The 87,155-nt window shown below is 59.9% G+C and carries 79 protein-coding genes, 4 tRNA genes and 1 pseudogene; 61 read left to right on the plus strand and 23 right to left on the minus strand.

Translation table 11 applies throughout. The annotated features are described in order from the left end of the window. The first annotated feature begins 415 nt into the window (after positions 1 to 415). The 6 genes from HMPREF2875_RS10490 (at position 416) to HMPREF2875_RS10515 (ending at position 4,354) form a co-directional block, all read left to right on the plus strand. Positions 416 to 889 carry a MarR family winged helix-turn-helix transcriptional regulator gene (locus HMPREF2875_RS10490; RefSeq protein WP_070672969.1) on the plus strand — a complete coding sequence of 158 codons (474 nt, stop codon included), beginning with the start codon at positions 416 to 418 and terminating at the stop codon, positions 887 to 889. A gap of 79 nt (positions 890 to 968) precedes the next feature. Further along, the gene (locus tag HMPREF2875_RS10495; RefSeq protein WP_070672971.1) at positions 969 to 1,589 is read left to right on the plus strand and encodes a DsbA family oxidoreductase; all 621 of its coding nucleotides are present in this window, start codon (positions 969 to 971) and stop codon (positions 1,587 to 1,589) included. Next, positions 1,586 to 2,068, plus strand: a complete 483-nt coding sequence (locus tag HMPREF2875_RS10500) for a nucleoside deaminase (RefSeq protein ID WP_070672973.1) — start codon at positions 1,586 to 1,588, stop codon at positions 2,066 to 2,068. Before HMPREF2875_RS10495 ends, HMPREF2875_RS10500 begins: the two co-directional genes overlap by 4 nt. Before the next feature lie 36 nt (positions 2,069 to 2,104). Next, a complete protein-coding gene (locus HMPREF2875_RS10505) occupies positions 2,105 to 2,425 on the plus strand; it encodes a DMT family transporter (protein ID WP_070672975.1) in 321 nt (106 codons plus the stop codon). Between the two features lie 39 nt (positions 2,426 to 2,464). Beyond that, complete coding sequence (locus tag HMPREF2875_RS10510; protein ID WP_070672977.1) at positions 2,465 to 2,899, plus strand: DMT family transporter; 435 nt, start codon at positions 2,465 to 2,467, stop codon at positions 2,897 to 2,899. 627 nt (positions 2,900 to 3,526) lie between these two features. Then, positions 3,527 to 4,354 (plus strand): DUF6544 family protein, encoded by an 828-nt coding sequence (locus HMPREF2875_RS10515; RefSeq protein ID WP_370552161.1) that lies wholly within the window; start codon positions 3,527 to 3,529, stop codon positions 4,352 to 4,354. A gap of 44 nt (positions 4,355 to 4,398) precedes the next feature. Here HMPREF2875_RS10515 and mgtE read toward each other — a convergent pair whose 3' ends face one another. The 3 genes from mgtE to HMPREF2875_RS10530 form a co-directional block, all read right to left on the minus strand. Beyond that, complete coding sequence (gene mgtE / locus HMPREF2875_RS10520) at positions 4,399 to 5,763, minus strand: magnesium transporter (protein WP_070672979.1); 1,365 nt, start codon at positions 5,761 to 5,763, stop codon at positions 4,399 to 4,401. Positions 5,764 to 5,844: 81 nt separating this feature from the next. Next, complete coding sequence (crtI, locus tag HMPREF2875_RS10525; protein ID WP_070672980.1) at positions 5,845 to 7,365, minus strand: phytoene desaturase family protein; 1,521 nt, start codon at positions 7,363 to 7,365, stop codon at positions 5,845 to 5,847. Between the two features lie 4 nt (positions 7,366 to 7,369). After that, complete coding sequence (locus tag HMPREF2875_RS10530) at positions 7,370 to 8,227, minus strand: phytoene/squalene synthase family protein (protein ID WP_070672982.1); 858 nt, start codon at positions 8,225 to 8,227, stop codon at positions 7,370 to 7,372. Between the two features lie 93 nt (positions 8,228 to 8,320). Here HMPREF2875_RS10530 and HMPREF2875_RS10535 point away from each other — a divergent pair, with 93 nt between their 5' ends. Together HMPREF2875_RS10535 and HMPREF2875_RS10540 are read left to right on the plus strand one after the other, a co-directional pair. Further along, complete coding sequence (locus tag HMPREF2875_RS10535; protein WP_070672984.1) at positions 8,321 to 9,061, plus strand: ABC transporter ATP-binding protein; 741 nt, start codon at positions 8,321 to 8,323, stop codon at positions 9,059 to 9,061. Positions 9,062 to 9,064: 3 nt separating this feature from the next. After that, a complete protein-coding gene (locus tag HMPREF2875_RS10540; protein ID WP_070672986.1) occupies positions 9,065 to 11,611 on the plus strand; it encodes an ABC transporter permease in 2,547 nt (848 codons plus the stop codon). A gap of 19 nt (positions 11,612 to 11,630) precedes the next feature. Here the strand turns inward: HMPREF2875_RS10540 and HMPREF2875_RS10545 are convergent, their stop codons facing one another. Further along, positions 11,631 to 11,993 (minus strand): FluC/FEX family fluoride channel, encoded by a 363-nt coding sequence (locus HMPREF2875_RS10545; RefSeq protein WP_210388192.1) that lies wholly within the window; start codon positions 11,991 to 11,993, stop codon positions 11,631 to 11,633. Beyond that, positions 11,990 to 12,301 carry a fluoride efflux transporter family protein gene (locus HMPREF2875_RS10550; RefSeq protein ID WP_070672987.1) on the minus strand — a complete coding sequence of 104 codons (312 nt, stop codon included), beginning with the start codon at positions 12,299 to 12,301 and terminating at the stop codon, positions 11,990 to 11,992. The genes HMPREF2875_RS10545 and HMPREF2875_RS10550 overlap by 4 nt, the downstream gene beginning before the upstream one ends. Positions 12,302 to 12,380: 79 nt before the next feature. On the opposite strand from HMPREF2875_RS10550, the gene pgm reads away from it, so the two are divergent. The 10 genes and pseudogenes from pgm (at position 12,381) to HMPREF2875_RS10605 (ending at position 21,002) form a co-directional block, all read left to right on the plus strand. Beyond that, on the plus strand, positions 12,381 to 13,997 hold the full coding sequence (gene pgm / locus HMPREF2875_RS10555) for a phosphoglucomutase (alpha-D-glucose-1,6-bisphosphate-dependent) (RefSeq protein WP_070673143.1): 1,617 nt from the start codon (positions 12,381 to 12,383) through the stop codon (positions 13,995 to 13,997). Between the two features lie 62 nt (positions 13,998 to 14,059). After that, positions 14,060 to 14,527 carry a MauE/DoxX family redox-associated membrane protein gene (locus HMPREF2875_RS10560; protein WP_070672989.1) on the plus strand — a complete coding sequence of 156 codons (468 nt, stop codon included), beginning with the start codon at positions 14,060 to 14,062 and terminating at the stop codon, positions 14,525 to 14,527. Positions 14,528 to 14,584: 57 nt separating this feature from the next. Next, complete coding sequence (locus HMPREF2875_RS10565; RefSeq protein WP_070672991.1) at positions 14,585 to 15,340, plus strand: DsbA family protein; 756 nt, start codon at positions 14,585 to 14,587, stop codon at positions 15,338 to 15,340. A 100-nt stretch (positions 15,341 to 15,440) separates the two neighbouring features. Further along, positions 15,441 to 15,513, plus strand: a tRNA-Ala gene (locus tag HMPREF2875_RS10570). 22 nt (positions 15,514 to 15,535) lie between these two features. Next, positions 15,536 to 15,608 (plus strand) — tRNA-Ala (locus tag HMPREF2875_RS10575). A 175-nt stretch (positions 15,609 to 15,783) separates the two neighbouring features. After that, positions 15,784 to 16,580 (plus strand): annotated as a pseudogene (locus HMPREF2875_RS10580) (methyltransferase domain-containing protein). Positions 16,581 to 17,095: 515 nt separating this feature from the next. Next, positions 17,096 to 18,061, plus strand: coding sequence for an ABC transporter substrate-binding protein (locus tag HMPREF2875_RS10590; protein WP_070672996.1), 966 nt, complete (start codon positions 17,096 to 17,098; stop codon positions 18,059 to 18,061). Between the two features lie 6 nt (positions 18,062 to 18,067). After that, positions 18,068 to 19,117 carry a FecCD family ABC transporter permease gene (locus tag HMPREF2875_RS10595; protein ID WP_080975080.1) on the plus strand — a complete coding sequence of 350 codons (1,050 nt, stop codon included), beginning with the start codon at positions 18,068 to 18,070 and terminating at the stop codon, positions 19,115 to 19,117. Positions 19,118 to 19,122: 5 nt separating this feature from the next. Then, complete coding sequence (locus tag HMPREF2875_RS10600) at positions 19,123 to 20,202, plus strand: FecCD family ABC transporter permease (protein ID WP_070672999.1); 1,080 nt, start codon at positions 19,123 to 19,125, stop codon at positions 20,200 to 20,202. Further along, positions 20,199 to 21,002, plus strand: a complete 804-nt coding sequence (locus HMPREF2875_RS10605) for an ABC transporter ATP-binding protein (protein ID WP_070673001.1) — start codon at positions 20,199 to 20,201, stop codon at positions 21,000 to 21,002. The genes HMPREF2875_RS10600 and HMPREF2875_RS10605 overlap by 4 nt, the downstream gene beginning before the upstream one ends. Here HMPREF2875_RS10605 and HMPREF2875_RS14185 read toward each other — a convergent pair. Next, positions 20,991 to 21,365 (minus strand): Lrp/AsnC family transcriptional regulator, encoded by a 375-nt coding sequence (locus tag HMPREF2875_RS14185; protein ID WP_210388193.1) that lies wholly within the window; start codon positions 21,363 to 21,365, stop codon positions 20,991 to 20,993. The two genes, HMPREF2875_RS10605 and HMPREF2875_RS14185, sit on opposite strands and share 12 nt — an antisense overlap. A gap of 740 nt (positions 21,366 to 22,105) precedes the next feature. Between HMPREF2875_RS14185 and HMPREF2875_RS10620 the strand changes: the two genes are divergently transcribed. Further along, entirely contained in the window at positions 22,106 to 22,831 is a 726-nt protein-coding gene (locus HMPREF2875_RS10620; protein ID WP_210388194.1) for a fructosamine kinase family protein, read from the plus strand. Between the two features lie 16 nt (positions 22,832 to 22,847). Here the strand turns inward: HMPREF2875_RS10620 and nadE are convergent, their stop codons facing one another. Continuing rightward, positions 22,848 to 23,672, minus strand: a complete 825-nt coding sequence (nadE, locus tag HMPREF2875_RS10625; RefSeq protein WP_070673007.1) for an ammonia-dependent NAD(+) synthetase — start codon at positions 23,670 to 23,672, stop codon at positions 22,848 to 22,850. A gap of 27 nt (positions 23,673 to 23,699) precedes the next feature. Between nadE and HMPREF2875_RS10630 the strand changes: the two genes are divergently transcribed. The 6 genes from HMPREF2875_RS10630 to nrdE all read left to right on the plus strand — a co-directional run bounded on the left by HMPREF2875_RS10630 (position 23,700) and on the right by nrdE (position 29,578). Continuing rightward, positions 23,700 to 25,019: a sugar porter family MFS transporter gene (locus HMPREF2875_RS10630; RefSeq protein WP_070673009.1), complete on the plus strand. Its 1,320-nt coding sequence runs from the start codon at positions 23,700 to 23,702 to the stop codon at positions 25,017 to 25,019. Between the two features lie 124 nt (positions 25,020 to 25,143). Continuing rightward, positions 25,144 to 25,266 carry a type B 50S ribosomal protein L36 gene (ykgO, locus tag HMPREF2875_RS10635; RefSeq protein ID WP_003847162.1) on the plus strand — a complete coding sequence of 41 codons (123 nt, stop codon included), beginning with the start codon at positions 25,144 to 25,146 and terminating at the stop codon, positions 25,264 to 25,266. A 154-nt stretch (positions 25,267 to 25,420) separates the two neighbouring features. Then, positions 25,421 to 26,305, plus strand: a complete 885-nt coding sequence (locus HMPREF2875_RS10640) for an esterase/lipase family protein (protein ID WP_070673011.1) — start codon at positions 25,421 to 25,423, stop codon at positions 26,303 to 26,305. 361 nt (positions 26,306 to 26,666) lie between these two features. Beyond that, positions 26,667 to 26,906, plus strand: a complete 240-nt coding sequence (gene nrdH, locus HMPREF2875_RS10645; protein WP_039676743.1) for a glutaredoxin-like protein NrdH — start codon at positions 26,667 to 26,669, stop codon at positions 26,904 to 26,906. A gap of 9 nt (positions 26,907 to 26,915) precedes the next feature. Next, the gene (gene nrdI, locus HMPREF2875_RS10650; RefSeq protein WP_042532134.1) at positions 26,916 to 27,341 is read left to right on the plus strand and encodes a class Ib ribonucleoside-diphosphate reductase assembly flavoprotein NrdI; all 426 of its coding nucleotides are present in this window, start codon (positions 26,916 to 26,918) and stop codon (positions 27,339 to 27,341) included. Positions 27,342 to 27,415: 74 nt separating this feature from the next. Continuing rightward, a complete protein-coding gene (gene nrdE, locus HMPREF2875_RS10655; protein WP_039676784.1) occupies positions 27,416 to 29,578 on the plus strand; it encodes a class 1b ribonucleoside-diphosphate reductase subunit alpha in 2,163 nt (720 codons plus the stop codon). Between the two features lie 9 nt (positions 29,579 to 29,587). Here the strand turns inward: nrdE and HMPREF2875_RS10660 are convergent, their stop codons facing one another. Further along, on the minus strand, positions 29,588 to 30,241 hold the full coding sequence (locus HMPREF2875_RS10660; RefSeq protein WP_083311922.1) for a FadR/GntR family transcriptional regulator: 654 nt from the start codon (positions 30,239 to 30,241) through the stop codon (positions 29,588 to 29,590). Between the two features lie 230 nt (positions 30,242 to 30,471). Here HMPREF2875_RS10660 and nrdF point away from each other — a divergent pair, with 230 nt between their 5' ends. From nrdF to HMPREF2875_RS10680, 4 genes are all read left to right on the plus strand, one after another. Next, positions 30,472 to 31,461, plus strand: coding sequence for a class 1b ribonucleoside-diphosphate reductase subunit beta (nrdF, locus tag HMPREF2875_RS10665; RefSeq protein WP_070673013.1), 990 nt, complete (start codon positions 30,472 to 30,474; stop codon positions 31,459 to 31,461). Positions 31,462 to 31,894: 433 nt separating this feature from the next. Then, complete coding sequence (gene ctaD / locus HMPREF2875_RS10670) at positions 31,895 to 33,586, plus strand: aa3-type cytochrome oxidase subunit I (RefSeq protein WP_070673015.1); 1,692 nt, start codon at positions 31,895 to 31,897, stop codon at positions 33,584 to 33,586. Between the two features lie 187 nt (positions 33,587 to 33,773). After that, positions 33,774 to 34,970 (plus strand): phosphoserine phosphatase SerB, encoded by a 1,197-nt coding sequence (gene serB / locus HMPREF2875_RS10675; protein ID WP_246817095.1) that lies wholly within the window; start codon positions 33,774 to 33,776, stop codon positions 34,968 to 34,970. Beyond that, positions 34,963 to 35,688 carry a peptidyl-tRNA hydrolase gene (locus HMPREF2875_RS10680; protein WP_070673017.1) on the plus strand — a complete coding sequence of 242 codons (726 nt, stop codon included), beginning with the start codon at positions 34,963 to 34,965 and terminating at the stop codon, positions 35,686 to 35,688. Before serB ends, HMPREF2875_RS10680 begins: the two co-directional genes overlap by 8 nt. On the opposite strand, the gene HMPREF2875_RS10685 is transcribed toward HMPREF2875_RS10680, so the two are convergent. Genes HMPREF2875_RS10685 through HMPREF2875_RS10695 form a run of 3 tightly spaced genes read right to left on the minus strand, consistent with a single transcriptional unit; the run spans position 35,685 to position 39,682 of the window. After that, positions 35,685 to 37,655 carry an ATP-dependent DNA helicase gene (locus HMPREF2875_RS10685; RefSeq protein ID WP_070673019.1) on the minus strand — a complete coding sequence of 657 codons (1,971 nt, stop codon included), beginning with the start codon at positions 37,653 to 37,655 and terminating at the stop codon, positions 35,685 to 35,687. The two genes, HMPREF2875_RS10680 and HMPREF2875_RS10685, sit on opposite strands and share 4 nt — an antisense overlap. Positions 37,656 to 37,703: 48 nt before the next feature. After that, on the minus strand, positions 37,704 to 39,056 hold the full coding sequence (locus HMPREF2875_RS10690) for a nicotinate phosphoribosyltransferase (protein ID WP_256389715.1): 1,353 nt from the start codon (positions 39,054 to 39,056) through the stop codon (positions 37,704 to 37,706). A 41-nt stretch (positions 39,057 to 39,097) separates the two neighbouring features. Further along, positions 39,098 to 39,682 carry a hypothetical protein gene (locus HMPREF2875_RS10695; protein WP_070673022.1) on the minus strand — a complete coding sequence of 195 codons (585 nt, stop codon included), beginning with the start codon at positions 39,680 to 39,682 and terminating at the stop codon, positions 39,098 to 39,100. Positions 39,683 to 39,774: 92 nt separating this feature from the next. On the opposite strand from HMPREF2875_RS10695, the gene clpS reads away from it, so the two are divergent. The 8 genes from clpS (at position 39,775) to rdgB (ending at position 45,339) form a co-directional block, all read left to right on the plus strand. Next, positions 39,775 to 40,110 (plus strand): ATP-dependent Clp protease adapter ClpS, encoded by a 336-nt coding sequence (gene clpS / locus HMPREF2875_RS10700; protein ID WP_070673024.1) that lies wholly within the window; start codon positions 39,775 to 39,777, stop codon positions 40,108 to 40,110. Positions 40,111 to 40,122: 12 nt separating this feature from the next. Then, positions 40,123 to 40,659: a DUF2017 domain-containing protein gene (locus HMPREF2875_RS10705; protein WP_070673025.1), complete on the plus strand. Its 537-nt coding sequence runs from the start codon at positions 40,123 to 40,125 to the stop codon at positions 40,657 to 40,659. A 4-nt stretch (positions 40,660 to 40,663) separates the two neighbouring features. After that, positions 40,664 to 41,635 (plus strand): P1 family peptidase, encoded by a 972-nt coding sequence (locus HMPREF2875_RS10710; protein WP_070673027.1) that lies wholly within the window; start codon positions 40,664 to 40,666, stop codon positions 41,633 to 41,635. A 12-nt stretch (positions 41,636 to 41,647) separates the two neighbouring features. After that, on the plus strand, positions 41,648 to 42,370 hold the full coding sequence (locus HMPREF2875_RS10715; protein ID WP_070673030.1) for a rhomboid family intramembrane serine protease: 723 nt from the start codon (positions 41,648 to 41,650) through the stop codon (positions 42,368 to 42,370). Next, a complete protein-coding gene (gene murI / locus HMPREF2875_RS10720) occupies positions 42,370 to 43,146 on the plus strand; it encodes a glutamate racemase (RefSeq protein WP_070673032.1) in 777 nt (258 codons plus the stop codon). Before HMPREF2875_RS10715 ends, murI begins: the two co-directional genes overlap by 1 nt. A gap of 68 nt (positions 43,147 to 43,214) precedes the next feature. Continuing rightward, the gene (locus tag HMPREF2875_RS10725; protein WP_070673034.1) at positions 43,215 to 43,982 is read left to right on the plus strand and encodes an MBL fold metallo-hydrolase; all 768 of its coding nucleotides are present in this window, start codon (positions 43,215 to 43,217) and stop codon (positions 43,980 to 43,982) included. A 23-nt stretch (positions 43,983 to 44,005) separates the two neighbouring features. Beyond that, complete coding sequence (rph, locus tag HMPREF2875_RS10730; protein WP_039676720.1) at positions 44,006 to 44,734, plus strand: ribonuclease PH; 729 nt, start codon at positions 44,006 to 44,008, stop codon at positions 44,732 to 44,734. Further along, positions 44,728 to 45,339 carry an RdgB/HAM1 family non-canonical purine NTP pyrophosphatase gene (rdgB, locus tag HMPREF2875_RS10735; protein ID WP_070673036.1) on the plus strand — a complete coding sequence of 204 codons (612 nt, stop codon included), beginning with the start codon at positions 44,728 to 44,730 and terminating at the stop codon, positions 45,337 to 45,339. Before rph ends, rdgB begins: the two co-directional genes overlap by 7 nt. 249 nt (positions 45,340 to 45,588) lie before the next feature. On the opposite strand, the gene HMPREF2875_RS10740 is transcribed toward rdgB, so the two are convergent. Next, a tRNA-Leu gene (locus tag HMPREF2875_RS10740) sits at positions 45,589 to 45,670 on the minus strand. A gap of 144 nt (positions 45,671 to 45,814) precedes the next feature. Here HMPREF2875_RS10740 and HMPREF2875_RS10745 point away from each other — a divergent pair. The 3 genes from HMPREF2875_RS10745 to HMPREF2875_RS10755 are packed head-to-tail and all read left to right on the plus strand — an operon-like array spanning position 45,815 to position 47,176. After that, positions 45,815 to 46,213, plus strand: coding sequence for a hypothetical protein (locus tag HMPREF2875_RS10745; protein WP_083311921.1), 399 nt, complete (start codon positions 45,815 to 45,817; stop codon positions 46,211 to 46,213). Further along, positions 46,210 to 46,566, plus strand: coding sequence for a DUF3817 domain-containing protein (locus HMPREF2875_RS10750; RefSeq protein WP_039676715.1), 357 nt, complete (start codon positions 46,210 to 46,212; stop codon positions 46,564 to 46,566). The genes HMPREF2875_RS10745 and HMPREF2875_RS10750 overlap by 4 nt, the downstream gene beginning before the upstream one ends. Before the next feature lie 4 nt (positions 46,567 to 46,570). Next, entirely contained in the window at positions 46,571 to 47,176 is a 606-nt protein-coding gene (locus HMPREF2875_RS10755) for a hypothetical protein (protein WP_070673040.1), read from the plus strand. 48 nt (positions 47,177 to 47,224) lie between these two features. On the opposite strand, the gene HMPREF2875_RS10760 is transcribed toward HMPREF2875_RS10755, so the two are convergent. Then, positions 47,225 to 49,147, minus strand: coding sequence for a solute carrier family 23 protein (locus tag HMPREF2875_RS10760; protein ID WP_070673043.1), 1,923 nt, complete (start codon positions 49,145 to 49,147; stop codon positions 47,225 to 47,227). Positions 49,148 to 49,540: 393 nt separating this feature from the next. Here HMPREF2875_RS10760 and HMPREF2875_RS10765 point away from each other — a divergent pair, with 393 nt between their 5' ends. The 5 genes from HMPREF2875_RS10765 to HMPREF2875_RS10785 all read left to right on the plus strand — a co-directional run bounded on the left by HMPREF2875_RS10765 (position 49,541) and on the right by HMPREF2875_RS10785 (position 55,408). Beyond that, positions 49,541 to 51,634: a pyruvate formate lyase family protein gene (locus tag HMPREF2875_RS10765; protein WP_070673045.1), complete on the plus strand. Its 2,094-nt coding sequence runs from the start codon at positions 49,541 to 49,543 to the stop codon at positions 51,632 to 51,634. A 37-nt stretch (positions 51,635 to 51,671) separates the two neighbouring features. Next, entirely contained in the window at positions 51,672 to 51,923 is a 252-nt protein-coding gene (grcA2, locus tag HMPREF2875_RS14095; RefSeq protein ID WP_042532094.1) for an autonomous glycyl radical cofactor GrcA2, read from the plus strand. After that, the gene (gene pflA, locus HMPREF2875_RS10775) at positions 51,924 to 52,793 is read left to right on the plus strand and encodes a pyruvate formate-lyase-activating protein (RefSeq protein ID WP_070673047.1); all 870 of its coding nucleotides are present in this window, start codon (positions 51,924 to 51,926) and stop codon (positions 52,791 to 52,793) included. It begins immediately after the preceding gene. Positions 52,794 to 52,797: 4 nt separating this feature from the next. Continuing rightward, a complete protein-coding gene (locus HMPREF2875_RS10780) occupies positions 52,798 to 54,048 on the plus strand; it encodes an alpha/beta fold hydrolase (protein ID WP_070673050.1) in 1,251 nt (416 codons plus the stop codon). Between the two features lie 157 nt (positions 54,049 to 54,205). Continuing rightward, positions 54,206 to 55,408 carry an SPFH domain-containing protein gene (locus HMPREF2875_RS10785; RefSeq protein WP_070673051.1) on the plus strand — a complete coding sequence of 401 codons (1,203 nt, stop codon included), beginning with the start codon at positions 54,206 to 54,208 and terminating at the stop codon, positions 55,406 to 55,408. Between the two features lie 96 nt (positions 55,409 to 55,504). Here HMPREF2875_RS10785 and HMPREF2875_RS10790 read toward each other — a convergent pair whose 3' ends face one another. The 5 genes from HMPREF2875_RS10790 to HMPREF2875_RS10810 all read right to left on the minus strand — a co-directional run bounded on the left by HMPREF2875_RS10790 (position 55,505) and on the right by HMPREF2875_RS10810 (position 62,395). Next, positions 55,505 to 57,205, minus strand: coding sequence for an ABC transporter family substrate-binding protein (locus tag HMPREF2875_RS10790; RefSeq protein ID WP_070673054.1), 1,701 nt, complete (start codon positions 57,203 to 57,205; stop codon positions 55,505 to 55,507). A gap of 45 nt (positions 57,206 to 57,250) precedes the next feature. Continuing rightward, positions 57,251 to 59,233 carry an ABC transporter ATP-binding protein gene (locus HMPREF2875_RS10795; RefSeq protein WP_070673056.1) on the minus strand — a complete coding sequence of 661 codons (1,983 nt, stop codon included), beginning with the start codon at positions 59,231 to 59,233 and terminating at the stop codon, positions 57,251 to 57,253. Beyond that, positions 59,230 to 60,315, minus strand: a complete 1,086-nt coding sequence (locus HMPREF2875_RS10800; protein ID WP_070673058.1) for an ABC transporter permease — start codon at positions 60,313 to 60,315, stop codon at positions 59,230 to 59,232. The genes HMPREF2875_RS10795 and HMPREF2875_RS10800 overlap by 4 nt, the downstream gene beginning before the upstream one ends. Then, positions 60,316 to 61,299: an ABC transporter permease gene (locus HMPREF2875_RS10805; RefSeq protein ID WP_070673060.1), complete on the minus strand. Its 984-nt coding sequence runs from the start codon at positions 61,297 to 61,299 to the stop codon at positions 60,316 to 60,318. Between the two features lie 328 nt (positions 61,300 to 61,627). After that, a complete protein-coding gene (locus HMPREF2875_RS10810) occupies positions 61,628 to 62,395 on the minus strand; it encodes an HNH endonuclease family protein (RefSeq protein WP_070673062.1) in 768 nt (255 codons plus the stop codon). Between the two features lie 37 nt (positions 62,396 to 62,432). Here HMPREF2875_RS10810 and HMPREF2875_RS13745 point away from each other — a divergent pair, with 37 nt between their 5' ends. The 6 genes from HMPREF2875_RS13745 (at position 62,433) to HMPREF2875_RS10835 (ending at position 74,900) form a co-directional block, all read left to right on the plus strand. Further along, positions 62,433 to 62,603: a hypothetical protein gene (locus tag HMPREF2875_RS13745; RefSeq protein WP_168165582.1), complete on the plus strand. Its 171-nt coding sequence runs from the start codon at positions 62,433 to 62,435 to the stop codon at positions 62,601 to 62,603. 5 nt (positions 62,604 to 62,608) lie between these two features. Further along, positions 62,609 to 71,548, plus strand: coding sequence for a type I polyketide synthase (locus tag HMPREF2875_RS10815; RefSeq protein WP_246817096.1), 8,940 nt, complete (start codon positions 62,609 to 62,611; stop codon positions 71,546 to 71,548). Positions 71,549 to 71,651: 103 nt separating this feature from the next. Then, a complete protein-coding gene (locus HMPREF2875_RS10820; RefSeq protein WP_371327571.1) occupies positions 71,652 to 72,641 on the plus strand; it encodes a substrate-binding domain-containing protein in 990 nt (329 codons plus the stop codon). Next, complete coding sequence (locus tag HMPREF2875_RS10825) at positions 72,638 to 73,702, plus strand: ABC transporter permease (protein WP_070673069.1); 1,065 nt, start codon at positions 72,638 to 72,640, stop codon at positions 73,700 to 73,702. Before HMPREF2875_RS10820 ends, HMPREF2875_RS10825 begins: the two co-directional genes overlap by 4 nt. A 3-nt stretch (positions 73,703 to 73,705) precedes the next feature. Continuing rightward, on the plus strand, positions 73,706 to 74,458 hold the full coding sequence (locus HMPREF2875_RS10830; RefSeq protein WP_070673071.1) for an ATP-binding cassette domain-containing protein: 753 nt from the start codon (positions 73,706 to 73,708) through the stop codon (positions 74,456 to 74,458). Positions 74,459 to 74,468: 10 nt separating this feature from the next. Continuing rightward, positions 74,469 to 74,900: a holo-ACP synthase AcpS gene (locus tag HMPREF2875_RS10835; protein ID WP_070673073.1), complete on the plus strand. Its 432-nt coding sequence runs from the start codon at positions 74,469 to 74,471 to the stop codon at positions 74,898 to 74,900. On the opposite strand, the gene HMPREF2875_RS10840 is transcribed toward HMPREF2875_RS10835, so the two are convergent. Beyond that, positions 74,881 to 75,519, minus strand: coding sequence for a TetR/AcrR family transcriptional regulator (locus HMPREF2875_RS10840; protein ID WP_070673075.1), 639 nt, complete (start codon positions 75,517 to 75,519; stop codon positions 74,881 to 74,883). The two genes, HMPREF2875_RS10835 and HMPREF2875_RS10840, sit on opposite strands and share 20 nt — an antisense overlap. A 3-nt stretch (positions 75,520 to 75,522) precedes the next feature. Then, entirely contained in the window at positions 75,523 to 75,993 is a 471-nt protein-coding gene (gene bcp / locus HMPREF2875_RS10845) for a thioredoxin-dependent thiol peroxidase (protein ID WP_070673076.1), read from the minus strand. A 124-nt stretch (positions 75,994 to 76,117) separates the two neighbouring features. Between bcp and HMPREF2875_RS10850 the strand changes: the two genes are divergently transcribed. From HMPREF2875_RS10850 to HMPREF2875_RS10870, 5 genes are all read left to right on the plus strand, one after another. Then, a complete protein-coding gene (locus HMPREF2875_RS10850) occupies positions 76,118 to 76,396 on the plus strand; it encodes a DUF3618 domain-containing protein (protein WP_039676689.1) in 279 nt (92 codons plus the stop codon). Between the two features lie 293 nt (positions 76,397 to 76,689). Next, positions 76,690 to 77,835 carry an ABC transporter substrate-binding protein gene (locus HMPREF2875_RS10855; protein ID WP_246817097.1) on the plus strand — a complete coding sequence of 382 codons (1,146 nt, stop codon included), beginning with the start codon at positions 76,690 to 76,692 and terminating at the stop codon, positions 77,833 to 77,835. A 2-nt stretch (positions 77,836 to 77,837) separates the two neighbouring features. Further along, positions 77,838 to 78,998, plus strand: a complete 1,161-nt coding sequence (locus tag HMPREF2875_RS10860; protein ID WP_246817098.1) for a FecCD family ABC transporter permease — start codon at positions 77,838 to 77,840, stop codon at positions 78,996 to 78,998. Beyond that, positions 78,989 to 79,750, plus strand: coding sequence for an ABC transporter ATP-binding protein (locus HMPREF2875_RS10865; RefSeq protein ID WP_070673080.1), 762 nt, complete (start codon positions 78,989 to 78,991; stop codon positions 79,748 to 79,750). The genes HMPREF2875_RS10860 and HMPREF2875_RS10865 overlap by 10 nt, the downstream gene beginning before the upstream one ends. Before the next feature lie 11 nt (positions 79,751 to 79,761). Next, positions 79,762 to 80,262, plus strand: coding sequence for a 2'-5' RNA ligase (locus HMPREF2875_RS10870; protein WP_070673081.1), 501 nt, complete (start codon positions 79,762 to 79,764; stop codon positions 80,260 to 80,262). Positions 80,263 to 80,322: 60 nt separating this feature from the next. Here HMPREF2875_RS10870 and HMPREF2875_RS10875 read toward each other — a convergent pair. After that, positions 80,323 to 80,395: transfer RNA gene (locus tag HMPREF2875_RS10875), tRNA-Lys, on the minus strand. Between the two features lie 281 nt (positions 80,396 to 80,676). Here HMPREF2875_RS10875 and HMPREF2875_RS10880 point away from each other — a divergent pair. The 4 genes from HMPREF2875_RS10880 (at position 80,677) to sucD (ending at position 84,866) form a co-directional block, all read left to right on the plus strand. After that, positions 80,677 to 81,906 (plus strand): L,D-transpeptidase, encoded by a 1,230-nt coding sequence (locus HMPREF2875_RS10880; protein ID WP_070673083.1) that lies wholly within the window; start codon positions 80,677 to 80,679, stop codon positions 81,904 to 81,906. A 66-nt stretch (positions 81,907 to 81,972) separates the two neighbouring features. Continuing rightward, positions 81,973 to 82,608, plus strand: coding sequence for a hypothetical protein (locus tag HMPREF2875_RS10885; RefSeq protein ID WP_141754621.1), 636 nt, complete (start codon positions 81,973 to 81,975; stop codon positions 82,606 to 82,608). A gap of 198 nt (positions 82,609 to 82,806) precedes the next feature. Then, the gene (gene sucC, locus HMPREF2875_RS10890) at positions 82,807 to 83,979 is read left to right on the plus strand and encodes an ADP-forming succinate--CoA ligase subunit beta (protein ID WP_210388196.1); all 1,173 of its coding nucleotides are present in this window, start codon (positions 82,807 to 82,809) and stop codon (positions 83,977 to 83,979) included. A gap of 8 nt (positions 83,980 to 83,987) precedes the next feature. Next, positions 83,988 to 84,866: a succinate--CoA ligase subunit alpha gene (gene sucD, locus HMPREF2875_RS10895; protein WP_070673090.1), complete on the plus strand. Its 879-nt coding sequence runs from the start codon at positions 83,988 to 83,990 to the stop codon at positions 84,864 to 84,866. A 42-nt stretch (positions 84,867 to 84,908) separates the two neighbouring features. On the opposite strand, the gene HMPREF2875_RS10900 is transcribed toward sucD, so the two are convergent. Further along, positions 84,909 to 85,454: a DNA-3-methyladenine glycosylase gene (locus HMPREF2875_RS10900; RefSeq protein ID WP_070673092.1), complete on the minus strand. Its 546-nt coding sequence runs from the start codon at positions 85,452 to 85,454 to the stop codon at positions 84,909 to 84,911. 27 nt (positions 85,455 to 85,481) lie between these two features. Beyond that, positions 85,482 to 86,327 carry a siderophore-interacting protein gene (locus HMPREF2875_RS10905; protein ID WP_070673094.1) on the minus strand — a complete coding sequence of 282 codons (846 nt, stop codon included), beginning with the start codon at positions 86,325 to 86,327 and terminating at the stop codon, positions 85,482 to 85,484. 159 nt (positions 86,328 to 86,486) lie between these two features. On the opposite strand from HMPREF2875_RS10905, the gene HMPREF2875_RS10910 reads away from it, so the two are divergent. Next, on the plus strand, positions 86,487 to 87,155 hold a 669-nt coding region (locus HMPREF2875_RS10910), incomplete at its 3' end, for a transposase-like zinc-binding domain-containing protein (protein WP_246817099.1).

The following is an 87,155-nucleotide window of genomic DNA, read 5'->3' on the forward strand; positions in this document are numbered from 1 at the left end:
ATATCAGGTGTCTACCAAACAGGGGTCAGGTCCGTTGGCTGTTTTCTCGTTCTGCGACGACGAACCCGACGATGGCACGCGAGTACAGATCAATCACCATGTGTAACGCGAAGGTGTGTCCGTAGCACGGGCGAGGCAAAACGTAATATCCCAGCACAACACCTTCCCAGGGTCGATGGGCCATATCTACCTACCAGCGTCAGCTAACTTGGCCCGGCACTACCGCTCGTTAGATGTACAGCTAAGGAACGGGAAATATAGTGATATAAAGCACTGTCTAGAAAATTTCCTTGCGCATATCCATGTATGCACATACACTCTATTTCAATTGATGTATGTGCATCAATTGAAATATCCAAGCCGACACCTGACACCCAAGAGAGTCCCCTTCTAAGTCGAACACGAAGGAGCAATCATGTCCCAGGCAGCAACGACTGAGGCCATTCCCGCCCGCACTCTCAGTGCGTCGTGGGCGCAGGTCGCAGCGATTGTCGCTGCGGTCGACACCACACTAGGTAAGTGGCTGCTTGACAACTACAATATCGGCCTTACTGAGTACCGAGCCGTGCTCCATCTGAGCCGGACATCCGATCGGGAGCTGCGGATCACCGAGCTTGCGAACCGGGTCGGCCTTACTCAGAGCTCGGTAACCCGACTGGTCGAACGAATGGAGGCCAAGGGGCTGGCATTCCGGGACACCTGCCCAGATGATGGGCGAGGGGTCTTTGCAGTTATTACCGACGCCGGTCTCAAGGTCGTGACAGAAATCCACGAGCCATACGAAACGAAGATCTGCGAGCTTCTCAGTGATGCGGCCAAAAATTACCCGCAGCTGAACCTGGTTGATCTCGACCAGTCATTCCGGACAATCAGCAAGCTCATCTCCTAAGGGGCCCAGCGTTTCCGGGGTCGACCCACACACCTATATATGTATGTACATACACGCTCTGAATCGAAAGGCCTGATCCATGACCACGAAAATTGATGTTTTTATCGACTACGTCTGCCCGTTCTGCTTCCTCGTGGAGGGAGCAATCGACGAGCTTAAGCGAGACCGTGACGTCGAGGTAACCATTCGCCCCTTCGAGCTACGCCCTCACCCTGTTCCTACTCTGCGGCCAGAAGATGACTATCTACCGCGGATCTGGAAGGACGCGGTTTACCCGATGGCCGAGCGCCTGAACGTGTCAATCAGCCTCCCGACGATCTCTCCGCAGCCACGCACCGAGAAGGCGTTCATGGTACTCCAGCTGGCCCAAGAGCGCGGTAAAGCCGACGCGTACTCCGAGGCAATGTTCAAAGCGTTCTTCCAGGATGACAGGAACATCGGCGATGACGACGTGATCGTTAACGTCGCCACTTCCGTAGGTCTTGACGCGGGCGAGGTTGAAGCCGCTCTGCATAGCGAGGACCGACGAGCCAGGCAGCAAGCCGGCCAGGACTATGCAGTCAACACCGTCGGCATCACCTCTGTGCCGGGCTTCATGGTCGACGGTTATCTTCTGTCCGGAGTCCCCAGCGCTACACGGCTAAAGAAGACCGTCGACGACCTGACCATCAACACTGCCCCCCGCGAGGCTCGCCCATGAACACGACTGCCCCGGAGGCCCTCGTCGAGGTCATGGACCAGGCCGTGGAAAGGTGTGTGGAGCACGTTGAGGCCGGGGGGTTGCCCTTCGTCGGTGTAGTCGTCGACGACTCGGGCATCATCTCGAATTTCGGAGTCAACCGAGTCCGGGAGACTCGCGATCCAAGTGCTCACGCGGAGATCGTCGCCATGCGTGAAGTCCTCAACGACCGGGAGGATCTATCCGGAACCATATTGCTCGCCACCGGCGAACCTTGCGGGCTGTGTTATCGCTTTGCTCTCGACCACGGCATCGAAGCCGTCTACGTGGCCGTCGACCGTGATGCCGTCGCCAAATGGGGATTCGACTATCGCACCAGTTATCCCTCGCTGGGCATCACCGATGAACTCCGGTCTGCCGTCTTCCATGATCTGCCCGTCGAGCGCGGCAATGAGCCGTTCTCCCGATACCTCCAGACACAAAACAAACGTGGACGCTGATCAGCGCTCCTGCACACCCTTGAAAGGACACTTACCATGAGTTGGCTCTACCTCGGAATCGCTGTCATCTTCGAAGTCGCAGTAGGCATCTCCGCCGGAAAAGCACAAGGCTTCACCAACTTTTGGTGGAGCGTTGCCACCCTCGTCAGCGGCGGAATCGGCACCTTCTTCCTCAGCCTGGCCCTGCTGACCTTCGACGTCGGTGTCGGCTATGCGCTGTGGACCTCTCTGTCCGGCGTCGGAATTGTCATCCTCGGCGCGCTATTCCTCTCTCAGAAGCTGACGTGGAAGAAGCTGCTGGGTATCGGCATCGTCATCACTGGCGTCGTCGGGCTCAACCTCGCCGGCACTGTCTAACAACTCCCCCTCGCCCCATCTTCAGAAAGGACTGCAGTCATGTCCACCAATGCGACCCGCGGCACTGCCGCCCCAGAAACCACCGAGAAAAACGCCAACCCCTGGCTGGCTCTACTACTCGCCGGAGGATTTGAAGTTGGATACGCTCTAAGCGTCAACGGCAGCGAAGGCTTCACCAACCTCACGTGGTCCCTCATAGCGATCGTTTTCTTCCTCTGTACTCTGTTCTTCCTCAGCGTGGCTCTGAAGAAGATCGACGTGGGTATCGGCTACGCCGTTTGGGCCGGAATCGGCGCCGTCGGCGCCGCCCTGCTGGGCCCCGTATTCTTTGATGAGACCCTCACCCTCGTGAAGGGATTCTGGCTGACTGTCATCATCGGTGGTGTCATCTGGCTCAAACTCGCCGACAGCCCGAAACTCGAGGCGAAAAAGAGTGATACCCGGACCGCCGTGGCCTCGGAACAGCACCAATAACAACCCGTCGGCCTACCCTCGCCCGCTCCGTGGTTCAAACCGCCCCGGCAGATGGCAGCAGGGTCGCCGCTTTCTACACCTGGTCTGCGGTCGACGGTGACGACATGGGAAATGGACGTCTATGACGGTGTGAACGAAGACCTAACCCCCGACGTGTCTACTTTCCGGGGGTCAGGCCCGAATTGGCCTTACCGCACCAACAACAGTCCTCCTACCACAGACCTAGGACTATCCGGTGTTGATTTCATCGATCGGGCTGTTGGAACCGATTCAAAATCAAGATCACGGCATTATCCCAGGCTGCTCCGGGAATCCGTATCGATTTATCCACACGAAATGTCCCTTAACCCGTATAAGCCCAGACCTAAAAGGCGTCACACCCAGGGCGTGTTACACCCACCCAACAGCCCCAGCACACCACCACCAGCAGGTCTGGACTTCCACGTCTGGACACATAGAAAGAATGCCACCCCCATGAGGCAGGAATCAGGTTATGCCCATCTCACTTTCGTCGATCCCACGTTGTTTCCTTTCCCGCCGCTTTAGTCTTAGTTATGGAAGGCCCTTTCGTCTAACCAGGAGCGTGCGATGCGGATACGTCGTTCTCAAACTGTTGCCTTGACTGTAGTGGTTATAATCGCCGTATTTGTCGGGGCAGTAGCAGTGTGGTTCGCTGTCCCGTATTCACCGCTGAGGTCTGAGTTTTCGCGGGACGTGGAACGGGCCCAAGCAGCAGCTTATACAGATTCTGCTGATGTGTTTGTTGAGGAAGATTTCGCCGCTTTCCCAGCCGCGATCCAAAACTACATTCAGCGCAATGGTTATATCGGTACGCCAAAGTATTCGTGGGTTCATCTAGAGTTTGCGGACGTTGACTTCCGCCAAGGCAAGGATGGGCGGAAGCTGATAATCGATTATGACCAGTACAACTTCGCTGCCGAGCCGCGCAGGCTGGCCTTGGTAGAAAGTGCAGTGGCGGGGGTACCTTTTCAGGGATATGACTATTTCGCTGACGGTAAGGGCGGGATGAAAGGCGTCATCGGCAAGGCAGTTACGCTGTTTGATGAACGCGGTCCTGAGATGGATAAAGCAGCACTCGTGACGTATCTCGCGGAGTCGCTGTTTATTCCGCAGAGCCTGTTGCGAAACGACATCGAGTTCACCGAGCTTTCTGAACGGGAAGTCGAAGCGACCTTTACTTACGAGGGCATCACGGTAAGTGGCGTGTTCACCTTCAATGAAGCCTATGAAATGGTGGAGTTTAGGACGCACGATAGGGCAGTCGCTGGTGAAGACGGCACGATGACCCAAGTGGATTGGACAGCGAGGTGTGCCGACTACCTACCCGATGCCCACGGCATTCGTTTGCCGCGCACGTTCCAAGCAGTGTGGAACTACCCTGAGCAGGATCTCGTCTACTTTGATGGTTCTATTAGCAGGGCGACATTCGGCTAAGTCGGCATGGCGCAGTAGACATCACGACCAAGCATAAGGCAGGCTTAGATTCCCAATACGGTCTTAGCGATGAGGAAATAGATAATCAGGCCCGTGGCGTCGCAGAAGGTCGAAATAAACGGATTGGAAAATACCGCCGGATCGGCCCCAATAGTCTTGGCCACGATGGGCATGAGTCCACCAACAGTCGCAGAGATGGAGCAAATTAAAAACAGCGTTGATCCGATAACAATGCCGATATCAGCGCCGTACACCACCGTGGCAAGACCGAGCCCCGCCAGCCCAAGCACCGCACCCAAGAGCATTCCGACGCGTAGCTCACTCCACAGCACAGAAAGAATGTCCCGCGTGCGGACATCACCGAGGGCTAAGGCACGGGTGACCGTGGTCGCTGCTTGATTGCCAGTGTTTCCACCGGTTCCGGTCAGCAGCGGGATAAACAAGGACAGGACAACTGCCTTAGAGAGCGTGTCCTCAAAGGAATCGAGTACTTGGACCGTGAGCAGTGCGGACACTGCCAAAACAAGCAGCCAGACAATGCGGGAACGCACGAGCTTGAGAAGGGGAGTGGACAAGTAGGGCTGCTGCAGCGCTTCCGTACCACCAGCACGTGCTGAGTCCTCGCTGTCGGCTTCCTCGACGATGTCAGTGGCGTCATCGAAGGTCAGCAGACCCACCAGACGGTGCGAATCATCCACAATGGGAAGCGCCAGCATATCCAACGGTAGGAACCATCGGACGGTTTCCTCGGCATCGGCGCTGGCATAAGCAAAGAGAGGTTCCTGCATGATGGAAGCGATCTGCACCCCGGATTCCGCCGTGAAAATTTCCCGCAGGCTCACTACTCCCACCAACCGGCGGTCGGGGCGAGTTACCGGCACCGTGTAAATGGTCTCTAGTTCATCCGATTGCGCTCGTAGCGTGTCCAATGCCTCGTCGACGCTCATATCGGGGTGAATATCGGGAACCTCAGGGGACATGCGGCGGCCTACTGACCGCTTGGGATAACCCAGAATCACCCCAGTGACATCGCGTTGGGTTTGGGTCAGCGAACGCAGGAGACGGTCGGCAATCTCTGCCGGGAGCTCATCCAAGAGTGCCACGCGGTCTTCCGGTTCAAGTTCATCGAAGAACTCGTAGACATCGGCGTTGCCCAGCTCATCAATGATGTCCGCCTGGTGTTTGGCATCCAGTGCATCGAAGACAGCGATGGATTTTTCGCGCGGAAGTAAGCGAAGAGCCAGTGCCGCGCGCAGCGCATTCTGGCGCTCCACTATGGAAATGAGCTCCTTGCGCGGAACCTTGGCTAGGAGTTCCTGCAGTTGTGGGGCCTTCTGAGGATCGATGGCATCCTCTTGCTTAAGCCATGCCTCGACGATATCGCTAGCCTGCTCAGTAGTCTCCGCCATGGCTCCATCCCTGCCCTTCTTGCTTTATCAATGGTCTCCAGCCATTTAAGACTACGCGAGAGCTCACCTCTAGGGCGGTGGCTAATAAAAGGCTTGTTCCTTCATGCGAGTGAGAACATTGTGTGCCGAAATGAGGCACATCGGCACACCCACGCCCGGGACAGTGGTGCCGCCGGCGTAATAGAGATTGCTCAGCGTGCGCGACTGGTTCCGGCCGCGGAAAAACGCGGACTGTCGCAGCGTATGGGCAGGTCCCACGGCGCCACCGGACCAGGAATTGTACTGCTCGGCAAAGTCGCCGGGGCCGAGCGTACGCTTGACGACGACTCTCCCCTCCAGATCCTTAATCCCCAACCAGGACCCCAGTTGCGCCACGGCAGCGTTAGCAATGGCATTTACGCGGGAAGATTCCTTAGCACCATAGGCATCGCCATGACCATAGGATTCGTCCGCCGGGACGGGAACGAGGATAAAGAGGTTCTCGCACCCTTCCGGCGCCACAGTGGAATCGGTGGCGGAGGTCTTCGACACATAGATCGACTCTGAGGCTCCCAGCGGCCGGCTCGCCTCTGGGCCGTGGTAGACCGCCTTGAAATCCGGGGCCCAGTCAGTGCTGAACAGGAGCGTATGGTGCGCAAGCTGCGGAAGAGCGCCTTTCACCCCAAGGAGTACCAAGATGGTGCCCAGACCAGGGTCACGGCGGGCAAAGTAGCGTTCCGGATACGTCTGCATTTCCCGTGGAAGCAGAGCAGTTTCCGTGTGGCGTAGGTCCGCGGCGGAGACAACGGCGTCGGCGGGGATTGTGCGGCCGTCGTCCAGCGTGACGCCTGTCGCGCGCCCGTGCGCATGGTTGATCGCTACCACCGCTGTGCCTAGCTCGAAGGTGGCGTCGGCTGCCTGCCGCGCGATGGCGTCGACAACGGCAGCGAACCCACCCTGCGGATAGCGCACGCCCTCCACCAAGTCGGTATGGCTCATGAGGGAATACAGCGCTGGTGCAGCCTTCGGCTCAGTGGAGAGGAACACCGCCGGGTAGGTCAGAATTTGTCGCAGCCGGTAATCCTGAAATCGCGCTGCCACCAGACCATCGAGCGAACGCGTCAACAGCATCGCGAGCGTGCCCAGGCGCGTGAGCACATCTTTGCTGAGAAGCTGCGTGGGGCGGGAGAACGTGGTGTAGAGAAAGTTGCGCAAGGCAACAGCATACACTTCGGAAGCTCGCGCGAGATAAGCGCGCACCTTGGCGCCAGCGCCCGGCTCAAGGGAGTCAAAGAGACGGGCTACCTCGTCTACGCCTGTTTCCACGTCAAGAAACTCGCCGTCCTCGTTGTAGACGCGGTACGCCGGGGAGAGGTCAACCAGGTCCAGTTCGCGCTCCGTACTGGTGCCGCAGGCGCGGAAAAACTCATCGAAGGCCTCCGGCATGAGGTACCACGAAGGGCCGGTATCGAAGCGGAAGCCATCGACGGACAGGCTGCCCGCGCGTCCGCCAACGCTGCGTTGCTTGTCGACGACCGTCACCCGCATCCCTTCCCGCAACAGCAAAGCCGCGGTGGCTAGACCTGCAATACCAGCGCCGATCACAACGACATGTTTGGTCATGTTTTTAACCTTTATTCCTTACCGCGAGTGCTGCGGCGCGGCTAACAAGGACAGCTTTCCGCGCTGCTGGAATGCTGACGCGCGTAGACATGATGTCGTGCGCAGGAGTGGACTCGAGGAGATCCGTGAGCTCCGTAAAGAGGGCCGTCGCTGCGGCTACCCCTACTCGCGAGCTCAGGGGAAGCAGTCCCGTGGCGGTGCGCGCATGAGCTAGGTCCTCGCGGATGTCCGCAACGATTGCGGCCTTCGTCTCCTCATCGAGCTTGTCCGGTTCCCGCAGCGTGGGAAAGTAAGCACGGCCCAGCTCGCTGGAGTCTTCGTGCAAGTCCCTCAAGAAATTGATCTTCTGAAATGCCGCACCCAGGCGCATGGCACCTTCTTCGACGCCGTCGGGCCGAGGTGCACCGGCATAAAAAGCATCCAGACACAGCAGCCCAATGACTTCGGCAGAGCCTCGAACGTAAGTCTTAAAAGACTCTGCGGTGTGGACAGTGCGTGTCAGGTCGGAGCGCATCGAGGAAAAGAACTGTGCCACGTGTTCATCCCTAAAGCCGCAGCGGCGTGCCGAGAGCGCATAGGCGTGGACTATAGGATCGGTGTGAAAACGCTGGGAAGGTGCGGCGCGGACGGTGGCCTCGTAGGCGTCGAGAAGCGGGGCAGCAACCTGGGGATCCAACCCAGCATCGACGATCTCATCCGCAGTGCGCACCATGGCATAAAGATTGCGAATATCTACTCTCACCTGTGGGTTAAGCAGCCGGGTGGCGAGGGAAAAGCTGGTGGAATAATGCCGCATCACCTGCGCCGCGGCAGCTTCGGCGCTGCGGTCGTAGCGTTCCAAAGCCAAAAGAGATCCGCGCATACGCCATATTTTAGACCACACGCGTCACACATTTAACCCAAGGCAAGATAGGGTAGTGACGTTACTTTCCCTATCTATAAGGAGAACACGTCCATGACCACCCCAACGATGACTGCTGCGGCCCGCGCCGTCGACCTGTTTAAGCAATACGGTCAGGGAGACACCGCAGTGACCGCGTTGGACCACGTCAACGTTGAGTTTGCGCGCAACGCCTTCACTGCCATCATGGGCCCTTCTGGTTCTGGCAAGTCCACGCTCATGCACACCATGGCGGGCCTAGACTCCGCTACTTCCGGCTCTGCCTTTATCGGTGATACCGACATGTCCCAGCTCAGCGACAAGGACATTACTGCCTTGCGCCGTGACCGTCTGGGTTTCATCTTCCAGTCCTTCAACCTCGTCCCGACGCTCACCGCGGCGGAGAACATCACCCTGCCCACTGACATCGCGGACAAGAAGGTGGATCAGGCGTGGTTTGATGAAATCACCACGCGCCTGGGCCTGGCCCAGCGTTTGAGCCACCGCCCAGCAGAGCTCTCCGGTGGTCAGCAGCAGCGCGTGGCCTGCGCCCGCGCGCTGGTCTCGCGCCCAGAGATCATTTTCGGTGATGAGCCCACCGGTAACCTGGACTCCAATTCTTCTGCCGAGGTGCTCGATATTTTGCGCACCGCTGTGGACCAGGATGAGCAGACCGTCGTCATCGTTACCCACGACGCTAAAGCGGCGTCCTACGCTGACCGCGTGGTCTTCCTTGCCGATGGTCGCCTCGTCAACGAGCTGCACAACCCGACCATGGAGTCCATCCACGCTGTGATGGCAGAAATCGAGGGCTAAAGCATGGCCACGAAGAACACCATGCGCAGGGTATCCGTGCGCAATATTCTCGCGCACAAACTGCGCCTTGCCCTCACGCTCCTAGCCGTGGTGCTGGGTACCGCGTTTATTTCCGGCTCCTTCATGTTCACCAACGCGCTGTCGAATACCTTCGACTCTGCCGTTGACACTGCCTTCACTGGCGTGGACGCAGCGGTAAGCCAGAAGGAAGACGGCCCCGCACTCGATCAGAAGATGCGGGAGGACATCGCCAATGATCCCGACGTGCGCGCGGTCAACATTCAAAGCAGCCAGACCGTCGTAGCGGCTAACGAGAAGTCCGAGGCCTTCCAGACCGGCGGCGGCACCGCCAGCGTTGAGCCCTACTATCCGGCTGATCAGTCGGTCGGCGAGCCCGCTGAGCTTGTCGACGGCTCCGAACCCCACGGCACCGCTGAAGTTCTCATCAATGACTCCGCCGCCGAGAAGTTCGGCATTCACGTGGGCGATACTCTCGTCGTGGTCCACCCGGACCAGCGTGATGAGGTGAAAGTGGTGGGCGTCGTCAAGCCTGCCGTGGACCAAGGCGCGAGCCTGACCCTGCTGATGGACCACGCGGGATTCACCGAACGCTACGGCGACTCATCCCAGCTCAAGGTCGCCGCAGCTGACGGGGTCAGCGCTGAGGAGCTCGTGGATCACCTCAACGAGACTTTCGACGTCGATGCTGAGGCCGGCGAAGAACTGGCCAAGGAAATTTCCGACCAGATTTCCTCTGCGCTGAAGTTTGTCAACTACTTCCTCATCGCCTTCGGCCTCATTGCGCTGCTCGTGGGTACGTTCATCATCGCGAATACGTTCTCCATGATCGTCGCTCAGCGGACCAAGGAATTCGCGTTGCTGCGAGCGCTGGGTGCTTCCCGCGGCCAGATCACGCGTTCTGTTGTCACCGAAGCCATCATCGTGGGCCTCGTGGGCTCCGCAGTGGGCGTGGTGGCCGGCGTGGGTCTCGTCGCGGCCATCAAGGCAGTCTTCTCCGCGCAGGACATGCCAATGGGTGGCGGTCTGGGTCTGAGCGTGAGCGCCGTTGTCGTGCCGCTCATCCTGGGTACGATCGTCACCGTAATTTCGGCATGGGCGCCGGCGCGTCGCGCAGGTGCCGTTGAACCTGTTGAAGCCATGCGCACCACTGAGTCCGCTGCGGGTTCCTCCTTGCTCGTGCGTACGGTTCTGGGCGCGTTGCTGCTCATCACCGGCATTATCTTTGCGGTCTTGGGCGTGCTTCTCGACGTCTCCACAGGCATCCGCGCCTCTCTCGTCGGTCTCGGAGCGTTAAACCTCATTGTTGGTTTCTTCCTCGCTGGCCCCGCGATCTCGCTGCCGATCGTGCCCTCGATTGGGCGCGTCGTGGGCGCACCCTTCGGCGCGGTGGGCAAGTTGGCCGCCACGAACTCCGCGCGCAACCCGCGTCGCACCGCAGCTACGGCCTTTGCCTTGATGTTGGGTGTTGCCCTAGTGACCGCGATCGGCATGCTGGGCGCGACGATGAAGGCTTCCGTATCTGATGTCATCGACGAGGATGTGCGCGCCGACTTCCTGTTGACCGGCCCGACGACGGGCAATTTCCCCACGCCTAATGAAACCGTCGATCGCGCCCGCGATGCCGAGGGCGCGGGCCAGGTCGTGGCACTGAGTTCCGCACCTATCATGGTGGATGGCCAAGCCTCAATGAACTATGGCCCGCAGGTGGCTTTCAGCCAGGTTATCGGTAGCAACGCCGACGACATCCTCAACCTCACCGTCGTGGAAGGTTCCCTCAAGCTGGGCGACGAGAAGGGCTTCATTGCGGATACGGCGTTGGCGGAGGAGCAGGACTGGCAGGTCGGCCAAACCTACGAGCTCACAGGCCCTGACCCCACCCGCACCAGTGAGGTGACGCTCATCGGTACCTATGAGCCCTCCCAGATGCTGCCGCGTCTGGCGCTGTCCGAGTCCGCGGCAACCGAAGTTGTAGACCCGTCGAGCCTTGACATCATGATGGTCGCCGTCAACGCGGCCGAGGGCTTCGACACGGAGGAGCTGCGAACCAACCTGGAGGAATCCGTCAAGGACCTCGTCGTGGTGCAGGTGCGCACCGGCGCCGAATTCGCCGGCGAGGCAGCCGGCATGATCGACCAGATGCTCACCATCCTCTACGCGCTGTTGGCGCTGGCGGTCATTATCGCCATCCTGGGTATCGTGAACACATTGACGTTGGGCGTCATTGAGCGCCGCCAGGAGATCGGCATGTTGCGCGCCGTGGGTACTCAGCGCCGCCAGATCCGCACGATGATCACGGTGGAATCGGTCCAGATTGCCTTGTTCGGCGCCATCATGGGCATGATCCTCGGCCTCGGATTGGGCTGGGCATTCATCTCCGTGCTTGCTGATGACGGCCTCGATTCCCTTACCGTGCCCTGGCTGATGCTCATCATCATGCTGGTTGGCTCCGGCATCGTGGGCGTACTTGCCGCCATCTGGCCGGCACAGCGCGCGGCGAAGACTCCGCCGCTCGACGCCATCGCCGACTAGCCTGCTGGCCTAGGAAAACTCAGGCAAGCAGGGAGCCGACCCAGGCTCCGCGCCAGGCCACCGCGATGCCGATGCCTATAGTCCAGAACAGATAACGCGCCAAGCGCCACCAGCGCTTGGCCTTTATCATTTCTCCGAGTTCTTTGGCCATCGTGGACCAGGTTGATAAGCCGCCCGCTAATCCTGCGGCCAGGAGCGGGAGGAAATACTCAGGGGCTTGTGTATGTGTGGCGTAACCATAGGCCACGCCGGCGAGCGCCGCGCCGGTGATATTTGCCGCGAATGTGCAGGTGGGGGAAGGCAAAATGCGGGTAAATGTGAAACGTGCGCAGCCTCCCACAAACCCGCCAACAAGCACGGCGAGGGCGGAGATGATGATCATGCGGGCCTCCGGGAGACGTCGCCAAGCAGGTACGCCCCTGTACACCCCACCACGGTGGCCAGGACGTAGGCGCCTGCCTGTGCTGGGCCGAAGCCAGAGGTGAAATAAGCAAACGTGGCGAAACTGGTGAAGCCGCCGAGAAAGCCCGTACCCCAGAAGGCTGGCGGCTTGGCATATCCCATAATGGCGCTGCCCACGATGTTGATGAGCAACAGCGGCAGCGCGCCGCCGCCGAGGAGAGTGGAGAGGACGAAACGAGTCAGCGCCCCGAGCGCCGCCCCGCAGCCCACAAGAATGGTCTGTGGCATGGCGACCATCCTAATTGGGATGCGAAACCTCCGCGAAGCAGGCAAGCTAAAGGTACATCCACGTCTCAAGGAGGACCTCATGGCACACGAGCGCGCCGGCCACCCAGCCCAGCCTTCCGATCTCATCGACATCGCGGAACTGGTCACCGCCTACTACACCCGAACCCCCGATGCTGACAATCCTGACCAGCAGGTTGCCTTCGGCACCTCCGGTCACCGCGGTTCCGCTTTGGATACCGCGTTTAACGAGGCCCACATCCTGGCTATCACCCAGGCCATCGTGGACTATCGCGCATCGCAGGGCACGAGCGGTGCCATCTTTATCGGCCGCGATACTCACGCTTTGTCCGAGCCCGCCATGGTCTCTGCCCTCGAGGTCCTCCTTGCGAATGAGCTGGAGGTTCGCGTGGATGATCGGGGTCGCTACACCCCAACGCCAGCTGTCTCCCACGCCATCCTGACCAACCCAGGCACCGATGGCATTGTTATTACCCCGTCTCACAACCCGCCGCGCGATGGTGGTTTCAAGTACAACCCACCTACCGGCGGCCCAGCGGATACGGATGCCACCGACTGGATTGCGGCGAAAGCTAATGACTACCTGCGCGCCGGGCTTGAAGGTGTGAAGCGCGTGCCGGTCGACGGTGTTCTAGATGAGCGCTGTGTGAAACACAATTATGTGGACACCTATGTCGCGGACCTGGCCAACGTGGTGGATATGCAGGCGATTAAGGATGCCGGCGTACGCATCGGTGCGGACCCCATGGGTGGTGCCTCAGTGGACTACTGGGCGGCCATCGCTGAGCACTACGGACTGAACATGACCGTGGTGAACCCGGAGGTGGATGGCACCTTCCGTTTCATGACGTTGGACACTGATGGCAAAATCCGTATGGACTGCTCCTCGCCGGACGCTATGGCTTCGTTGGTTGAGAACCGCGCGAAGTATGACCTGGCTACCGGTAATGATGCCGACGCTGACCGCCACGGCATTGTTACCCCGGATGCGGGCCTGATGAACCCGAACCACTACTTGGCCGTGGCCATCGAGTACCTGTTTAGCCACCGCCCACAGTGGGGCAACGCCGGGGTGGGCAAGACCTTGGTGTCTTCCTCCATGATTGACCGCGTGGTAGCCAGCCTGGGCCGTGAACTCGTGGAGGTTCCGGTGGGCTTCAAGTGGTTTGTGCCGGGGCTTGTCGACGGCTCACTGGGCTTCGGTGGCGAGGAATCCGCCGGTGCCTCCTTCTTGCGCTTCGACGGAACGGTGTGGTCGACGGATAAGGACGGCATCATCCTTGACCTGCTGGCGGCGGAGATCCTGGCAGTGACCGGCAAGACCCCGTCCCAGCGCTATGCGGAGTTGGCGGAAGAATACGGTGCGCCGGCTTATGCGCGTACCGATGCCCCGGCCAACCGTGAGCAGAAGGCGATCCTTAAGAAGCTGTCGCCGGAGCAGGTAACGGCAACGGAGCTGGCTGGTGAAGAGATCGTCGCCAAGGTCACCGAAGCCCCTGGCAACGGTGCGGCCATTGGCGGCCTCAAGGTCACCACGGAGAACGCCTGGTTTGCCGCGCGTCCGTCCGGCACCGAGGACAAGTACAAGATTTACGCGGAGAGCTTCCGCGGCGAGGAGCACCTCAAACAGGTGCAGTCGGAAGCTCAAGCGCTGGTCGCTGAGGTTCTCGGTTCCTAGCCACTCCTTTGCCTCTGGAAAAGTATTAAAGGTACTGGTAGTGGGTTTGCTAAGGTTGATGCGTGGCAAAAAAAAAGGTGAGCACCGCCTTGGTGCTCGACATCATCAGTGCATTCGCGCGGTTCTACATGGCCTACATCTGGATCAAAGCTGGGCTGTCGAAGTTCTCTGACCAGCTCGCGGTATCGCAGAGTATTAAAGCTTATGAGATTTTCACGCCCGAGTGGTCGCACTACTTGTCCTACCTCATCGGTCCATTGGAGGTGTGCGGCGGATTGCTGCTCCTCCTGGGTCTTTTCTTGCGTCAATCGGCGTGGGTAGGGCAGGTAGTGCTGATTCTGTTCATGATCGGCATTGCGCAAGCATGGCTGCGTGGACTCGGAATTGATTGTGGCTGCTTCGAGGCCAACCCGGACAAGGATGCCCAAGTGATGAACTACATGATGACACTACTGCGTGATGTCTTCTATTCTGTCTTAATGGTGTGGACTATCAAGCGTCCGTTTACCAAGTTTGCACTGCACCCTTAACTACGGTGTGTAGGCTTCCATCTGTTCGAAGAAATGTCATGAAGGCAAGGTTGTTCAATGAGCACAGTTAAAGACCCCAACTCCAAGGGCAATAGTGGATTCCTCTGGGGCCTCGCTGTTCTTCTGGTCATCGTGGCCGTGGTTATCGGCTACATCGTCTACCAAGGTCGCAGCGCCCAAACCGATGCGTTGGGGGACTACGCTGCAGAAGACGTCACCATGGAAATGTCTCTGGCAGACAACGCAGTGACCCTCAAGTCCGCTGAGGCTGGGAAGGACGCTGTCGAGGTTGAGCTCTACGAAGACTACTCTTGCCCCCACTGTGGTGACTTGGCCAAGGAAACTGACGGGCAGATGAAGGACGCCATCGACGAGGGCAAGCTCATCGTCCACGTTCGCTCCCTGAACTTCTTGGACGGAAGCCAGAACGGCCTTGAGAGCATCAAGACCAACAAGGGTCACTCCTCCAAGGCTGCTGCTGCAATGGAACAGGTGGCCAAGTCTGGTGATGCCAAGCTGTACTGGAACTTGCGTAAGTACCTGATGGAGAACCAGTCCAAGGTCTACAACAAGTGGGATTTGGCTGATTTCGCTGACGCTGCGAAGTCCTTGGGCGCTGACAAGGACACCGTCATGGCCATCAAGGAAGCCAAGGTGGGCGAAGGCAACGAGCTCGTTGCCGCCAACTACGAGAAGCTGGAATCCGAAACAGGCAGCGTATCCTCGCCGCGCATCATCAAGGATGGCAAAGACATCCCGGAGGATGAGAACACGTCCATCATGGAATGGGTTGACCTCGTCCTGGATAAGTAGCGATTGAGTAAATAACGCGCCCCATCTCGCGATTTGGTTCGCGAATTGGGGCGCGATATATTGTTACGAGTTGCAACCGTGACGGTTGTACCTCGTATGAGGGGCTATGGCGCAGTTGGTAGCGCACCACACTGGCAGTGTGGGGGTCACGGGTTCGAATCCCGTTAGCTCCACTTTAAAATTCAATACCGCCTTGGGGCTATGGCGCAGTTGGTAGCGCACCACACTGGCAGTGTGGGGGTCACGGGTTCGAATCCCGTTAGCTCCACTTTATACCCTCTTTCCACTGGTCAGAGGGTTTTATTTTTGTCTGGGGAATTCTTTGTTGACGTCTGGTTATGACTGTGTTTAAAGCCAGGTGAAATCCAAGGTTGAGTGCCGGGGACGTGGTCGACGAACTGGTAAAACCGGACTGATTCATTGGGGAGGGCAATCAGGTCCTCATGAGTGAACAAATGATCGGCACATCACGTGCGGATGAATCCATGCAAGGCCACTGGCTTTTGGCCAAATTGGGAAAGTGAGTCCTTTTCCTCGGCGGGCGCAGACTAACAGATGAATTGCTCGAACTATCCGGAATTCCGAACGTTGATGTAGTTGAACCAGCGCCTAGTCTTGGGCGCACGCCGGGTAGGATTCTTGAGCTCACGCCTTCGAGTTATACAGGTGCGGATAGTGATCCGGATGCTGTGGCTGCAGTGCGCCGCGTCTTTGGCCTGCGTGCAAAGCTAATTGAGGCCGACGCCGCTGAAACTGGACTGGCCGATGAGTCGGCTGACCTTGTGATTGGGGAAGCGATGCTCACCATGCAGGGTGAGAAGGCTAAGAATGCAATCGTTGCAGAGGCTGCGCGCATCCTACGTCCGGGTGGGCGGTACGCCATTCACGAACTGGGGCTAGTTCCTGAAGAACTAGCAGATGGGGTGAAGGATGAAATCCGCCAAAGCCTTGCGCGCGCAATTAGGGTGAACGCGTGTCCGCTGACCTTGGGCGAATGGACGGCAGTGTTTGAGGCTAATGGCTTTTTAAAGCCGCCAAGGTTGAGACCGCGCCGATGGCTTTGCTGCAGCCGCGTCGAATTCTTTCCGATGAAGGATTCTTAGGCACGCTGTGCTTTGTGAAGAACCTTCGGAATAACTCCGATGCCCGCAAGCGGGTGCTGCAGATGCGAAAAACCTTCAACACGCACAGCGAGCACCTCAACGCCGTGGCAATCGTGGCAACGAAGCCAGAGCGTTAGGAAGCTGGAACGCTATCTAGGCGCGATTGCGCACTACGGTCAGCAGGATTGCTGAGTCTTCCAAGGAGAGCAGTCCATGACGCTACTGAGGCACCACAGCATGCTCATCGGTGCTCAACTCTAGTGAATCGTCGTCTGCGGTAAGCCGAACTTTTCCGCTCAATACGTGCAAAAGTGCCTCGCCAGGGTTCTCGTGCTTAGACAATTCCTTGCCGTCTTTCAGGACAAGCAAGACCTGTGAAAGGGAACCACCAGGCACTGCGCGGAACACGTGGGTTGCACGCCCGCTTTCTGTCCCAGCCATTTTCGAAATCTCTTCCAAATGTTAAAGGGGATTGAACTGCGCTAAGCGCTGCCAGGTGTAAATGGTTGACCGTCTAGTGTCGAGTCTATACCTTTGGTATACCAATCCTTAAAATGAATAGTCCTACCTATTTAAAGTTAGGCAACCCTACTCAAGTGGTGTATATTTGCCATGGTTAATTGATTCCTATTCCCAGCAAAGGAAATAACAAGTGAAAAAGACGACATTGATGGCTTTAAGTGCTGCTGCAGCCCTCGTTCTTGCGGCGTGCTCCACCTCGGGGGAAGAAGCCTCGGGGGAAGATGCAGCGGCTGGCGACGGTGAGCAGCTGACTCTGTCCCACCCCAGTATTGAGGGGCTAAACATCGACTTCGAAAACCAGCCAGAAACCATCGTTATGGACTGCTACGCCTATAGCTCTCTGCACGAGTACGGCATCGAGCCGGATGCGTTGTTTGGTTTTGAGTGTGACAACCCAGCGTTGATGGGTGATGCTGACATCGAAGGTATTGAGACCATCGGCCAAGATGCTGAGATCGATCTGGAAAAGCTGGCTGAACTGCGCCCGGATGCCATCATCGGCAACGGTAACGCGAAGGGTTGGTCTTGGTTCGATGAAGACGTCAACGCTCAGTTGCAGCGCGTTGCGCCTTTCGTGCCGCTGCCATCGGAAGGCTCTATTGATCAAAGGATTGCGGATACCCGCGAGATTGCAGAGTTCTTCGGCGCAGACGTAGAAGCTGACAACATCGTGGCGGCAGATGGAGACTTCGCAGCGGCCAAGGAAGCGTTCACCGCAGCAGTAGACGGCAAGGATTACAACTTCCTGCTGACCAGCCCAACCAAGGAAATGCTCTATACCGGCGTGGGCTTCGCGCAGGCGGACATGCTGGAAGAACTTGGCGCAAACATCGCAGGCCCAGACGCACCAGCGGAAGGAAACCCGTGGGGTCGAGTGGCGTGGGAAGATGCTTCGACCTACCCTGCTGATGTCATCTTGGTAGAAAACTATGACCCAGAGGCGCCATTTACTGCGGAGCTGTGGGACAACCTTCCAGCTGTCCAGGCAGACCAGGTATCCACGTGGTCTTCCAAGGGTGCGTTGACCAGCCGTAACTATGCCGATTGGCTGCAGGATCTTGCAGACAAGGTAGAGACCTACGACAAGGTGAGCTAGTCTTTTATGCCAGCAAGTTCCACCACCTCCACAGCCCCGAAGGCTGTGGAAAGGCCAGTTGCTCAGGCCAACCGGCTCATTGGTTTCATTATCATTGCGGTCTTATGTGCCGGTGCGCTGGTGTTGAGCATGATGGTGGGCTCACGCAGCATTCCACCGTCGGATATTTTTCATTATCTGATTAACCCGGATCCGGCGGATCCGGTATCGCAGGTGGTCTGGCAGTCTCGCGTTCCACGTACTTTCCTGGTGTTGGTTGCCGGTAGTGCGTTGGGGGTCGCGGGTGGTTTGATGCAGGCTGTGACCAGAAACCCAATGACGGACCCGGGGATTTTGGGCGTTAATGCGGGTGCTTCTCTCATGGTGGTTGTTGGCCTGGCATTTTTTGGGGTTACAGATATCTCCCAGTACATGTGGTGGTCTTTTGCTGGTGCGATTGTGACCTCGGCGGTGGTCTTCGCCATTGGCAACAGTGGTCCATTGCGTGGCAGTCCGGTGCGCATGACCTTGTCCGGTGTGGCATTGGGGGCGGTGCTGGGCGGTTTTGCATCCGCGGTGTTGCTGACCAATTCAGAAGTTTTGGAACGCATGCGTGGCTGGTCAGCGGGCACCACAGCATCGCAGCCTCTCGATGCCACCTTGTCCATCACCCCATTTATCTTGGTAGGCTTGCTTATTGCGCTGGCCAGCACTCGCGCATTGGATGTGCTTTCACTGGGTGAAGCGGCATCGGTTGCTATGGGCGCGCACCCGCAAAGAACCAGGCTGGTGGTATTGGTAGCAATTGCACTGCTAGCCGGTGGCGCTACTGCGGCGGCGGGGCCCATCGGATTTATTGGGCTGTTGGCACCACATCTATCCCGCATGATCGTGGGCCCACATCAAGGGTGGATTATGGCCTATTCAATCGTCTTGGCCCCAGCGGTTTTGGGCGTGAGTGATGTTATAGGTCGCGTGATTACTGCTGGGGAAGTGCCCGTGGGAGTAGTAACTGCATTCGTTGGCGCACCGCTGTTGATTTACATGGTGCGTAAGTACCGCATTCCGGAGGTTTAAGCGCGATGGTTCACACAACGAATCCGGATACGAAGCAAGAGCTTGAATTCGGGCGAAAGATTTTCCGCATCGGTCCCAAAGAACGCCCGGTGATGCTTATCGGGGTGCGCACAGCTGTCGTCACAGGTGGACTCTTATTGGCGACTGCGCTGATTGCGGTGTACTCCTTGGTTGATGGTTCTGCATCCATCACCGTTGGTGAAGCGTTCCAGGCGTTGACCGGCAACGGTGATTCCTACACCAACATGATTGTGGTGGAATGGCGCGCACCGCGCACGCTTCTGGCAATCCTGCTGGGCGCAACACTGGCCATGAGTGGAGCTATCTTTCAAAACCTCACCGCGAATCCATTGGGCTCACCGGATGTGATTGGTTTTCAGACCGGTTCCTACACTGGCGCGCTCATCGTCATGTTGATTCTCGGCGGTGGCACCACCGCTACGTTGTTGGGGGCTCTCACTGGAGGTATCGCTACCGCGATGGTGGTGTTCTTCCTTGCCTCCGAGCGCGGATTCGCTGGTGGCGTGCGTCTTATCATCGTTGGCATTGCTGTCAGCGCCATGCTGGCCTCGGTCAACGTGTGGATTTTGCTCACTGCCACGGTGGAAGATGCCATCATGGCGAGTTTGTGGGGCGCGGGAAATCTCTCCGGTACCTCCTGGAATTCGCTGCTGCTGGCATTTTGTGGTTCTGCCGTGTTCATCCTGATGGCAGCACTGCTGGCGCGCCCGATGCGTTTGATGCAGATTGGTATTCCTTTCGCGGTTGCGCTGGGGCAAAACGTCCGCAGGGTGCAACTATTGGCAGTTGTTGCCGGCATCGGATTAACGGCGCTGGCAACTGCCACCGCCGGGCCGATTTCCTTCATCGCGCTGGCCGCGCCCCAGATTGCCCGTCGCCTGGTACACGTTGATGGCCTGGCGCTGGCCCCCACCGCAGCCGTGGGGTCTTTCCTGTTAATACTCGCCGATACGGTTGCCCAAAGAATTGACCCTGAATCCCCGCTCCCAGTAGGTATTGTCACCGTATCCATCGGTGGCGTGTACTTCCTGTGGTTGCTCATGAGAGAAGGCCGACGCAAATGACACGACTTCTAGTAGAAAACGCCCGGCTTGGATACGGCGACAAAGTTATCTGCCCAGGCGTGGATCTTCAGATTCCAGATGGCCAGTTCACGGTCATCGTTGGCCCCAATGCCTGCGGCAAGTCCACTTTGCTCAAGAGTTTGACCCGTTTGATTGCGCCGCAAGAGGGGAAGATTCTTTTAGACGGGCAGTCTTTGCACAAAAAGCCCACCAAAGAAGTAGCGCGTGAAGTGGGTCTTCTGCCGCAAGGCCCGGTTGCCCCGGACGGCATTCGCGTCATCGATCTGGTCTCACGAGGACGCTACCCGCACCAGAGTTTGTTCAAGCCTTGGTCGCCCGAGGATGAGCAGGCGGTGAAAGAGGCCATGGAGGCAACCGGAATTAGGGAGCTTTCAGGCAGGCTTGTCGATGAACTCTCGGGCGGTCAACGCCAACGCGTCTGGATGGCGGTGGCGTTGGCGCAGCAGACGCCAATCTTGCTTCTCGATGAACCTACCACATTCTTAGACGTCAGCTACCAGATTGAGCTGCTGGAACTTTGCCGCATGCTCAACCGGAAACGGGACTACACACTGGTCGCCGTATTGCATGACTTGAACCAGGCAGCGCGCTACGCCGATCACATCATCGCCATGAAAGACGGCGAAGTTGTAGCCACCGGCGATCCTGCAACCGTTATTACTGAAGAGCTCGTGCGCACCGTATTTGGTGTGGATTCTAAGATCATCGCTGACCCAGAGTCTGGAGCACCGTTGATGATCCCAACGTGGAGCCACCAAGTATCAAATTCAGACAGATAATTCTGACGTTAATTTTACCTGTTCCATGTGCACCTCAGTTTTCGCGTTGTGGACGCAATCGATGCGGGTGAGATGGTCGATCTGAAATTGACGATAAGCGGTGAGATCGGCCGCCACTATTCGCAGTATGGCATCGCATTCACCAGCCATGAGGTGGCATTCCACGGCTTCTGGAAGTGGCTGAATCTCTTGAATGAATCGCTCAACAGTCTCAAGGTCCTGGCTGGTGAGCCAAACTCTGACATAGGCGGTAAATCCTTTGCCGACCTTTGTGGGATCAAGCAGGGCAACGTAACCCCGAATAATTCCAGCGTCCTCCAGTGCATGGACTCGTCGGATACAAGTGGAAGCGGAAAGGTGCACGGCATCCGCGAGTTCATTGACGATTCAATCCAAGCGGAAGTCCACGCTTGAAGACCTGGTGAAACGCCTATTTGATCAAGGGTAGCTTAATCGAGTGTGTGAAGCGTCCTGGGTTTAGTTCCTCAGCTAAGGAAGGATTGAACTATGCCTAGAAGGTATTCCGTTGAGTTCAAGGAGAAGGCTGTCATCCGGCGGCGATGGAATTGCCTAGTGCTCTCTTTTGTAATGCTGTCGCTCTCGTTTAGCCAAAGGTCTATTAGCTGTTCCACGGTTGTGCTGTTTGTCAGCTCTAGCTTCTCTTTTTCAGCGGGGGAGATCCATTTAATCCCCGATGCCTCTGCCTTATCGATGTCTGCCTTATTGCGGTTCAACCAACTTTCGGCGTCCTTCTTTTCTTTAAAGGTGATCGGTGCTCTGTGCAAAATGCCTTGGTGTTTGAAACTGGCACGCCACCTATTTTTTCCACGTTGCTCAATTCGCCCCCACGAACGATGGGGCTTATACTTCGGGCCTTTTTCTTTTCGTTTTCGTTCTGCATATTGGGGAACCTTCGGGGAACTCTAGCGCCGTTTTGTGTCATATAATGACGTAATGATGTTAGAAATTACCTAATATAAATGCAGGTTAAATAGGCATAATGCCAGCTAGGCAAGAGGTAATATTTAGAAACCGATGGAATCCCGTTAGCTCCACCAGTGGCCGTCTCTGTTATGGAGCCGGCCTTTTCCTATGCTGGGAACATGGATGTTTTCACCAAGACCGTGTCCCGTCCTGATCAAGCTGGTGCCGAGGCTGCTGGGTTGAGATGGCTGGCGCAGGCGCATGGCGACGTCGTCGTGGACGTCGCCGAAGTCACTCCCACATCTATTAGCACTCGGCGGGTTGAGCAGTCGCGACCGAGTGCCCTCGCTGCCCGCGCTTTTGGTGCTGCGCTCCGTACGGTCCATGAAGCAGGAGCGCCCGCTTTCGGCGCGCCGCCGGCGGGCTGGGAGGGCGCGAACTTCATTGGACGCGTGGAACAACGCTGCGAACCATGCGAATCCTGGGGCGAGTTCTACGCCGAGCAGCGGGTGTCGCCTTTTATAGGAGGACTTCCTCAAGAGCTACAGGGGATAGTTCGACAAGCATGCGAGGCTATAAAAGCCGTTGAGTGGGACGTGAAACCGGCGCGAATTCATGGCGACCTGTGGGCAGGAAACGTATTGTTTACTGCCTCGTCGGCCGTGATGATCGACCCAGCCGCACACGGCGGACACCCGTGGACGGATTTGGCCATGCTGGAGCTATTTGGCACGCCGTACTATGGCGAGATACTGCGTGGTTATGGGGTGGGGGAGGAGTATCACCAGTGGGTGCCGGTGCATCAACTACACCCGTTGGCGGTTCATTCGATGACGCATGGTCCCGCGTATTATGCACCGCTCGAGCGGGCCGCACGTGCCACGCTCGAAGCGTTGGGCGGATAGTCTTCCTTGTGAGGCGTTAGGCACTAGTGGGTCCTGGCGGCATGGCGCGCTTATGGGCGCCGCGGCGCCAGAGGGTTTCGATGCGCTCGCGGGCGTCGTCAGGCACGTTCTTGCCCTCGAGGTAGTCATCGATGTGGGTGTAGGTGACGCCGAGCGCTTCTTCATCAGAGAGCAAGGGGCGGTCATCTTCCAAGTCGGCAGTTGGTACCTTCTTCCACGTGGAATCTGGTGCGCCGAGATGCTTCAGTAGTTGAGCCCCTTGGCGCTTGTTGAGTCCGGCGAGGGGCAGGACGTCGGCAGCGCCATCGCCCCACTTGGTAAAGAAAGCGGTGACGTTTTCGGCGGCGTGGTCGGTGCCGATGACCAACGCACCGACCTCCCCGGCCACCGCGTACTGGGCAGCCATGCGGAGGCGGGCCTTGAGGTTGCCGCGGTTGAAATCGCCGAGTGTGGAAGCCTCGAGAGCAGTAGCAACCGCGCTATCGAGGGCAGCTGTGGCTTCAGCGATATTGATGGTCAGGCGGTAATCGGGCTGGATGAAGTCGAGCGCTACCTGGGCATCCTCCTCATCTGCCTGCACGCCGTGGGGGAGGCGAAGCGCCCAGAAATGCGCGCCCTCGACGCGTTCGACGGCGAGCTGTGCCAAGCGGCCTGCCAGCGTGGAATCCTGGCCGCCGGAAATGCCGAGGACGTAGCCTTTCGCGCCGGTGGTACGAAGGTAGTCGGCGAGGAATGTGACGCGGCGCTCAACCTCTTCCTCTGGATCGATCAAGGGCTTGGTACCCAGGGCTTTTATGATGTCCTGCTGGAGGTTTGTGGATTCGTGTGACATGACGACCATGGTAGCCGCCTGCGACAATATGCACTCGTGAAAAAAGATTCCTACGTGATAGTCGTCGCTGGCGTGGCAGCGCTGGGTGGTCTCCTCTTTGGCTATGACACCGGCGTCATGTCAGGTGCACTGCTCTTCGTGGGCCCAGAGTTCGACATGTCCGCGCAGCAGGAGGGACTGGTGACCTCGATGCTGCTGGTCGGGGCTGCCGTGGGTGCACTGGCTGCGGGGCGTGTGGCGGATGGGATGGGCCGACGTCGCACACTTATCGTCGGTGGCCTTATCTTCCTTGCAGGATCGGTGTGGTGTGCGCTGGCGGGATCGACGGCGCAACTAGCCACGGCCCGCGCTGTGTTGGGGCTAGCAGTGGGCGCGGTGTCCATCGTGTCGCCGATGTACATCTCAGAAATTACTCCGGCTGCGGTGCGTGGGCGGATGGTGTCACTCAACACGCTCATGATTGTTGTCGGGCAGTTGGTGGCTTATGGGGTGAACTCCGTGCTTGCCTCAACAGGCAGCTGGCAGTGGATGCTGGGACTCGCGGCGGTGCCGGGTGCAGCGCTGGCCATTGGAATGTTTTTCTTGCCTGATACGCCGGTATGGCTCGCTGCACAGGGCCGTCACGACGACGCCGCCGCTGTGCGCGCACGGGTAGGGGCGGGGGAGGAGAAGGGGGCGTCGCCAAGCACAGGCGAATGGGCCGCACTGTCCGCGAATAGTTGGATGCGCTGGGCGGTCGGGCTAGCGATGCTCATGGGACTAACGCAGCAGATCACAGGTGTTAATGCGATTGTGTACTTCGCGCCGACCATGATGAATCAGGTGGGCTTGTCTGCGACGAACTCGGTGTACACGTCCATGGTGATCGGCGTGGTGTCGGTTATTGCTTGTGTGGTCGGTATGCGCGTTGTGGACCGCGTGGGGCGGCGTCGCCTGCTCATGGTGGGTCTGGGTGGCAACGTAGTATCTCTCGTGGTGCTCGCAGTGGTGTACCACTTCGCGCAGGATTCGACGCCACTGGCTATGGTGTCGTTGGCCTGCATGGCGGCGTTCATCGCGTGCCAACAAGCGGCGGTGTCACCGGCAACGTGGCTGCTTATATCTGAGATCGTGCCGGCGCAGGTACGCGGTTTGGGAATGGGCATTGCGGGCTTGGCCCTGTGGGTGAGCAACTGGGTGGTAGCGCAGTTCTTCCTGCCGGTGGTGGAGTGGCTTGGCGGTTCACTAGCGTTTGGCGTCTTTGCGGTGTTGGGCGTGGTAGCGCTGGGCTATACGCGCGCGCTCGTACCGGAAACGATGGGCAAGACGCTGGGTGAGGTCTCCGAGGAATTGCGGTCGAAATACTCTCAAGCGTGAGTGTTTTGGTAATGACGCGCTTGTGCGGTAACATTTTTCCTCGTGTCATTGCTGGGCCCTTCGCCCGGCTATGCTTTGAACTAACCACTCGCATGAAGTTTGCGCATAACGAAAGGAGCGCCCGATGAAGGTTCGCAAGTCGCTTCGGTCGCTGAAGAAGAAGCCGGGCGCCCAGGTTATTCGCCGCCACGGTAAGGTCTTCGTGATCAACAAGAAGGATCCGCGCTTCAAGGCTCGCCAGGGCTAAGAATCGAGGGATTCACATTCCGTCTCCTCCACTTAATTTGGGGGAGGCGGAATTTTTTTATGCCCGCCTGCCTCCCCAAATTAGCTCCGATGAATATAATTATCGGGTGGGTTTAGAGCATTCCCCAGCGGACAATAGAAGGAAGAAATAGCGTATGAAAAGGCGTATCGCGGCGGCGATGTGTGCTGCCGTCGTTGGGTTCTCGGCACCGGTGGCCCACGCTGTAGACATTGATTTGGTCAGTACGGCTGACCCGTCACTGGGCATCAATGATCCCTCTTGCGTAGCGAGCGGTGAGGTACGTGAGCCGGTTGTGCTCATACATGGAACATCTGACAATGCTTCTACGTGGGACGAACTCATCCCAGTTCTGCAAGACCGAGGGATGTGCGTGTGGGCGTTTGACTACGGGGCTTATGATGTGACGCTGCAGAACGCAAGTGCACGCACGAAGGGGATCGCCGACCTCGACGAGTCGGCGCGTGAGGTCGCAGAACAGATTGACTATGTACGGGAAGTAACCGGAAGCGAGAAGGTGAACCTCGTGGGGCACTCGCAGGGCGGGTTGCACATTAAGACCTACACCCAGATGTATGGCTCGCCGGAACATGTTTCCCATGCGGTGGCACTAGGCGGCAATTTCCACGGCACCACGCTCGACGGTATGGGGACGGTGTTGGCGAAGATGATTGCGGCCATGCCGAACTTGGCGCGCTTCTTTGCAAGCAGCGCTGGTATTCAGCAGGTGGTGGGGTCTGAGTTTATGGAGAATCTCAATGCCTTGCCGGATACAGCGCCGGGCCCGTTGTATACCTCGATTTACTCGCCTGCTGATGTCACCGTGACGCCCAACTCGACCTCTGTGCTGGAAGCTGTGGGCGGCGCTGACGTGGTTAATATCGACCTCGGTGAGCTGTGTGGGGCAGAGCCGCTACATCCAGATTTGCCTCGAGACACCACGGTGATGAGCCAAGTGCTTTTCGGTTTGACCCGCGAAGAGGGGCAGGGGCCGGACCCGTCAACGTGTACGAGGGGCTGAGGTCTCCTGACTGCTTCGTGAATCAGACTTACCGGGCGCGGCGCGGGCCGCGCCCGTTTGTGGTGTTTGCCACAAAACTGGTGAACGTTTGGTTAACTTGCGGGAAATACCACCCGTGTAGTTACGGCGTTGGTGATGAAGTGGGGTGTGCAAGGTCAACATGTGGGGGCTGGGGGGGCTTACGTCCTGGGAATATCATCGTTGTAACTACTACATGTAGTGTCAGTTGCGGGGTTTCGGCACAAAGTATAGTGTCGTTGATGTTGCTCAGGCGGCGGCCCTACACCGCGTAGCCAGAGCTAAAAGTCACTCAGCAGAATTCATTAGTCACTACGTGTGCAGCGTCAAAGGAAACCGTCACATGAGCATCACTCTCTACACCAAGCCCGCCTGCGTTCAGTGCAACGCCACCAAGAAGGCTCTCGACCGCGCCGGTCTTGAGTACGACATGGTGGACATCTCCATGGACGACGAGGCTCGCGACTACGTCATGGCTCTGGGCTACGTCCAGGCACCGGTCGTCGAGGCCAACGGCGAGCACTGGTCTGGCTTCCGTCCTGACCGCATCAAGAGCCTGAGCTCCTTGGCGGCAACTGCATAAAATTTCGTTATGTTGGTCGTGTATTTCTCTTCCGCCACGGAAAATACCCACCGCTTCGTTGAGAAGCTCGGCCTTCCTAGCGTCCGCATCCCGCTGCGCCTGACTGATGAGCCGCTTATCGTCAACGAACCCTACGTCTTGGTGTGTCCGACGTATGGGGGAGGGGCGTCGATAAGCAAGCAGAACACGAGGCCTGTACCCAAGCAGGTCATACGTTTCCTTAATAACGAGCACAACCGCAGCTTTATCCGTGCGGTCGTGGCCGGAGGAAACAGCAATTTCGGTACCGACTTTGGCAAGGCCGGCGATGTCATCGCCGCCAAGTGTAAGGTGCCTTATGTGTACCGTTTCGAACTTCTTGGTACCGAGGAAGATGTCACAATTTGCCGCGAAGGCCTGCTGGCCAACGCCGCAGCCTTAGGCCTTGCAGCCTAGGGCTTCTCCTATGTATTCCCTGTAGATTTTCGTCTCTCCAATTTCGCCATAACAAAGAAAGGCCCGTGAACGTCGTGACCACGCAACTGGGTAAGACCGTCGCCGAACCTGTGAAGCCTGAAGAGCAGCTGGACTATCACGCGCTGAACGCACTGCTCAATCTGTATGACGAGAACGGCAAGATTCAGTTCGACAAGGACCGTGAGGCCGCGAACCAATTCTTCCTCCAGCACGTCAACCAGAACACCGTCTACTTCCATGACCTGGAAGAAAAGATGCACTACCTGGTGGAAAACAAGTACTACGAGCCGGAGCTGCTCGAGCAGTACGATTTCGACTTCATCAAGTCCCTGTTCAAGCGTGCATACTCCTACAAGTTCCGCTTCAAGTCCTTCCTGGGTGCCTACAAGTACTACACCTCTTACACGCTGAAGACCTTTGACGGCCGCCGCTACCTCGAGCGCTTCGAAGATCGCGTGTCCATGACGGCACTTTTCCTTGCAGACGGCGATACCGAGGTGGCTGAGCACCTCGTGGATGAAATCATGACCGGCCGTTTCCAGCCGGCGACCCCGACCTTCCTCAATGCTGGCAAGGCCCAGCGTGGCGAGCTCGTATCCTGCTTCCTGCTGCGCATCGAAGACAACATGGAGTCCATCGGTCGCTCCATCAACTCCGCACTGCAGCTGTCCAAGCGCGGTGGTGGCGTAGCACTGCTGCTGACCAACATCCGCGAATCGGGCGCACCGATCAAGCACATCGAAAACCAGTCGTCCGGCGTCATTCCGGTGATGAAGCTTCTGGAGGATTCCTTCTCCTATGCCAACCAGCTGGGCGCACGCCAGGGCGCTGGTGCGGTGTACCTCAACGCACACCACCCAGACATCATGAACTTCCTTGATACCAAGCGTGAAAACGCGGATGAAAAGATCCGTATCAAGACCTTGTCGCTGGGAATCGTCGTTCCGGACATCACCTTCGAGCTGGCCCGCAAGAACGATGACATGTACCTATTTAGCCCGTATGACGTCGAGCGCGTCTACGGCAAGCCTTTCGCAGATATCTCTGTCACTGAGCACTACGAAGAGATGGTGGAGGATCCGCGGATCCGCAAGAAGAAGATCAACGCCCGTCACTTCTTCCAGACCATCGCAGAGCTGCAGTTCGAGTCCGGCTACCCGTACATCATGTTTGAGGACACCGTAAACCGCGCGAACCCGGTCAAGACCGGCCGTATCAACATGTCGAACCTGTGCTCTGAGATTCTGCAGGTGAATGCTCCTTCCGAGCTCAATGAAGACCTGACCTACAAGACCTTGGGCAGTGACATCTCCTGCAACCTGGGATCGCTCAACATTGCGGCCACCATGGATTCCCCTGACTTCGCGCTGACTGTGGAAACCGCCATCCGTGGCCTGACTGCAGTGGCGGATAAGACGTCCATTAACTCCGTGCCGTCGGTGCGCAAGGGCAACGATGATTCCCATGCCATCGGCTTGGGCCAGATGAACCTGCACGGCTACCTAGGTCGCGAGCACATCGAGTATGGCTCCGAGGAAGGCTTGGACTTCACCAATGCCTACTTCGCCGCCATCATGTACGCCGCACTTCGTGCATCTAACAAGCTGGCTCGTGAGCGCGGCGAGTACTTCACGGAGTTCCCCGAATCCGAGTACGCAAGCGGTGAATTCTTCGACCGCTACGACCCAGCTGATTTCGCGCCCCGCACCGAGCGCGTCAAGGAGCTGTTCGCGGCTTCCTCCATCCACACGCCGACGGCGGAGGAGTGGGCGCAGTTGAAGGAGGACGTCGCCAAGCACGGCATCTACAACCGTAACCTGCAGGCGGTGCCGCCGACTGGTTCGATTTCCTACATCAACAACTCGACTTCGTCTATCCATCCGATTGCCTCCAAGATTGAAATCCGTAAGGAAGGCAAGATTGGCCGCGTCTACTACCCGGCGCCGCACATGGATAATGACAACCTTGAGTACTTCAAGGATTCCTACGAGATCGGTTACGAGAAGATCATCGACACCTACGCTGTGGCCACCAAATACGTGGATCAGGGCTTGTCATTGACCTTGTTCTTCAAGGACACCGCCACCACCCGTGATATCAACCGCGCGCAAATCTATGCCTGGCGCAAGGGCATTAAGACCCTCTACTACATCCGCCTGCGCCAGATGGCGTTGGAGGGAACTGAGGTTGAGGGCTGCGTATCTTGCATGCTTTAGACCTTTGAGTTAGGTCTCTTTCGCACGTGCCTCCGTGAGGATGGCGCGTGCGATTTTTTCTGCCTCTGTAGCGTCCCCACGATGGATAGCGTGCGCTAAATCCAAATGGAGCTGCGCCGTTCCCGCGGTGGGGTTGCGCTTGCGCGAGCCAAACACCGAGCGTCCGCGCACCATGGATAGAAGAAACGGGCTCAGTGCCGCAAACATCTCATTGCCCGATGCATGCAGCACCATGGTGTGGAAGCGCAGGTCCGTTGCGAGTTGCTCACCGACTCGCCGCGCGGGAGTGTCCTCAAAAGCGTGCAGGCGCTGCGCCAGCTCGAGGATCTCCTCCTTGTCCGCCGGGGAACCATGCTGAGCTGCTAGGGACGCTGCAATAGGTTCGATGGCCAAGCGCAGCTCATTGAGGGAACTGCGCTGTCCGTCTCGTGACTTTTCCGAGTTCAGGCGCCACGAGATGATGGAGGAATCGTATACCGCCCACTCGCCAATCGGCAGCACCGTAATGCCGACGCGCCGCGAGGACGCCACCATGCCCAGTTGCTCAAGGGCGCGCATCGCTTCGCGGGCCACGGTGCGTGAAATATCAAAGCGCTGACAAATATCGTTCAGGGTGAATCGTTCACCAGCGGGGAGGGAGCCACTGACGATGTCTGATCCCATGGTGTCCAACACGGTGTTCAGCAGGGGAGTGTGCGGCTCTTGCGTAGTCGCCACGATGCCAATACCTCCCCCTGCGTGGGTAACGCGAACTCGGAACACATAAAACGTCAGTATAAATTAGCCCGTTGTCGCTACTGGATGCATGGGGAGTAGCGACACTTACCGGAATGCAGGCCAAGTGGGTACGATGGTCACAGGAACACTCAGACTAGAAAGACGAGGTAACGCGCGTGTCTCACGAGTATGACGACTACATCGCCAGCCACGAGGCTCCGGTGAAGGCGGTCAACTGGAATACCGTCCCGGATGAGAAAGATTCCGAGGTGTGGGACCGTCTCACGGGTAACTTCTGGCTCCCGGAAAAGGTTCCGGTGTCTAATGACATCCCCAGCTGGAAGACGCTGACGGAGAAGGAACAGGAGACCACCATGCGTGTCTTCACCGGTCTGACGCTCTTGGATACCATCCAGGGCACCGTGGGTGCGGTATCGCTGCTTCCCGACGCTGTCACGCCGCACGAAGAGGCCGTCCTCACCAACATCGCTTTCATGGAGTCGGTGCACGCGAAGTCTTACTCCAACATCTTCATGACCTTGGCGTCGACCCCGATGATCAACGATGCGTTCCGCTGGTCTGAGGAAAACGAGAATCTTCAGCGCAAGGCGAAGATCGTCATGTCTTACTACCAGGGTGATGACCCGTTGAAGAAGAAGGTCGCGTCCACACTGCTGGAGTCCTTCCTCTTCTACTCGGGCTTCTTCCTGCCGATGCACTTTTCGTCCCGCGCCAAGCTGACGAACACGGCCGATATCATTCGCCTCATCATTCGCGATGAGGCCGTGCACGGCTACTACATCGGCTACAAGTTCCAGCAGGGCTACAAGCAGCTCTCCCCGGAGCGTCAAGAAGAAATGAAGGGCTACGCCTTCGATCTTCTCTATGACCTCTACGAGAATGAGATTGACTACACCGAGGATCTCTACGACGAGCTGGGGTGGACCGAGGACGTTAAGCGCTTCTTGCGATACAACGCCAACAAAGCACTCAACAACCTTGGTTTTGAGGGCCTCTTCCCAGCGGATGAGACTCGCGTCTCCCCGGCGATCCTCTCCTCGCTGTCCCCGAATGCCGACGAGAACCACGACTTCTTCTCTGGCTCGGGTTCCTCCTATGTCATTGGTAAGGCGGAGGAGACGACCGACGACGACTGGGATTTCTAAACAAGCCCCACACTTAGCCATGCAACATTCGGCTGCGATAGGGCGCTGATCACATCCGCAACAGCGCTTATCCCGCTGTTGGGCATGACACGCACCTGCGGAAAGGATCAATCGAAAGGTTGATTCTTTCAGGGGGTGCGTTTTTCGTATTTTGGGCCGGCTGCACCCCCGCCGTTGTGTTCTGAATCACGGGGGAGGTGCACCTCGGAGTGGGCATCGGCGCAGCGGCTGTCGTCGTGCAGGCAGTTCGGGGACCTTTCCTGCTCCAAACGGGGTTAGCAACGTTGGCAGAAGTTGAGCGAGCGCTGGATATTTGCCGGTGCCGTGCCCTAATATAAGGCGAGTAAACCTAGGTGTTTGATTATGTGGAACGAAGCGCGAGATCGTGCGCTGCGCACCACGTGGTGAGGCACTTGTTCTTCAGGAGGATTTTATGACCGCTGTGGCGCCACGGCTCGACGATTACGTCGCGCCCACACGTCCAGAGCCGACTGGTAACGCTAAGACTGGCTCCAAGGCTTGGACGCTACTGACCACCACCGACCACAAGCAGCTGGGCATCATGTACATGATCATGGCCTTCAGCTTCTTCTTCCTCGGTGGCTTCATGGCACTGCTGCTCCGCGCTGAGCTCTTCACCCCGGGCCTGCAGTTCCTGTCCAACGAGCAGTTCAACCAGCTGTTCACCATGCACGGCACCGTGATGCTGCTGCTCTTCGCAACACCGGTTGTCTGGGCGTTCGGTAACTACGTTCTTCCCCTTCAGATTGGTGCACCGGATGTGGCCTTCCCGCGTCTGAACGCCTTCGGTTTCTGGATCACCCTGACCGGCGGTATCGTCATGCTGCTCGGTTTCGTCACCCCAGGTGGCGCAGCTGACTTTGGTTGGACCATGTACATGCCGTTGGCTGACTCCGTTCACACTCCGGGTATTGGTGCGGACATGTGGATCGTCGGTGTGGGCGCTACCGGTGTCGGCACCATTGCTTCCGCAGTCAACATGATCACCACGGTTCTGACCCTTCGCGCACCGGGCATGACCATGTTCCGTCTGCCGGTCTTCACTTGGTGTGTGCTGACCGCTTCCATCATCGTTCTGATGATCTTCCCGCTGCTCACCGCAGCAGCTCTCGGTGTTCTCTACGACCGCAAGCTGGGCGGCCACATCTATGACTCCGCTAACGGCGGCGCCATCCTGTGGCAGCACCTGTTCTGGTTCTTCGGCCACCCGGAGGTCTACGTCCTCGCTATCCCGTTCTTCGGTGTTATTTCTGAGGTCGTTCCGGTCTTCTCCCGTAAGCCGGTCTTCGGCTACATCGGCTTGGTCTTCGCTGTTCTTGCCATCGGTGCACTGTCCATGGCGGTGTGGGCTCACCACATGTTCGTGACTGGCGCCATCCTGCTGCCGTTCTTCTCCTTCATGACCTTCCTTATTGCGGTCCCGACTGGTGTGAAGTTCTTCAACTGGGTTGGCACCATGTGGAAGGGTCACATCACCTGGGATACCCCGATGATCTTCGCCATGGGCTTCCTGGCTACCTTCCTCTTTGGCGGTATGACCGGTATTATGCTGGCTTCCCCGGCCTTGGACTTCCACCTGGCTGAGTCCTACTTCCTTATCGCTCACTTCCACTACACCCTGTTCGGTACCGTGGTGTTCTCCGCCTTCGCAGGTCTCTACTTCTGGTTCCCGAAGATGACGGGCCGCATGCTGGATGAGCGTCTGGGCAAGATCCACTTCTGGCTGACCTTCATCGGCTTCCACGGCACCTTCCTGATTCAGCACTGGGTCGGCAACATGGGTATGCCGCGTCGTTACGCTGACTACCTGGAGTCTGATGGCTTCACGGTCTTCAACCAGATTTCCACCATCTTCTCCTTCGTCCTGGGTGCTTCGGTTATCCCGCTCATCTGGAACGTTTTCAAGTCCTGGCGCTACGGTGAGATCGTCACCGTGGATGACCCGTGGGGCTACGGTAACTCCCTGGAGTGGGCTACCTCCTGCCCGCCGCCGCGCCACAACTTCGTCTCCCTGCCGCGCATCCGCTCTGAGCGTCCGGCCTTCGAGCTCCACTACCCGCACATGGTCAAGCGTATCCGTGAGGAAGCACACTACGGCCACTAATCCCGCGGGTCTCGCGCTCTCACTGAGCTAGCTGCCGCGCTAGCCCAAAAGGGTGCGGAGAAGGACGCGAACTCCTGAGAACGCCGCCTCCCCATCACAGCGATGGGGAGGCGGCGTTTGTCGTGTGTTCTGTATGCGTTGGTTGGGAGGTTGTCGGTGAACAAACTGGCCATGCGATAATGACAGCGTGGATAACCAGATCGATTACCCCAACCAGACTGCCTTCGCCGTTGTGACAACGTCCGGTCCCGATAAGCCAGGCGTATCCGCGGCCTTCTTCCGCGTCCTTGGTTCCTATAACGTTGAGCTCGTCGATGTCGAGCAGGCCATCTTCTCTGGGCGTATCTCTCTGTCGGCTTATGTGCGCGTTGATAGCTCGCGCGTCGAGGCGATGGAGAAGGGACTGCGCAACACCCTCAGCATCTATGCCCAGTCGCTCACCGTCGAGCTGCGCGAGGATGAAACCACATCCCGTCCGCGGTCCACGCACGTCGTCGTGGTGCTCGGCCGCCAACTCAACGCCAGCCACGTCTCTGCGATTGCGCAGGAACTGGCCAACTTCAACGCCAACATTGACCGCATTCGCGGGTTGTCGACGTACCCACTTAATGGTCTTGAGCTGTACATCACCGTTGAAGGTTCCGCGGACCCCGTCCGCGCCACCCTGGCCCGTCTGGCCACCGAGCAGGGCGTCGACATTGCTATCGAGCGCTCAGGCCTGCAGCGCCGCTCCAAGCGCCTGATTTGCTTCGATTGTGATTCCACGCTGATTCAGGGCGAGGTCATCGAAATGCTCGCCGCCCATGCCGGTAAGGAAGCAGAAGTGGCCGCGGTGACCGAGCGCGCTATGCGCGGAGAATTGGATTTCGAAGAATCCCTCCGTGAGCGCGTAGCCGCCTTGGCTGGTCTTCCGGAATCCGTCATCGCGCAGACCGCCGCTGATATTGAACTCACTCCGGGTGTACGCACCACCATCCGTACGCTCAAGCGCATGGGCTATCGCGTTGCGGTTGTGTCCGGCGGCTTTATCCAGGTCCTTGAGGATTTGGCCGCTGAGCTCGACCTTGACTACGTTCGCGCCAATACCTTGGAAATTGAAGATGGCAAGCTTACCGGTCGGGTCATCGGGGACGTCGTCGACCGCAAGGCCAAGGAAAACTTCCTTCGTGAGTTCGCCGCCGATTCTGGTTTGAGCATGCGACAGACGGTTGCAGTAGGCGATGGTGCCAATGACATTGACATGATTTCTGCAGCAGGCCTCGGCATTGCCTTTAACGCCAAACCTGCGTTGCGTGAGGTTGCGGACACCTCCGTTAACCACCCGTATATGGATGAAATCCTGCAAATCCTAGGTATTCCCATGGAAGAGGTCGTCGTTGACTAACCTCCGCGAGGCGCACCGCCGGCTGGTTGACGCTTGTAGCGAGCGCAGCTGGCGCGATGATCCTGAGGACCCTAACAAGCCCGAGACCGTCCAGGCCATGCAGATTGCGCTGAACCTGCCTAAGCAGGAGCCGCCGAGCCGCACGGAGGTGCTGGAGGCGGCGGCGAGGGCCGTCGTCAAACTCTGCTTGGATGAGCGCGCCGGCCAGGATGGTGCGTTCGCCGAAGCATTGGGGCAGTGGTATGGGCACCGCATCCGTAAGGTTGCACGGCGAGCTCGCAACAAGGCATGGCGCGATGTGCAAGGCTTGCCTGGTGTGACGGTGGCAGATCGCGCCCGAGCCTTCGTGCCCTCTGCGGTCTCCGAGGTCGATCCGCTCGTGGCCAAGCTACAGATCGGTCACACGGATCTGCCGAAGGATGCACCGCGGCCGGCGCTTGGCGACGTCCCCCTCATCCTCATCGATGCCTCCCTCGAGATGAGCGCAGGCAAGGCCGCTGCCCAAGTGGGGCATGGCTCCATGCTGCTGGCCGCGGCAATGAGCTTTGACGAGGTGGAAAAGTGGGCAGCGCAGGACTTCGCTTTGTGCGTGCGTGAGGTAGACCACGAGGGCTTCGCTGAAGCCTGCGCCCGGCAGGACGCCGTGGTGGTCCGGGATGCAGGTTTTACCGAGGTGGCACCAGACTCGGCCACGGTGTGCGCGCTGCGCCGTCCTTAGCGGGCTTCGATGAGCCGTTTGAGTGCGCTGCGGACGACCTCCGGGTCGGTGGTGCGCCACATCTGTGGCATGGAATCATAAAGGTATGAGCCGTAGCGTTTGGTCACGAGGCGGTTATCAAGCACAGCGACAACACCGCGGTCATCGACAGAACGCAGAAGCCTTCCCGCTCCCTGCGCCATGAGCAGCGCTGCATGCGTGGCAGAGACCTCCATAAAACCATTTCGGCCGGCTGCTTTCGCGGCTTCGGTGCGGGCTTGCATGAGCGGGTTATCCGGGCGGGGGAAGGGGATGCGGTCAATGAGCACCAGCGAGCAGGAGGGACCGGGCACGTCGACTCCCTGCCACAAGCTCAGGGTGCCAAAGAGGCAGGAATTTTCGTTCTTGGTGAACTTCTCCACCAGCGCCCCAATTGAGTCCTCACCTTGGAGGAAAAAATCGAAGGGAATCTGCGGCTTGAGCTCCTCAGCGGCCTGTTGGGCGGCGCGGCGCGAAGAGAATAACCCCAGGGTGCGCCCGCCCGCGGCCATGATGAGCTCGCGGATTTCTGCGATGGTGTCCGGACTTAGCCCATCACGGCCCGGCTGCGGCAAGTGGCTCGCGGTGTACAGTATGCCGCTGCGCGCAGGATTAAAGGGATAGCCCACGTCGAGGGAATCCCATGTTCCTTTCGGCAGGCCCCACTGCGCAGCCATGGCATCGAAGCGACCACCCAGGGCCAAAGTTGCGGAGGTAAGCACCACGGTCTGCTCGCCAAAGAGCTTTTCGTGCAGCATGCCGGCGATGGAGAGCGGTGCAACGGCGAGGGTATCGGTCAGCGTGCGTTCATCGCGCTCTAGCCACACCACATCCGCATGCGCGGCTGGATCCCCGGTGGCGAAGACATCGAGGATGCGGGCGATGGCCTCGACGAGGGTGCTGAGGTGGTTAGACAGGTTTTGGCGCTCGGCAAATTTCTCGGGGTCGTTAGCCTGTTCGCCCTCTGGGGTGCGGGCAATGGTCTCGCGGCAGGAAGAAAGTGTGTCGGCCAAAGACATGAGCTGCTGCTTGGCTTCCTCTGGAAGGTCGGTCCAGCGGCCGGGGAGGAATTCCCCAAGGAGCTGGGTAAGCTCGGCTGCCTGCTCGCTTAAGCGTTGGTCTTTGCCGTTGGCGCCCAGCGCCTTGGCACGGGTAGCCGCCATCTTGAGGGCGCGGCCGGTAATTTCTGAGGTTGACACCGAGGTGATGCGCCCGTCGAGCTCGTGGGCCTCATCAATAATGACCACATCGTGTTCCGGCAGGATATTCACGTCTGCGACGGCGTCGATAGCCAGCAGCGCATGGTTGGTGACCACCACATCGACGTCCGCAGCGCGGCGCCGCGCCAGCTCCGCAAAGCAGTCTTCGCCGTGTGGACAGCGCGTCGCCCCAACACACTCAGCAGACGTCACCGAGACCTGTCGCCAGGCCAGATCTGGCACGCCCGGCTCGAGGTCTTCACGGTCGCCCGTATTCGTTTCCTCTGCCCACTCATAGATGCGTTGGACGTGGCGGCCCAAGTGGGAAGGGGAGTCAGTGGCATCGAGCAGAGCTTCCTCATCCTCCAACTCGGAGGCACGAGCAACCTTGTTAAGGCAAACATAGTTGGAGCGGCCCTTCATGATGGCGAAGGTCGGCTTCTTCTCCAAGAGTGGCTCGAGGGCCTCGGCCAAGCGTGGAAGATCGCGCTCCACCAGCTGGCGCTGCAAGGCCAACGTAGCGGTGGACACGATAACAGTGCTGCCGGTTTCCTGGGCATGCCGGAATGCGGGCACGAGGTAGGCCAAAGATTTACCGGTACCGGTGCCTGCCTGCACCGCGAGGTGGCGTTCCTTCTCCAGGGCGGAAGTGACCGCTTGGGCCATGCGCACTTGGCCCTCGCGCCGGGCACCGCCGAGGGCGGCGACGGCGGCGTCGAGAAGGTCAATCGTTGCTGAGTGCTCGTCCATTTGCCCCAGTGTAGTGCCCCGCTTAAGCCGGGCGGAACGGGTATGCCTTTAGGAGGAGAAGCCGATGAAACGCGTCGGCACCGCCGGTTCATCGCGAGTAAGCGCCAGGCCTTCCCACGGCAGAGTAGTAATGGCGGTGGCGAGGTAGTCGCGGGATTCGTGGAGGGAGGGAAGTCCGTCGACGATTTCTCCATCGCGCATAAGCGGCACGGTCATAGCGCGGGCGGTGAGGGTGCCGGTGTCCGGATCCTCGGCGTCGAAAGGCAGCACGAGCTCTTCGACGGCCACCCCGGAAGAGCGGTACGTACGCAGCGCACGTTTGGCTCCGCCCTGGGATTTCTTGGAGGAGGAACGTTTCGCCACCGGATGACCGTCGACCTCCACGACCTTGTACACCATGCCGGCCGTCGGCGCGCCTGAGCCGGTCACCACGGAGGTGCCTACACCATAGACATCGACGGGGTCTCCGCGCAGACCAGCGATGGCGAACTCGTCGAGGTCGGAGGAGACCACGATCTTGGTGTTGTGGTTGCCCAAGTCATCGAGTTGCTTGCGCACGCGGCGAGTCACCGCGGCCAAATCACCAGAATCGATACGCACGCCGCCCAACTCGGGGCCGGCGACGCGCACGGCGGTTTCTACGCCCTTGGTGATGTCGTAGGTGTCGACCAGCAGCGTGGTGCCCACGCCAAGCGTCTCGATCTGGCCGCGGAATGCTGCTTCCTCATTCGGCGTGCCGTCGTCGTTGACGTGTGCCAGGGTCCAGGAATGCGCTGCCGTACCAGAGACCGGAATATCGTAGCGGTAGCCTGCCTCGAGGTTAGAGGTGGCCTCAAAACCTGCCAAGTAGGCGGCGCGCGCAGACGTCACCGCAGCGTATTCGTGGGCGCGGCGTGAGCCCATCTCAATAATCGGGCGGCCATCGGCAGCCACGACCATACGCGAGGCGGCCGAGGCCACTGCAGAGTCAGAATTCATGATGGAGAGAATGACCGTCTCCAAGATGAGGCACTCGCCGAAGGTGCCGCGTACGGTCAGCAGCGGAGAGTAGGGGAAGTAAATCTCGCCTTCGCGGTAGCCATCAATCTGGCCGGAGAAACGATAATGCGCGAGGTAGTCCTTGGTTTCCTCATCGAGGAAGTCCATCTCCGCCAGTTGGCGGGCGGTAAAGCGGAAATCCCGCACTGCTCGCAGCACGCGTTCGGTGCCGGCGACGACACCATAGCGGCGCTCGTTGGGCAGGCGACGGGCGAAAACCTCGCAGGTTACCTGGCGGTGAGCGGAACCATCGCGCAGTGCTGCCTGCAGCATGGTGAGCTCGTATTTATCGGTGAGCAGGGCCGTGGAACGGTCAGAAGGGACATTTCCAGCGTTCACGACGTTGTCTGAGGTACTAGTCACATCGAAGATGCTACTCAGCATGCATCAAAAATTCAGCCAATCTATTCTTCCAGCTGGATGACTACGTAAACTTGACCGTCGTTATAGGCCACGCCGACGGCAGCGGTGGACATGCGGCGGTCCCGGAGAGCTGCGACGTGGGACGGGGACTGGCGGAAGGCTTCCACGAATTCATAGCCACTGGCCTTGTCCAGGGGCAGGTGATGCTGCACCATTTGAATATTTTCGTCCGCCGGATTTTCGGTCTTCGTCACCGCATTACACTCGGCCTTTTCGCGCGCCGCGGTCTGGCGGTCGATCCACGGCACGAGTGGGCCCTGGTTGTCTTCCTCGCGCCAGGTATTGAGGGCTTCGATCAGCTCGTGTTGGATAGTCTCCAGCTGGCGCTGCACGTGGACCTCGGGGAGCTCGTAGTCGCAGGACGCCGGCGCGGGTTCGGGGGCTGGCTTGTCGTTAGAGCTACCGCCCTGTGAAGGGGACGTCAGGCTGACTACCGCGGCGACGAGTGTGCCGCCCAGCACGAGGGCGGTGAGCACAAGCTGAAGAAGGCGAGCAAGATCCTCTTGGGATGGAGTACGACCAGCAAGAATGTCCGCCAGGGCGGTGGGGAGAGCAAAAGAATTCATCGACGGCAGCCACCTGGAAACGATAATCACATATTGAGTCCCCGTCAGTATAGCCGCTCACAGCGTCACATTTTTTGGCTAGGGTAGAAGGCATGAATGCGCACCGAGAAACGTCCGCGAGCGTGGTGATGAGTTCGCCCATGGCCACCCCGGAATTGGATGAGGCCATTGAGGTCGACGTCGCCACGAGCGAAAACCTGCCGTGGATGTGCATCGTCTGGGATGACCCCGTCAATCTCATGAGCTACGTCTCCTATGTCTTCCAGACGGTCTTGGGTTACGACAAGAAGCGAGCCAACGAGCTCATGATGCAGGTTCACACCGAGGGCAAGGCCGCCGTCTCCAGCGGTGAGCGTGACAAGGTCGAGGCCGATGTGAAGAAGCTGCAGGTTGCGGGTCTGTGGGCCACGATGCAGCAGGCAGGCTAAGGAGAGGACAGTATGCAGGCCTGGAAGAAGAAAAAGTCCTTCATACGCGGTGCTAAGTACACCGCTGTTTTTGAGCCCATGGAGCGCGAGGTGATAGGGGATCTCACCGCGACGGTCTCGGAGGCCATCATTGCCCGCGCCCAATCGGCGCCGAAGGATGAGTTGGCGGACATGGTGGATATGCCTACCGGTCACACGGAAGCGCCGGAGGACCCGTCCCTTGCCCGCCTCTTCCCGGATTTTCAGAAGCCCGGCGATGAGGAGTTTGATGGCGATAATGCGTTGCTGCGCTCCTTGCACGAAAACGATATTGCCCGCGCCAAGCTGGAGAACCTCCAAGTCATCAACACAGCGCTCGGCCCAACCGGCGGGGTTGAGGTCACCATCAGTGAGGAAGAAGCCCATGCCTTCCTCGCGGGTCTCAATGATTTGCGATTGTTCGTGGCATCGGGCGATGTTGAGCACGGCTCTCAGGGAGCGGACCGTGACACCCTCGTGGAGTGGTTAGCCTTCTGCCAGGACTCCTTGCTCAACGTCATCATGGACTAAGACCATGCGAACTGTGTCTGAGCTTGGCTTTTCTGTTGGTCATGCCACGCGCGATGATACCGGCGTTACCGTTATCTATTGCGGTGAGCAGGGAGCCGTCGCCAGTGTTGATGTACGTGGCGGCGGTCCCGGCACGCGTGAAACGGATCTGCTTCAGCCACACAACACCGTCGAGCGCGTCCACGCCATTGTCCTCGCGGGCGGCTCGGCTTTTGGTTTGGCCGCGGCCGATGGCGTCATGAGGGGACTTGAGGAGGCCGGCATCGGGTTTCCGGTCTTTGGCGAAGATAAACTAGGCCCGCGCGTTCCTATCGTGCCCGGTGCTGTCATCTTTGACCTGCTTGCAGGTCCCCAGCGTCCCACCGCAGCAGATGGCGCGCAGGCACTGCGCTCCGCATTGGCGGGGCATGATGACACCACCGGTAGCGTTGGCGCCGGCGTGGGTGCCTGTGCAGGAAAAATTCGGGGAGGGGTGGGCATGGCGCTTATCGACGTCTCCCCCTACACCCTCGCCGCCGTCGTCGTTGCGAATCCCGTGGGCCAAGTGATCGATGGTGCGACCGGCCGGCTCTTTGGCGCACCCGACAAGCCAGCTGTAGACATCAAGCGCTTCGCCGCTGCGAAGAGCCTTGCGGAGGCCCATCTCAACACCACCATCGGCGCTGTCTTGACAGATGCTCCCATCACCAAGGCCCAAGCCAAGCGCCTTGCCTTGGCCGGCCACGATGGCATCGCCCGCGCGGTGCGCCCGGCTCACTCGCCGCTGGATGGCGACACGATCTTTGCAGCTGCGACGGGGAGGGTAGGGGAGACGTCGGCAAGCACGGCGGGAACCGCACCCGGAGTCGACGCCGACGTTCTTGCCTCCCTCAGCGCCGCAGCGGCCGATGCCGTGGAGGCTGCCATCGTGGATGCCGTGGTCAATGCCGCCCCAGGCTTGGGCTTGGAGGCGTACTCCTCGCTGCTCTCTTGCTAAAGTTGGGGCATTATGACGAGCAGTGGACCTTTTGGTCAGCAGAATTCCTATCAGCCCAATCCCTTCCAACCCACTCCGGACAGCGCCGGAGTAGGTCAGAAGCGCACCGTTAATGCGGGCGATTCGAAGAACTACACACGCGCCGGGCGCCTTAAAACGGCCCTGTCGCTCACCGTAGGCTTTCTTGCCATTGAGTGGATTATCCACATCATCAACTTCCTCTTCTTCGGCAATGACCTGGGGCAGTACGGCATTCACCCGCTGGACTTCAACGGCATCTGGGGAATCTTCACCGCCCCGCTGTTGCATGCCAACTTTGAGCACCTCATCGGAAACTCACTGCCAGGAGCTATCTTCTGCTTCCTTATCGGTTTGTCTGGCCGCAAGGCGTGGTGGGAAGTCACGATCATCGTCGTGCTCATCGCCGGCGTGGGCACCTGGCTTCTCGGCGGGCCGGGCACCTCCCATATCGGCGCCTCCGGCATGGTCTATGGCTGGTTGGCTTACCTCATCGTGCGCGGTATTTTTAACCGCTCGCTTAGTCAGTTCCTTGTGGGCGTTGGCTTGGGCTTTGCCTACTCCGGTCTCATCTGGGGCGTGCTGCCCATCTATGAAGGAGTGAGCTGGCAGGGTCACCTCTTTGGTGCTATTGGCGGCATTGTGGCGGGCATGGTGATTACGTCCGATGACCCGATTAAGAAGGTAAAGCCGCAACCGCAGGCAGGGATGCGCTGATGTCTGACGCCTCTTCTCCCATCGGCATTTTTGATTCCGGTGTGGGCGGGTTGACAGTTGCGCGCACCATTATGGAGCAGCTGCCGGATGAGTCCATCATCTATATCGGCGATACCGCCCACGCGCCGTATGGCCCACGCCCCATCGCACAAGTACGTGAGTTGTCTACGGCGATCGCCGATGAGCTAGTGGAGCGCGGCTGCAAGATGCTTGTCATCGCCTGCAATACAGCTACGGCGGCCTTTCTTCACGACGCCCGTGAGCGCTACAGCATCCCCGTCGTCGAAGTTATCCGTCCGGCAGTGCGCCGCGCTATCGCCACGACGCGCAACGGCAAGATTGGCGTTATCGGCACCGAAGGTACCATCACCTCTGGTGCTTACCAGGATCTTTTCGCGGTGAACCCGAACGTCGAATCCTTCGCTGTGGCCTGCCCGGATTTCGTGAGCTTTGTGGAGCGCGGCATTACCGCCGGCCGCCAGATCCTCGGCGTGGCAGAGGGCTATCTCGCTCCGTTGCAGTCAGCGGGTGTGGATACCCTCGTGCTGGGCTGCACGCATTACCCGCTGCTCACCGGTGTCATTCAGCTTGCTATCGGTGACAATGTCGCACTGGTGTCCTCGGCTGAAGAGACTGCGAAGGATGTCATGCGCATCCTCACCACCACCGACATGCTCGCGCCCGAAGGGCAGACCCCCACTCGCAGTTTTGAGTGCACTGGTGACCATGAGTCCTTCTCACGACTGGCGGCCCGCTTTCTCGGGCCCCAGATTTAATGGCGGATGAACAGGTACAATCGATTCAAATCCAGCAATCCTCATTGTTTCGTGGAACTATTGAACGCATGAAGTTGACCATCCTCGGCTGTTCAGGCTCGGTGCCCACTATTGGCAACCCGGCCTCTGGCTACCTCGTGTCTTTTGACTCTGCCCCGTCCATCGTTATGGACTTAGGCCCCGGGACCCTCGCACGTTTGCAAGAACACCAAGATCCGTGCGATGCCCACGTGGCGTTGACCCACTTGCATGCGGACCACTGCTTGGACTTCCCGTCACTGATGGTGTGGCGCCGTTTCCACCCCACTGCGCCGGCTGCCTCCCGCAACTTCTGCCTTGGGCCGTCATCCACTGAGTCCCATTTAGGCCGCTTGTCCTCGGATGAGCCCAATGGTGTGGATGACATGAGTGATACGTTCGCGTTTAGCCCGTGGGTCGACCGCGAGCGCCAGTTGGTCGACGATGTCTACATCACTCCTTTCCGCACCGTGCATCCGGTGGAAACCTATGCGCTACGCATGGAACACGCGAAAAGCGGTGCCGCGCTGTGCTACTCCGCGGACTCGGCGTACACGCCGGCGCTTATCGACGCTGCATCAGGCGCCGATATCTTCTTGTGCGAGGCCGCGTGGGGCGAAACCTCCGAGGGTAAAGCTCCTAACATGCACATGTCCGGTGCCGAAGCCGGCCGCTTGGCCCGCGAAGCTGGGGTGAAGAAGCTTGTGCTCATTCACCTGCAGCCGTGGGGTGACGCCGCCGCGACGTATGCGGCTGCAGCGCGCGAGTTTGATGGCGAGATTGTTCTGGGCGCCTCGGGGATGGAATTCGAGCTCTAGACCCGCGCGGTAGGGTAGGGGGCATGACTGATTTCACTCGTGCTGATGGTCGCGCGCTCGACCAGCTCCGTAGCGTCCGCATTACCCGTAACTTCACCACCAATCCTGCCGGTTCGGTGCTTGTGGAGTTCGGCAATACCCGCGTCATGTGCACCGCCTCCGTGGAGTTTGGTGTCCCGCGCTTTAAGAAGGATTCCGGCGAAGGTTGGCTCACTGCTGAGTACTCCATGCTTCCGTCTGCAACGCATGAGCGCATGCCGCGCGAGTCCATGAAGGGCAAAGTCAAGGGCCGCACGCACGAGATCTCTCGCCTTGTGGGCCGCTCATTGCGCGCAGCGGTGGATCTGTCTGAGCTGGGGGAGAACACCATTCAGTTGGACTGCGATGTGCTGCAGGCAGACGGCGGTACTCGTACCGCGTCCATCACTGGTGCGTATGTGGCTTTGGCTGATGCGATTGCCTACCTCAAGGAGGAAGGCGTTGTGCCGGGCGAGCCGCTGCTGGACCCCATCGCGGCGGTCTCCGTCGGCATCATCGACGGCCATGTGTGCTTGGACCTGCCTTATGAGGAGGATTCTCGCGCAGAGGTGGATCTCAACGTGGTCATGCAGGAAGGCGGCGACTTCGTCGAGATTCAGGGCACCGGCGAGCACGGACTGTTCGGCCGTCAGGAGCTTAACGACATGCTCGATGTGGCCCAGGCTGGTTGTGCTCAGCTCATTGAGGCGCAGAAGGCGGCCCTGGGATGGTAAAGCTTCTCGTTGCTTCCAATAACGCGAAGAAGCTAAAAGAGTTGGAGAAGATCCTGGCCGATGCCGGAATTGAAGGTATCGAGCTTCTCCCATTGTCGGCCGTGGAGCCCTATCCGGAGCCCGTCGAGGATGGCCGCACCTTTGCTGACAACGCTCTGATCAAGGCCCGCGCCGGGGTACAGCACACCGGGCTTGCCACGATTGCGGATGACTCCGGTCTCGCCGTCGAAGAGCTTAACGGCATGCCGGGAGTGCTTTCTGCCCGCTGGTCCGGTGGTCACGGCGATGATGAGGCGAATAACCGCCTCTTGCTGGGGCAGATGGCGCACGTTCCTGCTGAGCGCCGCGCGGCGGCCTTCGTCTCTGTCTGTGCACTGGTCACTCCTGATGGTGAGGAACACGTGGTGGAGGGCCGCTGGCCCGGTTCGCTGCTCACCGCACCGCAGGGAGAGAACGGCTTCGGCTACGACCCCCTCTTCCAACCCGAAGGCGAGCAGCGCTCTGCTGCCGAGATGACGCCTGAGGAGAAGAACGCGGTCTCACACCGTGGCCGCGCCCTAGCGCAGTTGCGCGAGCCCCTAGCAGCCCTCGCCCGCCAGGTCTAAGCAGCCGCCCAACCTTGACCGCTAGCCCCAGCATCCATCAGGTGGGCTAGCGAGGTGGGGGACCAAACTAGAAGGACCATCTGCGAGTCGGCTTCTGTGTTTCCCCAGGTTCAATTCGCAGAATGCGAGCAAATGGTCCCGTGACTTTGGTCCCTTAACCCACGAGAACCAGGCATGTGCACGATCGTCCACAAGAAAGAAACAAGGTCTGCGTTGAAGTATGAAGCTTCAACGCAGACCTTGATGGTGTGCGCCCGGTGAGACTTGAACTCACACGTCATAAGACACTAGAACCTAAATCTAGCGCGTCTGCCAATTCCGCCACGGGCGCTGAAAGACGTAGCCGCGAAACATACTGTGTTCGGAGCAACGCTGAATAGCTTACAGGGCGGCAGGCCTACGATGGAAATCCACTTTTCGAACCATGGTGGGTAGGCTGATACGCGTGAGCACCAACCAAGCCCCGAGAAAGAAGATGAAGGTTCGATGGTGGCACATCGTCCTCATCGCGTTTTTCGTCGTGCTCTTTTTGTTCCTTGCCTATTGGCAGTGGACCCGCTTTAAATCCGGCTCAGGAACCTTCCAGAACTTGGGCTATGCCTTCCAGTGGCCGCTGTTTGCGGTCTTCGTGGTCTATGCCTACCGCACCGCGATGCGCTATGAGAACGAGCGCATCGATGCGGAGAATGAGGCCCTCGAAATGGGGCAGGAGCCGGCTCAGTATGAAGCTAAAACCAAGGATGCGGGCAAGGAACAACAGGTGACTAAAATCGACGAAGACTTTTTGCCGCCGCGCCCGCAGGTGGACGTCGAGACCTTTAATGCCATGAATAAGCAGCGCCGCCGCCGCGGCACCGAAGAGGAGAACTCATGACCAACCCAGCGAACAATGCCGTGCACCCAGACCGCAAGGAGCGCATTCGCGGACCACTGAAGTTCTTCTCCATCGCGGCCACGGTTACGGGTATCTTCTTGCTCATTCTGGTCGTGCGCATGATTCTGCAGTATGGCGTGGGCATGGAAATGCCGTCCTGGGCCACGCTCATCGCCCAGGCGCATGGAGTGGCCTACATGGTGTACTTGGTGTCGATTCTGATTCTGGGTCCGCGTGCGCTGTGGCCGGTGGGCAAGCTCATCACTACTGCTTTGGCCGGTGTGGTGCCGTTCCTGTCCTTCTGGATGGAGCACAAGCGCCGCGTTGAGGTTACCGAGCAGTTCCAGCTTTAGGCTCATGTCTAACCGCAAGCTCAGCACCACGCTTATTGCCGTCGTGGTGCTTCTTTCCCTCGTCTGTGCCGGTTTGGGTATGTATATCGTGCGTCAGCCGCGCGATGTGTATAGCGCCCCTGTAGAATCCACGAATTCGCAAGTGGTTACCGCGGTGGAGCGCCAAGAACAGGTGGTGCTGCTCAGTCTCGGGATCCAGGGACTGGCAGAGAAGTCCTCCGCGGGCGAAGTCTTTGGGGTGCGCGTCCCGTGGACCGATCGCACACAGTTCGTGCAGTACTCCTACAAGGCGAAGCTGGGAATTGAAGGCAAGGATGTTCGCGTCACGGAGACCGGTGAGCACGCCTATACCGTCAGCATCCCGGAATTTATCTTCATCGGTCATACCGACGAGGAGTTCAAGACCGCAGTAGAAGACAACGGCGTGCTGAGTTGGACCACGCAGCCACTCGATGCTGCCTCCACGGTGTCTGATGTCCTCAGCGCTGATAAGAAGCGCAAGGACATCAACGATAACCGCGACCTCTTGCAGGACCAAGCTCGCAATTTCTATGAGGGCATCATCCGCGGCGTCGACCCACAGGCCCAGGTCACCATGGAATTCCAGTGACCCCGCTGCTAGGTGGAGTGACTCGATTGCCCGTGGAGTGACCTTTGGTCACTCCACCTCGGTGAACTTGCGGTCCCAGTAGGCGCGTACCGGGTTGGCATCGGCCAGCAGGATATCGAAGCGGTCGTTGGCAATCTCGATGATTTCGCTCAAGATGACGCGCTGCTCCAGCTCGTCGGAGTTGGCGAGGCGGCGCACGCCTCCGTCGATGACGCGGTCGGCAGAATCGTTGGTGTCTAGGTAAGCCACGAAGGGCATGTCGAATCGTTCGCGGTAGGCCCGGGAGACGTCGATAAGCTGCTGTGTTTGGACATCATCCAAGTCATCGAGGGCCAGTGACCCGCGGTCGGCGGAGATGGTGGCGGCCTCGGTGACGTCGGCAAGCAGCAGCTCATCCATGGCCGGGTAGTCGTGGATGAGGGCACGGCGCTGCTCACGCGGCGCGGTCAGCACGGCGACCTGGATGGCCTCACGCAGGCGGCTGACGTCGTCGAAGGGACGGGACTCCCAAGCAGCCTCCAGAGGCCACGTCTCGTTGTTGAAGAGCGGGCGCAGTGCGCCGACAAACTCGTCGCGCTCCATGGTGTTGAGCTCGGTGAGAGACACCCCTTCGCCGTCGATGCGGCTGATATCGTCACCGGATTGCGTACCGATGTGGAAGAACAGCAGGTTGAGCAGAATTGCTGTAATCGCACCGATGGACATGCCGGAGGAGACGAAGATCTGTGCCCATTCTGGGAAGGCCGCTGCCACGTCCGGCTTGAAGGTGACGAGCATGGCCAGTCCCAGTGCGGTGGTGACAATGGCGGCGTTGCGGCCGTCGGTGATGTCTTCCTTGGCAATGGTCTGCAGGCCGGCCCAAGCGACGTTGGCAAAGAGCGCCAAGGAGGCGCCGCCGAGGACCGGGGAGGGAATGGCTGCCACCACGGCAGCTGCCTTGGGCAGCAGGCCCAGAATAATCATGAAGCCGGCGGCGGACACGGCAACCCAGCGGGACTTCACACCGGTTAAGCGAACTAGGCCGACGTTCTGCGCGAAGCAGGTGTAGGGGAAGGAGTTCATCACGCCGCCAAGGGTGGTGGAGAGGCCATCGGCGCGAATGGCACGCACAACGTCATCACGCTTGATGCGCTTCTTGACAATCTCACCGGTAGCAAAGACATCGCCGGTGGTTTCCACCATGGTGATGATCATGACGATGATGAGGGAAAGAATTGCCATGATGTCGAACTTCGGCATACCGAAATAGAAAGGCGTGGTGATACCGATAGCATCGGCCTCACGCACGCCATCAAAGGACGTATCACCCAGTGCCAAGGCCACGCCCGTGCCGATGACGAGGCCGAGGAGCACGGAGAGTGTGCCTAGGAAGCCGCGGAAGAAGCGCTGCACGATAATAATGATGGTGAGCGTGCCGAAACCATAGAGAAGGTCGCGCGAGGCGGGGGTGGCGTCAGCGTAGTTCACGAAGTCATTGGCGGAAACCGCGAGCAGAGATGTACCCATGACCAGAAGTACAGTGCCGGTGACAATTGGTGGGAAGTATTTGAGCACGCGCCCAAAGACCGGAGCGGCGAAGAACGTAAAGATGCCGGCGGCAATAATTGCGCCATAGATCGTGGGTAGCGGCTGGTCACCTGCACTCATGCCAATGGCAATGATGGGGCTTACCGCTGTGGTGGTCACGCCTTGGATGATGGGAAGACGGACGCCAATGTGCTTGCCGACGCCCACCGCTTGGATCAACGTGGCCAGACCACAGGTCAATAGGTCGGCGTTGATGAGGTGAATCGTGGTGGCCTCATCGAGGCCCAAAGAACCAGCGATGAGCAGCGGTACGATGACTGCGCCAGCGTAGAACGCGAGTACGTGCTGGAGACCGAGAGCCGCCAGCTTGGGCGCTGGCGGAACAACATCCACGGGGTGAGTTGGGGCAGTGGCGGGGCTAGCAGTAGCGGCGGTGTCAGACACGCGAAGAGCTCCTTGTTGAAGGGCGAGATGAGGATACTGCGCATAACAATAGAGCGCGGCGTGGACACACACCAAGAAGGGGCTTGAGCTGGCCCAATTAACGGGAAAAATGTGACGTATGACACTTGCGGGGGTAGCCTACCCCCGCGGGTCAACAGTACGGTCGTTACCCATGGATCCGGTGACCAGCGGGGTGCCCACAAAATGGCGTTTTTAGTGATTTGTCCCATAAAACGCAGGATATGAGCATTTACAGCTTTGCCCTTACTATGGGCTACAGAGAGGGGTTCGGTGACAACCGTGATGGCCGAATCGCCCGTGAACTGGAGTCACCAAAACCCTTCTGTGGCAGATTTTCCACACGTCGTATGAAGTACGAAGGGAGTCATTATAGTGACCACCGCAACTGAGCAATCCGTCCAGTTTGAGGGATGGAAGGGCTTTGAAGAAGGCCCGTGGACCGAGAGCATCGACGTCCGCGATTTCATCCAGCGCAACTACACCCCCTATGACGGAGATGCTTCCTTCCTGGAGGGCCCGACCGAAAAGACCAAGCGCGTCTGGGAGCACCTGGAAGAAAACTACCTGTCCATCGAGCGCAAGAAGCGCATCTTCGATGTCGACACCCACACCCCAACTGATATTGACGCTTTCCCCGCTGGCTACATTTGCGAAGAAGATGACGTCATTGTCGGCCTGCAGACGGATACTCCGCTGAAGCGCGCCATGATGCCGAATGGTGGCTGGCGCATGGTCAAGCAGGCTATCAAGGAGGCCGGTAAGGAAGCCGACCCTGAGGTGGAGAAGATCTTCACCCGCTACCGCAAGACGCACAACGATGCCGTCTTCGATATCTACACCCCGCGCATCCGCGCTGCTCGTTCCTCCCACATCATTACCGGTCTGCCGGATGCTTATGGCCGTGGCCGCATCATCGGTGACTACCGCCGCGTGGCTCTCTACGGTGTGGACTACCTCATCGCTGAGAAGGAAGCGTCTAAGCATGCAGTGGGCGATGCCGGATTCTCCGAGCACTGGGCTCGCTACCGCGAAGAGCACGCCGAACAGATCAAGGCTCTGAAGAAGCTCAAGGTTATGGCTGAGTCCTACGGCTTTGACATCTCCAAGCCGGCCAAGACCGCTCACGAAGCTGTCCAGTGGACCTACTTTGGCTACCTGGCTTCCATCAAGTCTCAGGATGGCGCCGCCATGTCCATCGGCCGCCTCTCCGCCTTCTTCGATTGCTACTTCGAGCGCGACCTTGCCGCTGGCATCATCACTGAGGAAGACGCTCAGGAGATCATCGACCAGCTGGTGCTCAAGCTGCGCATCGTGCGCTTCCTGCGTACCGAGGATTACGACCAGATCTTCTCTGGTGACCCGTACTGGGCAACCTGGACCGATGCTGGTTTCGGTTCTGACGGCCGCCACATGGTCACCAAGACCTCCTTCCGTTTGCTGCAGACCCTGGTCAACCTTGGCCCGTCGCCGGAGCCGAACATCACCATTTTCTGGGATCCGCAGTTGCCGGCTGGTTACAAGGAATTCTGTGCTCACATCTCGATTGAGACGTCGTCCATCCAGTACGAGTCCGATAAGCAGATTCGTGAGCAGTGGGGCGACGACGCCGCAATTGCCTGCTGCGTGTCCCCGATGGCCGTCGGCAAGCAAATGCAGTTCTTCGGCGCCCGTGTGAACGCCGCTAAGGCCCTGCTCTACGCCATCAACGGTGGCCGCGACGAGGTCAGCGGTAAGCAAGTCGTGGACGGCTACGAGGCTATCCAGGGCGATGGCCCGCTGGACTTCGACGAGGTCTGGCAGAAGTACGAGGAGATGCTGGACTGGGTTGTGGGCACCTACGTTGAAGCCCTCAACATCATCCACTACTGCCACGACAAGTACGCCTACGAGGCCATCGAGATGGCGCTGCATGATTCTGACATCGTGCGCTCCATGGGCTGCGGTATCGCGGGTCTGTCCATCGTGGCTGACTCCCTCTCCGCCATCAAGTACGCCAAGGTCTACCCGGTGCGCGATGAGACTGGTCTCATCGTGGACTACAAGACGGAAGGTGACTTCCCGTTCTACGGCAACGATGATGACCGCGCCGATGACATCGCCGCCACCATCGTCCACACCGTGATGGCGAAGATTAAGGCCATCCCGATGTACCGCAACGCCATCCCGACCCAGTCTGTGCTGACCATTACCTCCAACGTGGTCTACGGCAAGGCCACCGGTTCCTTCCCGTCTGGCCACCAGGCAGGTACTCCGTTCGCCCCGGGCGCAAACCCGGAGAACGGTGCAGACAACCACGGCATGGTTGCTTCCATGCTGTCGGTGGGCAAGCTGGACTACAAGGATGCGCTCGACGGCATCTCGCTGACGAACACCATCACCCCGTCCGGTTTGGGCCGCACGCCTGAGGAACGCATCACCAACCTGGTGGGTGTCCTCGACGCCGGCTTCATCATGGATTCCAAATAAACCACTTTCACACCACTTCCGAAAAGGAGAAAACATCATGGCTACCCCAACTTTCGACGAGCGTCTCGCAACCATGAAGGCCAACCGTTCCGCCAACAACATGGACTCGGGCCTCTACCACGCCAACATCAACGTCCTGGACAAGTCCACCCTGGAGGACGCTGTTGAGCACCCGGAGAAGTACCCGAACCTCACTGTCCGCGTGTCTGGCTACGCAGTGAACTTCGTCAAGCTGACCCGCGAGCAGCAGCTCGACGTCATCTCCCGTACCTTCCACCAGGGCTCCTAAATGGCAGATGGCATTACCGGCGTCGTCCACCTGTCCCCTGAAGAGGGTGACAAGGTGCGCGGCGCCGCCGCCGGTTTGGGCACAAATAATGACCTCGACGAGTTCAGCCGCCCGGAGTTGATGCAGGCACGCCGTTCTGGCGACATTGCCCTCGTTCACTCCTGGGAGCTGGTGACCGCCGTTGATGGCCCTGGAACCCGCATGACGGTGTTCATGTCGGGATGCCCGCTGCGCTGCCAGTACTGCCACAACCCTGACACGATGGAAATGAAGGTCGGCACTCTGGAGCGCATCGAAGACGTGGTCAAGCGCATTAAGCGCTATAAGCCAGTCTTTACCGCCTCCGGGGGCGGACTGACCATGTCTGGCGGCGAGGCGCTGTTCCAGATTGCGTTCGCTCGGCGTTTGCTCAAGGAGGTCCACGACGCGGGTATCCATACGACGATTGACACGTCGGGATACTTGGGCGCGCGCCTGCGCGATGAGGACTTGGACAACATTGACCTCGTTCTCTTGGATGTCAAGGCTGGTGACGAGGAGACTTACAAGGAAGTCACGCGCCGCGAGTTGCAACCCACCATCGACTTTGGTGACCGTCTCAATGAGATGGGCAAGCCGGTGTGGATTCGCTTCGTGCTCGTCCCTGGCCTGACGGATTCCCCAGAAAACGTCGCCAACGTGGTCAAAATTGCGTCCCGCTGGAAGAGCAACGTCGAGCGAGTCGAGGTACTGCCTTTCCACAACATGGGCGCGGACAAGTGGCACGAGCTGGGCTACCCGTACACTCTCGAGGACACCAAGCCACCTAAACCGGAAGACGTTGAATCTGTCCGAGATGCGTTCCGTAAGGAGGGTTTCGTGGTCTACTAGAAGCATGAAACGCTTCGGCCACACCATCAAGGAACACACTCTCACCGTCCCTTGGGATTATGACAATCCCGCCGCAGGTTCTTTCGAACTCTACGCGCGCGAGATCATCCCACCGGGCGGTGAGAACTACCCGGCACTGCTCTATAACCAGGGCGGGCCGGGTTTTCCGTCTCCGCGGCCGGTTGGTGCTACCGGGCTTATCGGGAAGGGCTTGGAGCGCTACCGCTGGATCCTCTTGGACCAGCGTGGCACTGGGCGCAGCCACCGCATCGATGAGCTCAGCCCGGCTGAAGATCGCAGCGCTGCGCGTCTGGCGCAACTGCGCCAGGAGAACATCGTGCGCGATGCCGAGCGCCTGCGTGAGCACCTAGGGGAGGAGTCCTGGGATCTCTTCGGCCAATCCTTCGGGGGATTCATCATCACCGCCTATGCCTCACTGTTCCCCGATTCCATCGGGCGTGCCTATCTCACGGGTGGCTTGCCCACCTTGACCAAGGGGGCGGATGACCTCTACCGCACGACCTTTGCCAAGCTCAAGGTCCGCCATGAGCGCTTCTACGCCCAGTTCCCGTGGGCTCAAGCGCGCGTCGAGGAAATCCTCCACCACCTAGACAACTCGGAGGAGCTGCTGCCGACAGGGGAGCGCCTGTCTGCGCGCCGCTTCCGCACCATCGGTATTGAATTGGGCCGCGGCACTGGCTTTGATTCTTTGGCCTACCTGCTGGAGCAACCTTTCCGCACCGTGAGTGGCGAGAAACGCCTGCGCTCGGACTTCCTCAACGATGTCGGGCAGCGCGTCAGTTTTCAGGCCGGGCCTCTCTACGCGGCGATTCATGAATCCATCTACGGTGGCGTCGGCGGCCAAGCCGTTACAGGCTGGGCGGCGCACCGCATCCGCGAGGAGTTTCCCGAGTTTGCTGAAGTCGGCACGTACCTTACCGGCGAACACATCTTCCCCTGGCAATTCGACGAGGACCCAGCGTTGCGCCCCTTCAAAGAAGGCGCGGAGGAGCTGGCTGCGCATGAGTGGACCAGCTCCCCGTATGATCCCGCAGTGCTTGCCGACGTCCCCCTGATCGCTGCTGCCGCCATCTACCTCGACGACATCTTCGTCCCCTTCGAGGATTCCATGGCAACGGGGGAGACCTACCGTGACCTGCGTCCGATGGTGACTAATCATTTCCAGCACAACGGGATTGCTGAGGACGGTTCGGGGATTCTGGACGAGCTCTTCCGATTGGCCGACGAGCGCTGAGGGCGAGCGCTCGGGAGGAGCGGCTAGGGCACTCGGGGCGCAGGCGTAATGCTCATGAGCAACGATTGCTGGGGAGTGCTCCACGCAGCCTCGTGGCGGGTGTCACGTTATGGCAAAATAGTTGCGAAAAGTGAACTGATCCTAGAAAGGTTAATCCATGGGTCCCCTCATTGTCTTTGGCGTGATAGTCCTGCTTCTCGCCGCCCTCGCTTTCGATGGCTTCTTCATCGTCCGTACGAAGGAAGCTGCCATCATTGAGCGTATGGGTAAGTTCGTCAACGTTGCCCACGCGGGCTTGCACCTCAAAGTGCCGTTGGTCGACCGCGTCCGCGCCAAGATCAGCCTGCAGATTCGCCAGCTCGACGTCATGGTGGAGACAAAGACCAAGGACAACGTCTTCGTTCAGATTCCCGTGGCGGTGCAGTATGAGGTGGTTCAGGGCAGCGAGCGTCAGGCCTTCTACACCTTGTCCAATCACGAGCAGCAGATTGTGGCCTACGTGCAGGACAACGTTCGCTCGTCTGTGGCGAACATGGACTTGGATGATTCCTTCTCCTCCAAGGACACCATTGCCCGCAATGTAGCGATGTCTTTGCGCGATAACATGGCTGCCTACGGCTGGAACTTCGTCAACACCCTCGTCACTGATATCCGCCCGGATGCCCGTGTGCGTGAGTCCATGAACTCCATTAACGCCGCACAGCGAGAGCGTGAGGCTGCCGTGGCTCAGGCAGAGGCCGAGAAGATCCGTGTGGTCAAGGAAGCTGAAGGTGCGGCTGAGGCCAAGAAGCTGCAGGGTCGCGGTGTGGCTGACCAGCGTAAGGAAATTGTCGAAGGTATTGCCCAGCAGTACGAGCTGCTGCGCGCTGCTGGTGTGGAGGAGAACCCAGAGACCCTCATGCTGGTCTCCCAGTACCTCGACGCCATGGTGGACGTGGCAGACCGCGCACACACCAACGTGCTCTACATGCCGTCGAACCCGGGCGGCATGCAGGACCTCTTCAGCGGTATGCGCGACACGCTCCTGTCCACCAACGCTATTAATGAAGCCCCGAAGCCAAAGGTGCCGGCCGGTGAAGCAAAGCACAGCCGTGAAGATGCAGCTGCTGCACGTCGCCGCCGCGAGGAAAAGGAGCGCCGTGAGCGTGAAGAGCGTGCCAGCCGCGATGCCGAAGTCATGGAGCAAGCCAAGCGCGCCCAGCAGCAGGCCCAAGGACGTGTCCAGAATGCACAGCAGCAGGGCTTCGGTAACATGCCGGGCTTCCCTGCGCCTCCGCAGGGCAATGGCCAGCCGCAGTCCGCGCGTGATTACTTCAACCAGCTGCGCAATCAGCTCAACCAGAACAACAACGGCAACTAAACACTGCTCGTAGCAGCGATGAAGGGCCTTCCCGATATGCCGGGAAGGCCCTTTTACTGTCCTAAGCAGGGAGGTCTGCCGAGGACGGGACGCTACTTACTTGGTGTAGCCGATGTTCTCCACCTCGATGACGGCGAAGGAGTTGGCGCCGAAGTTTGCGATATCGGGGTGGGTCGCAACCATGGCCGGTCCGTTGAAGATAGGAATGATGCCATACTGTGCCAGTGCTTCCTTCTCCAGCTTGTTGGCTTCCTTGATCTGCTCGTCTGGGTCGGCGATCTGGGAAAGCTTGTCGATCTTCTTGTCTAGTTCTGGTGTGCCCGTACCGGAGCGGTTGAGCTGAGAGCCGGTGCGGTAGACCTGGCCGAAGTAGGCCACACCGAAGGGATCACCGGAAGAGAATCCCATAGGCAGAATGTCGAAGTCATAGGAGGACGTGATTTCGGAGAAATCAGCGGCTGGGCGTTCCTCTACCTTCAGGTCCACGCCGATGTCCTTCATCATCTTCTGGGTGGCAGTGGCTTGGGCCTTGCCAGTGGAAGAATCACCCAGCAGCGTGTAGCGCATGGACAGCTTCTTGCCGTCCTTCTCGCGGATGCCGTCGCTGCCTTCCTTCCATCCGGCCTCATTGAGGAGCGACTTAGCTTTCTCTGGGTCGAACGTGATGACCGCGCCAACGTTGTCCTCATAGCCCTCTTGGGTTTGGTAGAGGTTGAAGGAACCTGGCAGGTCCTCGGTGTAGCCGTTGAGGCCATTGAAGCGGATCTCAGACAGCGTGGAGCGGTCGATGCCGGCCATAATGGCCTCGCGCACCTTAATGTCGGCGAGAATCTCGTTCTTGGAGTTGAGCGTATAGAGAGACTTAGACGGAGCCATGGCGGTACGAATCTCGATGTCCTGCATGTCCTTGACGGCAGCCAGACGCTCCTTGTTGCCTACGCCAGTTGCATCAATCTCGCCGGCCTTGAACGCGTTGATGGAGGCCTGATCTTCCATCTGGCGGTAGGAGACCTTCTCCAAGAAGGGCTTATCACCCCACCACTTCTCGTTCGGGACGAAAGTGGCGCTGCCGCTTTGGAAGTCGACGTTCTCTACCTTGAACGGGCCCGCTCCCCACTCGGGGTGCACCTTGCCTAGGTATGCCTCGTTGAACTTCTCCGTGGAATCAACCTGCGGCGGGAGCAGGATGTTGAACAGACCCTGCCACCATGGGTATGCCTGCTTGAAGGTGATGACGGCCTGCTTGTCGTTCTCACCCGGCTTGACCGACTCGATGAGCTCGTAGCCATCGGTGGAGGAGACATTGGCCTCTTTGTTCTCACCGTTGTTGAACTTCCAGGTGTTTTCGAAGGACTTCCAGTCAATCGGGGTGCCGTCGTTGTACTGCGCCTTCTCGTGGATGGTGAAGGTGACGACGGTCTTACCGTCCTTCTCCTCGTCCTTGACGTCCGTGATGTAGTCATTGTTGACATGGAACTCACCCGCGCCGTCGAAGAGGCCAATTTGCGGGTTGTAGTACTTCCAGACGTCGCTGGTGTAGCGGGTACCGTCGGCCTGGAAGGGGTTTTGCTGCTGGGAAATCTCATCAATGGCTAGGCGCAGCTCGCCGCCCTCCTTGAGCTCGGAGCGGTCCTTGGGGTTATAGGAGCCGTCCAGCTTGACGTCGAGCTTCTCGCCGGAGGCGGAGTCGCTCGAGCCATCAGAGCTGCCGGAGCCGCCATCGGAGGCGCAGCCGGTGAGGATGAGGGCAGAGGCGGTAACCACTGCGAGAGCGGTCCTGCGGAGCTTCATATTCATATTTGTGTCCTTTCGAGAGGAAACATGGAGACGGGGAGTATTTAGTTATAAGTCTTGTTGAGCCGGGGATTCGGCGGGCTGGTAAATCTCGCGTACCCGGTCACGTTCCACGGCTGGGTCCGGCACTGGGATGGCGGAGAGCAGCGCGCGGGTATAGGCGTGTTGCGGGTTGTCGAAGACCTCGTCCGTGGGGCCGTATTCCACGAAGTCGCCCTTGTACATCACGGCGACCTTGTCGGAGAGGTGGCGCACCACGGAGAGGTCGTGGGCCACGAAGACCAGGGAAATACCCAGGCGGTTCTTCAGGTCGTGCAGCAGGTTGATGATGCCGGCCTGGATAGACACGTCGAGGGCGGAGACGGGCTCGTCGAGTACGACGATGGAGGGGTTGGTGGCGAGCGCACGGGCCAGACCGATGCGCTGGCGCTGGCCGCCGGAGAAGTGTCCGGGGAAGCGGTCCACCTGGTGGGACTCAAGGCCGACGAGTTTCATCAGCTCAGCCACGCGCTGGCCGACGTCCCCCTCGTACCCCAGCGACTCCAGCGGCTCAGCGATGATCTCGCGGATGGTCATGCGCGGGTTGAGCGAGCTCATTGGGTCCTGGAAGACGATCTGGATGTCCTTGCGCAGCTTGCGGCGTGCCGACGCACTCAAGCCGGACGTGTTGGTGCCGTTGACCACGATGGTGGAGCCCTCCGGCGGGTTGAGGTCCATGATTTCCAGCAGTGTGGTGGTCTTGCCAGAGCCGGATTCGCCCACGATGGCGAAGCACTCTCCCTGGTGCACGTCGAAGCTGACGTTCTTGACCGCATGGACGGTGCCGACGCGGCGCTTGAGAATCGCTCCCTTGATGAGCGGGAAGTCCTTGACCAGGTTTTTGACCTCCAAGGTAACCGGCCGCTGCTCGTAGGGAGTATCGCCCAAGGTATCGGCGGAAATCTTCGGCAGTGGGTACATGCGCTCGCCGCCAATCGTGCCGTCCTCAATTTCATCGGAGCGTAGGCAGGAGGCGAAGTGGTTGGGGGCGTCGTCAAGCGCGCGCAGCTCTGGCTCCACGGTGCGGCACTCATCCTTCACGACCGGGCAGCGGTCGGCGAAGGGGCACTCGGCAGCAACCTCGATGAGGCGTGGTGGGGTACCGGCGATGGGAGTGAGTGGCTCATCGGTGGCCTTGTCCACGCGCGGAGTGGAACCCAAAAGGCCAACGGTGTAGGGCATTTTGGGGTGGTTGAAAATGGTGTCGACATTGCCCAGCTCCACCGGGCGCCCGGCGTACATGACGAGGACGTCGTCAGCGGTGCCGGCCACGACACCCATGTCGTGGGTAATCATGATGACCGCGGCGCCAGTTTCGCGCTGCGCGACCTTGAGGACCTCCAGGATTTGGGCCTGGATGGTGACGTCGAGGGCGGTGGTGGGCTCGTCGGCGATGATGACGCGCGGGTTATTTGCCATGGCGATGGCGATGACCACGCGCTGGCGCATACCACCGGAGAACTCGTGCGGGAAGGACTTCACGCGCTTGTCAGCCTCCGGGATGCCGACGAGCTCGAGCAGGCGAATAGCTTCCTTTTCCGCTTCTTTCTTGGAGACATCGCGGTGGGTTTGGATTGCCTCGATGAGCTGGTCGCCGATGGAGAACACCGGAGTCAGGGAGGAGAGCGGATCCTGGAAGATCATGGCGATGTCCTTGCCGCGGATCTTCGACATGTCCTTGTCGGTCTTGCCGATGAGCTCGGTGCCGGCATAGACCACAGAACCTTCCACCTTGGCGTAGTCGGGCAGCAGGCCCATAACCGCCATTGAGGTGACAGACTTACCAGAACCGGACTCGCCCACGATGGCGAGGGTGCGCCCAGGCGTGAGATCGAAGTCGACGCCACGCACCGCGTGGACGGAACCGGCCTCCGAGGGGAAGGTGACGGACAGGTTACGCACGGACAGTACTGGCTCGGTGGACGAAGCGAAATCGCTGCCGCGGCTAGCCGGGACGGCGTTGGCGGTGTGTGCAGTATTCTGCGGGGTCATGCTCGGCCTCCGGAGTTCGAGTTGGGGTCAATAGCGTCGCGCAGGCCGTCGGCGATAAATGCCATGGACACGGTCAGCAGCGTGAGGATGCCTGCAGGGAAGTAGAAGAGCCAGGGCGAGGCCTCGACAGCGTTGGCGCCGCCGGCGAGGAGGGTGCCCAGGGAGACGTCGGGAAGCTTCACGCCCAAGCCCAGGAAGGACAGTGCGGTCTCCGACATGATGGTGGACACCACGCCCAGGGCCGCTTGGATGATGAGCAGCGAGCCGATGTTGGGAACCACGTGACGGAAGATGGTGCGCAGGCGCGAGACACCCATGTAGTCCGCGGCGCGGACGTAGTCGTTCTCGCGGACACTCAGCGCCATGGCCCAGATGACGCGTGCGGGGTACATCCAGCCGAAGGCAATGAGAACGACGATGAGTAGTTTCCAGTCACCGCCGGAATCGGAGACCACCAGGGCGATGAGCAGGAAGGTCGGGATGGCCAGCAGGAAGTGGATGACGGCCAGGATGACCTTTTCCACCGCACCGCCGTACATGGCTGCGGCCGCGCCGATGAAAGCGGACAACACCGTGGAGGCTAGCGACACGATGAGCGCGATGATGAGCGAGCGGCCCAGGCCGTGGACGGTCTGCGCGAAGAGATCGTTGCCGGAATCGGTGGTGCCGAACCAGTGCTCGGAGGATGGCCCGGTGGCCAGGTTAAAGAAGTCCGGCTCGTCGAAGGACCACGGGGTGAGGTAGCTACCGAACATCGATAGCAGGGCCAGCAGCACGAAGATGACGAGGCCGATGGCAGCAGCTTTGTTGCGGAAGAAGCGGCGCACGTAGAGCTTGAGCTTTGAGGTGCCGCGGAAATCGCTGCTGGAAAATTGCTTGCGCTGTGCGTCATCGACGTCGACGCCGGAGCCGAGTGCGGACTGCGCACTGGGCTCGGTTTGTGGTGAAAAGTCAGCCGTGGCGGCATGCGGGCGCACGCCGAGGTTGTCCGCTGCGGTGTCGATAGCGAGGTCGTTGCGGCGGTGGCGCTGCGGCTGGCGCGCCGCGGAGCGTGGGGTGGTGGATTTCTTCTCTGGAGACATTTAGCTCACCCTTACTCGCGGGTCGAGGGCTACAACGACGAGGTCTGCCAGGATTGCGGAGAAGGCAATCATGACGGCACCGAAGGCAGCAACGGCAGTGGTGCCGTTGATGTCGTTGCGGCTAATGGTTTCGATGAAGTACTGGCCCATGCCCTTCCAGGCAAAGATGGTTTCCGTCATGATGGCGCCGGTAAAGATGCCGGGGACGGAGAAAGCCACGGAGGTAGCCACCGGAATGATGGAGGTGCGCAGGGCGTGCTTGCGGATGGCTTTGGAACGGGTCAATCCTTTAGCGCGGGCGGTGCGCACATAGTCGGCGTTCAAATTATCCAGCAGGAGGGTTCGCTGCATCATGTGGTAGCCGGCGTAGCTGATGATGATGAGCGAGATGGACGGCAAGATGAGGTGTTGCGCCATGTCTAGGAGTGTGGGGAAGAAGCCTTCGACGCCGAGGCTTGAGGCTCCTGTCACGTAGACCACGCGGTGGCCGGTGACGCGGTTGATCCACAGGCCACCAGCCACGACCAAGATGGAGGCCACGACGACGTGGGTGTTCATGGTGATGATGGAGACGCCCTGCCAGAAGCGGTCGGAGGCTTTGTACTGGCGGGAAGCGGTATACACGCCGAGGCCTACGCCGATCACCACAGACAAGATAGTGGCGACAAGGAGCAGTTGTGCGGAGACGAGGGCGCGGTGCGCGATTTGCGCGCTGACCGGGTCACCAAGAGGGGAGGTACCCCAGTCCCAGTGGAAGAGGATGTTAGACAGCCAGCCCCACCAGCGTTCCACCAGCGGGGTTTCCGGGTTAAGCCCGAGCGGGGTGAGGATGCGACTGATCTCCTCGGGCTCTAGCGGTGGGTTGCGGCTCATGTAGTTCGATCTGGGATCGAGGAATGTAGCGGCCAGGAGGTACGCGATATTAGTCGCGAGGAAGATGACTACCAGCCAACTGGCGGTCTTCTTGATGATGTACTTGAACATCACGGTTCCTTCGCAGGTGAATTTTGGCAAACAACTCTTGTGAGAAGCACGACGCATTAACGCCGATCTTGTGACCTAGACCTCAGACTAGGTGCTGTATCACATAATAAAAGAAATGTGAGCCAGCTAAAGAATAATGATTATTTTTCTTTCATGAGGGGGTAGTTGCCCGGCCTGGGCTCTGTATTAATTGCATACTGATAGGCCTATAGGTATTTCTGCGAAGTGGGCAAACCGGCATGCTGCGCATGTTGTTCGCAGGGCCGTTAACCTGTGTTAATGCATAGGGGGCGGGTGAATAATATGCGGGGGAGGAAGGGGGTAGCCCTCAACACTCCTGCAGGAGGTGGCTGAGCGCTTCTTTCTCTGCCTCGGTCACCCACACGCCATATGCCGCCTTCACCTCAACGATGCGCTGTGCATACTCACAGCGGAAAGGCTTGTGGGGCGGCAGCCATGTGGCGGCATCGCCGGCGCCCTTCTGTTGGTTAAGCGGTCCGTCGACGGCGAGGAGATTGCGAGGATCATTAGCAAAATTGCGGCGCTGCTCGGGCGACCATTGCTGGGCGCCTTTCTGCCAGGCGTCGGCCAGCGCGACAACGTGGTCAATCTGCACGGCCTCGGATGTCCCCGCCCCACGCTGAAAGTCGATGACCTGCCCGGAGTATGGGTCATCCAACGTGCCGGACATCGCTACACAGTCAAAGGTGCCTTCCTTGACTATGAGATTATCCAGGTCACGGCGGAGGATGTCGTTGCGAGTATCGCAGCCATTATGGCCAAACTCGACGGTGACATCGTCGGACCACGCCTGCCCAAACTGCGCGCGATCGTAATCCGTCATCGGCGCGCGGCCTTTGACCTCCAGGGAGTCCAGCGCGGCCAAGGCTTTAGACACCTCGCGTCTGTCTGCGTCAACCTCGGGACTGTCCTCCTTAGGAGTGCTCGTGGGCTCCTCGCGCGTTGATGAGGGCGCGTTGCCCTGCGCAGTGTCTGACTGCTCGGTCGGGGAGGAGAGCAGGAGGCCACACACCACCAATGCAGCAACGAGGACGTTGAGAAGAGCTGCGAGAAAGAAGGGGGTGCGAGAGGCCATGACGCATTGATCCTAGTGGGTAGAATCTGATGTCGGTATGAGTATCGATATGTTCTTTGACGAGTACCTCGCTGAACGTGGCCTGTCCCGCTCGGCCGAGGTCGTTCCGGACCACGCCTGCCAGGTCTTTTGCGGCCTGCCCAAGCCCCATACGCAGCCCTCCCTTGAGGAAGCGGCGCAACGTGTAGCGCGTGTGTTGGGGGAATAGCGCGCGTGGATATCCCAAACATCGCTGCGCCAGGAGTAAGCGAGGCACCTTATGCGCTGTCCTTTTCCGGCCAGGGTTTTGCCTGGTTGCCTACCCTCCGGGAGGCACTCGCTGCGGGGGTGCGGCCGCAGATTGCAACGTATCTCGCCGACGCGGAAGAGATACTCGCTCCGCTTGGCGCCGCCCTCCTTCCCTCCTCCCCGCACGGCTTTGCACCACTAGCGTGGGCGGAGGCCGAGCCTGGGTTCGCGCTATCCTCCCCTGCTGCGTCCACCCCGGGCATCGTGTGCGCTCAGCTCGCAGTCCTGGAGTCTGTGCGGGCACAGGGCCTAGATACAACTGAGGCTGTGCTGAGCATCGGTCATTCCCAAGGCGTGCTTGCCGCCGCTGTGGCGTCTGGTCGCGCAACCCCAGCCGAAGCGCTCGCCATAGCCCGGCTCATTGGTGCCGCGTTGACGACGACTGCCCGTATTCACGGGCTTGTGCGTACCGCGCAGGGAGCGCCCATGGTGGCGGTTGACGGAGCTACGCGGGAACAACTCCACGAGCTAGGTGCCCATATCGGTCTTATCAACGGCCGTGAACGCAGCGTCATCGTAGGCACCCCGGAGGAGCTTGCCCGCGTGCGCCGCAGCATGGCAGATGAACAGGTAACCTTCACGGACCTTGATGTTGATGCCGCCTTCCATCATCCGGCCCTAGCCATAGCTGTGGAGCAGGTGGAGCGCTGGGCCGCCGCCCTCGAGCTCGATGCCATGCTTGCCGGCGAGCTTGCCTGCGCGGTGCTCACGGATACCGTTGATTGGCCTGCTCGCGTCGCCGAGGCGGTTGCCGCCGGCGCGCGCTGGATTCTAGAGGTGGGCCCCACCCGCGGCGTTGAGCCGCTAACCCGCGAAGCGGTGGCCGGACGTGGTGTGGGAACCCTCGCCGTGGGTACCGCTGAGGGACAAACGCAGCTCTTCGAGCCCGGCCGTGCCCCTGCTGTGCCGGCATCCTGGTCCGATTACGCGCCGCGCCTCGTCGGCGGACGCCTCTCCACACGTTTTACTGAAACGACAGGTTACTCCCCGGTCATGCTGCCCGGCATGACACCAACCACGGTGGATCCGGCAATCGTTGCCGCGGCCGCCAATGCTGGGCACTGGGCGGAGCTTGCCGGCGGTGGCCAGCACACCGATGACATTCTGAACCAGAACCTGGAGAGGCTCGCACGTCTCCTCGCGCCGGGGGTTAATGCCCAGTTCAATGCTCTGTACCTATCCGCTTCGCAGTGGCGGCGCCAAATTGAAGGCCAGCGTGCCATTCCGCGAGCGCGTGCAGCGGGGGCGCCGCTCAACGGCGTAGTCATCTCCGCAGGCATCCCGCCACACGAGGAGGCATGTGACCTGGTACGGCGTCTCCACGCGGAGAACTTCCCGTGGGTAGCTTTCAAACCCGGCACAGTGGAACAGATCAAGCAGGTGCTGGCCATCGCCCGTACCGTTCCCACTCCGCTCATTATGCAGGTAGAAGGCGGACAAGCTGGAGGCCACCACTCCGCCGAGGACCTCGACGAGCTGCTGGCTGCCACCTATAACGACATCCGCCGGCACCCCAACGTCTTGCTGGCCGTCGGCGGCGGCATCGCCACCCCAGCGCAGGGCGCGGAGTATCTCACCGGCGAGTGGTCGCGACGCATTGGCCTGCCTGCAGCGCCTGTCGACGCCATCATGATCGGCACCGCCGCCATGGCCACCGCGGAGTCCACGGCGTCGGAGTCGGTGAAGCAGACACTCGTTGCTGCCACGGAACACGATGTCATTTCGGGCCGTTCCGACCTCGGCGCTAGCATCCATGAGCTGGACAACTCCTTCGCTTGCGCCGGGCGGCTGCTCGATGCGGTCGCGGGTGATGAGGAGCTGGTGTCTGCCCACCGCGAAGAGATCAGTGCAGCCCTGGCGAGAACTTGCAAGCCCTACTTCGGGGACCTCGACACTATGAACTACGCCGAATGGCTGCAGCGCTATGTGGAGTTGTCCTTCCACGACGGCTGGGCGGATGAATCGTGGTGCACTCGCTTCGAGCACATGGTGGCGCGTACTGAAGCCCGCCTGCACGAGGTCGACCACGGTGAGATAACCCTGCAGGTCACAGTCGATTCCGTCGACCCCGCGGCCGCTATTGATGAGCTTGTTGAGCTTTACGGCGACGCTGCCCTTCATCCGACGGATGCCGCGTGGTTCGTGTCCCTTGTCGACGGCCCCGGTAAGCCACCGGGGTTTGTGCCGATTATCGATGCTGCCGTGCGCCGCCGCTTCCGCCAGGATTCCTTGTGGCAGGCCCACGACGAGCATTTCGATGCCGATAGTGTTTGCATCATCCCAGGTACAGCAGGCGTGGAGGGCATTGAGCGCGCCAACGAGCCGGTCGCGCAGTTGCTGAAGCGCTTCGAGCAGGCCACCATCGACCTGCTTTCAGCAGCTCCTACCCCAGACCTGGATGCTCCTGTGCCCAGCGCTGAGGAACTCATTCGCCAAGCTCCTTGCCTCAACTGGGCGGGCCGCGAGCAGGCAAACCCACTGCGTCTCAACCTGTCCGGCGCGACTCTCGAATCGGTAAGCACCGACTCCGCGGACTTCTGGTTCACCGTGCCTTTAGGCCTCAGTGCTCGTGGCGGTGCTCACGGCGGTGCGGACGCTGATGCTGCGCTGCGCGTGCGCATCACCGCGCCGAGCGTGCCGGGCGCTTCGCCCGTCGTCAGCGCCGAGGATGCGGCCTCTGCCATGCGAGAGCTGGCCCGTGTGGCTGCTGGGGGAACACTGCCGGAGGTAGACCACGGCAGCGCTACGGTCACGGCCACGCTCGATGCAGCGCACTTTGCGAACTATGTCTCTGTGACCAGTGGCGGTAGCGCCGATGGCCCAGTTGTGCCCGACGTCTTGGTAGGTACTGCTTGGCCGGCTGTTTTTGCCGTCATTGCAGAAGCCCGCACGGCCAGTGATCAGGGTGCGGCCGGCGAACATGGTGCGGTGGGGGAACCCGTGGTTGAAGGGCTGCTTAACCTTGTCCACCTTGAGCATTCGCTGGAACTGGTCGACGGGGCCGCGGGGCTTCTCGCCGCCGCGGCTGCGGCAGTGCCGGGGGCGGATCCCCTACAGGTACAGGCCACCGCCCGCCTGCGCGGCGTGTGGGATACGCTCTCAGGCCGCGAGGTTGAGGTCGCGGTGAACATTGAGCACGAGGGCAACTTCGCCCGGCTGCGCGAACGTTTCCTCATCCCCGGCCGCACCGGCACTCGTGTTGCGCCGGGCGCAGACGACGCCGCTGACGGCCTCGTGGAGTTCGTTCGGGAGACCCCGCGGTCGTTCCGCCACCGCCTCACCGTTACGGCGCCTGACTCCATGCGTCCTTTCGCTGTGGTGACAGGGGATCATAACCCCATTCACACGTCTGCGAATGCTGCAGCATTGGCTGGTCTAGACGATGGCCCCATTGCACATGGCATGTGGACCTCGGCGCTGGCGCAAACTGCCGCCGCCTTCGATGGCACCCGAGTCCTGCAGTGGTCTGCGACCATGCTCGCGCCGGTACGCCCGGGCAGTGAGGTGGAGCTGGTGGTGGACCGGGTGGGCGTTGATAAGCGCAGCGGCCACGGCGAGGTCCGCTCCGTGACCGCGTCCAGTGACGGCGTGGTGGTGCTGGAGGCACGTGCCACGATGAGCACACCACGCACGTTTTATGCCTTCCCCGGCCAGGGAATCCAGGCTCCGGGGATGGGGATGCAGGAGTATGGAACTTCTCCCGCCGCACGCGCGGTGTGGGAGCGCGCCGACGCGCACACGAGGCAGCATCTGGGCTTTTCCATTCTGGAGATCGTGCGGAATAACCCGGATACCGTGGCCGTGCGTGGAACGACGTATTCCCATCCCGATGGTGTGCTGTACCTTACCCAGTTCACGCAGGTAGCAATGGCCACGCTGGGCTGCGCGCAGATTGCTGCGCTGAAGGAGGCCGGGGTTCTGGATAACACGGCGGCCTTTGGCGGGCATTCCGTAGGCGAGTACAACGCGCTGGCTGCCTACGCCGAGGTACTTTCTCTCGAGGCCGTGTTGGAGATCGTCTATGTGCGTGGCCTCACCATGGACCGGCTCGTGGAGCGTGACGCCGAGGGCTATTCGCGCTACGGGCTGGGCGCGCTAAGGCCCCACAAGATGGGGATGCGCGCCGATGAGGTCACGGACTACATCGCCGAAACCATTGAGGTCACCGGGGAGTTTCTCGAGGTGGTCAACTACAACGTGGCCGGACGCCAGTACGCCATTGCCGGCACGGTGGACGGCCTTATTGCCATCGAGGAGAACGCCGAACACTGGGCTCCTGGCCAACGTGCCTTCGTTCCCATCCCGGGCATTGATGTGCCTTTCCACTCCTCACGTTTGGTGGACGGGGTGGATGACTTCCGCGCCCACCTGGATGAGCTCATCCCGCAGGATATCGACCTGGATGTGCTGGTGGGGCGCTACATCCCCAACCTTGTCGCCCGACCCTTCGCCGTGGACCGTGATTTCGTGGAAGCCATTGCGGACGTTGTTGATTCGCCGCGTATCGCGGCCATCCTGGAGGACTTCGCAGCAGCCGCGGAGCACCCGCAGAAACTAGGCCGCACACTGCTGGTGGAGTTGCTGGCCTGGCAGTTTGCCTCCCCGGTGCGCTGGATCGAAACGCAGGACCTGCTGCTGACCCCGCGTCATGCGAAGACTGCGGCCGGGCTTCCGGGCTTAGGCATAGAGCGCTTCGTCGAGGTTGGGGTGGGGCACGCTCCCACCGTGGCCAACATGATGGGGCAGACTCTTAGCTTGCCGGAATATGACGGTGTTCAGGTCGAGGTCCTCAACACCGAGCGCGACCATGCCCGGGTGTTCGCCGAGGACACTGTTACAGACTCGGTGCCGGCGCGTGAGACCGTGCCGGCTGACGAGCATTCTCATCCGGCACAGCCCACACCACAGCTCGCGGCCGATGAGCTGTCGGCTACCCACACAGCCACCCCCCTTGCCGCGACCGAAAAGGTTACTGACCAGCCGCTGAGCTCACAGCAGGCGGTTGAGATGCTTATCGCGCTATGGACGAAGGTGCGTCCTGATCAGATTGCGGCCACCGACACGATTGAAGGTTTGGTGGAGGGCGTATCCTCTCGCCGCAACCAGCTGCTGTTGGACCTAGGCGTAGAGTTCGGCATCGCCGCCATCGATGGTGCGGCGGATATGCCGGTGAGCGAGCTGGCGCAGACCGTGGCGCAGCGCGCGCCGGGCTATCACGCGTTTGGCCCGGTGCTCACCGAGCAGGTGGCGCAGGCCGTGCGCCGCGTGACCGGACCGGCGGGAAAGAAGCCGGGATATATTGCCGAGCGTGTGAACAATGAGTGGGGTCTGGGACCGGGCTGGGTCGACCACACACTGGCGGAGCTCGTGCTGGGCAGCCGGGAGGGCGTGTCCCTGCGCGGCGGGGAGCTGGCCACATTACCCGTCAGCGCTGCTACCACCGTAAAGGGGCTGGATGAGCTTATCGACGCCTCCCTTAACGCCACCGCCACCCGCGCGGGCGTCACGGTGGCCCGGGTGTCGCACGCGAGCGCTGACACCGTCGTGGATCCAGCGGCACTGGCTGCGTACACGGAGCGACTCGAATCCGCACTCGAGGATTCCGCACGCTCGCTGCTGGGCGCCCTAGGCCGTGAGGACGCTGCGCACGGTGACGACTCTGAGCACGGTGAGGAGGCGGTGCATGACAAGCACCTCGCTGAACTCGTGTCCGCGGAGTTGGGCCCGGACTGGGCGCAGCGCGTAGCGCCGGCCTTCGACGCGAAGAAGGCCGTCCTGTTTGATGATTGCTGGGCTTATGCCCGCGAGGGCCTTGTCCGCGCTGCGGCGGCGGGCGTAGAAGATCCGCCCCTTGATGTCCTTGGTGCTGGCGCAGAGGTTGCGCGTATGGCCGAGTACCTGGGCTATCACCATCAAGCGGTGGATGCTGAGGTACCCGGTGAATTCCTTCTTCACTCTGGGCAGGTGGCCGTGGTAACAGGTGGCTCGCCGGGCTCGATTGGTGCGGAGATCATCTCCGAGTTGCTCGTCGAAGGCGCCACCGTTATCGCGACGACCTCGCAGCTTACCCCGGGCCGCCTGGAGTTTTTCAAGGAACTGTACCGCACCCGTGCCGTTGGTACAGCAGCGCTGTGGGTAGTCCCGGCCAACCTTAACTCCTTCGCCGACATCGACGCGCTCGTGGAGTGGATCGGCTCAGAACAGACGGCCACCGTGGGCGGAAAGACCGAGCTGCGCAAGCCGGCCTTCGTGCCGGACCTGCTCTTCCCTTTCGCCGCCCCGCGCGTAAGCGGCACCGTGGCGGAGGCTGGTCCTGAAGCAGAAGCGCAGATGCGCTTGTTGCTGTGGTCGGTAGAAAAGCTCATCGCGGGCCTGTCTGCGCTGGGCGCGGATACCCACTTGGGGCATCGCCTCCATGTGGTTCTTCCCGGATCACCCAATCGTGGGCGCTTCGGTGGCGACGGTGCCTATGGCGAGGCCAAGGCAGCGTTCGATGCCCTCGTGCAGCGCTGGCACTCCGAGCAAAACACCTGGGGCGCGCGAACCTCGCTGGTCCACGCGCTCATTGGTTGGGTGCGCGGCACGGGGCTCATGGCGGGCAACGATCCACTCGTCGAGCAGGTTGAGGCCCGCGGCGTGAGCACCTTCTCGGCGAAGGACATGGCGATGTGCCTTGTGGATAATGCCGCGAACGAGGACATCCTCATCCAGACTGCCGAAGCGCCGGTGGTTATGGACTTCACAGGCGGTTTGGCTGGGGCCGACCTGGACTTCGCTGCGCTTGCTCGCGACGCCGCGCTTGGCGACGTCTCCCCGACCCCCACCAAGTCCCCCAGCCCAGCGCCGCGCACCGTCAAGGCTCTGCCGAATGTGCTTGCGCCACTGGAGTGGACGACACCCAGCTTCGATGGGGTTAGCCAGTCCTTGGAAGATATGGTCGTCATCGTGGGAGCAGGGGAGCTGGGCCCGCTAGGCACTTCGCGAACGCGCTTCGAGGCGGAAGTCAGCGGTGATCTCTCCGCCACAGGCGTTCTGGAGCTGGCGTGGAGCCGTGGCCTCGTGACGTGGGATGACTCCTCGGCAGCGTGGACCACGCCGGAGGGCGAAGAAATCGCAGAGGAAGATATCTACGACCGCTTCCACGATGAGGTCCTTGCCGGCATCGGCGTGCGCCGCTTCCACGATGACTTCGGCCCACACCTGCCCATGGTGGATAATCTCGCGCCTGAACTCACCACCATCTACCTGGAGAAACCGATCACCTTCGCCGTGGAGGATGAAGCCACCGCACAGTCCTTCGTGGATAGCTGCGAGGGCGCAACAATGCGGCGAGTGCTCACGAGCCCCGGCGGTGAGGCTGAATGGCAGGTGACCCGCCCTGCCGGGTCCGCTGTACGCGTGCCGCGGCGCGTAGCCATGACGCGATTCGTCGGAGGCCAGATTCCGGAAGGCTTCGATCCTGCGGTCTACGGCATCCCCGCGGACATGCTGGATAGCGTGGACCGCCTGGCACTATGGAACCTTGTATGCACCATCGAGGCGTTCCTCGCAGCCGGCTTTAGCCCAGCCGAGTTACTTGCTCACGTCCACCCGGCGCGGGTGAGCTCCACCCAGGGAACCGGGATGGCGGGGCAGGAGGCGTTGCGTTCGTTGTACGTCGATAAGCTCCTGGCCCATCCTCGCCAGCACGACATTCTGCAGGAAGCCCTGCCCAACGTCATTGCCGCGCACGTGATGCAGTCCTACGTCGGCGGCTACGGCCAGATGGTGCATCCAGTGGCAGCATGCGCGACGGCGGCGGTCTCCGTTGAGGCGGCGGTGGACAAGCTGCGCCTGCATAAGGCGGATTTCGTTGTCGCCGGCGGAATTGATGCCCTCTCCGTCGAGGGGATTACAGGCTTCGGCGACATGGCAGCCACCGCTGATAGCTCAGAAATGGAGGCCAAGGGTATCGAGCACCGCTTCTTCTCCCGAGCTAACGACCGCCGCCGCGGCGGCTTTGTCGAGTCTGAAGGTGGCGGCACGCTGCTGCTTGCGCGCGGAAGTTTAGCCGCGGAGCTGGGCCTGCCGGTCCTCGGCGTGGTGGGCTTTGCCGAGTCCTTCGCCGACGGCGCGCACACCTCCATCCCCGCGCCGGGCCTTGGCGCACTGTCGGCCGCGCGTGGCGGAGCCGAATCGCGCCTCGCGCGTTCCTTGCAGGAACTCGGTGTGGCGCCAGACGACATCGCGGTGGTATCCAAACATGACACCTCCACGAGTGCTAATGACCCCAACGAGTCCGACCTCCATGAGCGCATCGCGCGTGCCCTCGGTCGCAGCGACGGGAACCCGCTCTACGTTATCTCACAAAAGACCCTGACCGGCCACGCCAAGGGCGGAGCTGCGGCCTTCCAGCTCATTGGACTCTGCCAGGTGCTGCGCGGAGGTATCGTTCCGCCAAACCGTTCGCTGGACTGCGTGGATCCGGAACTGCGCCGTCACGAGCACCTCGTGTGGCTGCGCCAGCCGCTGGACCTGCGCCGGACCCCACCCAAAGCGGGGCTGGTGACGTCCTTGGGCTTCGGCCATGTCTCCGCGCTCATTGCGGTCGTGCACCCAGAGGCCTTCATGACGGCACTCGTGGCTGAATACGGTGAGGATTATGCACAGGCCTGGCGTGACAAAGCCGAGGCGCGAGAACGCTCTGGCTTACGCCGCCTCGAGGAAGCCATGCGGGGAGGGCCAGCGCTGTACCAAAGGCCAGTCGAGCGCAACTTGAGCGGCGGCGACGCCGCGGAGGTTAAGGAACGCGAGGCTGCCGTGCTGCTCAGTGAAGGCGCGCGAATGCGCAACGGCGTACTCGAACCCGACGCCGAGCGGGGGTAGAAAGCCGCCGGATACCCCCAGCGTGCACCGTCTGAAACGATAAAGAAGCAGGTCAGATGGGTTGAACCCGAGGTGCGGGCTGGGGCACCATGCAAGGGTGAAAATCAGCACAAAACCTTTACTTGGTGTTATTACTGTTGCCCTCGCCGCCACGATTGGGGGGTGCTCCGCCACCGGCGGCGCACCCCGCCCCAGCGCCGACGGCGAACTAGCCGGAGGCGTCGATACCGAACGTCTCGTTGTCGCCATGGTCTCCCACGGCGCGCCGGGTGACACGTACTGGGACCTTGTACGCAAGGGCGCGGAGGATGCCGCGCGCAAGGACAACATCGAACTGCGCTATTCCTCCGACCCGGAGGCACCCAACCAGGCCAACCTTGTCCAGTCCGCCATCGACTCTGGCGTGGACGGCATCGCCGTGACCATGCCGAATGCGGGCGCTATCGGCCCTGTGGCCAAGAAGGCCGCCGACGCTGGAATCCCCACCGTGGGGCTCAACGCCGGCATGGATGATTACCAAAAGTACGGCATGAGTGCTTTCTTCGGACAAGAAGAAAAGGTCGCGGGCACCAAGGCAGGCGAGCGCCTCAAATCCGAGGACGCTCAACACGCTCTGTGCGTCATTCACGAGCAAGGCAACTCCTCCCAGGAGGCGCGCTGCGCGGGCCTGAAGGAAGGAATGACCGGCGGAAAGGTGGAGATCCTCTACGTCAACGGCAAGGACCTCACCGCCGCGCAGTCCACCATCAACGCCAAGCTGGCGCAAGATAAGTCCATCGACTGGGTCATGGCCCTGCAGGCCTCGGTTGCTATGCGCTCGACCGCCGCAGTGGCGGATGCTGGTTCCGAAGCCAAGGTCGCCACCTTCGACACCAACGCTGAGCTTGTCGGCGCCATCGCGGACGGCAAGGTGCAATGGGCCGTGGACCAACAGCCCTACATGCAGGGCTACTTTGCTGTCGACGCCCTGTGGCTAGCGCACCGCAACGGATCCACTCTGGGCGGCGGCCGCCCGGTCTACACCGGTCCGTCCTTCGTAGATTCCACCAATGTCGACATCATTTCTGAGTCGGCAAAGGAGGGCCTGCGATGAGCCAGGCAGTGCCGGTGAAGGGTGACGGGGAGGCGTTGGCAAGCACAGGCGATACCCGCCTGACCCAACGCAGCGGATTCTCCCGTCTTATCCGCCGCCCAGAGTTGGCCAGCCTGCTCGGCGCGGTCGTCATCTTTGCCCTGTTCATGATCGTCGCCCCCGCCTTCCGTTCCCTGGAGGCGTTCTCCACGGTGTTGTATGCCAGCTCCACGCTGGGCATTGTGGCCCTCGCGGTGGGCCTGCTCATGATCGGCAACGAGTTCGACCTGTCTTCCGGAGTGGCCGTGACCTCGGCAGCACTCGTGGCCACGATGCTCAACTACAATTTCCACCTCAACTCCTGGGTAGGTGTGGGACTATCTCTGCTCACCGCGCTGGCCATCGGCGCACTTAACGGCTTGTTGGTCACGCGCACCAAGATTGATTCCTTCCTCATCACCTTGGCAGCCTTCCTCATGCTGCAGGGCCTTAACCTGGCCATCACCAAGCTGGTCACCGGCCAGGTGGCCACGCCCACCATCGCGGATATGGAAGGTTTTCCCTCCGCGAGGGTCGTATTCGCTGGCACCCTCCACGTGGGCTCGTTGAGTATCCGTGCCACGGTCCTGTGGTGGATCCTTTTTGTGGCGATTGCCTCGTGGGTACTGTACAAAACGCGCTGGGGAAACTGGATCTTCGCCGTCGGAGGTGACGATGCTGCCGCCCGTGCCGTAGGCGTTCCCGTGCGCCGCGTCAAGGTGGCGCTGTTTATGTTCGTCGGTTTTGCCGCGTGGTTTGTGGGCATGCATACGCTTTTTGCTTTTGACTCTATCCAGGCAGGCCAGGGCATTGGTAACGAGTTCCTTTACATCATCGCCGCCGTTATCGGTGGCTGTTCCATGACCGGCGGTCGCGGTACCGCGGTGGGCACCGCCATCGGCGCGCTCATCTTCGGCATGACCAATCAGGGCATCGTGTATGCGGGCTGGAACCCGGACTGGTTCAAGTTCTTCCTCGGCGCCATGCTGCTTTTTGCCGTGCTGACGAATACGTCGGTAGCCAACTTCACCAAGAGGCGATAAACCATGATTGAGCTGCACGATATTTCCCAAACTTTCGGCAACTTCCACGCCCTGCGCGGCATTAGCCTCTCCGTGCAGGAAGGTGCGGTGACCTGCGTTTTAGGTGACAACGGCGCGGGCAAATCCACGCTGATCAAGATTCTGGCGGGCCTCAACCAGCCCACCGGTGGCACCATCACTGTCGATGGAAGCGAGGTTCACTTCGACAGCCCGCGTGATTCTCTCGATGCTGGTATTGCCACCGTGTACCAAGATTTGGCCTTGGTGCCCTCGCTGTCGGTGTGGCGCAACTTCTTCCTGGGTCAGGAGCTGACCGGTCCCTTGGGGCTCTTACGCGAGGAAGAAATGAAGCGCATTACGCACGACCAGCTGGCTGAGATGGGCATTGTGCTTGGCGACGTCTCCGTGGAACTCTCCGCACTCTCCGGCGGCCAGCGCCAGGTGGTCGCCATCGCGCGTGCCATCTACTTCGGCGCGCGCTACATCATCCTGGACGAGCCCACCGCCGCGCTCGGCGTAAAGCAGTCCGGCATGGTGCTGCGATTCATTAACGCTGCCCGCGAGCGCGGCATGGGCGTGGTGTTTATTACTCACAATCCGCAGCACGCCTATCTGGTGGGCGACCATTTCGTGGTCCTGACCGTGGGAGAGATGTCCTTAGATGCCGCCAAGGCGGACGTTACCCTTCCTGAGTTGACCCAGTGGATGGCCGGCGGCGATGAGCTGGAGGAGCTCAAGCAGGAGCTGGCGCGCTAAGCTAGCCCGCATGACAGTAAGCGGCGTGAGCGTGGGCACCGACCTAGTGCACATTCCCTCCTTTGCCCAGCAGCTGGATACCCCGGGCACGAGTTTCGAGCGGGTCTTTAGTGCCTTCGAGCTACGCGTCGCACAGTCCCGAGGGATGGATGGGGAGGCCCGTGCGCAGCACCTGGCTGGGCGCTGGGCCGCCAAGGAAGCTTTTATCAAGGCATGGTCCCAGGCGCTCTATGGGAGTGCTCCGGTCATGGCAGAGGAGGACGTGGTCTGGGCAGAGATTGAGGTCCGCCCCGACGCCTGGGGCCGCGTGGCCTTAGCACTGCGCGGGGAGATAGCCAGCCAAGCCCACGACTCCTTGGGGGAGTACACCACAGCGCTCACCATCAGCCATGACGGCGACTACGCCACCGCCACGGTCATTCTTAGCCGCCAGTCGCAATAGCGAAGAGGTAAGCGATGAGCATGCGCTTTATCTCCTCCACGACGCCGTCGACGCTGTCTTCGGAGCGCATGATGCTGTAGTTGAGCAAGGACACCACCGTGTGGACGAGGAAGGCCGCGATTTCTATCCGGGCGGCATCGTCCATGTCGGGGGCTAGGGGCTTGATGATCTCCGCGATGGGCTTGAGCAGGCTGAGCTCCGTGTCGGCGGCCGTGGCACGGGTAGCCGGCGTGGATTGCACGGCATGCCACACCGCACGGCGTGAGGGGTCATTGCGCCACACTCGCGCCATGCGGTCGATGAATTCCTCGAGAAAGTCCGGCCACTGAAGTGCTGGAACGCGATGCGAGAAACGCTCGACTTCTGCCAACATCTCCGCGGTATCTTGGCGGTCAAGCTCGCAAATTAGCACATACTTGTTGGCAAAGTATTGGTACAGCGTGCCAATGGGTACCTCCGCGCGGCGCGAGACCTCGTCGAAGGTAAAAGACTCAAAGCCATGGTCCACGAGCGTCTGACGCGCGCAGGACAAAATCCGGTCATATTTGGCGCGGCTGCGCGCCTGCGCTGGCCGACGCCTCGGGACCAGTATCTCCGGTGACTTTGAGCTGGATTCCACGGTCTAGTTGAGCCCCTTAAGCACGCGGGCAACGTGGCCGGTGGCCTTCACGTTGTACATGGCCTGGCCAATGGTGCCGTCTTCTTCCACGAGGAAGGTGGAACGGATAACGCCTTGGACAACCTTGCCGTAGTTCTTCTTCTCCCCGAAAGCGCCATAAGCGGTCATGACTTCCTTGTCGGGGTCAGACAGAAGGGGGAAGTTCAGTTCGTGGTCCTCACGGAACTTTGCCAGGGCCTCCGGCTTGTCGGGGGAAATGCCTACGACGGCGATATTCATTCCGTTGAGCTGCTCGAGGCTATCGCGGAAATCGCAGGCCTCCTTGGTGCAGCCAGGGGTATTGGCGCGCGGGTAGAAGTAGACCACGACGCGCTGGCCGGCAAAGTCGCTCAGGCTCACGGTGTTGCCGGCATCGTCGCTCAAGGAAAAGGCTGGTGCGGTGTCTCCTACAGACAGTCGTTGTGCTTCAGTCATGGTCCCCACCCTACCGTGATCGCGGGCCTACCCACCCCGCGAGTAGACATGCGGGCAACGCTGGGGTCAATGTAGAATGTCGACGTTAGAACAAAAACACAGTCAAAATCTCAGGAGATTTCCCGTGGCACGCAACATTGATGATATCCAGCGCGACATCGAGCGCACCCGCCGTCAGCTGGCTAGCACCTTGGATGAGCTGGCTTACCGTAGCAAGCCGCAGAACTTCGTGGACGACGCCAAGGGGGCTGCCACCCAGAAGCTGCAGGACCGCAACGTGCAGATGGCGCTCGCTGGCGTCGGCGCTGCCGTCGTAGGACTCATCGCTTTCTCCGTCTTCCGCTCCAAGCGCCGCAAGTCCGACATTAAGGAGCTGCAGCGCCTGCTGGCTGAGCGCCGCTAAGCGTCCTCCTTTCACGGACGCTGCGCCGACGGCGCAGCGCGAGCACCCCTGTCGTGGACACCTTCACGGCAGGGTCTTTTTTATGCTCTGCCGCCTCTAAGAAAAGTGGAGCCTACCCTATATTGACTTTGGGTAGCCTAACCTGAATGTGTAATATGAACTCGTCCTGATTGGAGTGCGCCTCCCTTACGTGGGTTCCGCACACGACGATGAAAGTTCGAGGAACAACAGTGGTTCACAGCCCCTCACAGCACCTGACAGCACGATCGCGAGCGGTAGGAACCTTCGCCCTAGTGGCAGCACTGGCCAGTACCGTGGCAGGCTGCGCCGCCGGAACAACGGCCGAGGACGCTACGCAGTCCGCATCTGCTGACGGCACCGCTGCCGTGAGTTTCACGGACCTGGCCGGCCGCTACGTGGAGCTGGACCATGAGCCAGAGCGCGTCATTTTGGGCGAGGGCCGCGCAGTATTTGCCACCGGCGTCCTGAATGCTGAGGACCCCCTCGACAAGGTTGTAGCCATCGGCTCGGATCTCAAGCAGAACGTGCCCGACTACTACCGCGAGCTGGAAAAGAGCGTCCCTAAAGTTAATGAGCTGCCCGAAATCGGCGGTTTCACCAAGGGTGATGTCACCGTGGAGGAACTCATCAACCTTGACCCCGACCTCATCGTTCTTTCGAAAGACCAGTACGAGGCATCCCAAACTGCTGGGCTCACTGACAAACTGGACCAGGCTGGACTGACCTACGCTGTTACGGACTTCCGCGCCAAGCCGCTGGAGAACACCGTGCCCACCATGGAAATCTTCGCCGATATCTTTGGTCATGAGGATCGCGCCGAGGAATTTATCGCGGACTGGCAGAAGAACGTTGACCTAGTGAAAGAACGCGCAGCGAAGGTGAAAGACAAGCCGTCCACCTTCGTGTGGCGTGCGGCAGGTGTGTCGGACTGCTGTGGCTCCTGGAATGACTCCAACATTTCCCAGCTAGTCAACGTTGCCGGCGGTAAGAACGTGGCAGATGGCCTCATCGATGGCGAGTCCGGCGCCCTTACCCCCGAAAAGGTCATCGACGCTAATCCGGACATGATCATCGCTACGGGCGGCGACTGGTCCTCCAAGGTTGATAGCTCTAAGGGCCATACTGGCTTCGCGGCCGCCGGCTACGGCATCAGCGAGAAGGACGCCCACGCCAGTGTCGCCACGCTTGCCGACGTCCAACCTGGCTTCCCCGACCTCACCGCAGTGAAGGAGCACAAGCTCCACGGCTTGTGGCACCAGTTCTACAACTCGCCTTTCAACTACCTGGCACTGCTCCAGATCGCTGCCTGGCTCCACCCCGAGGACTACGCCGACATCGATGTGCAGCAGGAATGGGCCGAAGCCCAAGAGAAATACTCGCCCGTCCCCGGTGACGGAACCTTCTTCAGCACCAACTAGTCATGAGCATTACCGCATCAAGTGCACTCCCAGTCAGTGCCCAGCACATCACGAACGAAGACTCCGAGCCGAACGCTGCACCGAAAGCTGCATCGAACGCTGCGCCGAACCCAGTAGCGGCCGCCGCGGCGCTCGCACAAGAACACTCCCGCGTTACGCGCCGACGCATCGCCATCGTTCTTGCCCTCGCCGCCGTAGCCCTCGCTGCCTTCCTAATCAGCGTCATCGTCGGCGCCATCGACCTCACTCCTGGTGAGGTACTGCGGGGACTGGTGGACCCGGGAGGCGTCGACAAGCAAACGCGTACCGTCCTCTGGCGCCTGCGTCTGCCCATGGCGGTCATGGCGCTGCTCATTGGGGCCAGCCTATCGGTAGCCGGCGCACAAATGCAGACCATCCTGGATAACCCTCTTGCCGAGCCTTTCACGCTGGGCATTTCCGCCGCCGCGGCCTTCGGAGGGGCCAGCGCCATCGTTCTGCGCTGGCAGCTGCTGGCCCAGCCGCAGTTCAACCTCGCGCTTATCGCGTGGCTGTCTGCGGCCATCGCCACGGCCATCATTGTTGTCGCCGCCGTTCTTCGTGGCGCCAAGTCGGAGACGATGGTGCTGCTCGGCATCGGCCTCGTCTTCTTCTTCCAAGCCATGCTGGCGCTCATTCAATACCGCTCCTCCAGCGAGGCCCTTCAACAGATTGTCTTTTGGTCCATGGGCTCGCTGACCCGTGCCAGCTGGCAGGCTAACGCCGTGTTGGCCGGCGTGCTTGCGGTGGCACTGCCCATCTTGGGGGCACTGTCGTGGCGCTTGACCGCGCTGCGGCTTGGCGACGCCCGCGCCACCGCCCTCGGCATTAACACCTCCCGGCTGCGCATCATTGTGCTCGTCGTGGTCTCGCTCGTCGCGGCCACCACCGTGGCTTTCGCCGGCATCATCGGGTTTATCGGCCTTGTCGGTCCACACATCGCGCGCATGTTGGTAGGCGAGGACCAGCGCTACTTCGTGCCGGCGTCGATAGCCGCGGGGTCAGCAGTCATGTGCGCCGCCCATGCACTGAGCCTCGTCATCAAACCCGGCGTGGCCATTCCCATCGGCATTGTCACCTCGCTGTTGGGAGTGCCGTTCTTCATCGCCATCGTCATGACCCGGAGGAGGGCATTGTGGACGTAGAACTCACGATTTCTGACCTGTCGGCCGGGTACGGCTCACACATGGTCGTGGAGGGATTAAGTCTTCCCACGTTGCGCGGCGGGCAGGTGGTGGGATTGCTGGGGCCGAATGCGTCCGGTAAGACCACGACCATTACGGCGCTTGCCGGCGTACACCGCGCGCGGGGCGGCACGGTGGATCTCCGCGTCGACGGAGAGGCTCCGCGTGGGAAGCGGCGCCGCCAGCTCATCGGCTATGTGCCGCAGGACCTGCCGCACAGCGCGGCCTTGCGAGCATTTGAGGCGGTTCTGATCGCGGCCCGTCGGGAAGTATGCGAAGACCCAGTCGCCCGTACTGCCGAGGTGCTGCACTCTCTGGGGCTGGACGCGATTGCGCAGCGCTACCTCAACGAGCTCTCTGGCGGCCAGCGCCAGCTCGTCGCGGTGGCGCAGATGCTGGTGGGGCATCCGGGCCTCATGCTTCTCGACGAACCCACGTCCGCCCTCGACCTCCACCGCCAGCTCTTTGTCTTGGGCCGCGTGAGGGCGAAAGTGCAGGAGGAAGGCAGTCTTGCGCTGGTGGCGATTCATGACATTAATTTGGCAGCCCGGATGTGTGACCAGCTCGTTGTGCTGAAGGACGGGCAGATCCATGCTCATGGCGCTCCGGTGGATGTGCTGAGTCCTGAGCTTCTCCGCGAGGTATATCGCGTGGAAGCAGACATTGTGGAACACCGCGGACATCCCGTGGTGGCTCTGCAGGCGGTTAGTTAGACTTAGGCGGCGTGAGTCGCAATTCGCCCGAGAACCTCCTGTTGTACCTCACTCCGGAGGACGAAGAGTCTGTGCGGGAGGTCTTTGCTGAGCTAGCCGAGCGAGGATTCCCCCTCCAGCGCCAGCGCCCGCACATCACGGTGACCTTTGCGCCAACGATGGGCCAGACTGTGGTGGATCTGGCCCGCGACGTGTTGCCGCCGCTTATTCCCGCAGTATTTCGCCGCGTAGGGACCGTTGTTTTCGGCACCAAGAGCAAACAGACAGTGGCATGGATGTTGGAAACCACCGATGAGTTGGAGACCGCAGCGCGCCAACTGAGCGCCGCAAACCCGGATGGGCGCGGTCCACGCTGGACACCCCACCTGACCATGGGGCTGCGCCTTCCTCGCGCCATGGTGCCCGAGTACCTGCGGGCCCTCGATGAGATATCCGGGCCAGAGCACAAGGAATTCCTCGCCACGAGCGCCGCGTGGTGGCGGCCTAAGTTGGAGCAGCTTGAGGTGTTTTAGGGTTAACCCCAAACATGCGAAATCCCCTCCACCAACTGAGTTGATGAAGGGGATGTACTGTGCGCCATCAGGGACTTGAACCCCGAACCCACTGATTAAGAGTCAGTTGCTCTGCCAATTGAGCTAATGGCGCATTCGTTGTCCCAGCGGCTTCTGATTTCCTCAGTGCCTGCCGTGCAACGAGATGTAACTTTAACACCCCGGCTAGAAAAAGGTAAAATCGCCAGGTTGTTAGCGGTTTTGAGGGTAGTGCATAGCCGCTATTGAACGCTGAGCTGGCGACGGTGTACTCGGGGATCTGCGGATCGATAACGAAACGGTTAAAGGCGGCGGGGTCATCTAGTTTGAACATGGTTGTGCGGACTAGGCTGGGTGCATTGTCTTTATCAACGTCTCATCTATCTAGGGGTTTGTGTGCGTTCTCTATTCCCTAAGGCACGTCCCGCAGGATTTCTCACTGGACTGCTTGCGGCCGCGTCCCTGATGGCCGCCTGCACCATTGGTTCTCCAGAAACCAAGGAAGAAGCGGCGGAGATTTCGGCCGAAGAGGCGCAGGAGAGCGCGGCGGCGGAAGCATCGGCGTCGGCAGCCGCAAAGGCGAAGCAACTCAAGTTCTCGCTCAAGGATGGGGCAGAAGATGTTGACCCTTCTGAACCGATTGAAGTCACCTCCACTGCGGGGCTCAAAGAGGTCACCATGACCAACGAGTCCGGTAAGGTGGTGGAGGACAAGCTTTCCTCCGATTCGAAAACGTGGAAGAACGCCGAGGTGCTGGGCTACAACCGCACCTACACCATTGATGCGAAAGACAAAGACGGCAACCACAAAACCATTACCTTCACAACGCCGCAGGCAGCGGCCGTTTCTGAAGTTGCCTTGAGCCCCCTCCCAGAGTCTGAAGTGGGCGTAGGACAGGTTATTGGCGTGCGCTTTGGCAATTACGTCACCGACCGCAAGGCGGCCGAGGAGGCCATCACAGTCAAGACTGAACCGGCAGTGGAGGGCGCTTTCTACTGGGTTAATAACCAGGAAGTGCGCTGGCGCCCGGCGAAGTATTGGGAGCCGGGAACGAGCGTGACTGTCGACGTCGACCTCTACGGCCGCAACCTCGGTGGTGGCGTCTACGGTGGCGAGGACGCCTCAACGAACTTCACCATCGGTGACCGCGTCATCACGTTGGTAGATAACAACTCCAAGATGATGTCGGTATTCAAAAACGGTGAGGTTCTGCGCCGGATTCCGATTTCCATGGGCACGGATGGAAAGTGGGATACCCCGAATGGCGTGTATGTCATCGGCGACCAGTATCCGGACCTGACCATGGATTCCACCACCTTCGGCCTGGCGCTCGATGCCGGCGGTTACAAGACCAACGTCAAATGGGCAACGCAGATGTCCTACTCCGGCATCTACGTTCATGCTGCGCCGTGGGCGGTAGGAGCTCTGGGTAGCTACAACCAGTCCCATGGCTGCATTAACGTCACGACCGAAGATGCCCAGTGGTTCCAGAACACCGTCAAACGCGGAGACGTGGTTCGGGTTTCCAATACCGGCGGCGGTGTACTCAGCCCGCTTGACGGTTTGGGGGACTGGAACATGGACTGGGAGACGTGGTCTGCGGGGAACGCTACCGCTAACCAGTAACAACCAGGTGATTGCCGGGTAGCCTCGCAGGCAAACTGTCGATTGTGCGAAGGGAAAGAGCCCACCATGAACTGGTTGATGCGAGCAGCGATAGTGGTTGCGCCGATGTCTTTGGTGGCGTGTTCTGCGGGCAGTGAGGTTGCACCAGCGCCTCGTGACAACTCTCAAGCCTCAAGCGTTAGCACGCCAGTGCCGGTCGAGGAAGGCACCTGCGCTAAGGAATTTGATGTCCCTGCATTGCTGGAGGCTATGCCGGAAGAGTTCGCTGGTTTGCCGCACGACCCAACCTATGATTCGGGTGAGTCCGATGACTGGGGCCGTTTTTATCAACGTGACGGACTTCAGTTCATGATTGACGCTAGCTATCTGGACGAGGGCGAGACTGATACGTGCCCGCAGGACAATGATCAGGCCGCCCGAGATGTGCGTTCCTTTATTGTTCAGGATTACCAGCGTCAAGAGGAAGAGAATGGCGAAGAGGTAAAGCCCTTTGAAGAGCTCGATTTTAGCGAGGGTGGCCGCTATTTCGCTTGTGCCAAGCACCCCGAGGCGGACTTGCGGCAGTTCTTTTGCGTGACCAGCGTGGGTAATGCGGAGGTTATTAACTTCATGTTCCGCCATTCGCAGGGCGATGCGAAGGACGTCGAGGATATGAAAGGCGCGTCGAAGGAGTTGGCTGCGCTTATCGACGGCGTCTCTTAGGGTGCCCCCGAAAGTTAAATCAGTTAATCCTATTCTGGCGCAGTGTACCCCCGTTACGGGCAGTGTTATAGCGTAGCCGCACCGCCTGCGAAGTGTGTGAAGTGTGACTCTTGTGTGGGCGTTGCATGGTTTGCATCACGTCTTTATTTTGGTGAATCTTGGTGGGAAATAGTTTTCACTGCAAAGATGGAGGCAGAAGTGGATCTCTACGAGTACCAAGCTCGAGACCTCTTTGAAGCGCATGGGGTTCCCACCCTCAAAGGCATTGTTGCGACCTCAGCCGTGCAGGCAGAAGAAGCGGCTGAGAAGCTGAGTACGCCTGTAGTCGTGGTCAAAGCGCAAGTTAAAACCGGCGGGCGCGGCAAGGCCGGAGGAGTCAAGTTAGCGCACAGCCCCGCGGAAGCCGCGGAGAAAGCCAACGAGATTCTTGGACTGAAGATTAAGGGCCACACGGTGCGCAAGGTCATGGTGGCAGAAGGCGCGGACATCGCCGAGGAATACTATTTCTCCATCCTGCTTGACCGCACCAAGCGCCGCTACCTAGCCATGCTCTCCAAGGAAGGCGGCGTGGAGATCGAAAAGCTCGCTGAAGAGCGCCCAGACGCACTGATTAAGCGCAGCTTCTCTCCGCTTGACGGGATGACGGACACACTGGCGCGGGACATGGCGTATGAGGCGGGGTTTGATGAGGGGGACGTCGCCAAGCTCGTGCCCGTGTTTAAGAAGCTCTACACGGTGTACACGGAGGAGGACGCCACGCTGGTGGAGGTCAATCCGCTGGTCAAGACGGCTAGTAGTGACATTATTGCGCTTGACGGCAAGGTCACGCTGGATGATAACGCACAGTTCCGCCACTCCGAACATATTGAGCTCCAAGACCATGGCGCGACGGACCCGCTAGAGCTGAAAGCGCAAAAGATGGGGCTGAACTATGTGAAGCTCGACGGTTCTGTGGGCGTCATCGGCAATGGTGCTGGGTTGGTGATGTCGACGCTCGACGTTGTGGCCTATGCCGGCGAAGGTCTTTCTTCGCAGCCGAAGCCTGCGAACTTCCTCGATATCGGCGGTGGCGCTAACGCAGAAGTGATGGCCAATGGGCTTGAGGTGATTCTTAGCGACCCGCAGGTGAAATCCGTTTTTGTCAACGTCTTTGGTGGAATTACCGCCTGCGATGAAGTAGCTAAGGGCATCGTGCAGGCATACAAGATTCTGGACTCTGAGGGCATTGAGCCGAAGCCGCTCGTCGTTCGCCTCGACGGCAACAACGCGGAACTGGGACGCACGATTCTTAACGACGCACACCTGCCCAAACTGGAGCAGGTCGAAACCATGGATGCTGCCGCCCGCAGGGCTGCGGAACTGGCGAACTAGGAGTAGACATGTCGATTTTTCTCAACAAAGACTCGCGGATCATTGTGCAAGGCATGACGGGATCTGAAGGCATGAAGCACACGCGCCGCATGCTGGAATCCGGCTCCAACATTGTGGGTGGGGTCAACCCGCGCAAGGCAGGTGAGCGCGTCGATATTGACGGGCGTGAGATTCCCGTCTTCGGAAGCGTGCGTGAGGCCATGCAGGCTACAGACGCCAACGTCACCGTCATCTTCGTGCCGGCAAAATTCACCAAGGATGCGGCGGAAGAAGCTATCCGTGCCGGCATTGAGCTCGTGGTGATTATTACGGAAGGCATTCCAGTCAAGGACACGGCGGAGCTCTATGCGCTGGGGCGAGAGTCATCAACGCGCATTATTGGGCCCAATTGCCCGGGGCTTTACTCGCCGGGACAGTCCAATGCGGGCATCATTCCCGCGGAAACCGCGCCGACCCCTGGAAAGATTGGCTTGGTATCGAAGTCAGGCACCTTGACCTACCAGATGATGTATGAGCTATCTGATATTGGTTTCAGCACATGTGTGGGAATCGGAGGCGACCCCATTATTGGCACCACGCATATCTCCGCCATCGAGGCCTTCCAGAACGACCCGGATACCGAGGCGATCATCATGATCGGTGAAATCGGCGGCGATGCAGAGGAACATGCTGCTGCCTATATCAAGGACCATGTGACGAAGCCGGTGGTGGCGTATATTGCAGGCTTCACCGCGCCGGAAGGCAAGACGATGGGCCATGCTGGTGCCATCGTGTCTGGTGGTTCTGGTACGGCAGATGGCAAGAAGGCGGCGCTGGAAGCAGCCGGCGTGAAGGTGGGCAAGACTCCCTCGCAGGCAGCAGAGCTGGTGCGAGCAGCCTTGGCTTAAAGATACGGCGCATGAGTCTCCGGACCCATGCGCCGGTAGGGGCTAGCGGGGGAGCCCGCGACGTCGAGACACTGTCTTGTCGAAGGGGATCCAAAACCGCAGCGCGGCGTCCTGGTTCTTGGAGATGCCGATGCGCGGCCCGCGGACCCACTCAGGTTCCTTATCGCGTTGTTTAAGGCGAATGGGTGTGCCGTTGTCTGCGATGCTGAAGCCAAGCGCCTTGCCTAAGTTGCCGGGGCCGCGGGCGAGATTATGAAATTCCGTGTCACCCCGGCGTTGGTAGGCAAGCTCTATTCCCTCGATGACTTCCCCGCCGCGGAGCAAGCAACCCTGACCGGCGCCTTCGGGCGCGCAGACGATATTGCCGTTCCGGTGAATGCCGTAGGACATGTAGACGTAGAGGCGGCCGGGCGGGCCGAACATGGCGGCGTTGCGCGGGGTGCGGCCGTTAAAAGTGTGTGAGGCCTCATCGTCTGCGCCGAGGTAAGCTTCGACCTCCGTGATGCGTACCGAAACGCCGTTGTGCGTGAGCACCGTGCCAAGAAGCTGGGGAGCAACGACGTCGGCGGTGTCGGTGAAATCGATCATTGTCGCAGTCTAACGTGAAAACAAGCGTTAGGACTTAGCTCTTTCTTCCTCGGCCTCAATCTCTGCGTTGAATTCGCGCTTGGAAGATTGCCACTGGTCCTCAGTCATTCCGATACGCCAGTAGCCAGAGATAGAAACGTCTTCCTTGGGAATTCCAGATTCCACGAAAAGGAAGCGACGCAGCTCTTTGATCATCTCGGCGACACCGTGGATGAACCAGCTGGTTTTCTTCTCCTTGGGGATACCAGCCTCGCGTACCACGCGGGATAGCTCAGTGCCGTGGGTAGCGCCATTGCGGATTACCCAGACGATCTCCACGCCCTCGCGGGTGGGCAGCTCAAACGTGCGGTCTTCTTCCTCGATCTCGATGAAGGCAGTAGCGGTCGCGCCCTCGGGGAGATGCTGGACACCGGCACCGATGGCCGGTGCTGCAGATTCATCGCCGGCGAACACAAAGTGCTCATAGCCTGCGGTCGGTCCCCACGCGCCACCTGGGCCGAGGAAGCCGATCTTCTCGCCGACCTCAGCTACGCGTGCCCACGGGCCAGCCAGGCCGGAATCACCATGGGCGACAAAATCAACGTCGAAGTCCCCGGTCTCTGGGTCTAGGTTAATCAGGGTGTAGGTGCGGAGGATTGGTTGTTTATCACGCGGCTGCTCTTCGCGAATCTGCTGGACATCAAACGGCCAAGAATAATCGGCGCTTTCTGGCACGAATAACAACTTGATGTAGTGATCCGTAAACTCCAGCTCCTTGCCCACAAAAGCCGGGGAGTTCATACTCAACCGAACCAAATCCGGAGAGACCTGGTAGCGACCAGTCACGGTTGCTTCATGCGCCTTGCGGGGCTTGCGCTTCGGCTTAAGGGACATTTCGTGTGGATAAATCGATACGGATTCCCGGAGCAGCCTGGGATAATGCCGTGATCTTGATTTTGAATCGGTTCCAACAGCCCGATCGATGAAATCAACACCGGATAGTCCTAGGTCTGTGATAGGAGGACTGCTGCTGGTGCGGTAAGGCCAATTCCTATGGCTAATAGGAATCGGCCGTCGTGTGACATGTGCGGCCATGGACTCGTTAAGAACGGCAAAACCGCGGCAGGAACCCAACGCTGGCTGTGTCCTAAATGCAACGTTTCATCGATTAATACCCGCGCACACACCAGCGAGATACGCCACTTCAAAATCTTTATTGACTGGATTCTTTCCGGGGAATCCGCAGACCATTTAGCCAAACGCCTTGGGGTAACCAGACGAACTTTGACCCGGTGGTTCAAGCTTTTGTGGTTTATCACCGTGCCCACGTCTACTGACCCCTACCGTGTTTATGACCAGGTCTTTATCGACGGCACCTACTTCCACAAGAAATGCCTGCTTGTAGCCTGCACCAATACACACGTCATTGCCTGGCATTGGTGCTTTCGTGAAAGCTCATACGAGTACCTGAAACTGCTCGACAAAATCGCGCAACCACTCATCGTCACCACAGACGGGGCAGGCGGAGCACTCAAGGCACTGCGCATTAAATGGCCTGATGTTGCCATCCAGCGCTGCCTAGTCCACGTCCAACGCAACACTTTCGCCGACATCAGCCGCAACCCGATTCACCCAGCCCATAAAGCAATCCGGAAACTGGGCTACAAGCTCGTCCAAGTACACAACCGTGAAGATGCTGCACGGTTTACCGCTGCAGTCCAC

It is taken from the genome of Corynebacterium sp. HMSC078H07 (assembly GCF_001812805.1).
GTDB lineage: Bacteria > Actinomycetota > Actinomycetes > Mycobacteriales > Mycobacteriaceae > Corynebacterium.

Coding starts and splice junctions, on each gene's coding strand:
- pflA (WP_070673047.1), top strand. CDS start 51,924: ATGGCAGATGGCATTACCGGCGTCGTCCACCTGTCCCCTGAAGAGGGT.
- HMPREF2875_RS10565 (WP_070672991.1), top strand. CDS start 14,585: ATGAGCACAGTTAAAGACCCCAACTCCAAGGGCAATAGTGGATTCCTC.
- HMPREF2875_RS10490 (WP_070672969.1), top strand. CDS start 416: ATGTCCCAGGCAGCAACGACTGAGGCCATTCCCGCCCGCACTCTCAGT.
- ykgO (WP_003847162.1), top strand. CDS start 25,144: ATGAAGGTTCGCAAGTCGCTTCGGTCGCTGAAGAAGAAGCCGGGCGCC.
- ctaD (WP_070673015.1), top strand. CDS start 31,895: ATGACCGCTGTGGCGCCACGGCTCGACGATTACGTCGCGCCCACACGT.
- HMPREF2875_RS10695 (WP_070673022.1), bottom strand. CDS start 39,682: ATGAATTCTTTTGCTCTCCCCACCGCCCTGGCGGACATTCTTGCTGGT.
- HMPREF2875_RS13745 (WP_168165582.1), top strand. CDS start 62,433: ATGAGTATCGATATGTTCTTTGACGAGTACCTCGCTGAACGTGGCCTG.
- HMPREF2875_RS10825 (WP_070673069.1), top strand. CDS start 72,638: ATGAGCCAGGCAGTGCCGGTGAAGGGTGACGGGGAGGCGTTGGCAAGC.
- bcp (WP_070673076.1), bottom strand. CDS start 75,993: ATGACTGAAGCACAACGACTGTCTGTAGGAGACACCGCACCAGCCTTT.
- HMPREF2875_RS10710 (WP_070673027.1), top strand. CDS start 40,664: ATGCGAACTGTGTCTGAGCTTGGCTTTTCTGTTGGTCATGCCACGCGC.
- HMPREF2875_RS10830 (WP_070673071.1), top strand. CDS start 73,706: ATGATTGAGCTGCACGATATTTCCCAAACTTTCGGCAACTTCCACGCC.
- rph (WP_039676720.1), top strand. CDS start 44,006: ATGACTGATTTCACTCGTGCTGATGGTCGCGCGCTCGACCAGCTCCGT.
- HMPREF2875_RS10660 (WP_083311922.1), bottom strand. CDS start 30,241: ATGGGATCAGACATCGTCAGTGGCTCCCTCCCCGCTGGTGAACGATTC.
- sucD (WP_070673090.1), top strand. CDS start 83,988: ATGTCGATTTTTCTCAACAAAGACTCGCGGATCATTGTGCAAGGCATG.
- HMPREF2875_RS10780 (WP_070673050.1), top strand. CDS start 52,798: ATGAAACGCTTCGGCCACACCATCAAGGAACACACTCTCACCGTCCCT.
- HMPREF2875_RS10685 (WP_070673019.1), bottom strand. CDS start 37,655: ATGGACGAGCACTCAGCAACGATTGACCTTCTCGACGCCGCCGTCGCC.
- HMPREF2875_RS10605 (WP_070673001.1), top strand. CDS start 20,199: ATGACACGACTTCTAGTAGAAAACGCCCGGCTTGGATACGGCGACAAA.
- crtI (WP_070672980.1), bottom strand. CDS start 7,365: ATGACCAAACATGTCGTTGTGATCGGCGCTGGTATTGCAGGTCTAGCC.
- nadE (WP_070673007.1), bottom strand. CDS start 23,672: ATGGTCGTCATGTCACACGAATCCACAAACCTCCAGCAGGACATCATA.
- HMPREF2875_RS10550 (WP_070672987.1), bottom strand. CDS start 12,301: ATGCCACAGACCATTCTTGTGGGCTGCGGGGCGGCGCTCGGGGCGCTG.
- HMPREF2875_RS10705 (WP_070673025.1), top strand. CDS start 40,123: ATGCAGGCCTGGAAGAAGAAAAAGTCCTTCATACGCGGTGCTAAGTAC.
- HMPREF2875_RS10530 (WP_070672982.1), bottom strand. CDS start 8,227: ATGCGCGGATCTCTTTTGGCTTTGGAACGCTACGACCGCAGCGCCGAA.
- HMPREF2875_RS10535 (WP_070672984.1), top strand. CDS start 8,321: ATGACCACCCCAACGATGACTGCTGCGGCCCGCGCCGTCGACCTGTTT.
- HMPREF2875_RS10725 (WP_070673034.1), top strand. CDS start 43,215: ATGAAGTTGACCATCCTCGGCTGTTCAGGCTCGGTGCCCACTATTGGC.
- HMPREF2875_RS10860 (WP_246817098.1), top strand. CDS start 77,838: ATGAGCATTACCGCATCAAGTGCACTCCCAGTCAGTGCCCAGCACATC.
- HMPREF2875_RS10715 (WP_070673030.1), top strand. CDS start 41,648: ATGACGAGCAGTGGACCTTTTGGTCAGCAGAATTCCTATCAGCCCAAT.
- nrdH (WP_039676743.1), top strand. CDS start 26,667: ATGAGCATCACTCTCTACACCAAGCCCGCCTGCGTTCAGTGCAACGCC.
- HMPREF2875_RS10495 (WP_070672971.1), top strand. CDS start 969: ATGACCACGAAAATTGATGTTTTTATCGACTACGTCTGCCCGTTCTGC.
- HMPREF2875_RS10810 (WP_070673062.1), bottom strand. CDS start 62,395: ATGGCCTCTCGCACCCCCTTCTTTCTCGCAGCTCTTCTCAACGTCCTC.
- HMPREF2875_RS10900 (WP_070673092.1), bottom strand. CDS start 85,454: ATGATCGATTTCACCGACACCGCCGACGTCGTTGCTCCCCAGCTTCTT.
- clpS (WP_070673024.1), top strand. CDS start 39,775: ATGAATGCGCACCGAGAAACGTCCGCGAGCGTGGTGATGAGTTCGCCC.
- HMPREF2875_RS10500 (WP_070672973.1), top strand. CDS start 1,586: ATGAACACGACTGCCCCGGAGGCCCTCGTCGAGGTCATGGACCAGGCC.
- HMPREF2875_RS10885 (WP_141754621.1), top strand. CDS start 81,973: ATGAACTGGTTGATGCGAGCAGCGATAGTGGTTGCGCCGATGTCTTTG.
- HMPREF2875_RS10640 (WP_070673011.1), top strand. CDS start 25,421: ATGAAAAGGCGTATCGCGGCGGCGATGTGTGCTGCCGTCGTTGGGTTC.
- grcA2 (WP_042532094.1), top strand. CDS start 51,672: ATGGCTACCCCAACTTTCGACGAGCGTCTCGCAACCATGAAGGCCAAC.
- HMPREF2875_RS10790 (WP_070673054.1), bottom strand. CDS start 57,205: ATGAATATGAAGCTCCGCAGGACCGCTCTCGCAGTGGTTACCGCCTCT.
- HMPREF2875_RS10755 (WP_070673040.1), top strand. CDS start 46,571: ATGTCTAACCGCAAGCTCAGCACCACGCTTATTGCCGTCGTGGTGCTT.
- HMPREF2875_RS10505 (WP_070672975.1), top strand. CDS start 2,105: ATGAGTTGGCTCTACCTCGGAATCGCTGTCATCTTCGAAGTCGCAGTA.
- HMPREF2875_RS10805 (WP_070673060.1), bottom strand. CDS start 61,299: ATGTTCAAGTACATCATCAAGAAGACCGCCAGTTGGCTGGTAGTCATC.
- HMPREF2875_RS10540 (WP_070672986.1), top strand. CDS start 9,065: ATGGCCACGAAGAACACCATGCGCAGGGTATCCGTGCGCAATATTCTC.
- HMPREF2875_RS10785 (WP_070673051.1), top strand. CDS start 54,206: ATGGGTCCCCTCATTGTCTTTGGCGTGATAGTCCTGCTTCTCGCCGCC.
- HMPREF2875_RS10745 (WP_083311921.1), top strand. CDS start 45,815: ATGAAGGTTCGATGGTGGCACATCGTCCTCATCGCGTTTTTCGTCGTG.
- HMPREF2875_RS10600 (WP_070672999.1), top strand. CDS start 19,123: ATGGTTCACACAACGAATCCGGATACGAAGCAAGAGCTTGAATTCGGG.
- HMPREF2875_RS10510 (WP_070672977.1), top strand. CDS start 2,465: ATGTCCACCAATGCGACCCGCGGCACTGCCGCCCCAGAAACCACCGAG.
- pgm (WP_070673143.1), top strand. CDS start 12,381: ATGGCACACGAGCGCGCCGGCCACCCAGCCCAGCCTTCCGATCTCATC.
- HMPREF2875_RS10620 (WP_210388194.1), top strand. CDS start 22,106: ATGGATGTTTTCACCAAGACCGTGTCCCGTCCTGATCAAGCTGGTGCC.
- HMPREF2875_RS10750 (WP_039676715.1), top strand. CDS start 46,210: ATGACCAACCCAGCGAACAATGCCGTGCACCCAGACCGCAAGGAGCGC.
- mgtE (WP_070672979.1), bottom strand. CDS start 5,763: ATGGCGGAGACTACTGAGCAGGCTAGCGATATCGTCGAGGCATGGCTT.
- HMPREF2875_RS10800 (WP_070673058.1), bottom strand. CDS start 60,315: ATGTCTCCAGAGAAGAAATCCACCACCCCACGCTCCGCGGCGCGCCAG.
- HMPREF2875_RS10905 (WP_070673094.1), bottom strand. CDS start 86,327: ATGTCCCTTAAGCCGAAGCGCAAGCCCCGCAAGGCGCATGAAGCAACC.
- nrdI (WP_042532134.1), top strand. CDS start 26,916: ATGTTGGTCGTGTATTTCTCTTCCGCCACGGAAAATACCCACCGCTTC.
- HMPREF2875_RS10835 (WP_070673073.1), top strand. CDS start 74,469: ATGACAGTAAGCGGCGTGAGCGTGGGCACCGACCTAGTGCACATTCCC.
- HMPREF2875_RS10795 (WP_070673056.1), bottom strand. CDS start 59,233: ATGACCCCGCAGAATACTGCACACACCGCCAACGCCGTCCCGGCTAGC.
- HMPREF2875_RS10595 (WP_080975080.1), top strand. CDS start 18,068: ATGCCAGCAAGTTCCACCACCTCCACAGCCCCGAAGGCTGTGGAAAGG.
- rdgB (WP_070673036.1), top strand. CDS start 44,728: ATGGTAAAGCTTCTCGTTGCTTCCAATAACGCGAAGAAGCTAAAAGAG.
- murI (WP_070673032.1), top strand. CDS start 42,370: ATGTCTGACGCCTCTTCTCCCATCGGCATTTTTGATTCCGGTGTGGGC.
- HMPREF2875_RS10545 (WP_210388192.1), bottom strand. CDS start 11,993: ATGATCATCATCTCCGCCCTCGCCGTGCTTGTTGGCGGGTTTGTGGGA.